This is a genomic window from Reyranella aquatilis (genome assembly GCF_020880995.1).
GTDB lineage: Bacteria > Pseudomonadota > Alphaproteobacteria > Reyranellales > Reyranellaceae > Reyranella > Reyranella aquatilis.
This window is the reverse complement of the sequence record NZ_JAJISD010000006.1, coordinates 280,068-380,841: the sequence shown is the minus strand read 5'-3', so window position 1 is coordinate 380,841 and position 100,774 is coordinate 280,068. Positions and strand designations below refer to the sequence as shown.

The window sequence follows — 100,774 nt, the reverse complement described above, 5'->3', positions numbered from 1 at the left end:
AAGCCCGCAAAGGTCGCCATCGTCGCCTGCATGCGCAAGCTCGTGACCATCCTCAACGCAATCCTCAGGGACAAAAAGCCATGGGCAAACGCTTGACCCTCACGACGGTCGCTCAGGATGAGGGGTATGGGACGCTGAAGGCGTGTTCGATCCCGCCTTTCTCTTCGCGGGTATCCTGAACGGCCTTCTGGCCGGCGGCATCTACGTGCTGGTCGCGGTCGGCCTCACGCTGATCTACGGCGTGCTGCACATCATCAATTTCGCCCATGGCAGCCTGTTGATGCTGGCCATGTACGCCGTCTTCTACCTGTGGCGACTGATCGGCATCGACCCCTATGCAGCGCTGCCGGTCGTAACCGCGGGAGCGTTCGGCCTGGGCTTCGTGCTCTACCGTCTGCTGATCGGCCGCTACAGTCACGGCCGCGACGAGAATATCCTGCTGATTACGCTCGGCCTCTCGATCGTGATCGACAATGTCGCGCTGCTGTTCTTCGGCGGCGACACGCAGACCATCGACGTGCCCTATGCCGGCACCTTCGTCGAGATCGGTGCGGCGTTCCTGCCGCTGCCCAAGATCATCTCGTTCGGCGCCTCGCTGGTGATCTGCGCCGCCCTCGGCGTCTACATGGCGCGCAGCGACATGGGCAAGGCGATCCGCGCCGTCGCCAAGGAGCGACAGGGCGCGCGGCTGGTCGGCATCGACGTCGAGAACGTCTTCGCGGTCTCCTACGGCATCGGCATCGCCTGCCTCGGTGCCGCGGCGTGCCTGCTGATGCCGACGTACTACGTGACGCCGTCGTCCGGGCACGCCTTCGTGCTGGTGGCCTTCACCATCGTCGTGCTGGGCGGCATGGGAAGCTTCGCGGGCGCGGCGGTCGGCGGCTTCCTCATCGGCATCACCGAATCGCTGGGCGGACTCTTTCTGGGCGAGCAGCTCGGCCAGATCGGCATCTCGCTCATCTTCATCCTGATCCTGCTGCTGAAGCCCACCGGCCTGTTCGGGAGCAAGGCGTGAACCGGCCTCTCCTCCTGTGCGGCATGGGCCTCACGGCCGCGATCGCCTACCCGCTGCTTGTGCCGAACTATCTCGTCACCATCGGCATGCTGGTCTTCTTCACCGCCTTCATCGGCCAGTCCTGGAACATCGCCGGCGGCTTTGCCGGACAGACCTCGTTCGGCCACGTCGTGTTCTTCGGTACCGGCGCCTACACCTCGACAATCCTGCAGGTGACCTACGGCTGGAACCCATGGCTCGCCTGGCCGATCGCCATGGCGGCAGGCGGAGCGGTTGGCTGGGTGATCGCCGTGCTGTCCTTCCGGGCCGGGCTGCGGGGCTCCTATTTCGCGCTGATCACGCTGGCCTTCGCCGAGGTCTTCCGCATCCTCGCCAACTCCGTGCCCTTCACCAAGGGCGGCCTCGGCATGCTGATCAAGGCCGATCCGCGGCCGATCAACTTCCAGTTCAAGGACCCGATCTGGGTCTACTACCTCGCCCTGCTGCTCTGCATCGTGTCGCTGCTGATCGCCTGGCAGCTCACGCGCAGCCGCTTCGGCGCGCGGCTGGTGGCGATCCGCGAGAACGAGGACGCGGCGCGGGCGCTGGGCATCGACGTCTTCGCCGAGAAGGTGAAGGTGCTCACCCTGTCGGGCGCGATGTGCGCGGCCGGCGGGACCTTTTATGCGCAGAAATACCTCTACATCGATCCCGGCATCGCCTTCGGCGTCGACAAGTCGGTCGAGATGCTGCTGGTCAGCATGGTCGGCGGCGCGGGCACGATCTTCGGGCCGCTGATCGGGTCCTTCACGCTGATGGGCATCAACGAGGTGACGCGGTGGCTCGCCAGCGTCGTACCGGCCCTCAAGAACGTCCAGCCGCTCAGCCTCGTCGTCTACGGCATCATGCTGATCCTGATCGTGGCGCGCCTGCCCGATGGGCTGATGAGTCTGTTCCGCCGGAGGCCTCGCCATGCTTGAGGTGCGCGAGGTCTCCAAGAGTTTCGGCGGCCTCAAGGCCGTGGACCGCGCTTCGCTCGACGTGGCGTGCGGCGAGATCGTGGGCCTGATCGGGCCGAACGGCGCCGGCAAGACCACGCTGTTCGCCACCATCGCGGGCTTCCACCGCCCCGATGCCGGCACTGTTTCCTTCGAGGGCAAGCCCGTCACCGGCCTCGCGCCGCACCGGATCTGCGCCGCCGGCATGGTCCGCACCTTCCAGATCACGCAGCCCTTCGCGGGCATCAGCGTGCGCGAGAACATCATGGTCGGCGCCTATCTGCACACGGCCGACCGCCGGCTCGCCGCGCGCGAGGCCGAGGCGGTGGCGGCGCTGGTCGGCATGAAGGACCAGCTCGACCAGCGCGGCGCCGATCTCACGGTCGCCGGCCGCAAGCGGCTCGAACTGGCGCGCGCCCTCGCCACGGGACCGCGGCTGCTCCTGCTCGACGAGGTGATGGCCGGTCTCAATCCGACGGAGATCGTCGAGATCGTGGGCGTCATCCGCAACATCCGAGAAGCAGGCGTCACCATCCTGCTGATCGAGCATGTCATGCAGGCGGTGACCTCGCTCGCCGAGCGCGTCTACGTGCTGAACCAGGGCCGCATGATCGCCGAGGGCACACCGGCTTCCATCGCCGACGACGAACAGGTCATCGAAGCCTATCTCGGCCACGGCGCCGCCAAGGTGCTGCGTGCTTGAGGTCGCGGCCCTGCGCGCAGGCTACGGTCCCATCGAAGTGCTGCGCGGCGTCGACCTCGCCGTGGGCCCCGGCGAGATCGTGGCCCTGCTGGGCAGCAACGGCGCGGGCAAGTCGACGCTCAACAACAATGTCTCCGGGCTCTACCGCCCGTTCGGCGGCTCGATCCGCTTCGAGGGCGAGGAGATCACGGGCGCCTCTTCCATGCACATCGTCAAAGCGGGACTGGTTCAGGTGCCGGAGGGTCGGCGCGTCTTTCCCAACCTGTCGGTGCGCGACAATCTCGAGCTCGGCAGCTATCGCCGCGGCAAGCCCCACCGCGCCGCCAACCTGGAGCGCGTCCTGGAGATCTTCCCGCGCCTGCGCGAGCGGTTGACGCAATCGGCCGGCACGCTGTCGGGCGGCGAGCAGCAGATGCTGGCGATCGGCCGCGGGCTGATGGGCGAGCCGCGTCTGCTGATCCTCGACGAGCCGTCGCTCGGCCTCTCGCCGCTGCTCGTCGAGGAGATGTTCGGCCTGATCGGGCGGCTCAACCGGCAGGGGCTCGCGATCCTGCTGGTCGAGCAGAACGTCGTGCAGTCGCTCGCCCTCGCCCATCGTGCCTATGTGCTGGAGAACGGCCGCATTGCGCTCTCAGGCAGCGCCGCCGACCTCGCCCGCGATCCCGACCTTCGGCGCAGCTATCTCGGGCACTGACTGCCTCGACCCGGATGGCGACAACGCCGCAGCCAAGAAGCTTGCTGTCGATCGCCAAATTGAACATCGCAAGGTCGCGAACTCGGCCTTCGATCTTCGTTTTCGGATCACTACGGACTTGGCCTGCAGTGTCGCCAAATGCGACCTGTAGCGCTTGCCCCGAACCGGACATGGCTTGCGTTGCACGATGCTTTCCCCCATGCCATCGGCCTGCTCCTTGGTTGCTTCGCTGGTGGTTCGTCACAATGCCGAAAATTTCCGAAATTGCTCTCCTCTTTCCCATCGAGTCGCAGAGCAGCATCCGCGACAAGGAGTTCCTTCTTGCTGCGCAGCGGCTGATTGGTGACTTCGCGCCCTGCTACGACTACCTGGAAATTGGGTCGTTTCTCGGCGGCAGCCTGGCGCCCTTTCTCAGGGACCCAGCCTGCACATCGATCCTTTCCATAGACGAGCGCGGCAAGACCCTGCCCGATGAACGCGGCGCTCTGTTCGACTATGCCGGCATCACCACCCAATCGATGCTCGACCGCCTGCACGAGGCGGGACTGGCAACGACGAAGCTGACGACTCACGATGGGCCAATCGACACGCTGCCGTCGTCGGATCGCCGGTTTGATCTCGCTTTCATCGACGGCGAGCATACTGACCAGGCCTGCTTCCGCGATTTCCTGTGGGCCCTGCCGATGATGAAGACAGATTCGGCAGTCCTGTTTCATGACAGTTCGCTGATCTACAAGGCAATCAGGCTGATCGATCTTCTTCTGCGCAAGGATGGCCGGCCTTTCGCGTTTCTGAAGAACCATGGTTCGGAAATGTCGGCAATCTTCCTCGGTGATTTCAGCCGATGCGATCTCGGTCGCTACTTCGAAGCCGGCGAGGATCGCGACGATTTTTTCGCCGCATCGGAGCTTTCCGTGCTGGAACACAATATCCGCAATCGCGTCCGTAGCGGACCCGGCGAAGAGCGTTTGACTTCTGTCACCATTGATCCGCCAAAATCGGAGAAAGCCTACTACTGACGTCCGGGATTTCGGCACGGGCAATCAGCGGCGGCGTGAAGCAGATTCGGACGATCGGCTGCGGGCTGATGGGTGAACCGTGCCTGCTGATCCTCGACGAGCCATCGCGACCTCTCACCGTTCCTCGTCGAGGAGATGTTCACCCCGATCGGGTGCCTCAACCAGCAAGACCTCGCGATCCCACTTGAGAAAGAGTTATCTGGGTCACTGGCGCGAAGCCGATCACACCGCGTAGGCCAATCAACGGCCCAAGACTTGGGAAAAAGCACCGAGAAGAGCGGCGATGAAGCCGCTGATCAGCGCCAAGCGCCAACTCCTCTGCGCACGCAAAACAGTCTCGCGGCCTCGACCGAAATAGTCTTCCGGTTTCGCGCGATAGATCGCGCGGAAGCTCTTGTCAGCCAGGAGGCTGGCCGGTTCCCGACGCGCCGCCCGGATCTCCAGAAGCCCTCGGAGCCAGAAATACAGACAAACAAGGGCGCCGGTCACATAGGCGATCTGCAGTATCGTTCCGAATGACACCAACCGCCTCCCTGCGGGAACCTCACACGGCCTCGCCGGCCACCCAACCCGACGACCAGGCCCATTGGAAATTGTAGCCGCCGAGCCACCCCGTGACGTCGACGGCCTCGCCGATCGCGTAGAGGCCGGGGACCTTCTGCGCTTCCATCGTCTTCGAGGAGAGGCCGTCGGTGTCGATGCCGCCCAGCGTGACCTCGGCCTTCGCGTAGCCCTCGGTGCCGTTCGGCACGAACGTCCAGAGCTTGAGCCGGTGCGTGAGCGCGTCGAGATCGCGGTCGCGCTGGTTGGCCATGATGCCTTCGGGCGCGAGGCTTTGCGCCAGCCGCTGCGGCATGATTTCCGCCAGGATGGTGCGCAGCTCGGCCTTGGGTCGTGTGCGCTTGCGTTCCTTCAGGAACGACGCGGCATCGAGATCGGGCAGAAGGTCGACCACGATCTCCTGACCGGGCTTCCAGTAGGACGAGACTTGAAGGATCGCCGGGCCCGACAGGCCGCGATGGGTGAACAGCAGCGCCTCGCGAAAGCGGGCGCGGCCGCAGCGCGCCTCGACATCGAGCGCCACGCCGCTGATCTCAGGTACGGGCAGCGTAAGCGGCACGAGAGCCGGCCGCGTCTCGGTGACGCGCAGTTTGAAGTGACGCGCCACCTCGTGCGCAAAGCCGGTCGCACCCATCTTCGGGATCGAAAGGCCGCCGGTCGCCAGAACGACAGAGGCAGCGGAAAAATCGCCGTGGTCCGTCGCGACCGTGAAGCGATCGGACTTCTCGACACGCGTGACCTTGTGCGCGACCCGCACGTCGACGCCCACGGCGGCGCATTCGTCGAGCAGCATCGCCACGATCTGTCGCGCCGAGCCGTCGCAGAAGAGCTGGCCGAGCGTCTTCTCGTGCCAGGCGATGCGGTGTTTGTTCACCAGCTCGATGAAGTCGTGCTGGGTGTAACGCGCCAATGCGGATTTGCAGAAGTGCGGATTGGCCGAAAGAAACGCCTCCGGCCGAGCGTCGAGGTTGGTGAAGTTGCAGCGCCCGCCGCCCGAGATCAGGATCTTCTTGCCGACCTTCTCGGCATGGTCGAGCAGCAGGACCTTGCGGCCGCGCTGGCCGGCCCGCATCGCGCACATCAGCCCCGCGGCGCCGCCGCCCAGCACGACGACGTCGAACATCTCGGGCTGGCTCACGCCAGCGCCTTGCCCATGATCCAGAGGGCGGCCGCGAGGCCCGCGATCGCGCCGGCGACCGAGCCGCCGACATAGAGCGCCGCCATCAGATATTCATGCCGCTCCCACAGCAGCACCGCGTCGAGCGAGAAGGCGGAGAAGGTCGTGAAGCCGCCCATGATGCCGGTGGCGAGGAACAGCCGCAGGTGCCCGGCTGCACCGATCCGTTCGGCGAACCAGCCGGTGATCAGGCCCATCACGATCGAGCCCAGGATGTTGATCACCAGCGTGTGCCAGGGGAAGTGCGAGCCCAGCAGCCGCGCCACCCAGATATTCATGCCATGGCGCGCCGCGCCGCCGATGCCGGCACCCACGAAGACGACCAGGTAACTCATCGCCGTCCGCCTCCGAACTTCGTCTTCCAGTCGGGCACCGCGCCGGGAAACGGCAGCGCCGTCGCCTCGTAGACGCCGCGTGCCACCGCGCGCGCGAGGCAGTCGGCGGCCACCGTGCCGAGTTCCGTGAGGATCGGCGGATCGCCGCCGCGGCCCGCCTTGCCGGTCGCCGCGGCGAATACCGTGTCGCCGTCGTTGGGCGCATGAACCGGACGCAGCGACTTCGACAGCCCGTCGTTCGCCATGATGGCGAGCCGCTTGCACTCCGCCTTTGTGAGGGTCGCATCGGTGGCGACCAGCGCAATGGTGGTGGCCGTGACCGGCAGCGGCTGGCCCTTGAAGCGCAGCTTGAGCGCATCGTCGGGCAGCTTCGCAGGCCAGCCCAGGCCGCCGAACTCGTCGCCCTGTTCGTAGGCGCCGGCCCAGAAATGCGGCCCGCTGCCGATCGTGGCCGCGCCGACCGCGTTCACTGCGACAAGCGCGCCTACGGTGAACCCCTGGCTGGTCTTCGCACTGGTCGAACCCAGCCCACCCTTCAGGCCGGCCGTGGTCGCACCGACGCCGGCGCCGGCCGTGCCCAGCGCGAACTCATGCGCGGCCACCAGCGCGGCATCGCGGCCGAGATCCCAGTAGGGCGGCTTGTGCTTCACCGGCTCGCGCATCCAGTCCTTTTCGCCGCCGTTGATCAGGTCGAACAGGATGGCCTGCACCGCGACCGGGATGGCAAGGCCGCCGAAGGTCCGGCCCTGGCCGCGTTGGCACAACACGGCCGACGCGCCGCCGGCGGCATCGAGCCCGTAGACCGAGCCGCCCGACAGGACGACGGCGTCGATTGCCTGGCCGACCATTTCCGGTTCGAGCGAGGTGGCCATGCGATCGCCCGGCGCGCCGCCCAGGGTCGAGAGGCTGGCGATTGCGCCCTGCTCGAAGATCGCGACGGTGGCGCCCGTGGCGGCGCGCATGTCCTGGGCGTTGCCGACCAGCACGCCGGGAACGTCAGTGATCAGGTTCCTCACGTCAGGAACTCGCCGCCGTTCACATGGATCGTCTGGCCGGTGATGAAGGTGCCTTCCGGCCCGACCAGCAGCCGCACCATGGCGGCGATCTCCTCGACCGTGCCGAAGCGCTTCAGCGGAATGGGCCGGTTAACGCGGTAGGGCGGCGCGGCGCCGGCCGAAGCGCCGCGCGTCGTATCGATGGCGCCCGGCGCCAGCGCGTTGCAGGTGATCTTGTGCGGCGCCAGTTCAACCGCCAGTGCCCGCATCAGGCCTTCGAGGCCCGACTTCGAGGCCGATACGTGACAGCGGTTGGGCGTGCCGACATGGGTGGAGATGCCGGACAGCGCCACGAAGGCACCACCACCGCGCGCCACCATCTGCGGCACGATCGCCTTGCCCAGCAGGAAGGCGCCGTCGAGCGCGACCGACATGATCTCGCGCCATTCGTCGAACGACATGTCCAGGAAGGAGGTCTGGCGGCGCAGCCCGGCATTGCTGACCAGGATGTCGACGCCGCCGAACTTCGCCGCCGCCTCGGCCGCGAGGCGCGGCGGCACCGCGGGATCGGACACGTCGCCCATCGCGGCCATCGCCTTGCCGCCGGCCGCCTCGATTTCCGCGACCACCGCGTCGACCGCCGCCTTGTCCGAGCGGCCGTTGACCACGATCGACGCGCCATCGCGCGCCAGGGTGAGCGCGATCGTGCGGCCGATATTCTTGCCCGCGCCCGTCACCAGCGCGACTTTGCCTTGCAGGGGTAATGACATGCGATCTCCGCCCAGGGTCCGGCCGGACCCTAGCGGAGATCGTCCACGAACTTAAGCGTTGCGCTAGCCGGCGACGATGTAGGCGCGCAGCGCCTCGGTTTCATGGCGCGCTTCTTCCAGCCGCGCCTTCACCACGTCGCCGATCGAGATCAGCCCCAGCAGTTCGCCGTGCCGCACCACCGGAAGGTGGCGGAAGCGGCCACGGGTCATGATCTCCATGATCTCGTCGATCGAATCGTCGGGATCGCAGGTCACGACCTCGCGCGTCATGACGGCCTGCGCCTCGAACGCCAGCGCCGCCGCGCCGTGGCCGGCAAAAGCCTGGACGAGATCGCGCTCCGACACGATGCCGGCGACGGCGCTGTCGGCGTCGAGGACCAGCACCGAGCCGATGCGGCGCGTGCTCAGCTGCTGGGCAATCTGGCCGACCGTGGTGCCGGGCGTGACCGTGAAAACAAGACCGCCCTTACGCGACAGGATATCGGAGACGAACATGGGTTCCCCCCTCCGTGGTTGCAGGACTGGTAAACAAGCCAACGCGGTGGCGCGAAGCGAGGTTGCGGGCGATAAAGCCCCTCATGAACGATGCTCGATCAGCCCTCGTCCTCTTCTCCGGCGGTCAGGATTCCACCACGTGTCTGGCCTGGGCGCTAGAACGATTTACGCATGTCGAGACGGTCGCTTTCGACTATCGCCAGCGGCACCGGATCGAACTCGATCAACGGCTGGTGGTTCTGGCCGAAGTCCGGCGCCAGTTTCCCCAATGGGCGGACAGGCTGGGCGAAGACCATTTCATCGACATGGGCGTGCTGGGGCAGATCAGCGACACGTCGCTGACCCGCGACGTCGCCTTCGCGATGGAGAAGGATGGCCTGCCCAACAGCTTCGTGCCCGGCCGCAACCTGCTGTTCTTCACCTTCGCCGCGGCGGTCGCGTGGCGGCGGAACATCCGCAACCTGGTGGGCGGCATGTGCGAGACCGATTTTTCCGGCTATCCCGACTGCCGCGACAATACGATCAAGGCGTTGCAGGTAACGCTCAACCTCGGCATGGACCGCGCATTCGTGCTGCACACACCCCTGATGTGGCTCGACAAGGCCGAGACCTGGGGACTGGCGAACGAGCTGGGCGGACGCGCGCTGGTCGAGCTCATCCTGGAGCACACCCACACCTGCTATGACAGCGTGCGCGGGCGGCCGAACGACTGGGGATACGGCTGCGGCGAATGCCCCGCCTGCGCACTGCGCAAGCGGGGCTTCATTGCCTGGCGCGAGGGAAGATCCTCGCTCTGAGCGGTTAGCGGCCGCCGGCCAGCTGACGGGCGCCGGTGAGGTTCTGCTGGATCTTCGGAAGCTGGCCCTGGGCATAGCGGCGCAGCGCCCCGTTGCCGCCGTCCTGGGAGTAGGCCCCGTACTGTGCGTTGGCATCGATGTGCGCCGCGAGCTGGGCGTTGGCGTAGGCGGTGTCGAATTCGACACCCTCCAGCACGTTCAGCCGCTGCAGCGTCGCTGTCCAGCCCGGCGCGTTGCTCGGATCGGGCGCGTAGGAGACGCCGGCTTCCTGCCGCGACTTGCTGAGAAACTGCGCGGCCTCGGTCTGGTCGGCGACCATGCGGGCCGCGAAGCCGCGGACGTTCTCGTTCCTCGACTTGGCAAGGGCGAGGCGGCCCGAGGCGATCTCGAAGTCGTTGAACTCCTGGGCGAAGCCCACGAAGCGGGCGTCCGGCAGGGCGTTGACGGCGAACGCAGCGGTGGCCGGAAGAACCGACAGGGTGGCAATGCCGAACAGGATTGAGCGGCGGGCGATGGGCTGCATGAAATCTCCTGGATTGTGTGCGCTTAAACGCAACCATCGCGGGCGGGTTCCCCCGGGTTCCAGCCGCGCGGCAGACCTGCTAGGAGCGCGCTCATGATTTCGTCCAAGCGGGCCAAGCTCGAAGGCCTCGCCTACTTCCTCGCGTTCGTCGCCTGCATCCCGCTCGCCAACTGGATGATCGGACATGTCGGCGCCGTCTGCGTGCCGCAGGGTCCCTGCCTGGTGCCGGTGTGGCCGTGGGGTCCCGGCGACAAGCCGCTGATGGCACCGTCGGGCGTGCTGATGATCGGACTGGCGCTGGTGCTGCGCGATCTCGTGCAGCGACGGCTGGGTCGCGGCGTCACGCTGGCCGCCATCGTGGCCGGCGCGGCGCTGTCCGGCGCCGTCGCGCCGCCGCAGCTCCTGATCGCCTCGACCGCCGCTTTCCTGCTTTCCGAGCTCGCCGACTTCGCGGTCTATACGCCGCTGCAGTCGCGCGGGCTGGTGCTGGCCGTCCTCGCCAGCAGCGTCGTCGGGCTGGTGGCCGACAGCATCCTGTTCCTGTGGCTGGCCTTCGGCAGCCTCGACTATGTCGCCGGACAGGTCATGGGTAAGCTCTGGATGGTGCTCCTGGCCCTGCCTCTCATTCATTGGATCCGCAAACGCGAGTTGTCGACATGAGCCTTTCTCTTCTTGCCGTCGACGACCGGGTTTCCGTCTCCGGCCAACTCGACCCGGCCGACATGGCCGAGATTGCCGGCGCGGGCTTCACCGCCGTGGTGAACAACCGGCCCGACGGCGAGGCCTTCTTCGGCCAGCCCAGGACCGCCGAGCTACGCGCCGCCGCCGAGGCAGCCGGACTGCAATTCCTCGACCTGCCGTTCTCGGGCCCGCGTGCGACGCCCGAGCAGGTGCGCGCGCTGGCCGACCTGCTGGCATCCGGCGACGTCCGGGTGGTGGCCTTCTGCAAGAGCGGCATGCGCTCGGCGCTGCTCTGGGGCGCGGCGTCGCTGGCCAACGGCCGCTCGCTCGACGAGGTTCTCCAGGGCGCACGCAGGGCCGGGCAGGAACTGGGCGGCGTTGCCGATCTCATGACCGGCCTCGCACGGGCAGCGCGGGCCTGAGGGCCCGATCGACGCGGCAAAGCCGCCGACCGAAAGACATGGCTTGCACCGGGCGCGCCGCCGCCTCTTAATCGCGCGTCCTGAAAGATCCGTTGGGGGAGTGTCCACATGTTGAAGTCGATCCTGGCCGTGTCCGAAGGCGGCCCCGATGCCGCGATGTCGTTCCGACTGGCCGCGCGCGTCGCCTCGATCTTCGACGCCAGCGTGGACGCGCTGCACCTGCCGGTCGGCCCGGCCGGCGGCGCGGTCGGCGGCCTCGCGATGAGCGGCGAGGCGATGCCACTCATCATGAACCTCGACGACGACCGGCTCGAGGAGCGCAGCAAGGCGTCCGAGAGCGCCTACAAGGAAGTGCTCGCAGGCGTAACGGGCTCAACCTACACCGCCGCCGAGACCGCGACGCTCGACACGCTGGTCGCGATGGGACGCTGCTCGGACCTCCTGGTGCTCGGCCGTCCAGGCTCCGACCCCGAGAACGTCGCGCCCGCCACCGTCGAGGCCGCCATCCACGAATGCGCCCGTGCCGTCATGATCGCGCCGCCCAACGCCGGCAGCGGCGGCTTCGGCTCGATCGTCGTGGCGTGGAACGGCAGCTTCCAGGCTGCCCGCGCCGTCGAATACGCCCTGCCGTTCCTCGCCAAGGCGAGCACCATCACCCTGCTGGTCGTCGGCTCCAAGGCCGACGATGTCGGCGCGTCGTACCTCGCGCGCAATCTCGGCCGTCATGGCATCAAGACGGTGATCGACGCGATCGACCCCGGTGCCGTGTCGGGCCGCGCACGCGGCCGCGCCCTGCTCGACTACACGCACGGCAAGGGCGCCGACCTGCTGGTAATGGGCGCCTACGGTCGCGGCCAGATGATGAGCTTCCTCGGCCTCGGCGGCGCGACCGGCAAGGTCATCTCGTCCTGCCGCGTGCCGCTCTTGATGGCTCATTAGGCCGAGCAAAGCTCGGCCGGCAAGCGCCAGGACATCGCCTTGCGATGTCCGGGAGCGCCGAACAATGAGCGGTCATCATGACCGCTCCACAGTACTCACGGGCAGGCGCCGGCACCCTGGCTCACGACCTGCGGGTCGCTGCAGGCGGTACAGGCGTTGCCGTAGGTCTTGCGCGAGCCGTCGCGCAGCTGGCCGCAGGCGGGGCGATAATCCTTGGTGCACATCTGCGGCCGCGGATCGGCGCACTGTCCGCCGGCGACCGGCATCGATTCCGGTGCGAGTTCCGCCCGCACGAAGCGGAACGCGAACGGCTGGGTGCGGTATTCGCTCAGCGTGCCGAACATCGCGATCTTGGTGCCCACGGAAGGTGGCGGATTCAGCGGACGCGCCGGCGTGACCTCGATGTCCACGAGGTTGCCGGCCTGGGCCTCGTCGGTGATCGCGCCCTCGATGCGCTCGGGCGTGACCGACACCACCTTGAAGGTCATCTTCAGCCGCGAGGCGCCCTGCTTCTCGCCGATCGCTTTCCATACCGCCTCGGCGGCGCGTTTGTTGGCGGGGCTCACGTCGCGATGGCGTAGCACCAGCACCCATTGCGCGGGAGTCAACTTGTTGGGCTCGTTGTCCTCGAGCACCTGCAGCGCCTGCTCAGGCGGCGTCATGGCACGCGGGATCGACTTCTTGAAGTTGGCCGGGGGTGCCGATTCGTTGGCGACGCGCGTCACAATCGCGTCCCATCCCTCCTCGCTGCCGCGATAGACGCGGTAGCGCGAGCGGACATAACGATCGATGTCCTGCGCGGCCGAATCGCTCTTGGCGGCGCGGGCGATGGCGATCGCGCGGGCGCCATACCAGAAGCCCAGCGCATCGACGGGCGAGCCCTCCAGCTGTGCGACCGCGTATTGATAGACATCCTGCAGATTGGTCGGATCGGCAGCGACCGCTTCGCGGTAGTACACCCGCGCCTTGTCGTAGTCCTTCTCCTGCAGTGCGGCGAACCCCAGCACGCCGTTGAAGACACCCGCCAGCTGCTCCTTGACCTTCGCGAACCCGGCATCGTCGAGCAGCGCCGGCTTCTGCCACTTGGGCATCACGGCGAGACCGCGCTGGGACGCCGTCACCGCGCCGGCCAGCGCCGCGGCCTCGCCGCCGGAGGCCTTCAGCCGTCCGACATAGGCGCGGTTGGCGAGCGCGCGCAGATTGTCGGGATCGATCTGGAGCAGGCGAGCCACCAGCACGTCGGCCTTGGCCGGCTGGTTGGCGGCCTGCCAGGCCGAGATCGCCTGCTCGTGCGCCTCGAGGCGCAGGATGCTGCCCGGATACCAGGCGATGAACACTTCCATCGCCTGCGCCTTGCGCGCGGGATCCTTCGTGTTCAGCGCCGCCATGTAGCTGTCGTACTCGGCGGGATTGGCGAAACTGCTGCGCTGGGCCGATCCCGGCGTCTGCACGGGAGCGGCCGGCCCGGAATTCTGGCCGGGATTCTGAACCGGCGGCTGAGCCGGCGCCTGCGTCTGTGCCAAGGCATGCAAGGGCGCGACGGCGCATGCCGCCGCGAATACGAGTGCCAACCATCGCAACGCCTGCATCCTCGACTCCTCTCCGATCAGGCGCGGTCTTGCAAGGCCCAATCGGCCTGAAATGCCGTGACCATCTGGGGGATTTGGGGCAGTGTTCCCGGGCCAGATTTGAGCGGGGAAATGACGATGAGAAACCGGCGTTCGACGGCATCGATGCTCGTCGCTGCGGCGCTTTGGGCCGTCTGCAGCACGGCGCCTGCACGTGCCCAGCAGGGTGGTCCGCCGCCGGCCGTGCTCGTCCAGCCGGCCGAGATGAAGCCGATCGCCGACCAGTCCGAGTTCATCGGCCGCGTCGCCGCCGTCGACAAGGTGGAGTTGCGCGCCCGCGTGAAGGGCTTCCTCGGTCCGCGCAAGTTCGCCGACGGCGACCAGGTCAAGAAGGACCAGGTCCTCTTCACCATCGAGCCGGAGACCTACCAGGCCGCCGTCGACCAGAAGAAGGCCCAGCGCGACGCCGCGCGCGCGGCCCTCGCCAACGCCGAGATGCAGCTGAAGCGCGCCGCCGAGCTGCTGCGCTCCAACACCGGCACCCAGGTCACCTACGACCAGCGCCTGTCCGAGCAGCTCCAGGCCAAGGCGCAGGTCGAGGATGCCGACGCCCAGCTGCGCGACGCCGAGCTCCAGCTCTCCTACACCGAGATCAAGTCGCCCATCGACGGGCGCGTCGGCCGCGCCGCCTTCTCCCCCGGCAACCTCGTCAGCCCCGATTCGGGCGTGCTGGCCACCGTGGTCAGCGAGCATCCGATCCGCGTCCTGTTTCCGGTGACGCAGCGCGAGCTACTCGAGGCCAAGCGGACGTCGGGCACCGACCCGGCCGGCATCGTGGTCCGCCTGCGCCTGGCCGACGGCTCCGTCTACCAGGAGAAAGGCAAGATCGACTTCATCGACGTCACCGTCGACGCCAAGACGGACGGCCAGATCGTGCGCGCCACCTTCGACAACAAGAACGGCGTCCTGACCGACGGCCAGACGGTTCGCGTCATCATCGAGGGCGAGAAGGTCCCGACCTCGGTCGCCGTTCCGCAGGCCGCGATCGCCCAGGACCAGAGCGGCGCCTACCTGTTCGTGGTCAACGACAAGAACGTGGTCGAGCAGAAGCGCGTCCGGACCGGCGTCGCGCGCGACGGCCTCGTCGCCATCACTTCCGGCCTGCAGGCCGGCGAGCGGGTCATCGTGCAGGGCCAGCAGCGCGTGCGGCCCGGCATGACGGTCAATCCCAGCGTGGCACCGCCCGCGGCTTCGAAGAAGTAGCGGCCCATGAGCATCGCGTCGCTGTTCATCCGCCGGCCGCGGCTGGCCTTCGTCATCTCCACGGTCATCAGCATCGCCGGCATCATCGCCATGACGGCGATGCCGGTGGCGCAGTTCCCCGACATCGTGCCGCCGCAGGTCAAGGTCACGGCGGTCTATCCCGGCGCCTCGGCCCAGGCGGTCGAGGAGAGCGTGGCTCAGGTCATCGAGGCGCAGGTCAACGGCGTCGAGCGCATGATCTACATGAAGTCGACCTCGGGCGGCGACGGCAGCTACGACCTGACCGTCAGCTTCGAGGTCGGCTCGAATCCCGACCTCAACACCGTCAACGTCACCAACCGAGTCAACCAGGCAATCGCGCTGCTGCCGCCCGAGGTGCAGCGCAACGGCGTCACCACCAAGAAGCAGTCCTCGGCGCTGCTGCAGGTCGTCGCCGTCTATTCGCCCAAGGGAAGCCGCGACGGCCTGTTCCTGTCGAACTTCACGACCATCAACCTGCTCGACACGCTGCGTCGCGTGCCCGGCGTCGGCAACGCGACGCTGTTCGGCGCGCTCGACTATTCGATGCGCGTCTGGCTGAACCTCGAGCGCATGGCCAGCCTCGACATCACGCCCGACGACGTGGTGAAGGCGGTGCAGGCGCAGAACGTGCAGGCGGCCGTCGGCCTCGTGGGTGCCGCGCCGCTGATGAACGACGTCGACTTCCAGCTCAACATCACCACCCAGGGCCGCCTGACGACGGTCGAGGAATTCGAGAACATCGTGGTGCGCGCCCAGTCCGACGGCGCGCTGGTCCGCATCAAGGACATCGCCCGCGTCGAACTCGGCGCCAAGAACAGCGACCAGTCCGGCCGCTACAACGGCAGGGCCGCCACCGGCATCCAGATCTACCAGCTCCCCGGCGCCAACGCGCTGGCCACCGCCGAGGGCGTCCGCCAGGCGCTGAAGGACCTCGAGCCGCGCTTCCCCGAGGACGTCGCCTACGACGTCATGTACGACACGACCGTGTTCGTGAAGGCCACGATCAAGAGCGTGATCAAGACGCTGATCGAGGCCTTCGTGCTGGTCGGCATCGTGGTCTTCATCTTCCTCGGCAACCTGCGCGCCACGATCATCCCGATCATCGCCGTGCCGGTGGCCCTGGTCGGCACCTTCGCCGTCATGCTGGCGATGGGCTACTCGGCCAACACCATCTCGCTGCTGGCGCTGGTGCTGGCCATCGGCATCGTGGTCGACGACGCCATCGTCGTGGTCGAGGCGGTCGAGCACATCCTGGAGCACGAGCCCCACCTCACGGTCGCCGAGGCGACCGAGAAGGCGATGGGCCAGGTCACCGGCCCGATCATCGCCATCACGCTGGTGCTGCTGTCGGTGTTCATCCCGACCGCCTTCATTCCGGGCATCTCCGGCCAGCTCTACGCGCAGTTCGCGGTCGCCGTCTCGGTCTCGATGATCATCTCGGCGATCAACGCCCTGTCGCTCTCGCCCGCGCTGTGCTCGCTCATCCTGCGTCACAAGAAGAAGCCCACCGGCGTCATCGGCTGGATGCAGGGCCGCATCGACCGGACGCGCGACGGATACGTGAAGGTGGTGACCCCACTGGCCCGTCGCGGCATCGTGGCCCTGTTGCTGGTCGCGGGCTTCGTCGCCGGCACCGGTGGTATCGGCTCCATGGTCTCCTCGGGCTTCCTGCCCGACGAGGACCAGGGGGCCTTCATGGCGGAGGTCCAGCTGCCGGACGCGGCCTCGACCAACCGCACGCTGGGTGCCGTCGAACAGGTCGAGAAGTCGATCGAAGGACAGCCCTGGCTGCAGAGCATCTTCACGGTGAGCGGTTTCAGCCTGCTCGACGGGCTGGCCCTCCCCAACCGCGCCCTGGTCGTCGTGGCCCTGAAGCCGTTCGACGAGCGCAAGGCGGGCAATCTCTCGGTGTTCGAGGCGTTGAAGACGGTCAATGCCGCCTTCCAGCAGATCGCGGCGGCCAATGTCTTCGCCTTCAACCTGCCGCCCATCATGGGCCTGGGCAATTCCTCGGGCTTCGAGTTCCAGCTGCAGGCGCTGGCCGGTGCCTCGCCGACCGAACTCGCCGCCGTGGCGCGCGGGCTCATGATCTCGGCGCAGCAGGTGCCCGAGCTGCAGGGCGTGTTCACGACCTACGCGGCCTCGACGCCCCAGATCAACCTCAAAATCGACCGCGAGCGCGCCCAGGCGCTGGGCGTCAACATCGCCGACATCTTCTCGGCGCTGCAGACCTCGATGGGCGGCACCTACACCAACGACTTCAACCTGTTCGGCAAGACCTGGCAGGTGAAGGTCCAGGCCGAGGCGTCGGACCGCAAGAGCGTCAACGACGTGTTCCGCGTGCGTATCCGATCCTCCAGCGGCGAGCTGATCCCGCTGCAGACCGTGGCCAACGTCGAGCTGATCACCGCGCCCTCGTCGATCATCCGCTACAACAACCTGCGTTCGGTGACGCTGAACGGTGCGCCGGCCGCCGGCTATTCCTCGGGCGATGCGCTGGCCGCCATGGAGAGGCTGGCGAAGTCGACCCTGCCCGCCGGCTTCGGCTACGAATGGACGGGCACGGCGCTGCAGGAGAAGGCCGCCAGCGGCCAGACCGGGTTCATCCTCGGCCTGGCGGTGGTCTTCGCCTACCTGTTCCTGGTCGGCCTCTACGAGAGCACCGCGATCCCGCTCGCCGCCCTGCTGTCGGTGGCGGTCGGCCTGTTCGGCGCCGTGACGGCGCTCTTCGTCGCCGGCCTCGACAACAACATCTATGCCCAGATCGGCATCGTCGTACTGATCGCGCTGGCCGCCAAGAACGCCATCCTGATCATCGAGTTCGCGATGGCCGAGCGCGCCAAGGGCGTCGATGTCGTCACGGCCGCCACCACGGCCGCGGGCCTGCGCTTCCGCGCCGTGATGATGACCTCGTTCGCCTTCATCTGCGGCCTGATCCCGCTGGTGATCGCCTCGGGCGCCGGCGCCGCCACCCAGCGCGCCGTCGGCACCGCGGTGTTCGGCGGCATGATCGCGGCGTCGTTCCTCGGCATCTTCGTGATCCCGGGCCTCTACGTCGCCTTCCAGCGCTTCCGCGAAACGGTCAAGGGCTGGATGGGCACCAAGCCGCCGGCGCCGTTGGAGACGCCCGCCAAGTCGGAGCACTGACAGAGCCCCATACAAAACACCCGCACCCTGAGACGCGCGCCTGCGCCCCTCGGGTTGAGGTCGAGGCTCAGGCTGCTTGGGCCAGCCGGTCGCTGCGGCACTTCATCAGCGGCTGGATGTGCCGGCCGAACTGGTCCATGCCGGCCAGGAAATCGTCGAAGGTCAGCATGATGCCCTTGGTACCGGGCACGGTGGCGCATTCGTCGAGCATCCTCGCCACGCTGGCATAGGAGCCGACCAGCGTGCCCATGTTGAAGTTGATCGCGCCCTCCGGCGCGGAGATCGCCTTGGCGGTGCCGCCCTCGGCCGCATTGGGATCGGCATCGGCCTGGCCCGACATCCAGGCCATCGCGCCCATGTCGGCCCCCTCGTTGTAGAGCTTCCACTTGGCCATCGCCTTCTCGTCGGTCTCGTCGGCGATCACCATCATCAGCACGTAGTTGCCGACGTCGCGGCCGGTCCTGGCCGCCGCATCGACCATCAGCTGGTTGGTCGGCGCATGAGCGGTCGGCGTGTTCACGCCCTTGCCCAGGGTGAAGTTGTAGTTGCAGTAGGTCGCACCGAACTCCATGCCGCGCGGGCTTTGCCCGGCGCTCACGATCTTGATCGGCGTCCCGGGGCGCGGACTCAGCTTGCAGTCCGACATCTGGAAGTACTTGCCCTTGAAGTCGGAAGTGCCGGTCTCCCAGAGTTCCTTCATCACCGTGACGAACTCGGTGCTGTAGTCGTAGCGGTAGCCGAAATAGGCCTCGCCCGGCCACAGGCCCATCTGCTCGTATTCGTCCTTGGCCCAGCCCGACACGATGTTCACGCCGAACCGCCCGTGCGAGATCGAATCGATGGTCGAGGCCATGCGCGCCACGATCGCCGGCGGGATGGTGAGCACCGCGACCGAGGCATAGAGGCGGATCTTGCTCGTCACCGCCGCGAGCCCCGCCATCAGGGTGAAGGATTCGAGATTGTGGTCCCAGAACTCGCTCTCGCCGCCGAAGCCGCGCAGCTTGATCATCGACAGGGCAAAATCGAGCCCGTAGCCCTCGGCCTTCTGCACGATCTGCCGGTTGAGATCGAAGCTCGGCATGTATTGCGGCGACGTGGTGGAGATCAGCCAGCCATTGTTTCCGATCGGAATGAACACACCGATGTCCATGGAGCCCTCCTGACGTATAGGCTCCCGGCAGCAAGCGGCATGCCAGCCTAGCGTTCGGAAATGCGTCTCTTGAGTTCGGAATCGTGCAGGGTCGTGTCCTGTCCCGGCGGCGCGATGCGCACGGCGTCCTCGAGGGTCAGGGTCTGGCGCCATTCCTCGGCCGGCCGGGAGCGGTCGTCGGAGCCGATCTGGTCGACGCCCCAGTAGAGTTCGAGATGATGGCCGTCCAGGTCGAGGAACTCGACCGAGACCTGGCAGCCGGCGCGGCGGCGGCCCTCGTAGACGATCTCGACGCCGTGCGCCCTGAGGTGGTCGCGGGCGCGGAACACCTCGTCGAGCGTCGCCAGTTCGAAAGCAAGGTGGTGCAGCGTGCGTGCCCGGACCTCCGCGGCCGGCGCACCGCCGACCAGCGCCAGGCAATGATGGTCGCCGTTGGAGCGCAGGAACACCATGCCTCCCGGCATCATGCTGGCGGGGTAGACGTCGGAGACCTTGAAGCCCAGCACCTCGGTATAGAAGCGCCGCGACCGTTCGAGGTCGGTGACGTTCACCACCGCGTGGCCGAGCTTCTGGACCTTGAACGGAAGTCCGTGGGGCATCGCCCGCTCCCTGATTGTGCCGGACTACCTTTCCGTCCGGGGCTCGGTCATCATGCGCCCAACTGGCTACGAGGGGGAAGAACGCATGGCGAAATCGCCCAACAGGCTGTCGGCGAGCGAAGCGATCCTGCGCATGTCGCAGAAGCGCCTGAAGGCGCGCGACCTCGTCGAAGCGTGCCTCGACCGGATCGAGCTGCGCGAGGGGCAGGTCCACGCCTGGGAGGCGCTCGACGCCGAAGGCGCCCGCAAGCGCGCCGACATGCTCGACAAGCGCGCCCGGCCGGTGGGGCCGCTGCACGGCATCCCGCTCGCGGTGAAGGACATCATCTCGACCAGGACGATGCCCACCACCTGCGGCTCGCCAATCTACCGCGACCATGTCGCCGGCCGCGACGCGGCCTGCGTGACGCAGCTGGTGAACGCGGGCGCCATCGTGCTTGGCAAGTCGGTGACGACCGAATTCGCCGGCGCCCATGCCGGCAAGACGCACAATCCGCACAATCTCCGCCATACGCCGGGAGGCTCCTCCTCGGGCTCGGCAGCCGCCGTCGCCGACACGATGGTGCCCATCGGATACGGCACGCAGACCTCCGGCTCGGTGATCCGCCCCGGCGCCTTCAACGGCGTCGTGGCCTACAAGGGCACCTTCGGCTGGGCCGACACGACGGGCATCAAGACCTACGCCCGCAGCCTCGACACGCTGGGGTTCTTCACGCGCACGGCCAACGACCTGGCGCTGATCCGCGCGGCCTACGGCCACGCGCCGGCCGATCCGCCCCAGCATGCGCCGCGCGTCGGTCTCTGCCGCACTTTGTGGTGGGACCAGGCCGAGCCGTACAACAGGAAGAACATCGAGGTCGCCGCCCGCACGCTGCGGGCCGGCGGCGCCAGGGTGCGCGATTGGGAAATGCCCGAGAGCTGGGGGCCGCTGATCACCGCGCACAACCGGGTGATGACCAAGGAGGCGACCCAGCATTACGGGCCGGAACGCGCCCGCTTCCCCCACCTCCTGTCGCCCGGCCTGACGGCGAGCCTCGAGGTTGGCGACAGCGTCACCCGCGCCCAGCTCGCCGACGCGAAGAAGCGCAAGCGCCGGGCGCTGGCCGATCTCGCCGCGGTGTGGGAACGCTTCGACTTCCTGCTGGCGCCGGCCGCCCGTGGCGAGGCACCAGCCGGTCTCGGCTATACAGGCGATCCGATCTTCAATCGCTTCTGGACGCTTTTGGGCACGCCCTGCATTGCCCTGCCGTTCAATGCCGGCCCATTCGGCCTGCCGCTGTCGGTGCAGCTGATCGCGCCGCTGCGCAGCGACGACCAGCTCGTCGCTTGGGCGCGCTGGGTGGAGGCCCGCCTCTCGTGAAGGTGCATTCGTGAAGCTGGGATTGATCGGTTACGGCGCCATCGGCAGGCATGTCGAAGCTGCCGGGCTGGAGAATATCGAGCTGGTGTCCGTCCTCGTGCGCCGGCCCCGGCAGGAGGGCCTGCTGACGCACGAGCCCGACCGCTTTTTCGCGCACAAGTTCGATGCCGTGGCCGAATGCGCCGGCCACGAGGCCGTCAGCATGTACGGTCAGCGCGTGCTGGAGAACGGCGCAGATTTTCTGGTCACGTCCGTCGGCGCCTTCACCGATACGGCGCTGTTCGATCGATTGCTGGCGGCCGCGAAAGCCAGCGGCAGGCGCCTGATCCTGCCCTCGGCCGGCATCGGCGCGCTCGACATCCTGAGCAGTGCCGCGGTCGGCGGGCTGGAGAGTGTCACCGTCACGGTGCGCAAGGACCCGTCGGCGTGGAAAGGCACGATCGCCGAGACGCTGGTCGATCTCGACGGCCTAACGGCACCCTACACCGTTTTCGACGGGCCGGTGCGCGAGGGCGCGCGACTATATCCGCAGAACGTGAACATCTCGGCCGCCGCCGCCATTGCGGGTCTCGGCCTCGACAAAACGCGAGTCGTGATCGTGGCCGATCCGGCCCTCACCACGCACATCGTCGAGCTGGAAGCCAAAGGCACGTTCGGCCGGTTCACCTTCATGGAGGACGTGGCCGTCAGCGAGGAGAACCGCAAGACCGGCAAGCTGGTCGCCATGGCGATGGTGAAGTCGGTGCGCCAGCTGGCATCGACACTCGTCGTGGCTGCCTGACAAGAACCACCTTCACAAGAAGGGGAGGAAACAGAATGGAAGAGTTCGACTACATCATCGTCGGAGCCGGCGCCGCGGGATGCGTGCTGGCCAATCGCCTGTCGGCCTCGGGCAAGAACTCGGTCGCGGTGATCGAGGCGGGCGGCAAGGACAACCATATCTGGATCAAGGTGCCGGCCGGCTTCAACAAGACGGTCTACAACGACAATCTCAACTGGGGCTACGAGACCGCCCCTGGCCCGCACATCGACGGCCGGAGGATAAGGTTTCCGCGCGGCAAGGTGTTGGGCGGCTCGGGCTCCATCAACGGCCATCTGTACGTGCGCGGCCAGTCCGCCGACTACGACACCTGGGCACAGCTCGGCTGCCGCGGCTGGTCGTGGGACGACCTGCTGCCCTACTTCAAGCGCGCCGAGAGCCGCACCGGCGGCAGCGACGAGGTGCGCGGCCGCTCGGGCCCGCTGGTGATCGAGGACCAGCGCGACCCGCATGTGCTGAGCGACGCCTTCATGGACGCCAACGAGGCGCTCGGGCTGAAGCGCTCGCCCGACTACAACAGCGGCGACCAGGAAGGCACCATGCTCTATCAGAACATGATGAAGGGCGGCCGCCGCTGGAGCCCGGTCGACGCCTACCTGCGTCCGGCAATGGGCCGCCAGAACCTGAGGATCATTACTCACGCACTGGTCGAACGCATCGACCTCGAAGGCCGGCGCGCCACCGGCATCACCTATCGCCAGGGCGGCCAGACCAAGCAGCTCCGCGCCCGTCGCGACGTGATCCTGAGCGGTGGCGCGATCAACACGCCGCAGCTCCTGCAGATCTCCGGCATCGGCAACGCCGACGACCTGCGTGAGATCGGCGTGGCAGTGAAGCATGCGCTGCCGGGCGTGGGCCGCAATTTCCGCGACCACTATGCGGTGCGCGTCTCGGCCCTCGTGAAGGGCGCAGGCTCGTTGAACGAGAAGAGCCGCGGCCTGCCGCTGGTGGGCGAGGTGCTGCGCTATGCCTTCACGCGCAAGGGCCTGTTGACGGCGGCGCCCAGCCACGCCGGCGGCTACTTCAAGACGCGTCCGGGCCTCGCCACGCCCGACATGCAGCTCTACTTCGCGCCGGCCAGCTACATGCCCGGCCGCTACGGCACCTCGGAACTCGACCGCGTGCCGGGCATGACGCTCGGCGTCTCGCAGCTTCGGCCCGAAAGCACGGGACACGTCAAGGCGACCAGCGCCGATCCCACGGCCAAGCCCGAGATCCAGCCGAATTACCTCGCCGTCCAGCACGATCGCGACGCGCTGCTGGCGGCGATGAAGTACCTGCGCAAGCTGCTCGCCACGCCGCCGCTCAGCTCTTACGTGATCGAGGAGAACCTGCCGGGACCGACCGTGCAGACCGACGAGCAATGGATGGCACATGCCCGCGCGACCGGCTCGACGACCTATCACCCGGTCGGCACCGCCAAGCTCGGCACCGATCCGATGGCCGTGGTCGATCCGCTGAGCATGCGCGTGATCGGCCTGGAGGGGCTGCGTGTCGCCGACGCCTCCTGCATGCCGACGATGGTGTCGGGCAATACCTACGCCGCGACCAACGCCATCGCGGAGAAGGCGAGCGATCTCATTCCGGCGACGTAGGGCGTCCGGGACTGGTCTTTCTCAAGACCTACCACCTCATCCTGAGGAGCCGCGCGGAGCGCGGCGTCTCGAAGGATGGGCAACAGACGTGGTGCGCGTGCCCATGCTTCGAGACGGCCGCTTTGCGGCCTCCTCAGCATGAGGTCCTTTTGTGAACGGCGACCGGGGTCACACATAACCTGGCCCTTCGATCACCGGGTGGGCGATCAGGAAGTCCTCGTCGATCTCGACACCGATGCCGGGCTTGTCGAGCGGGCGGACGGTGCCGTCCTTGCCGATCTCCCACGGCGCGCTGCCCAGCTCGTCGCGGAACTTGTTGGCCACGGAGAGATCGGCCTCGAAGTAGCCGCCATTATCGATCGACGCCAGGAAGTGGATCGACACGGCGTGATTGAGGCCGGTCATCGAACTGTGCGGATGGATCGGCAGCTTCCACATCGAGGCGGCGGCCGCGATGCGCTGCACCTCGGTGATGCCGCCGCTCTTGGAAAGATCGGGCTGCAGGATGGTGATGTTGCCGTCCTCGATGATGCGGTGGAACTCGAAGCGCGTGTAGTGGTTCTCGCCGGCCGCCAGCGGCGTCACGCCCCAGCCCTTGGCCATCGCGTAGGAGCGATGGTCGTGGGCCGGGAACGGCTCCTCCAGCCAGGAGATGCCCAGCTCGTCCATCGCCGGCATGACGCGGCGCACATCCTCTACCGTGTAGCCGGTGTTGGCGTCGGTCAGCAGCACCATGTCGTCGCCGAAGCGCTTGCGCACCGCCGTCATGCGCGCGATGTCGTTCTTCACGCTGTCGCCGACCCTGAGCTTCAGAGCCTTGTAGCCCGCCGCCACCATCGGTTCGGCCTCGTCGGCCAGCGATTCCGGCGCCTGGTAACCCAGGGAGATGCCGCCGGCATAGGCCGGCACCGGCCTGTTGGAGCCGCCCAGCAGCTTGTAGAGCGGCCAGCCCACCGCCTTGCCCTTGATGTCCCATAGCGCCTGGTCGAGGCCGCTCATCGCCATGGCGGTGGCGGCGCCCATGCCGTGGCTGCCGAGCTGGAACTTGTAGATCTTCGCCCAGATGCCGACCGTGTCGGTCGCATCCATGCCGACAACAAACCCCTTCAGGGTCGTGTTGATCAGGTGGCCGATGCTGCCCGGCGAGCGCGCATGATGGCTCTCGCCCCAGCCCACGATCCCGTCCTCGGTCGTCACCTTGACCATCACGCAGTCGCGCTTGGTCATGGTGCCGATGCCGAGCGAAACCTGCAGCTCCTTGGGCACGCGATAGCTGGTCGGATAGGCCTTTACGTCGACGATTTTCATTGGTGTCTTCCTCCCGTCCGCACGCTGTCGGCGGACGCCGGTCGTGCGTCACGCCACCTTGTATTTCTTCAGCACCTCGCGATCGATCTCGATGCCGAGGCCCGGTCCGGTCGGGACCGTCACGATGCCCTTCTTCTGCTCGATCGGCGCCTGCGCCAGGTGATCGCGCAGGGGATTGGGCGTCTGCTCGAACTCGAGCATCGGCGGCATCGGGCGGAAGGCCGGCGGCTGGTCGGGCAGCGCCGCCAAGAACTGCACCGTGGCGGCGAGCCCAATGGCCGAACCCCAGGCGTGCGGCACGCATTCGACGCCGAAGGCCGAGGCGAGCGTCGCGATCTTGCGGCACTCCGAGAAGCCGCCGGCGGCGCAGAGGTCGGGTTGCACGATGTCCATCGCCTTCTTCGCGATGACGTCGCGGAAGCCCCATCGGGTAAAGTCGTTCTCGCCGCCGGCCACCGCCATGTCGAGCGCGCGCGTGACCTCGATGTAGCCATCATGGTCCTCGGGACTGATCGGCTCCTCGAACCACAGGATGTCGTGTTCCTCCAGCATGCGGCCGAGCTTGATGGCGTTGGGCACCGAGAAGCAGTGGTTGGCGTCGACTGCCAGCTTCACGTTCGGGCCGATCGCCTCGCGCACGGCGGCGACGCGCTTGGTGTCGAGCTTCAGGTCGCCCAGCCCGATCTTCATCTTGATGGCCTGGAAGCCGGCGTGCTTGAACTCCAGCGCCTCCTCGACCGCCTCCTCGACGAGCCGGTTCATGTCGATGAAGTAGAGCCCGGTCGCGTAGGGAATCACCTCGCTGCGATAGGCACCGCCGATCAGCTTGTGGACCGGCTTGTTAACCGCGCGGCCCATGATGTCCCACAGCGCGATGTCGATGCCGGAGATGGCCGAGATCGCCATGCCGGTTGTGCCGTAATCCTTGATCCTGTTGTAGAGATCTTCCCAGATCGCCTCGACGTCGAACGGATCCCTGCCGACGACGCGCGCCTTGAACTGCGTGTCGACGAAGGTCTTGGCGACGGCGGCGGGCCCGTAGCACTCGCCCCATCCGGTAATGCCCTCGTCCGTCGAGATCTCGACCAGGCAGGTCGAGCGCGTGCCATAGACCCAGCCGCGCGCCGAGACGAAGGGCTTATCGACCTTGCAGCTCAGGATGTGGCAGACGACGTCGGTTACTTTCACTTTTTCCTCCCAAAACTCAGTGTCATCCTGAGCGTGAGCGAAGGATCCTTCGCTTCGCTCAGGATGACAATTCAATCCGAGTTAAGAAACGGAAATCAGCAAATTGCCGAGCCTGTCCTGCCGGACCGTGTCGCCCGGTTCGACGACGGTCGTGCAGTCGAGCTGTTCGAGGATCGCCGGTCCTTCGAGCGTGGCGTCGAGCGGCAGCATTTCGCGGGCATAGACTGGCGTGTCGTGCCAGCCGTCGCTGAACCACACGCGGCGGGTGCCGAGTTTCGCGGCCGCGAGCGTGGGCGCTCGATCGGTGGCGGCGAGCGCGTCCAGCGAGATTTCGGGGCGCACGCCGATCACCGCCGTGTGCAGGTTGACGAGAACCGGCGGGATCTCCGCCAGCTCGATGCCGAAGCGGCGGAAGTAGGCGGCGGCAAACGCCTTGTGCAGGCCGGCGACGCCGATCTCGGCGCTGTCGACGCCGACCGACAGGATGTGACTCTGCCCCTGGAACTGCATGTCGGCGGACAGCACGCGGCGCAGTTCGCGCACCGGCACGCCCTCGCGCCCGATCGTGGCCTCGCCCTCGGCCGCCTGCTCGGCATAGATGCGCGCCACCGTGGCGTCGTCGACGGCCGACAAAGGCTTGTTCACCGTGCGCACATAGTCATGGCGCAGGTCGGCCACGACGCAGCCCAGCGCATTGGTGATGCCGGGCCGCGCCGGCACCAGCACCGTGGGAATGCCCAGTTCGCGCGCCAGCGCCGTCGCATGCAGGGGACCCGCGCCGCCGAAAGCGAACAGCGCGAAGTCGCGCGGATCGTGGCCGCGCGACAGCGACACCAGGCGCACCGCGCCAGCCATGCGGTCGTTGGCGATCCGCAGGATGGCCGCGGCCGCCGATTCGGCATCGAGGCCGAGCCGCTGGCCGACCTTCTCCCGCATGAGGTCGCGCACATGGTCGAGCGTCACGGGATGGTCGACGCCCAGCAGCTTGTCGGGATTGAGCCGGCCAAGCACCAGATTGGCGTCGGTGATGGTGGGCTCGGCGCCGCCGCGGCCGTAGCAGATGGGACCGGGCCGCGCGCCCGCGCTCTCCGGTCCAACCCTCAGCATGCCCGCCGCATCGACCGAGGCGATGGACCCCCCGCCCGCGCCGATCGTGTGCACGTCGACCATCGGCACGTGGATCGGCATCGCATACTCGATCTCGAGCTCGCCCGAGACCTGCGGCACGGCATTCTCGATCAGGCCGACGTCGGTCGAGGTGCCGCCCATGTCGTAGGTGATCAGGTTGGGATGGCCCGAGGCGCGGCCGGTATAGGCGGCGGCCATAACGCCCGAGGCCGGGCCGGACATCACCGTGTTGACCGCCGCCTCGGCGATCAGCTGCGAGGAGATGGTGCCGCCATTGCCCTGCATCACCAGCAGGTCGCGGTCGAAGCCCTTGGCCTTCAGTTCGGTCCGCAGCCGCGACAGGTAGCGGTCGAGCACCGGCTGGACCGAGGCGTTCACCGCCGCGGTCACGCCGCGCTCGTACTCGCGATATTCCGACAGGATGACGTGCCCTGCCGTGACATAGGCGTTGGGCCAGAGCCCGCGCACGATCTCGGCGGCTCGCCGCTCGTGCGCCGGGTTGATGTAGCTGTGCAGGAAATGGATGACGACAGCCTCGCATCCCGCCGCCAGCAAGGCCTTCGCCGCTCCTGCAACGGCCTCCTCGTCGAGCGGCGTCAGGATCTTGCCGTCGGCATCCATGCGCTCGGGCACTTCGAGCCGCACCTCGCGGTCGATCACCGGCCGGAAGGTGCCGCGCAGGCCATAGGGCTGCGGGCGCGTGCGGCGGCCCAGCTCCAGCACGTCGCGGAAGCCCTTGGTGGTGATCAGGCCGACCCTGGCGATCTTGCGTTCCAGCAACGCGTTGGTGGTCGTGGTCGTGCCGTGGACGACCGCCTGCAACAGCGCCGGGTCGAGGCTGGCCGCCGCCAGTGCGGCCATGAAGCCGATCGCCTGGTTCTCGACCGTGGTCGGCACCTTGGCCAGCCTCACCTCGTTCGAGGCGGGATCGATCGCCAGCAGGTCGGTGAAGGTGCCGCCGACATCGATGCCGACGGTGAAGGTGCTTTTGGGCGACATGGGTTCAGACCGAAAGATATTGTTCGCGCAGGGAATCGTTGGCCGCCAGCTCGGCCATCGAGCCGCCGAAGCGGATCTGGCCCTTCTCGATGATGTAGGCGCGATCGGCGACGCCCAGCGCGAAATGCAGATTCTGCTCGCACAGGATGACCGACACGCCCTCGCCCTTCAGCGCCCGGATGGAATTCCCCATCTCCTCGACGATGATGGGTGCCAGCCCCTCGGACGGCTCGTCGAGCAACACGCAGCTCGGATTGCCCATCAGGGTTCGGGCGATGGTGAGCATCTGCTGCTCGCCGCCCGACATGCGCCCGCCCGGCCGCTCGCGCATGCGCGCGAGGTTGGGAAAGAGCTTGAACAGCTTCTCCTCGGTCCAGACCGGCACACCGGCGCGCGCCGCCTGCCGGCCGACTTCGAGATTCTCCATCACCGACAGCTCGGTGAAGATGCGCCGCTCCTCCGGCACGTAGCCGAGACCCAGCCGCGCAATGCGGTACGGCGGCAGGCGCTCGATGCGCTGGCCCGCGAAGCTCACTTCGCCGCGGGCCGGCGGCACCAGGCCCATGATGGCCTTCATCGCCGTCGACTTGCCCGCCCCATTGCGGCCGAGCAACGCCACGACTTCGCCGGTGCGCACCTCCAGCGAGATGCCGTGCAGGATGTGGGCGCGGCCGTAGAAGGCGTGCAGGTCGTTGACCTGGAGCATCGCCGCGGCCATCAGTGCGCGCTTCCGAGATAGACCGCGCGCACATTGGGATTGGCGCGCACCTCCTGCGGCGTCCCGCCGGCGATCAGCACGCCGCGGTCGAGCACGATGATGCGATCGGCCTGGGTGAAGACCACGTCCATGTCGTGCTCGGTGAACAGGACGGCGATGTTCCGCGCCCGCGCCAGTCGCGCCGTCAGCTCCATCAGCGCGACGCGCTCCTTGGGCGCCATGCCGGCGGTCGGCTCGTCCATCAGGAGCAGGCGCGGCTGGTTGGCCAGCGCGATGGCGAGTTCGACCCGCTTCAGGTCGCCATAGGCCAGCACGCCGCAGGTCCGCTCCGCCTGGTCGAGCATGCCGACCTGGTCGAGCAGCGCATCGGCTTCGGCCGCGAAAGCCGCGCCGAAGCGCGACAGCATGGAGCGCAGGCGGCCGGCATGGGAATAGAGCGCCATCTGCACGTTTTCGCGAACGCTGAGCGAGGCGAAGGTGGCGGTGATCTGGAAGGTGCGGCCGACGCCCAGCCGCCAGATGGCGCGCGGGCGGAGGCCCACGATATCGCGGCCTTCGAGGCGCACGATGCCGGCATCGGGCGCGAGCTGGCCGTTCAGCATGTTGAAGCAGGTGCTCTTGCCCGCGCCGTTCGGTCCGATCAGCGCCAGCATCTCGCCCGCAGAGACAGCAAAGGAGACGTCGGCCACGGCCTGGACGCCGCCGAACGACTTGTGAAGCCCCTCGACCTGCAGCACCGCGTCGCTCATGCGCGCTGCTCCCGCCAGCGGGCGACCAGCGCCTTCAGGCCGCCGACCAGTCCCTGCGGGAAGAGGAGCACGATCAGGAGGATCACGCCGCCCATCACGGCCCGCCAGAACTCGGTGTTGCGCGCCACCGCGTCGCGCAGCCAGGTGAAGATCGCCGCGCCGACCACGGGGCCGGTCAGCGTCTCGACGCCGCCCAGCAGCACCATGATCAGCCCGTCAGTCGACTGCGCGATCGAGATGCTCGACGGCGAGATGCTGCCCTTGGAGAAGGCGTAGACCGCGCCCGCGAGGCCGGCCAGCGCGCCGACCAGCACGAAGGCCGCCCACTGGAAGCCGCGCAGGTCGATGCCGATCGCCTCGGCGCGCAGCGGCGAATCGCGACCGGCCCGCAGCGCATAGCCGAACGGCGAGAACAGCACGCGCCACAGGAACAGAATGCCGGCGCCACAGAGGACCAGCGCCAGATAATAGTAGGCGGTCTTGTCGGCGAGCCAGGCCGACGGCCAGACGCCGAACACGCCGTTGCTGCCGCCGGTGACCGAGTCCCACTGGAACACGACCGACCAGCTGATCTGCGCGAAGGCGAGCGTCAGCATGGCGAGATAGACGCCCGACAACCGCACGCAGAACCAGCCATAGACGATGGCGAAAAGGCCGGCGATCGCCGGCGCCAGCAGGAGTGCTGCTTCCATCGGCAGGCCGAAGCGCTTCAGCAGCAGACCGGCCGCGTAGGCACCGATGCCGAAATAGGCGGCGTGGCCGAACGACACCATCCCGGCCGGCCCCATGATGAAGTGCAGCGACACGGCGAAGAGGGCGAAGCAGACGATGTCGGTGAGCAGGATCGTGGTGTAGCGGTCGGCCGCCAGCGGCACGAGCGCGAGCAGCGCCAGCCACACCAGGGCGAAGGTCCAGGACGGTACCTGCAGCCTCGGCGCCGGTTCGGCCGCCCGCTGTGCCGCCTGCGGCTTGCCCAGCAACCCGTAGGGCCGCACGACCAGCACGAGCGCCATGATCAGGAACTCGACCACGAGCGTCAGCTTGGAGAAGGAGATCTCGACGCCGAACCAGGTCACGGTGCCGATACCGATGCAGAAGGCCTTGGCGACGCCGATGATGATGGCGGCCAGGAAGGCGCCGCCAATGCTGCCCAGGCCGCCCACCACCGTGACCACGAAGGCGTCGGCGATGACGGCGAGGTCGAGTTCGAGATTGGCCGGCTCGCGCGGGATCTGGAGCGCACCGCCCAGGCCCGCCAGGACGGAGCCCACGAAGAACACCGAGGTGAAGAGCTTGGCCTGGTCGACGCCCAGCGCCCCCACCATCTCGCGGTCCTGTGTCGCCGCCCGCACCAGCGCGCCCCAGCGCGTGCGCGTCAGCAGCAGCCACAGGAGCCCCAGAACGACCGGGCCGATGGCGATCAGCAGCAGGTCGTAGGCGGGGATGCGGCGGCCCATGATCTCGACCGCCATCGACAGGCCGGGCGCGCGCGGGCCGACCAGGTCCTCGGCGCCCCAGGTGAAGAGGGCGATGTCCTTGATGACCAGCACGACCGCGAAGGTCGCCAGCAGCTGGAACAGTTCGGGCGCGCGGTAGATTCGCCGCAGCACCAGCACCTCGATCAGGATGCCGACGAGGCCGACCGCCAGTGCCGCCAGCACGACGGCGCCCCAAAAGCCCAGTGGCGTGCGACCGAAGAACTGGATCAGCGAATAGGCGCCGTAGAGGCCCAGCATGTAGAGCGAACCGTGCGCGAAGTTCACGATCCGCGTCACACCGAAGATCAGCGACAGCCCGGCCGAGACGAGGAACAGCGACGCGGCGGCGGCCAGCCCGTTCAACAGCTGGATGAGGATGGAAGCGAGAGTCACCTTAGATCGTCGTCTCGACCGGAGCGCGCAGCGCGGAGTGGAGAGACCTTGCCTGCATCAGGCAAGCCCCCTCGACTTCGCTCGGGATGACGGTGACTGCATCACCGTCAGTTCTTCGGCCGCATCTTCTGGACGTCGGCGTCGCTCGGCAGGGCGTCCTTGCCGTCGACGAAGCGCCAGTTCTTCATGTAGCCCTTGCCGTCCTTCACGCCGATCTGGCCGACATAGGCGCCCATGGTCGACTGATGGTCGATTGCCCGGTACTCGACCATGCCGAACGGCGTGATCAGCGTCAGGCCCTTCATCGCCGCGACCAGCTTCTCCTGGTCGAGCGAGCCGGCCTTCTTGATGGCTTCGACAGCCGACATAACCGTCGCATAGCCGACCACCGAACCCAGCCGCGGATAGTCCTTGAACTTGGCCTGGTAGGCGTTGAGGAACTTGGTGTGCTCGGGCGTCTTGAGCTCGCTCCACGGATAGCCCGTGACGTACCAGCCGTCGGGCGATTCCTCCTTCAGCGGATCGAGGTATTCGGGCTCGCCGGCAAGGAGATTGAACACCTCGACGCCCTTGAACAGGCCGCGGGTCTGGCCCTCGCGCACGAACTTGGCGAGATCGGGTCCGAACAGCGAGGAGAAGATCGCATCGGGCTTGGCGTCCGCCAGCGCCTGCGCGACCGCACCCGCGTCGATCTTGCCGAGCGGCGGCGCCTGCTCGGCGACGAACTCGACGTCGGGCTGCTTCTCCTTCAGGAGCTTCTTGAAGGCGGCCGTCGCCGACTGACCGTACTCGTAGTTGGGATAGACGATCGCCCAGCGCTTCTTGTTGAGCTTGACGGCGTCGGGAATGAGCATCGCCGTCTGCATGTAGGTCGAGGTGCGCAGGCGGAACGTGTAGGCGTTGCCCTGATCCCAGACGATCTTGTCGGTCAGCGGCTCGGCGGCGATGAACAACACCTTGCGCTGCTTGGCAAAGTCGGCGACGGCGAGGCCGACGTTCGACGGGAAGGTGCCGATCAGGAACGAGGCGCCTTCGCGGCTCAGCAGTTCCTCGGCGACGCGCACGGCATCGCCCGGATTGCCGTTGTCGTCGCGGCTCACGACCTCGATCTTGCGGCCGAGCACACCGCCCGCCGCGTTCACTTCCTCGACCGCCAGCTCGATGCCCTTCTTGTAGGGCTCGAGGAAGGCCGGGAAGACCTTGTAGCTGTTGAGTTCGCCGATCTTGATCGGAGCCTGTGCGGCGGCCGGGCCGACGAGCGACAGCGCAACGAGCGCGGCCGTGCCGGCGAGCAGACGATTGCGGGTCAGCATGAAATTCCCCCTCCTGAACAAGAGAAACACTCCCTGTGAACCGACCCTAAGAGGCCAGCCCTTGCCTCACAAGCACTCAGTCCGCGAAGCTCGACCGTGCCTGTATTCCCCAGTGACCGTCCTGCCGGGTCACGATGTAGATCGTCTCGAAGGCGCCCAGCAGCGATCCGTCGGCGCGCCAGCGGCTGAATTTCACCTTCAGATGAACCTTGTCGCGGCCGACATGGATCGGCGTACGCTCGTCCCACGTGCTGTGGTGCCAGCCGTCGCCGGCGCGGGCGACGAAATCGTCCAGCTTGTAGTCGCCGTGGTTGGGCCACACGACCACCTTGCCGCCGGCCAGGCGTACGTGCGGGAAATTGCAGGCGTCGTTGACCGCCGGCTCGTCGTGGCGATTCAGCCCGTCGATGTAGGCGTCCATCACCTTCATCGCGGCCGCGAGCGCGTCGTCGTTCATCGCCCCCTCCTCATCGCTGGCCGTCTCCCAGCTTGATCTCGGCCGGCGTCAGCCCGCCCACCCGCGCATGGGGACGGCCGCCGACCGCCGCAGCGACGATGAACACGATCTCGTCCGGCCGCGGCCCGTCGGGCACGCAGAACTCGATGGCGTCGAAATGGCTGCGCACATAGGCCGCCGTGACGTGATGCAGTGGAATGTCGATGCGCGTACCCGCCGTCGCGACCTTCACCGTCGAGGGCACGATCGACTTGGCGCCACCCATCGCATGGCGGATGCCGAAGCCGCTGGGCTGGTGCCAAAGCGCGGCATGCTCCAGTTCGCCGTTCAGGCCGACGATGGCACCCTTGCCATAGGCCTCCAGTTCGGAGCCCTGTGCGCCCAGGATCTTCATCACCCGCTCGGTGAGGTCGATCGCCAGCGGCTCCAGCGCCTTCATCATCGGCTGGATGTCGGCCACATGCCGGCCCGCATAGGGATTGGCGATCACGCCACCGACCACGGCCTTGGTCACCGGCCGCGCCAGCACCGGTCCGAAGTCGTGGAGCGTCTCCTCGACCGTCGCCACGTATTTCCGGATCTTCACCAGGTCGCTCATCCCGCCTCCGATAGAGCAAGCGGCGTGCCGCCCGCCTCGATTCGCCATTGTCCGTTCAACGACAGCGCGGTGCTGTCGATCAGGCCACACAGCCGGAGCCGGCGCGCTTCCGCAAGCCCGCGGTCGAGCGCCGCGTCGACGATCTCCAACGGCAGCGCGCCGACCGCCACCGTCACGTCGAGATCGCCGAGATCGCTGTCCGGATCGAGCGACGAAGCGGGCCGGCGCTCGATGGCGGGATGATCGGCATTCACTGCATTGGCGATCATCGTCGCCGCGGCATCGGCCGCCGCCGCCGTCGCGGCCAGCACCGTCACGCTGTCGGCGATGCCGCGCGAGAAGGACCGCCCGCCCCGTCCCGAGGTCGCGATACCACGCACCGGCCGTTCGTGTGTCAGCAGCGCCACGCCGTCGAGGGCCTGCGCGAAGATGCCGGCGCGCAGCGACTGCCCGGACGCAAGATGAAAGGCGATGTCGCCGCCGTCGTTCACATAGGCCCTGTCGAGCGTGCGGCCGCGCACCAGCGCCTGCAGCATCTCGTCGGCCACGGCGCCGGCCACGGCGGCCATCGGCGTGATGAAGACCGCACGATGCGGCCACACCGCTTCGGCCATGCGCCGCGCCACCGGTCCCTGCAGCAGCGGATAGGCTTGCGTCACCGGGCGCCGTAGCACGGCAAGCTCGCCGACCAGCGTCGGCAGGATGTCGCCGAAGCGATCGATTGCCTGTGCATAGGCGCGCTCGACCTCGTCCGCCGCGCCGAACGCTTCGATGATGAGGTCGATCGGACCGTGCTGCAGGTGCAGCCGTCCGTCGCCGAACCGTGCGGCGACGGCGCTCATTCGATGCGCACCTTGTGGCGGGCCAGCACGTCTTCGAGCGTGACGGTGCGCGAGGCGTAGCCGCCCAGCGCCGCATAGTCGTCGGCGCGCAGGGTGAATTCGATGGGCGCCACCAGGGCGGGCGTCGGCACGTAGCCGAACGAATTCTGGGGCATGCGTGCCACGTCGACCATCAGAGTGATGCCCCCACCCGGCCAGACGAAGGCCGGCACGCCGCCCAGCGTGACTTTCGTCAGCGTATCGCGCACCGAGCGCGTCAGCCGCACGGGATTCTCCGTCACGCCCGCACGCAGCGAACCGCCGGCGCCGGCCATGAACAGCACGGTGCAGAGGGCGGGCTCGCAATTCTCGGCAATGCGCTCCACGACATGACGCACCGGTCCCGGCATCTCCGCCGGCCGCGGCTTCAAGTCATGGTCGAGCGTGAACCACGCGGAATGCTCGCCGGTCGTCGAGACCATCAGCAGCTTCAGGCCGGGCCACGCCTGCTTCGGGTCGATCTTCTCGATGATCTCCAGCGGATCGCTGACATTGGTGCCGCCCCAGCCCAGGCCCGGTTCGGCCACCTGGAAGTAGCGGCCCGGCGTCGAGCGGCGGCCGCGCACGCGGATGCCGGCCGGCTTCATGTCGAGGAAGGCGCCGCCCTGGTGTTCACTGAGCACGCCGGTGATGTGGTCGTCGACCACGATCACCTCGTCGACGTGATCCTTCCACTGTGGCGCAAACATGCCGATGGCGGCGGAGCCGCAGCCGACCCGCATGCGCTCCTCGAGAACACCGTTCACGATCGGCGGCCGGTCGGCCTGCACCACCACCGTCGAGCCGCCGTCGATGGCGAGTTCGACGGCCTCGCGATTGCACAGCGCCAGCAGGGTGTCGCAGGTGACGACGCCCTCCTTCTTGCTGCCGCCGGTGAGATGATGGACGCCGCCCAGCGACAGCATCTGCGAGCCGTACTCGGCCGTGGTGACGTGGCCCACCGCCTCGCCCTTGACCCGCACCGCCGCCTGTTCGGGGCCGAGATAGCGGTCGGTGTCGATCTTCACCTTGACGCCGCAGTAGCTGAAGATGCCCTCCGTCACGACCGTGACCATGTCGACGCCGTCATGCTTCGACGCGACGATGAACGGCGCGGGCTTGTAGTCGGGATAGGTAGTGGTGGCGCCGACGCCGGTGACGAACGAGCCTTCGCCCTTCCCCAGCTCGCCGCGCCATGCCTCGCTGCCCTCGGCGAAGGCGACGCGCGCGAGATCGGGTTTGGCGAGCAGCAGCAGCGGATCGACCCGCACCAGTGCGCCATTCTCGTTGGCGTAGCGGTCGCAGGCGCCGGCCCGGCCGGGACGAATGCGACACAGCACCGGGCAGGCATCGCAGCGCACGATGCCGGCGCTGCGCTCGGCTTCCGAGAGCGAGATGTCGTCGCTCATGGTCTTTCTCTCTCTTGGGCGACGATGGCCTCGCGCAGGCGGTGCGGCAGCAGCGGGACGCGATGGGCGCGCACGCCGGTCGCATGGTGGACCGCGCCCAGGATGGCCGGCGCCGTCGGCACCAGCGCCGGCTCGCCGATTCCCTTGGCGCCGGACGGACCCAGCGGCTCGCGATCCTCGATCAGGATGCACTCGATCTCAGGGACATCGCCGACGGTCGGGATCAGATAGTCGTGCAGGTTCTCGGTGCGACCGGGCAGGTATTCCTCCATCAGCGCGAGACCCAGGCCCTGCGCCACGCCGCCCTGGATCTGGCCCTCGACGAGGGTCGGATTGATCGCCCGGCCGACATCGTGAGCGGCCACGATGCGCAGGACCTTCACCGTGCCCAGCTCGACATCGACTTCGACCTCGGCGAGCTGGGCCGCGAACCCGTAGGTCGCGTAGGGCACGCCCTGGCCGTCGGCATCGAGCGGCGTGGTCGGCGGATCGAACGTGCCTTCGCCCATCAGGGGGCCGGCCGTGACGAGATCGATCGTCCGCACCTCCGCACCGTCACGCACCGAGAGCGTCGCGCCCTCAAGCGACAGCACGGCCTCCGGGCCAGCATTCGCCAGCCGCAGGATCTGCTGGCGGAGATCCTGGCCCGCTTTCTCCGCCGCCTTGCCCGACACGAAGGTCTGGCGCGAGGCCGAGGTCTTGCCGGCATCGGCCGTGAGATCGGTGTCGCCGGTCACGAGGGAAAACCGCGAGGCGGGCAGGCCCAGCGCATCGGCGGCGATCTGCACCATGATCGTGTTGCTGCCCTGCCCGATGTCGAGCGCGCCGCTATAGAGCGTCAGCGTGCCGGCGGGCGACAGGCCGACGCGCATGCGCGAGGGGTTCGACATCGAGGTGTTGCCGATGCCGTACCACATGCAGCCGATGCCGATGCCGCGCCGGCGCGAACCGCCCTGGGCGTTGAACGCGGCGATCGTCTCATGGGCGGTCTTCCAGTGCGGCCGCAGCGCGTCGAGACACTGCGCCAACCCCGCCGAATGGGAGAGCGTCTGCCCCGTCGCCGTCATGTCGCCGACGCGCAGGGCGTTGCGATGGCGGAACTCCAGCCGGTCGATGCCGAGCCGGTCGGCCAGTTCGTCCATCATCGCCTCGTGGGCGATGGCGGCCTGCGGCACGCCGAAACCGCGGAAGGCGCCGGCCGGCGGGCCGTTGGTGAAGAAGGCCTCGCCCCAGGTGCGCACGTTGGGGACGGCGTAGGGACCCATCGCATGCACCGGCACGCGGTTGGCGACCGTCGGCCCCCACGAGGCATAGGCGCCGGTATCGAACGTGGCCGTCACGTCGCAGGCGAGCAGCTTGCCCTCGGCATCGCAACCGAACCGGGCCTTCACGCGCGCCGGATGACGCTTGGTGCTGGCGGCCATGCTTTCGGGCCGCGTGTAGACGAGCGCGACGGGCCGTCCCAGTTTCCACGCCGCGATGGCGATCAGCGGCTGCACGGAGAGATCGAGCTTGCCACCGAAGCCACCGCCGCAGGCGGTGGGGACGATGCGCACCGCCTCGGGCTTCAGGCGCATCAGGTTCGCCACCTCGTCGCGATCCATGTACGGTGTCTGGGTGGTCGCGTGGATTTCGATGCGATCGCCGACCCGTAGCGCCCATCCCGCTTCCGGTTCGATGTAGGCATGTTCGACGAACGCGGTCTCGAACGTGCCTTCCGCCACCGCGGCACACGCGGCGAAGGCGCTGTCCGCGTCGCCCCGCTTCACGCCGCCCTTCAGCAACAGATTGCCCGGCTTGTCGGCCTGGACCAGCGGCGCCTCGGCGGCCATGGCGGCATCGACCCCCACCACCGGCGGCTCCGGCATCCAGGTGATCGGCACATCGTCGTCGCGGGTCGCCATGACCTCGGCGCGTTCGCCGACCAGCGCCACCACCGCCTCGCCGCGATAGCGGACCAGACCGTCGGCCAGCACCGGCTGGTCCTTCACGTCGGGATAGATGCCGTAGCCGTTGAACGGAACGTCCGCGGCCGTGAGCACGGCGGCGAGCCGCCGGCGCAGGGGCGCGAGATCGCCCAGTTCGAATCGCGCCCGGGCATAAGGCGAACGCACGACGCGAACCCACAGCGCGTCCCTGGGAATGGCGTCGGCACCGAAGACATCCCGACCCGTGACCTTGGCATGCCCGTCGACACGCACGAGGCGGGCGCCCACCGCTTCGCCGGCCGCCGGATCGAGACCGGGCGCGGGCGCCACGACGTCCATCACCGCATCGACGATCTTGCCGTAGCCGGTGCAACGGCAGAGCACGCCCCCCAGAGTGTCCTCGACTTCGGCGCGGGTCGGCTTGCGGTTGCGCCGCACCAGCTCCTGCGCGGCCATCAGCATGCCGGGCGTACAGATTCCGCACTGGGCCGCGCCATGGTCGAGAAAGGATTTCTGGAGGGCGGCGATCGTGCCGTCGCCGCTTTCAAGGGCTTCGACCGTCTCGACATGACGGCCGGCCACCTGCCCCATCGCCACCAGGCAGGAGCAGACCTGCCGGCCGTCGAGCAGGACGGTGCAGGCGCCGCAATCGCCGGCATCGCAGCCGACCTTCGTGCCCGTCACGCCGAGATCGTCGCGCAGCGCTGCCGCCAGTCGCGTGACCGGCGGACCGTCCCAGTGGGTCCCGCGTCCGTTCAGGGTGAATTCGAGTTTCAAACCGCGACCTCCGACAGGAGGCGGCGCAGCAGGACCAGGGCCACGTCGTTGCGATAGCCTGCGCTGCCGCGCACATCGTCGATCGGCGACAGCGGCGCGAGATGGCGAGGCTTGATCCTTTCCCCAAGACGCGCGTCGGCCGGTGCACCGACCAACGCCTGTTCCAGATCTGGCAGCCGTTGCGCCACCGGTGAGCAGGCGCCGACGGCGATTCGCGCCGCCGCCACCGCGCGGTCGCTGATCTCCACGACGACCGAGGCCATCGCGATCGAGATCACGAGATAGCGGCGGGCGCCCAGCTTGAGGAAGGCGCTCCGCGCCTCGTTTTCCGGGCGCGGCACATGGAGGGCGGTGACGAGTTCGCCGGGCATCAGCGCCGTCCTGCGCACGCCGGTGACGAACGCACCGAGCGGCAGGCGGCGCATGCCGACGCGACTCGCCACCTCGACCGTTGCCTCCAGCGCCAACAGGGCCGGCATGCCATCGGCCGCCGGCGAGGCGTTGCAGACGTTTCCCGCGATCGTCCCGGCATTCTGGATCTGCCGGCCGCCGACCTCGCGCGCCGCCTGCTTCAGCCCGTCGAACAGCGGCGGCAGGCTGGCTTCGACCAGTTCGCTCCAGGTCGTGGTGGCGCCCAGGCGCCACCCCTCATCGGATTCGGAAATGCCGCGGAGAGCCGCGATGCCCGCGATGTCGAGGACATCCTCGGTCACCGACCGGCCGACGCGCGCAGGATAGAAGTCGGTGCCCCCGGCGAGCACCGTGAAGGGCCGGGTCAATGCCTGGAGAGCCTCGTCGAGGTCTCGGGGTCGGAGATAGTCGCCCATATCGTTCGTGTACGTACGATGACACACACGACGGATGAGTCAAACGAATGAGTCGGAGTCAGATGATTCGCGAGAGGAGATCGAGGAGCTGCTTCTGCTCCTGCGCATTGAGCGGCTTCAGCGTCTCGCGCGACACGGCCGGCCCATTGAGCATCAGCCTGGCGACCAGCTTCTGACCCTCGGTGGTGAGGCTGAGCAGGGTGCGGCGGGCATCGCCGGGATCGGGACGGGAATCGACGAGGCCACGTTCCTTAAGCCGGCGCACCACGCCCTGCATCGTCGCCTTGTCCATGCCGACGAGACGGCCCAGCAGGTTCTGCGACAGCTCGGTATATTCCTCGAGCTTCGCGAGACTCGAGTATTGCGTCGGCGTGATGTTGGGATCGCCGATGCCCACCTGGAAGATGGCGCTCGCGCGCTGATGCGCGCGTCGCAGCAAATATCCGATCTGGTCTTCGATACGATAGGGCCGTGATGCCGCGCTCGATGCCGTCTTCGGCTCGTGCTGTTTTTTTGCGACGTTGGTTCGCATCGCCCCCCCGGCTTGCTGCTCCTTGGCTACACCGACCAAGCGCGTCGCACAACGGTCACATAACACTCTTTGTCGAAGGTGAATGCGCGAGCGCACCCATGGAGGCCGCGAATCGCAAGACGCGAGTAACTGGACTCCGTGCAACCGCACAGAGTCCACCCGTGCAATGCCCGAGTCCACGACACGGGGATCGGTGGGTGTCGGGGCGCGAAGCCCGCGCGCCTGGGCGCGCATCTATCCAGCACATTCAATGATTTACGCCGATGTTTTGCGACGCAATGGCTGGAACGATGACGGAGCCCGCCGGCGATGGCACTGTGAACGCAACTCGTTCAGCACAGGACAGGCACATGCCCGGCGCGCTCGAAGGCATCAGGATCGTCGATCTCACGAACATCATCCTCGGCCCCTACGGCACGATGCTGCTGGCCGACCAGGGGGCCGACGTCATCAAGGTCGAGGCTCCGGAGGGCGACGCGGTGCGCCACATCGGCAAGCCCGGCAAGACACCGGGCATGGGGCCGACCTATCTCTATGTGAACCGCAACAAGCGCTCGCTCTGCCTCGATCTCAAGAACAAGGAGGCCCGCGCCGCCCTGCTCAAGGTCATCGCCACGGCCGATGCCTTCGTCCACGCGCTGCGGCCGCAGGCCATCGAGGCGCTCGGTCTCGGCTACGAGGAGATCCGCAAGGTCAGGCCCGACATCGTCTATGTCGGCGCCTACGGCTATTCGGCCAACGGTCCTTACGGAAAACTGCCGGCCTATGACGATGCCATCCAGGCGCGCTTCGGCATCGCCGACCTGATGGGCCGCGCCGCCGGCGACGACGTCCCGCGCTATCCGCCGACCATCATTGCCGACAAGACGGTGGGCCTGACCTTCGCCTTCTCGACGCTTTCAGCCCTGATGCATCGCCAGCGCACCGGCGAGGGCCAGTTCGTCGAAGTGCCGATGTTCGAGACCATGTCGGCCTGGCTGATGGTCGAGCATCTGTGGGAGCGCACCTTCAGCGACGAGGGCGATGTCGGCTACACGCGCCTGCTGGCCCGCACCCGCAAGCCCTACCGGACGCTCGACGGCTGGATGGCGATCCTGCCCTACAACGACAAGCACTGGCGCAACTTCTTCGAGCTGGTCGGCCGTTCCGAGGTGCTGCAGGACCCGCGCTATTCGACCATCAACGCGCGCTCGATGCATATCGGCGAGATGTACGCGATGGTCGAAGCGCTGGCGCCCTCGAAGACCACGGCCGAATGGGTGAAGCTGCTCGACACGGCGCAGATCCCCAACGCCCCGGTGTCGAAGCCGGCCGACCTGTTCGAGGACCCCCACCTCGTCTGGCGCCAGCTCTTCAGGAAGTACCCGCATCCGTCCGAGGGCGAGATCATGATGGTCGAGCCGCCGATGACGATGAGCCGGACGCCGCCCTCGATCCGCTCGCTGGCGCCGCTGCAGGGCCAGGATTCGCGCGCCGTGCTGGCGGAGGCCGGCGTCGCTGCGGCCGACATCGAGGCGCTGAAGACGGCCGGCGCGCTTATCGAGCCGTAGCCCCGACCGCCCTCTCGACGGCAAGCTCGGCGGCAGCGAGGTCCTCCAGCGCCGCCCCGACCGACTTGAAGAGCGTGATCGACGCGGCATCGCCGGCCGCGCGGCCGGCGCGCTGGCCGCGCGCCAGTTCGAACAGGTCGGCGATCACATGCGCCTCCGAGATCGCGCCGCTGGCGAGCGGCTGGACGACGTCGCCGCCTTCCCTCAGCGCACCGGCGCGCGTGTCGACGTAGAGACGCGCCCGCTGCACCGCATGATCGTCGCTTTCGCGCATCCGGGGCGTGTAGGCGCCGACCAGGTCGACATGTTGTCCCTCGCGCAGCCACGCGCCCTCGACCAGCGGCGCTTCGGAGAGGGTGGCACACGAGATGATGTCGGCCTGCTCCACCGCGGCCTGGCGGTCGCGGACCGCCCGGACGTCGATGGCACGACCGATCACCGCCGGCAGCGATGCCGACAGCCGGGCGGCGAGCGCCTCGGCCTGGGCGGGGGTGCGCCCCCAGATGGCGACATCCGTGATCGGGCGCACCTTGGCATGAACGCGGATCAGTTCGGGCGCGAGCGCGCCGGTACCGATCATCAGCAGGCGGGTCGCATCGGGCCTCGACAGGTAGCGCGAGGCGAGGCCCGAGGCACAGGCGGTGCGCCGCTTGGTGAGCATGGTGCCGTCCAGCAGGGCCAGCGTGGCGCCGGTCGTGCCGTCGAGCAGCAGATACTGGCCATAGATCGAGGGCAGCGAGCGCTTGCCGTTGTCGGGGAACACCGTCACGACCTTGACGCCGATGCGCCCCGAGATGCCCGTGGTCCAGGCGGGCATGAGCAGAAGCATCGCATCGGCCGAGCCCGCGCCCAACGGCTCCCTGATCGGATGATGGTGCCGCACCGGCATCTCGCAGCCCGCGCGGAACTGCGCGTCGAGCCGGTCGATCAGGGCGATGTCGTCGAGGGCGGCGTCGATCTCGGCCGCCGAGAGAAGCTTCACGAAAACGGGCCGCGCACGGTGCGCGAGCCGAGCTCCGGGGCCACCAGCGCGCTCTGCCGTTCGAGCGCGCGCTGGTCGCGCGGCGCCGGACCCGCCGGCGCGGCGGCCTGCTGCGAGGCCTGCACGGCCTTGAGGCGCGCGACCTCACGATCGAGCCGGGCTGCTTCCCCGCCGGCCTCGCGTGCGCGGCGGCGATGATGCCGGCCCGCCCACCAGCCCATGCCCAACCCCGCCAGGACGCCCAGCATCAGCATGGCCACCACCAGCAGGTAGACCGGCATGACGATGACATGCGGCAGCGGCCACAGCGTGAGCTGAACGAGCTGGGTGTTGCTGACGGCGACCAGCACGCCGATCAGGATGAAGAGCAGGAAAAGGACGCGGGAAAGGATTTTCATGCGAGTCGGAGCATGCCACGGCGCGCCCCTGAAGCGCGAGGCGAACGAGTGGGCTGCAGCCTACTTCTTGTCGTCGTGCCCGGGCTCGGGTGGCAGCAGGCCGGCGGCACGTGCGGCCTCCTTGTTCAGGCGGTCGCGCAGGTCCTTGCCGGTCTTGAAATAGGGCACGCGCTTGGAAGCGACAGCGACCTGCTCGCCGGTGCGCGGGTTGCGGCCGGTGCGTGGATCGCGCTTCTTCACGGAGAACGCGCCGAACCCGCGCAGTTCGACCCGATGACCGGTTGCCAGGGCCTTGGAAATCTCGTCGAACACGGTGGCAACAATCCGCTCGACGTCCCTCTGGTAGAGGTGCGGATTCCGGGCCGCCAGGCGGGCAATCAGCTCGGACTTGGTCATCGCGATTCCATGAACGGGGCGATGCAGCCCCAGAGCACAATGATTAAGTCTTTGATATTAAACTCAATTAAGGCATCGTCAAGCCTAAGTCCTTGAAACCAAAAGAAAAGGCCGACCCTTGCAGGTCGGCCCTTCCGTAAACCTTGACGAAAACGGTCTACTTGTCGTCGTCGCCGTCGGCTTCGGCGCGCTTCTTGAGCGCCGCACCGAGGATGTCGCCCAGGCTGGCGCCCGAGTCGGACGAGCCGAAGTCGGCCATCGCCTTCTTCTCCTCGTCGAGTTCGCGCGCCTTGACCGACAGCACGACGCGGCGCGAGGCCTTGTCGATGTTGGTGATCTTGGCGTCGAGCTTGTCGCCGATCGCGTAGCGGTCGGGGCGCTGCTCGGAGCGGTCGCGGCTGAGCTCGGTCTTGCGGATGAAGCCCGGGATGCCGTCCTGCACCGTGACGTCGATGCCGTTGTCCTGGATGCCGGCCACGATGACGGTGACGACGTCACCCTTCTTGGCGACCGAACCCACCTTCTCGAACGGATCGTTGGCGAGCTGCTTGATGCCGAGCGAGATGCGCTCCTTGTCCATGTCGACGTCGAGAACCTTGACCTTGACCTGGTCGCCCTTCTTGAAGTCGCGGATCGCCTCGTCGCCGGCCTTGTCCCAGCTCAGGTCGCTGAGATGGACCATGCCGTCGATGTCGCCGGGCAGGCCCACGAACAGGCCGAACTCGGTGATGTTGCGGACCTCGCCCTCGAGCTCCGTGCCCGCCGGATACTGGTCGGCGAAGCTCTCCCACGGGTTGGCCATGCACTGCTTGAGGCCGAGCGAGATGCGGCGCTTGGACATGTCGACGTCCAGCACCATCACTTCGACTTCCTGCGAGGTCGACACGATCTTGCCGGGGTGCACGTTCTTCTTGGTCCAGCTCATCTCGGAGACGTGGACCAGACCCTCGACACCCGGCTCCAGCTCGACGAACGCGCCGTAGTCGGTGATGTTGGTGACGCGGCCCTTGAGCTTGAGGTTGACCGGGTACTTCGCACCCGCGCCATCCCACGGATCGCTCATCAGCTGCTTCATGCCGAGCGAGATGCGCTGCGTCTCGGGGTTGAAGCGGACGACCTGCACCTTGACCTGCTGGCCGATGGTGAGGGCTTCCGACGGATGGTTGATGCGCTTCCAGGCGATGTCGGTGACGTGCAGCAGGCCGTCGACGCCACCCAGATCCACGAACGCGCCGTAGTCGGTGATGTTCTTGACCACGCCGTCGAGCACCTGGCCCTCCGACAGGGCGCCCATCAGGCGCGTACGGTCCTCGGCGCGGGTCTCTTCCATGACGGCGCGGCGCGACACGACGATGTTGCCGCGGCGACGGTCCATCTTGAGGATCGCGAACTGCTGGGCCTGGCCCATCAGCGGACCGACGTCGCGCACCGGGCGCACGTCGACCTGGCTGCCCGGCAGGAAGGCCACGGCGCCCGACAGGTCGACCGTGAAGCCACCCTTCACGCGGCCGAAGATCGTGCCCATGACGCGTTCCTGATCGGTGAACGCCTTCTCGAGGACGGTCCAGGCCTCTTCGCGGCGAGCCTTGTCGCGCGACAGGACGGCTTCGCCTTCCTTGTTCTCCATGCGGTCGACGAAGATGTCGACGGTGTCGCCTTCCTTGACCTCGGGGGCACCGGTGCCGCCGTTGGCGAACTCACGCAGCGCGACGCGGCCCTCGGACTTGAGGCCGACATCCACCACGACGAAATCATTTGCGATGCGAATGACGCGGCCCTTGACGACCGTGCCTTCGAAGCTCGACGAACCGCCCAGCGATTCTTCGAGGAGTGCGGCGAACTCGGCGCTTGCGGCGTCGTTCGCGCGGGAACGCAGGGCGCTGCCCTTAGCCATACAGACTCTCCTTCATCGATCCCGGGCGAAACGCTGCCGCCCGTCGGCCAACCGGTTAAGTCCGGCGGATCCACTGCCTTTGAAACACCGACGCAGGGACGACACGTCCCGGCGCAATCGCCGCTGGAAGTCTTCGATCCGCCGGCGGCGACTTACGGCCCGGAAGATCGAAAGCCCTTGCGCTCGATGAACGCCAAAGCGGCGGCGAAGGCCGCATCGGCATCCATGTCGCTGGTATCGAGGTGGTAAGCATCGGGTGCGGCTTTGAGTGGTGCTGCCGCCCGTTCGCTGTCGCGACGGTCCCGCTCCGCCATCTCGGCAAGAACGCGCGGCTTTATAGTGTCCACCCCCTTGGCGCGCAACTCCCGGTACCGGCGTTCCGCCCGCGCCTCGGCGCTGGCCGTCACGAACAGTTTCACCGGGGCCTCGGGGCAGATGACGGTGCCGACATCGCGCCCGTCGAGCACGGCGCCGGCCGCCTGCAGGGCAAATTTTTTCTGGAAATCCAACAACTTGGCCCGAACCTCCGGCATCGCGGCGACCTTCGAGGCGGCCTGCCCGGCCACGTCCGTGCGCAGTTCGGGATCGGCGAGATCGGCCGGATCCAGGCCGGCGGCGACCTCTTCCGGCGGCCGCCCGGTCTTTTCCGCCTTCAGCCCGACCGCCCGGTAGAGCAGGCCGGTATCGAGGTGGGGCAGGCCGAAATGAGCCGCCAGACGCCGCGCCAGCGTGCCCTTGCCGGCCGCCGACGGCCCGTCGATGGCGATGACGATGACGGCCGTCCGGCTCACGCCGCCTCGATTCGGGCCCCGAGGGCGCCCATCAGGCGGGCGAAGCCCGGGAAGCTGGTGTCGATCGGCGAGCCGTCGTCGACCGCCACGCCGTCTCGCGAGGCCAGCCCCAGAACGAGAAACGACATGGCGATGCGATGGTCGAGATGGGTCACGACCGTCCCACCGCCGGCCGGCGCCGCGCCGGTGCCGTGCACGAACAGCGTGTCGGCGCCCATTTCGTGCTTCACGCCGTTGACTGCGAGACCGGCCGAGACGCTGGCCAGCCGGTCGCTTTCCTTGGCCCGCAGTTCGGCCAGGCCCAGCATGCGGGTGGTGCCGCGGGCGCAGGCCGCCGCGACCGCCAGGATCGGATATTCGTCGATCATCGAGGGCGCGCGCTCGGGCGGCACCTCGACACCCTGGAGTTCGCCGCCCCTGACGCGCAGATCCGCCACCGGTTCGCCGCCGACCTCGCGCTGGTTCTCGGCCGTGATGTCGGCACCCATTTCGCGCAGCGTGTCGTAGAGGCCGGCGCGCAACGGGTTGAGGCCGACATTCTCGACCGTGACGTCGCTGCCCGGCCGGATCGCCGCCGCCACGACCGCGAAGGCCGCCGACGAGGGATCGCCCGGCACCACGATGTCGCGCGCCTTGAGTTCGGGCCAGCCGACCACCGTGATGCGCTTGCCGCCGCCTTCGGCCGGCAGGACCCGCACCTCGGCGCCAAAGTGGCGCAGCATGCGCTCGGTATGGTCGCGGGTGGCCTCGGGTTCGATCACCGTGGTTTCGCCGGTCGTGTTGAGACCGGCCAGGAGAATGGCGCTCTTCACCTGGGCCGACGCCACGGGCAGGCGATATTCGATCGGCACCATCTCATCCGTTCCGACGATGGCGAGCGGCATGCGCCCGCCCTCCCGCGCCTCGAAGCGGGCGCCCATCTGCGACAGCGGCACGATGACCCGTTGCATCGGCCGGCGGCGCAGCGAGGCATCGCCGGTCATGAAGCTGGTGAAGCGGTGGCTGGCCAGGATGCCCGACAGCAGGCGGGCCGAGGTGCCGGAATTGCCCAGATCCAGCACGTTGTCCGGCTCGCGCGCACCACCGACGCCGAATCCGCGCACGCGCCATGCACCGCCGCCTTCATGATCGACCTGCGCGCCCAGCGCCCGAAGGGCCGCGGCGGTGGCGAGGACATCCTCGCCTTCCAGCAGGCCGGTGATCTTGGTTTCGCCCAGCGCAAGCGCGCCGAACATCAGGGAGCGATGGGACACCGACTTGTCGCCGGGTGCACGGACGCGTCCCTGCAACCGGTCCACGGGACGGGCGATCAGCTTGGCCGGAGCGGCGTGAGCGGACAGGGCGGACTCCACGGCAGGAAGGTCGGACGGAAAGCCGCACGGCGGCGCGGCGCCCTCCTAGCATGCCGGAATTTGCTTTTGACAGGGTGAAAGACGCGTGACATACGCGCTCCCTCGCGGCCCGTTCGGCCGTTTCCAGCTTATTTGCAGGAGATTCAGCGTGGTCAAGGCAAGCTGGGGCACCAAACGCACCTGCCAGAGCTGTGCAGCGCGCTTCTACGACCTGAACAAGAGCCCGATCAAATGCCCGAAGTGCGGGCGTGAGCACGATCGCGAGGACTTCGTGAAGGTCCGCCGGGGTCGCGGCGCCGCCGCGGCGACCGCGGCCGCCGCCGCCGCCGCGGCTGCGGCAGCCGCCAAGGCAGCCGCCGCCAAGAAGAAGGTGGACGATCTGGACGGTGACGACCTGCCCGATGCGGACGGCGACGACGCGCTGTCGCCCGACGATCTGGACGATGACGAGGACGATCTCGAAGTCGAGGTCGAAGTCGAGGTCGACGACAAGGGAGAGGGCGACCGCTAGAGGCAGTTGCAAGCGCGCGAGGCTTTAACTATACCTCCCGCCTTCCCAAGGATTTCGGGGCCATAGCTCAGCTGGGAGAGCGCTACAATGGCATTGTAGAGGTCAACGGTTCGATCCCGTTTGGCTCCACCAAATAGAAAAGGGCTCAGTCGGAAACGACTGGGCCCTTTAGTTTTTGCGAGAACACGCGCGGGACACAATCGCCCGGCTTTCGATCGGCTAGAATCGAATTTCTCCATCTGCTGTGTGGGCGTCCGCCACACGCCAGTCGGATGGCAGATGGCTAGAACCGGGGGATGTGCGTGAACCCGGCAATCTTGGAGTTGCTCACTGAGCTGGAGGAAACGCCAGATCTAACGCTCGACTGGACGAATACGCGGCAGCGCATAGTCGACCTCCATAGAGATGCCGAGACATTTGATGAGCGCGGACTTGTTCTCAAATTTTACGTCACTCTGATGAACAGCGTCGAATCCCTGAAGCTCGTGGCTGATATCGACGCATTCAAGGAAGCTCGCCGCAAAGACTACAATGCCCTCCGCATATCGGAATCAACGAACGGAAGGATGTAGTCCCAAGCAAATTGCTAGCGGTACTGCGCCGGGAAATCGCGGCGGGCCACACGGATGAGAGTCATGAGCTATATGATTTGGCGAAGCTTGGTGACGATCTACAAACGCCCCCACAGGCACCTGTCCGTACTTCTTGGTGGAAAACGCCAATCGGCCGCGGGCGGAGCCCTTTATTCGACAGACAAGCGGTCTCCCCTCAAGACTGCGGCAAGCATCTAGCCCCAGAGTTACCCTCCGCAGTTCCGTGTGCCTACTCAGCATCATCGTCTTTGAACCACTCCCTATACCGAGACCCGGAACCGTTCTTCAGTCGCGCGCAGATCGTTGACCGCGTCGAGTGACGAATCCGCCTTCCCAATATTCCAGGCTAAGCCATGCGGACGCGCACGCTCACCCGGCACCCGCCAGATTTCCAAGTCTTGCAGAACACTCTGAAAGAACTCCTCGCCATCTTCTCCGTAGAAGCCCGGCCGCGTCGTAGTCTGTGATGGTCTAACGCGCCGATAGAAGGACACGCGAACAGCGACATCTTCAGCTTTCAGCAGCGCTCCATCAGCCTGCAATCCATCGACAATCAGCGAACGAAGAAAAAACGGCCGCAGCATCGCCTTCCCCGTGATCGGGCTAACGTGGGCGCGGCGGCGGCGCCTCTGGCCAGGGTCTTGCGGGCTTCACATTCCAGAGCGTCTCTCGCGCGCGCGAGAATTAGCAAGCGGAAAAGCCCGAGCCAGCCGGACTGTCGGATAAGAGGCAAAGGAGATTCAGTGCTTGTTACCAGTCACTTTCTATTCACCATGCCCGCAAATAATTCTTTGGGGGCTCATAGATGGCAACGATTCTTCAAACTACGGATACCCACGTCTCCACCAGCCCCGCATACACGCTGAGCCCGGGTGACTATTTTTACCAAGTAGCCGGCATCAGTTTGACCACCACTGATGGGAGTCTTCCTGCCATCCTCGCAACTGGAAGTGGAACCGTCGACATCCATGGCACAGTATTTTCGCCGAACGTTGCGATCGGCGGACCTCTCACAGCGGTGATCGTCGCATCGGGCGCCGATGTCACCGGCGGTTCGACCGGTCTGCAGACACTCAACACAAGTACTCAAAACCACTACGCGATCAACGGGAGCCTGACTGGAGGAACATACGGCCTCAATTCCTCCGGGTCGAACATGCTATATCTGCACGTCGGAGCGACCGGTATCGTGACCGGGTTAGACTCGAACGGCATAAATCTGAATCATGACATCGTGTTCGCTTCCATCGATGGAAGCGTGTCCGGCGTGCAGGGCATCGGGCAGTCGTCCACCAACGGCTTCTTCGTACTCAACATTACTGCGGGCGCGAAGGCCACGGCTACGTCTTCCTATGGCATCAGTTTCGCCAATAGCGGCTACCTGGCGATCAATGGACAAGCAGCCGGCACCACCGGCATCAACAGCACAACGGTTCAACAAGTTACGATCACGGTAGGTACGAGCGGCAGCGCCGCCGGGTCGTGGGGCGACGGCATTGCTTTCATGTCGCAGTCGGCAACGATTGCGATCAATGGCGGCGTGAACGGTTCGTTCAATGGTCTGCGCGGTGCGGCGAGCCTGGGCACGAGCAGCATTGCGGTCGGTGCGGACGGCTTTGTCAGCGGTGGCTACTACGGCATTTACGTGGACAACAACGCGACCGTCAGTGTCGCAGGCACTGTGAGCGGCATCAATTCCTGGGGCATCCAGACCGGGACATACAGCGAGGCCGGCGAAATCTATGTCCATGCCGGTGGTCTCGTCACGGGCGGCGGCGGATCCGGCGGCGGCGCCGTCAGAACCCGTGGCACGCACGTCATCACCAATGACGGAACGATCTCGTCGACAGACGGGGTCGGCGTACTTGCCGATGGCGCTGGCTACCTGCTCAATACAGGGATCATCTCGGGCAGCACAGTCGGCATCCTCTATACCGATACCTTCAGCACCAGCGACGTGCTGACGACCGTGAACACGGGAACGATATCAGGCGGCCCGAATCCGCTGATCGCGGTCGGTCCGAACTTCTTCGCCTACGACGCGACAGGAAGTATCGGAACCGATCGCTTCATCAATGAGGGCGATATCATTGGCGACGTTCGACTGGGGCAGCATTCCGGCAGCAACTTCGTCAATGCGGGAACCCTCATCGGTAGCGTCTATCTTGGAGCTGGCGGTCAAGTCGCCAACTCGGCCCTTGGGACCGTGTCCGGGATGATGGTTGGGGGGACGGGGAACGACGCCATTGTCGGCGGCCAGAACGGCGGCTTGCTGCTGGGCAATGCCGGGAATGACATGATTTACGCCAATCCGACGCAAGCCGCGGCAGACAATCACGCGACGGCCACGCTAGCGGGCGGTACGGGGACCAACGCACTCTACGGGGGTGGCGGATTCAACGTATTCGTCGGTGGAGACACCAATGGCGGATACAATCAAATATGGGGCGGTGCTTCGGGGATGTCCGGGCTTTCGTTGGACTTCACCAACAACACCATCACCTTTGCCTCTCTCAGTCCGAGCCAGAGCGTTTATGTCGATCTGTTGAATGGCCATAACGCCTATATCAACAGCGGCCCCAATCAGAGTGGCAGCTACGTCTACGAAGATTCGATCATCAACGTGCCGAATGTCATCGGATCGTCGAGCGGTGACGTGATCATCGCGGACAATGGAATTGATCGGATTCAGGGAAATGGCGGTGCCGATGCGCTGTATGCCGGCACTGGCCCGTCGAGCCAGGATACATTCGTGTATACATCTTACGCAGACAGCAATCTTAACACCGGCTATGACACCATCGTCGGCTTCAAACTTGGTATCGATAAGATCGACCTGTCGGCCCTGTTTACCGACGGCTCTCATCTTGCGATCTCTACGGCCGGCACATCCAATACGCTCTACATCGAGGTCACACCCGGCACCTTCAATCCCGCTACGGACCTGGCCTTGATCGTCAATGCGACGACAAATCTGGGCCTCACGGCGGTGGATTTCATATTCTGAACATCAGAGATTCATGCCTTCAAATGCTTCAGTAGGCATGAGCTGAACAAGGCAGGGGCTTGTCGCGCTTTAGACAGGCCTCTGCGCGCACCGGATCGAACTGCAGATGGGCATATCGCTGAGTCGTTGACGCCTGCGTATGCCCCAGCACCTTACCCACCAGATAGAGCGAGTCGCCGTCCACGATCGCGAAGCTGGCGAAGCCATGGCGAAGATCGCGCAGTCGCACCCCGTCCAGCCCCGCCAGCCTGACGAGTTTGCGCCAGATCGCCGGCACGCCCAGGTGATAGCCCTTCCCTCTGCTGGCTGGAAAAACCCAGGTGGAGGCGGCGGAGCGCGGCAACTTGGTCAGCACGTCCAGCGCAGGCGCCCCCAGCGGGATGACCTTCGCCCCTGTCTTGGAATGGGGAGTGGCAGCGCCCCGCGTGCGAAGTCGACGTAATCCCAGCGGAGCGAGGCAATTTCCGTCCCCCGCGCACAGGTCCCGATCAGCAGGCGGACGATGGCCAAGCTCCACCATTGTCCCCTTGCGGGGACACTCGGGAAAACTCGGCAAAACTACAATGGCATTGTCGAGGTCAACGGTTCGATCCCGTTTGGCTCCACCAAATAGAAAAGGGCTCAGTCGGAAACGACTGGGCCCTTTGTCTTTTGCGGATGCTCCCGCCGCGCCGGACTTTCTGTTAACACTATCGCTTTCCGGCAGCCGACGGACCGTGCCAGCAGGATGCCTCGCGCTCGCAAACCCAGGAAGAAGATGGGACGCCCGCCCAAGCCGGGCGGTGCTGGCGTGCTCGTCGCCGCGCGGCTTCCCCCGACGCTCGCCGCGGCACTGGACCTATATGCCGACATCGCCGGGATCGGGCGCAGCGACGCCGTGCGACGGCTGATCGAAGCCGGCCTCAGGGCGATGCTGCGGCGCCGGCCTGGACCGTCCTAGACAGGCTCGTCGGGCGCAGCGGCTTCACACCGGGCACGGAACGGCAGCGTCCGGCCGACGCGCTGCGCCAAACCGACGAACCAGTCGCGCGCACCCTTCTGGCGCAACGGGCCTGCGGCGATCTCGCGCCGTCGCAGTTCGGCGCGCAGCCGCAGCGCCGTCTTGTCGCCCGGAGAAACCACGAGGATGCGATCGACCCACTCGGCGGCCTCGGCCCAGCGTCCCTGCGCGGCGAGGAAATCGGCGAAGGCCGACTGGTAGGCGACCTGCTCGGCCAGCTGGTTGCACTCCCGATAGAAGGTCTCGGCCTCATCGACCCTGCCGAGTTTCTCTAGGAAGCGCGCCTTCCAGTAGATCACCAGCGGTCTCGAGACGAGGTCGTGGGTCGTGCGGTCGAGCAGCGCCAGCCCTTCCTCGAAACGGTTCAGATGATAGTAGGCGATGATGCGCTGGAGCGACCCATTCAGCCTCAACGGCCGATCGCGCCGGACGACGAAGGCCTCGGACGCCTTCTCCGCGTGGAGGGCCGCCTCCTGATGGCGTCCGGTGTCGTTGTAGTAGCGGGCCAGCAGATTGCGGGCGGCCACGTTCTCCTTCGCGTCGAGCAACTGCAGCAGCAGCTTCTCGGCGACCGCGCCGTTGCCCGCCCGGATCTGCGCCCGCGCCAGCGCGAGGGCCAACGCGGGATCGCCGGCATTCTCCGCCCACGCCTTCTGCAGGCGCTTGAGGCCGGCCCGGAATAACCCCGCCTGCATGTCCGCGCGGGCCCGCTCGATGACATCGGTGACCGCCTCGCCGCCCGCCGCGCCCGCGTAGCGACGGATCATGCGATCGACGTTGAAGCGCACCAGAGCGCCCTCGATGTGGACCTGGTCGTTGGCGTAGGCAATCGAGCGGTCGGTCAGGATCACGCTCTCGTAGGACGGGAAGTATTCGATGTGCTCGTGGCGGGCGACCAGCGGTTCGACCGCCGCGCGCAGCACCGACTTGCTGTAAGTGTTCGCCACCGCCACGTCCGACGCCGTGAACGTCGCCTGGAGCGGCACCGGCGACACGGTCAGGATCACGCGATGGCCCTTCGGGCACACCCGGCCGAGCAGGGCGATCAGCTCCTCAAGGGAAGCCACAACCTCGTTGTAGTCGAGGATGTGCAGTTCGAACCGCGAGGGATCGGAGCGGATCGCGCTCTTGGGCGGCGGACAATTGACGTAGAGGCAGGAGAGGGTGTCGTACCAGGCCTCGATCAGCCCCAGCGTGATGAGCACGACATGGCTGCCGGCGAGGCTACGGTAGATGGTGCTGATGGCGTCGCGCCGGCGAGCGATCGCCTCGGCCGCCAGCGGTCGAAAGCCGGAAGGAAGCTGCAGATCGACGTAGCGATCGCGCCCCATTTGAAAGGCATGCCTTTCGAGATCGAAGGCATCCTGTCCGAATGCCCAGCGGATCTGCGGCGCGATCGCCGCCGGAACGTAGTTGTTCAGGACCGCACCGCGGTCGCCTCCCCAATTGATCGAGGGATCGTCGCCCAGCGCCCCGTGAAGGGCGAGCGTCGGCACGTCGAAGCCGCGATCGGCGAGCGCACGCTCGACGTTGCGGGCAAAGCACGAGCCGATGGTGAAGATGCGCTGTCCCGGTTCGAGCGAGAAGCGTGGCTTGAACGAGGGATCGGCAAAATAGGCAAACCGGTTGGCCGGGTCTTCGCGCGTCGGCCAGCGATTGTCGGGGTTGGCCTTCAACGCATCGAAGGCATCGGAGGCGCTCATGCGTCTGACGGGCACCAGTGCCTCTTACGATGTATCCGCAGACTGCAGATACAGAGGTTCCGCCGGAGCGTCCAGCCGCTAGCGGCCGTCCGTGCGGGCCACCAGCTTCAGCCGCTCCAATTCGGCCAGCACCAGGCCGGCCACGATGCGGTTGCCCTCGGCCGAGTGATGGTCGGAGCGATAGAGCGCATCGACGCCCTTGGCATCGACGACGGACTGCATCGGCCGGGCGAGATCGAAGGGAATGAGGCCCGCGCCGCTCGCGCAGCCCATCACCTTGTCGATCGAACGCCGGTCGGCGTCGCGGCGCGCCGCGCTCTGCGTCCAGTACTCGCGGCTGTATTGCGCCATCACCACGACCGGCACGCCGAGCGCGGCGAGCCGCGGCATCAGCAGGCAGACGATCGCCTCGCCGCTGCCGGCGGGCGCGCCGCGGACCTCGTCGAAGTACCACCCGCGCTGCAGGCCCAGCCGCTGCACGATCAGGTCGGCCAGCGCGAAGCGTCCCAGCCAGCGCGCCGGCTCGGGCAGGGGAACCGGCGCGTTGGGCTGGCCGGGCACCGGCACGTTGTGCAGCGCGAGCTTGCCGCCGGTCTCGGTGAAGTACGGCTTCTCGCGGCTCCACGCGACCTTCAACTCGCTGCGCCGGATGTCACCCGGCGTGAAGCTCATGACGACGAACAGCGGCTTCACCTTCGGCACCAGCCGCTCGGTGCTGAGCGCGGTCTGGTCGAACGCGTAGCCGCTGACGCCGGCATTCACCACCTTGCGGCCGGTCAGCGCCTGCAGTTCGGCAGGCCAGGTCTCGTCGTCGTTCACCTCATCGCCCTTGGCGAAGGACGAGCCCGTCACCAGCACCGGCGGTTCGGCGAGGACGGATCTCGCGCTGGTGCGGCGGAAGCCGTCGGCATCGGCATTGTAGGTGCGCGAGACGCAACCCGGCGGCGACGTCCAGCCGATCTCGGGATCGAACGCATACTGGCACCGGATGCTCGCGACGTCCGGCCCCGTTCCCATCCGCTCGCGCGCGAGGTTCGGCCAGTGCGTCAGGCTGCCCGGGCCGGACAGCAGCAGGCGGCATCCCAGTTCGAGCAGCAGCAGCGACACCAGGATCGAGCCGGCCATCAGCGCGATCGTCGCCGCCTTGCCGGAACTTCTTGAACGGAGCTTTCGCTCGCCTTTCGGGGCAGCGGTTGCCGCCTCACGATCGACGCTCATGCCTTTGGACCTCTCATCGGGCACCGTTTAGCGTTTGAACATCCCGGTGGGGATGTGACGCTCGGTCGTAGGAGTAGGAAAGTCGGAAGGCGAAATTTGGGCTGCCACGCTCCCCGCCTCTGGTAAGAAGGCGCCTGCCTTCGTCCGACGAGGAACCGACGCGTGACCGATGCCGCCCGAGGCCGTGACCCGCACTGGGCTGCCGCGCGGCGGCGGATCGAGCAGGGCGACCATCTCTGCGGTCCCGACGGTCCCCGCCCGCGCCGCCGCAAGGCGATCTTCACGCGGCTGCTCGACCTGTTCGCCTGGGGATTGAAACGAACGCCGCTGTACCGCCGCGGCGTGCACAATGCCCTCGACCTGCGGCGGACCGAGTTCGAGGTCGCGATCCCCGGCCTGCCGCCGGCGTTCGACGGCTACCGCATCCTTCACGTGAGCGACACGCATCTCGACGTGCTGCCCGACCTGGTGCCGGCCGCCCACCGCCTGCTCGACGGAGTCGAGGTGGACCTGCTCGCCGTCACCGGCGACGTCCATGGCGACCACCATGCGCCCGTTGCGGCGTCGGCCGGGCATCTGGTGGCGGCGCTGCGCGGCGTTCTTGTCGACGGCCCTCGCCTCGCCATCCTCGGCAATCACGATTCGGAGGCGATGGCCGATACACTGGAGAGACTTGGCTTCGACGTTCTGATCAACCGCTCCATCGTCATCGAGCGGGGGCGTGACCGGCTGGGCATTACCGGGCTGGACGACGTGAACAGCTTCTACACGGAGGCCGCCCGCCGGGCGCTGGATGGCTCGAGCGAGGCCTGCCGCATCGCCCTCATCCATTCCGCCGAGATGGCCGATCACGCCGCCGAGGCGGGCTACGCGCTCTACCTCGCGGGCCATACCCATGGCGGCCAGATCTGCCTGCCCGGCGGACGGCCGGTGTTCAGCACGCTGACCCGGTGCCACCATGGCGCGGTCGGTCTCTGGCGACACGGCACGATGACCGGCTACACGAATTCGGGCCTCGGCGTCGCCTATCCGCCGGTGCGTTTCAACTGCCGCGGCGAAGTGGCGATCATCACCCTGCGCGGCGTCGCCTGAGGCGTTCAACCCGGCGGGCCCTCGGACGGCGTGGCATGGAGGCAGGCGAAGCCCGCATCCGTCAGTTGCGGAAAGTCGCGGTTTCCCGTGACCAGTCCCAGGCGCGCCAGACTCAAGAGCTCCTGGCGGATACCGAGGCCGGTCAGCGACAGGCCCAGCGCGAGGCGGCGCACGACGACCTGCTGGGAGGGATTGAGTTCGCGAAACTTCATGACCGGCCGCAGGCTAGACGCGGTTGCTTACGAGGCCCTGACGCCGGCCGCGGTCGCCTCGCCGATGTTAGCCGCCGGACCGGCCGAGTCGCGCCGCCGTGGTGGCCAGCGAACCGTCCGCCGCTTCGAGTTGGTCCATGATCGAGAAATGGTTGAGACCCGCCAACGGCAGCAGCTCGCTCGGCAGGCCCACCGCCTGACGCGCCTCGTGATAGGCGACGGACTGGCGCTGCAACTCGGGCAGCTCGCCGGTGCCGTAGGCCAGGACGACCGGCGCGCTCTTCTTCGGCAGGTGCAGGATCGGACTCGTTTCCGCCGCCTCCGCCGCGGTCAGGCGCAGATTGTCGTTGAGATAGTTCAGGCGGCAGGGTTCGACGTCGTAGATGCCGCTGATCGCGAGGCCGGCGTCGACTTCGTCCATGGCCAGCGTCGTCGCGGTGAGATGACCGCCCGCCGACCAGCCAGACACGACCAGCCGTCCCTGCCCGACCCCATGGCGGGGCCCCTCGCGCCGCAGCCAGCGCACCGCTTCGGCGATCTCGGCGACGATCGCCGGAAGGGTCGCCTCCGGGGCGAGCGTGTAGCCGAGGAAGGCGACGTCCATGCCGTTGGCGAGCGGACCCGCCGCCATGCAGGCGAAAGTCTCCTTGGCATTGCGCTGCCAGTAGCCGCCATGGATGAAGGCGAATAGCGGGGCCTTCACCGTGCCACAGCGGAACAGGTCGAGCTTGTTGCGAGGGCGCGGACCGTAAGCGAGATCGAGAGCGTCGGGATGAGCCGCCCGGAACTGCTCGCTGCGCGCGATCCACCCGTCGCGGCGCGTGCCGGAATCGGCGACGGCATCGGTATTGTTGTAGCCCCTGTCGAGTTCCGCCCGCGTCATGCCACGCCACACGATCTCGCTCATCCCAGCCTCTTTCGTTTCACGTCCTCCTCTTAGCACGCCCTTCCCTGCTTTGCGGTTCGGTGCGAACGTCGGCGCGATGATTTCGCCCTCGCAACCGACGGCCGTTCGCGGCCCCGCGCTCACCTTCACGGGCGATCCGTTCCGCGACGGGCTCGATCGCACGATGATCCACGAGCCCGACGCGATCGTCGTCATGCAGGACGGTCTCATCACGCAGTTCGGCCCGGCCGCCCGCATCGCGCCGCTGCTGCCGCCGGGCACCGAGGTGCGGGATTTCGGCAGGAACGCGCTGATCTCGGCGGGCTTCGTCGACACGCACGTTCATTTTCCGCAGATGCCGATGATCGCCAGCTACGGCACGCAGCTCCTCGACTGGCTCGAGCGCTACACCTTTCCGACCGAGCAGAGGTTCGCCGACCGTGCCTACACGCGCGAGGTCGCACGCCGGTTCCTGCGGGAGAGTCTGCGTAATGGAATCACCACGAGCTGCGTCTATGGCACCGTCCACGCGCATTCGGCCGATATCCTGTTCGAGGAAGCCGAGGCGCTCGGCCTGCGGCTGGCCGCCGGCAAGGTCCTGATGGACTGTCACGCGCCAGAGGCTCTGCGCGATACCCCACAGTCCGCCTACGACGAGTCGCTGGCGCTCATCCGGAAGTGGCACGGTCGCGGACGTCTGCTCTATGCGATCACGCCCCGGTTCGCCTGCACCAGTTCGCGCGAGCAGCTGGCTGCCGCGGGGACACTGTGGCGGGAGCATCCTGACTGCCTCATGCAGACGCATCTCTCCGAGACAGAGGCCGAGGTGGCCCGGATCAGGGAACTGTTCCCCGAGCGCCGCTCCTATCTCGACGTCTACGACCACTACGGTCTCTGCCGGAAAGGCGCCGTGTTCGGCCATGGGATCTGCCTGGACGAAGAGGAGCTGCAGCATCTGCATGCGACGGGGGCGGCCATCGCCCATTGCCCCACATCGAACTTCTTCCTCGGCAGCGGCGTGTTCGACATCGCGCGCGCCAGGCGCGCCGACCGGCCTATCCGGGTTGGCCTCGGCACCGATCTTGGTGCCGGCACCTCCTTCTCGATCCTGCAGACGCTCAACGAGGCCTACAAGGCCGCCCAGCTCAATCGCCATCCCCTGTCGGCCGCCCATGCCTACTATCTCGCGACCCGAGGCTCGGCGACCGCGATGCATCTCGAGGACAAGGTCGGCAGCATCGCCCCGGGCATGGAGGCGGACCTCGTCGTGCTCGACATGCGCTCGACGCCACTGATCGACTTCCGCATGGATGAGGCCCGCGACTTCGGCGAACAGCTGTTCGTCCAGATGATCCTGGGCGACGACCGGGCGGTGCAGGCGACCTACGTCGCCGGCCACCCCGTCCATGACCGCGGACGTGGGGTCTGCTTCCCCTAGTATTAATTTTCAGTGTCGGACCATAAATATGGTGGCCGCACGCCCAATTTCGGCTTAGGCTCCCTTTGGTAGCTGAGGGAGGGTTTTTATCCGTTCGAGGACATGTCCCCCGACGGAAACTGGTTCACCGGTGGAACTTCCACCGCGTGCCCTATCGGCCTCACCCCTCTGCCAGACCATCGATCGCCAACGCCTCCGCTCGCCGGGGGCGTTTTTGTTTTGGGCGTTCGATCCCACTCCTCTGACCAAGACACCGGAGTACGAATATGGCCAAACGCGCCGCACGCCGAGCCAAGCTGCACGCCATCGACAGCGCCCGTATTCATAGCGTCGTTTTCGACAACACTCCGGCCAACGACCGCGACCAGAGCTACATCAAGAAAGTCAGGCCCCGCAGCGACAACCAACGGGTCCTGATGGAGGCGATAGAAACCAAGCCGCTCACCGTGGCCCTGGGACCGGCGGGAACCGGAAAGACCTACCTCGCGATCTCGGCCGCCGTCGAAGCCCTGGAGGAAGGCACCGTCTCGCGCATCGTCCTGTCGCGGCCGGCGGTCGAAGCGGGCGAGAACCTGGGCTTCCTGCCGGGCGACATGCGCGAGAAGCTCGACCCCTACCTACGACCCCTGTGGGACGCGCTGAACGACCGGATGGGCCCGAAGCGCCTGCGCCAGCACCTGGATGACGGCACCATCGAAATCGCCCCGGTGGCTTTCATGCGCGGCCGCACGCTGAACAATGCCTTCGTCCTGATCGACGAGGCGCAGAACTGCACCTACGGGCAGCTCAAGATGCTGCTGACTCGGCTCGGGTGGCATTCCACGATGGTCATGACGGGAGATCCCGACCAGACCGACCTGCTGCCCGAGCTCTCCGGCCTGGCCGCGATCGGAACCAAGCTGGACGGGCTCGACGACGTCTCGGTCGTCCGCCTGACGCAGCAGGACGTGGTCCGGCATCCGCTCGTCGGACGCATGCTGTCGGTGCTCTGAAAGTCTGGAATTTATCCACACATCGAAGCGCGCCAGCCAAACGAGCCAAAACGGGAACAAAAGGGAGCGCCAGCATTTTCTGGCGACAATCCGGATGGTTTAAAATCCAGTGAATTCATGAGGTTAACAGAGGGGTGGCGGGCGACTGCCACCCCTCCAACATTGAGTCAATACAGTGACTGTCCGCGGACCTTCGCGAGACACCGGGCTTTTTCACAGACTTCCCCACATGCCGCCGAGCGCCTTGTGCGGACGTGCCGGCAACACCATTCTCCGGCTCCCGTGACCGACGAAACCGACATCGACCTGCCCCCCGGCGACGGCTCGCTCGCCGACGGCATGCGCATCATCGCCGACTTCGTGCGGACCCTGCCGCGCAAGCCCGGCGTCTATCGCATGATCTCGGCAGAGGGCGAGGTCCTGTACGTCGGCAAGGCGCGCTCGCTGCGCAGCCGCGTCGCTGCCTATACCCAGCCCACGCGGCTCGCCACGCGCCTGATCCGCATGGTTTCCGCGACGCGGACCATGGAATTCGCCGTCACCGACAGCGAAGCCGAGGCGCTGCTCCTCGAGAACAACCTGATCAAGCGCTTCCGGCCGCGCTTCAACGTGCTGCTGCGCGACGACAAGTCGTTTCCCTACATCGTGATCCGCCGCGATACCGACTGGCCACAACTCGCCAAGCATCGCGGCACGCGCGAACCGGCCAACGAGTATTTCGGGCCCTTCGCGTCAGCCACCGCGGTCAACCGCACGCTCTACGCCCTGCAGCGCGCCTTCCCGCTGCGCTCCTGTTCGGACGGCGTCTTTTCCACGCGCACCCGGCCCTGCCTGCAGTTCCAGATCAAGCGCTGCACCGCGCCCTGCGTCGGCCGAATCGAGAAGCCCGAGTACGACGCCATCGTCGAGGACGTCCGCGGTTTCCTGGGGGGCCGCAATCGCGAGATCCAGCAGACCCTGTCGCAGCGCATGGAGCAGGCTTCGGCCAATCTGGAGTTCGAGAGCGCCGCCATCCTGCGCGACCGCATCCGCGCCTTGGCCCACATCACCTCGCACCAGTCGATCAGCCTGCCGTCGATCGACGAGGCCGACATCTTCGCGGCGCATGCCGAAGGCGGGCAGATCTGCATCCAGGTCTTCTTCCTGCGCGCCGGCCAAAACCTCGGCAACCGCGCCTACTTCCCGAGCCACGGCCGCGAACTCGACGAGGGTCAGGTGCTGGAAGCCTTCATGGGCCAGTTCTACGAGTCGCGGCAGGCGCCGAAGCTGATCCTCACCAGCCACGACGTCGCCGAGCGCGAGCTGATGGAAAGCGCGCTCGCACTGTCTGCCGGGCACAGGGTCGAGATCCGCCAGCCCAAGCGCGGCGACCAGAAGGATGTGCTCGACCAGGCGGTCAACAATGCGCGCGAGGCGCTGGCCCGCCGCATGGCCGAGCGCGGCACGCAGCGCACGCTGCTGGAGGGCGTGGCCCGCGTGTTCGGTCTCGACACGCCGCCCGAGCGGATCGAGGTCTACGACAACAGCCACATCCAGGGCACGGCGGCGATCGGCGCGATGATCGTGGCCGGCCCCGAGGGCTTCAACAAGAATGCCTATCGCAAGTTCAACATCAAGACCGAGGGTGCCGCGGGCGACGACTTCGCGATGATGCGCGAGGTGATGACCCGCCGCTTCGGCCGCGCGCTCAAGGAAAATCCAGAACGCGACGACGAGCATTGGCCCGACCTGCTGCTGATCGACGGCGGCCAGGGCCAGCTCGAGGCGGTGCGCGGGGTGATGACCGAACTCGGCCTCGAGGACATCGCATTGGTCGGCATCGCCAAGGGCCCCGACCGCGATGCGGGCCGCGAGCGCTTCTTCGTGGCCGGCAAGCAGCCCTTCTCGCTCGAACCGCGCGATCCGGTGCTCTATTTCCTGCAACGCCTGCGGGACGAGGCCCATCGCTTCGCCATCGGCACGCATCGCACGCGCCGCGCCGCCGACCTGACGCGCTCGGCGCTCGACGAGGTGCCCGGCATCGGCGCGGGCCGCAAACGCGCCTTGCTCAATCATTTCGGCAGCGCCCGTGCGGTATCGGGTGCCACGCTCGAGGACATCAAGTCCGTGCCGGGAATCTCCAGCGCACTCGCCCAGAAAATCCATGACCACTTCCGGGGCGGCCGGTAAGGTCGGGGCGATGCTGTTCAATCTCCCCAACATGCTGACCCTGTCGCGCATCGTCGCGATTCCGCTGGTGGTCGCCTGCTTCTGGCTGGATCGCGGCTGGGCACAGTGGCTGTCGATGGGGCTGTTCGTGGCCGCCGCGGTGACCGACTGGTTCGACGGCTATTTCGCGCGGCGCTACCACCAGATCTCGCGCTTCGGCCGCTTTCTCGATCCGATCGCCGACAAGCTGCTGGTCGCCGCCGCGCTGGTCATGCTGGTCCACAACGGCACGCTGGCCGGCCTGAACGTACTGGCCGCGCTGATCATCCTCGCGCGCGAGATCCTGGTCTCGGGCCTGCGCGAGTTCCTCGCCGAGCTGCGCGTCGGCCTGCCGGTCAGCGCGCTCGCCAAGTGGAAGACGGCGGTACAGATGGTGGCGATCGCCGCGCTGCTGGTCGGCGACGCTGCGGCGCACTGGGTGACTCAGGCCGGCATCGTGCTGATCTGGATCGCCGCCGCGCTCACCCTCATCACCGGCTACGACTATCTGCGCACCGGCTTGCGCCATATGGCCGAGGATGCGCCCCCGACGGGTGGACAGAAGTGAGCATCGGCACGTGAAAGTCCGCTACTTCGCCTGGATGAAGAAGACCGTCGGCGTGCCGGAAGAAGAGGTCACGCCGCCCGCCGGGATCGATACGGTCGGCGATCTCGTCGTGTGGCTGCGCGGCCGCAGCCCCGGCCATGCCGAGGCGCTGGCGGAAGGCGGGGCGTTCGGCGCCGCCGTCGACCAGCGCACCGCGACCTTCGACGTGAAGCTCGCGGGCGCGCGCGAAGTCGCCTTCTTCCCGCCCTTCACCGGTGGCTGAGATGGCGGTGCGCGTCCAGGAAGCCGACTTCGATGTCGGCGCCGAGCTGGCCCGCCTCACCGACGGCAACAGGCGCATCGGCGGCCTCGCCGTCTTCGTCGGCCTCGTGCGCGAGATGCATGTGCGCGAGGGCTATCACCGCGATCTCGTCGATGCGCTGACACTCGAACATTATCCCGGCATGACCGAGACGGCGCTGCAGGAGATCGAGGCCGAGGCGCAGAAGCGCTGGCCGCTCGAAGCGACGCTGATCGTGCATCGCTACGGCCGCATGGAGCCGGGCGAGCGCATCGTGCTGGTGGCCGTCGGCTCGCCGCACCGCGAGGCCGCCTTCGAGGCCTGCGAGTTCCTGGTCGACTGGCTGAAGACCAAGGCGCCCTTCTGGAAGCTGGAAGACACGCCGAAGGGCGAACAGTGGGTCGGCGCCCATCAGGAAGACGACGCAGCCGCCGCGCGCTGGGAGAAGAAGTAGCTAACCGAGCGCTACCAGCGCGAGGTTCGTGACGCCGCGCTCGCGCAACTTGTCCGCCGCCATCAGCGCGCGCTGGCCGCTACGGCACGCCAGCACGACCCGGCGGTCGGGCGTTCCCAGTTCCTCGATCGTGTCGACCACCAGCCGCCGCGCGCCGGCGAAGGGCGAGACCGGTGCCTCGTCGAGACCGCGCAGGTCGACCACGATATCGTCGGCACGCACCTGGTCGGGGGCGATGAACGCGACCTGTTCCTCGGGTTCGGGACTGCCGGCAAAGGCGAAGCCGCCGAAGGCCACGCGCCTGGCATCGAAGGTGACGACGCGACCCAGCACGGCCGGCTGGAGCCCGAGCAGGTGGTGCAGCGTGAGATGCGCCTGCAGGCTTCCCATCGTCGCGACCGCAGTGCCGATCACGCCCACGGTGGCACAGGTGCCGCCATCGACCGAGACCTCGGGAAACACCGCGCGATAACTGGGCCCGCCGCCGCAGAAGACGCCGGCATAGCCGGTCATCCCGATCACCGACGCGCTGACCAGCGGCTTGGCCACCGCGAAGCAGATGTCGCTCAGCATGTAGGTCACGGCGAAACTGTCGGCGGCGTCGACCACGATGTCCGCATCGGCCACCAGCCTGGCGACGTTCTGGGGCGTGAGTCGCTCGGGCACCGCATCGACGCGAACATGCGGGTTGAACCGCTGCAGCGTGGCGCGCGCCGCCTCCGCCTTCGGCTTGCCGATGTCCGGCATGCCGTAGAGGGGCTGGCGGTGCAGGTTCGTCTCCTCGACCGTGTCGTGATCGACGATGGTGAGACGGCCGACGCCGGCACCGCTGAGATACTGCAGCACCGGGCAGCCGAGGCCGCCGGCGCCGACCACCAGCACCGAGGCGGCGGCGAGACGCGCCTGGCCTGCGTCGCCGATCTCAGGCAGCACGGCCTGGCGGGCGTAGCGGTCGGTCACGGCCTTCTCGTCGCCGCGATCCAGGCCTTGGCCTGGGCGATCGGATCGGCGTGGTTCACGATGTCGCCCACGACCGAGACGATGTCGGCGCCCGACTTCAGGCAGAGCAGCGCACGTTCCAGCGTGAGCCCGCCGATGGCGACCAGCGGCCGGTCGCCGATGAGTTTCTTCCATTCGGCCAGACGCCCGGTGCCCTGCGGCGCCCACGGCATCTGCTTCAGCACGGTCGGCCAGATCGGACCCAGCGCCACATAGTCGGGATCGATCGAAAGACCCTTGTCGAGTTCGGCATGGTCGTGCGTGCTGACGCCGATCCTGACATTCGCGCGGCGCAGTGCCGTCACGTCGGCGTCGACCAGATCCTCCTGGCCGAGATGGACCCAGACGCAGCCTTCGTCGATCGCCACCTGCCAGTAATCGTTCACCACCAGGTCGGCGCCGTGCTGCGCGCAAACGGCCTTCGCCTCGCGCACCTGGCGGCGCACCTCGGCCTTGGGCTGGTCCTTGATGCGCAACTGGATGAGCTTTGTGCCGATCGGCACCAGCTTCGTCACCCAACCGGAATCGGGCACCACGGGATAGAATGGATCGAGCATCTCTTCAGTCTCCCAGCGCCGCCTTGCCGATCACCGGCGTCGACGGCACGGCCATGTCGCGCGGCTCCATGGGCTGCGCGAGATAGGCGGCGCGGCCGGCCTCCACGCCCAGCGCGAAGGCGCGCGCCATCTCGACCGGATCGCCCGCCTCGGCAACCGCCGTGTTCAGCAGGACCGCGTCGTAGCCCAGTTCCATCGCCGCGGCCGCATGCGAGGGCACGCCAAGCCCGGCATCGACGACCAGCGGGATCTCGGGAAAGTGTGCGCGCATCGAGCGTAACCCGTAGACGTTGTTCAGGCCGCGCGCCGAGCCGATGGGAGCGCCCCACGGCATCAGCACCCGGCAGCCGGCCTCGACCAGCCGCTCCGCAACCACGAGATCCTCGGTCGTGTAGGGAAAGACCTCGAACCCGTCCTCGGACAGGATACGCGCGGCTTCGACCAGGCCGAACACGTCGGGCTGCAGGGTGTCGGCCTCACCGATCACTTCCAGCTTGATCCACGGCGTGTCGAACAGTTCGCGCGCCATGTGGGCGGTCGTCACCGCTTCCTTGACCGAATGACAGCCGGCGGTGTTGGGGAGCACGCGAACGCCCATCGACTGGATCAGCGACCAGAAGGCCTGACCGGCACGACCGGTGCCGCTCTCGCGGCGCAGCGACACGGTCACGACTTCCGCGCCCGACGCCTTGATCGCGCGTTCGAGGATCGCCGGCGAGGGATAGCGCGACGTGCCCAGCAGCAGCCGCGACTTCAGCTCCACGCCATAGAAGGACGATGACGACATGAGGCCTCAGCCTCCCTGCATCGGCGCGACGACCTCGATCCTGTCGCCGTCGGCCAGCTCGGTACGCGGCCGCGCCGGGGCAGCGACGAAGCGGCCGTTCACCGCCGTCGCGATCTTGCGGCCGCCGAAGCCCAGGGTCTCCAGCGTCGCCGCCAGCGTGCCGGGCGCGACCTCATGCATGTCGTCGTTGAGGAATATCCGCATCTCTCGTCTCCACAAGGACGGCATCGGCAACCTGGCGCGCCAGCCAAGGCGCGAGCAGGAAACCATGCCGGAAAAGCCCGTTGGCATGCAGCACCCGGCCCTTGCGCCGCATGCACGGCAGGTTGTCGGGAAAGGTCGGCCGCAGGTCGGCGCCCAGTTCGACGATCTCGGCCTCGCCGAATGCCGGATGCAACGTATAGGCCGCGTTCAGCAGCTCGACGGCCGAACGCACGCTGACGGCGCGGCGCTCCTCGCTTTCAATCATGGTGGCGCCAATCATGAAGATCCCGTCGCCGCGCGGCACGATGTAGAGCGGGATGCGCGGATGCAGCATCCGCACCGGCCGCGACAGCGACACGTCGCGGGTTCGTACCACGACCATCTCGCCGCGCACGCCGCGCAGGTCGGGAAGCTCGTCACGCGCGGCCAGGCCGCGGCAATCGACCACGAAGTCCCCTTCGGCCTGCGAGGGCTTCACGTCGACCCCGAACCGGATCGGCACGCCGCGCGCCTCGAGACCGGCCGCCAGCGCGGCCAGCGCCTTGCGCGGTTCGAGATGGGCCTCGTCCGCAAAGAACAGCGCGCGGCGGAAGCGGCCGGCGAGATCGGGTTCGAGGGCCGCGATCGCGTCGGCGTCGAGCCATTCATGGCGCTCGGTGCGGGACGCGAAGCGCGTGAGGTCGGCGGCATCGCGCGGTGGTGTCAGCACGAGACTGCCCTTGCTGACGGTGCCGGGAAAATGCCGGCGCCACCAGTCGATCGAGGGTTCGCCCAGCCGGGCGACGATCTCGTCGGTGGTCGCACGCTCGCACCAGGGCGCCAGCATGCCGCCGGCCATCCACGAGCAGGCGCTCTCGCCGAGATGGGCGGCCCGCTCCAGCACCTCGACGGCGATACCGCGATCGGCGAGTTCCGTCGCACAGGCAAGGCCTGCGACGCCGGCTCCGATGATAGATACGACAGGTCGATCCAACGCCAAGCTCCCGTTCCTTCGCCGGCATGACCCGGATCAGGTTCAAAGGGTTCAGCCGCTAAGGCTGTCTCAGCCCGTCCCCGCGCAGGAAGATCAGACACCCCTCGGACGCCATCGAGAAAAGGGGATTGCCGCCCCCGATGTCAAGCAGGACCGGAATCGCTTATGATTCATGGCTGCCCATGGAGAGTGTATCATCGGCTCGCTTGTCGAGGCCGTCTTTGCCGTCATCGGCCTGGTCGCCGAACTGGTCCTTGGCGTCATCGCCGGGATGTTCCGGCCGGTCATCCGCGCGATTCGCGCCAGCCTGGGCACCGACCGTCCTTCCCTTCCCGCGGAGGTCAAGCCTCGGGAGCTTCCGCGGGATGCACTAGAGGGCATTCCGGCCGCGCTTCAGGCCGACAAGGAAGCCAAGGCAGTGCTGCCTCCGGGCTGGCGCGACTCCTACGCGTCCATCTCCTGCGACTCCGAGCAAATCGGATCCGTTGTGATTGGTACCGAGGTTCGGCTCATCCTTGAACCCGACAATGCCGATCGTGACGACGCAGTCCGCGCCGAGATCGACCTGCCCGACCGATCCACCGTGCAGATCGGTTATCTGCGACGAGGCCATGACCTGGGCAAGAATATTGCCCAGGGCCGCGTCCGCTGCTGGTTCGCCTCCCGCCGCCGGACCTTGCGGGCCGAAGGGTGGGAGGCAGTGCTTTTCGTCGCCGTCTACGATCCGTAGACGGTGCAGGTCACGCCGCCAGCGACGAGGCCGGCGTCATGAGATGCGTGGCATCGCCGAAGCCCTCGCTGTCGGGCTCGCGCACCAGCTTCTGGAAATCGGCCATCAGCGTCTTGGCGACCGGGCCCGCCTGGAAATGATGCTGGTCGATCGAGCCGACCGGCACGATCTCTGCGGCGCTGCCGCACAGAAAGACCTCACTCGCCCGGGCCAGTTCCTCCGGCATCACGTCGCGCTCCTCGACCGCCCAGCCGCGCTTCCGCGCCATGCCCATCACCGCACGGCGCGTGATTCCATCCAGGAAGTTGTGCGGCGTCGGCGTGACGAGCCGGCCGTCGATCACCAGGAAGATGTTGGCGCCGGTCGTCTCGGCGATGCGGCCCTGCCAGTCGAGCATCAGCGCATCGTCGAACCCCGCCTTGAGGGCGCGGTCCTTTTCGATGCCGCAGATCACGTAGAGACCGGCCACCTTGGCGTGGCCCGGCGCGGTCTCGGGCGAGGGCCGGCGGTACTTGGCCATGGTCACATTGATGCCGGCGTCGCGCGCCTGCACCGACAGGCGGCCTTCCTGCGCCCAGGGGGCGATCGCGAGGTGCACCGTTGTGCCGATGGCCGAAACGCCCAGCACCTCGGAGCCGCGCCAGGCGATCGGCCGGATGTAGCCGGCGGTGAGGTTGTTGGCCTTCACAACGGCGCGCGTCGCCTCGTCGATCTCCTCGCGCGACCAGGGCAGGTCGTAGTCGAGCAGGTTGGCCGAGCGGATCAGCCGCGCGCTGTGGGCGGCGAGGCGGAAGACCCGGCCGTCATAGATGCGCTCGCCCTCGAAGACGGCCGAGCCGTAGTGCAGTGCATGGGTCAGCACGTGCATGCGGCTGTCGCGCCACGCCACCAGCTTGCCGTCCAGCCAGATGAAACCGTCGCGGTCGTCCATGGTTAAGGACATTGCGATATCCCCCTTCCCTTGATTCCGATCAGGTCGTTACAGACCGTCATTCTATAACTATCTGCCGCTTTAGGTCAATATTACTGACATTGTCAATCGCACTGACCCTGTTCGGGCTTGCGACCGGAAAGTTCAGGTGAGGAGGAGCGGCATCCCGGTATCGCCCTTCTCCATCGCGCGGCGGTAGGCCGGGCGAGCCGCGATGCGCTGCAGGTAGGCGAGGATCGCGGGATAGGGCGAAAGGTCGAACGGCAGGAAGTAGCGCATGGTCGTCAGGGAAAAGACGGCCATGATGTCGGCGGTCGTGAACTCGCGTCCGGCCAGATGGTCGGCCTTGGCGAGGCGGGCTTCCAGCAGACCGAGCGCCAGACCGAGACGCGCCGTCATCGCCTTGAGCAGCGGATTGTCGGCCGGGAGATCCAGTCGTCCGAGGATCATGTTGCGGCCGGTCGCCGGCTGCAGCGTGCCGTTGGCGAAATGAAACCAGTAGAGGAACTGGGCGAAGTCGGGATGGTCGGGCGCCAGCACGAGGCGGCCCTCGCCATGCTTGGCCACGATGTACTCGACGATGGCGCCGGATTCGGCCAGCAGCACGTCGCCGTCCTGGATCACCGGCGCCGCGCCCAGCGGATGCAGCGCCTTGTATTCGGGCGGCGCCAGCCGCGTGACGGCATCGCGATCATAGATCTTCAGATCGTAGGGGATGCCGAGTTCCTCGCAGAGCCAGACGACTCGCTCGGATTGCGACTGGCCGAGATGATGGACCGTCAGCATGGCAGCCTCGCGCAGCGTAAGAAAATGTCGGGAAAAAGCGTCGCGCCGTAACATCGGCCCGCGCGGGGTGTCAACGCAACGCACCCGCTCTATAAAGACGGCGTGGAATCCAGACCCCCCGCCAATCCCCTGTTCCTGCGCGACGAAGAGCTGCGTCAGGGCATCGAGCTGATGTTCTACGCCTATCGCGACTTCACGTTCGAGTCCGACGAGCAACTGCGGCACTACCAGCTCGGCCGCGCCCATCACCGCGCGCTCTACTTCATCGGCCGCCATCCCGGGCAGACGGTCGGGCACCTCCTGTCGATCCTGAAGGTGACCAAGCAGTCGATCAGCCGCGTGCTGAAGGACCTGCTCGAACAGGGCTATGTCGAGCAGAAGAGCGGCGCGCGCGACCGGCGCGAGCGCCTGCTGTGGCTGACCCCCAAGGGCCAGGAGCTGGAGCGCGACCTCACCGACCGCCAGAGCCAGCGTTTCGCCCGCGCCTATCGCGAGACCGGTGCCGAGGCGGTGGAAGGCTTCCGCAAGGTCCTGCTCGGGCTGCTCGACCCCCAAGAGCGGCAGGTGGTCGACAAGCGAATGCGCGGCGGCAACCGCTAGCCCCCGATGGACGCTTCGTCCGACAAGCCGCACATTCTTGTCGTCGACGACGACACGCGCCTGCGCGAACTCCTCAAATCCTTCCTGTCGCGCCACGATTTTCGCGTCACGACCGCGGCCAGCGCCGCCGAGGCTCGCCAGCGGCTGGGCTCCCTCGACTTCGACCTTATCGTGCTCGACGTCATGATGCCGGGCGAGACGGGCCTCGAATTCGCCGCCGAGCTGCGCCGCACCGACGACGTGCCGATCCTGATGCTGACCGCCATGGTCGAGACCAAGGATCGCATCGCCGGCCTCGAAACCGGCGTCGACGACTATCTCGGCAAGCCGTTCGAGCCGCGCGAACTGCTGCTGCGGATCCAGAGCGTCTTGCGCCGCGGCCGCCCCTCGGCCGCCACCGCAGCCCCCACGCCCGAGACGCCGCGACAGGTGACGTTCGGCCCCATGCAGTTCGACCTCGAGCTGGGCGAGCTCACCGACAAGGGCAGGCGCGTGGCGCTGACCGACGCCGAGATCTCGCTGATGCGCGCCTTCACCGGCCGGATCGGCGAGGTGCTGAGCCGCGAGACGCTGTGCAAGACCATCGGCGCCAACGTGAACGAGCGCGCCATCGACGTGCAGGTGACGCGGCTGCGCCGCAAGATCGAGCCCGATCCGTCTTTTCCGCGCTATCTGCGCACCGTGCGCGGCCAGGGCTACCGGCTGGTCGACGCATGAGGTGGAGCGCCATCAGCGACGTCTTCGAGCGCATCGCGCAATGGTCGGACAAGCATTCGCCGCAGACCCTGTTCGCGCGCGCGCTGATCATCATCGTGGTGCCGATGCTGCTGCTGCAGGCCCTGTCGGCCTGGTGGTTCTACAGCCAGCGCGGCGACAACGTGACCAACCGGCTGGCCATCCTGCTGGTCCGCGACCTGCGCCTGCTGATCTCGCTTCGGTCGGACTTTCCCGACGACGAGCATCGCAACTGGATCCTGCGGCGCTCGGCGCAGGACCTTCTGCTGTTCGTCTCGTTCCGCAAGGGCATCGTTCGGCCCTTCAAGGAGCCGGAGTATTTCGACATCGTGGCGCGCGAAGTCCAGGGTGCGCTCAACGCCGACCTCAAGCGGCCCTTCTTCCTCGACAACAACATCGGCGGCGGCCAGCTGCTGATCGAGATCCAGCTTTCCGACGGGGATGTCATGGAGGTCCTGGTGCCGCACGTGCGCCTGACCTTCGGATCGAGCTTCGCCTACGTCGTGGCGCAGCTCGGGCTTGCGCTCGTGCTGTTCGGCCTCGCCATCTGGTTCATGCGGCGCGAGCTGGTGCCCATCGAGCATCTCGGCGTTGCGGCCGACGCGCTGGGCAAGGGCCGCGACGTGCCCGACTTCGCCTTCTCCGGCGGCACGCGCGAAGTGCGCAACGCCGCCACCGCCTTCCACACGATGCGCATCCGGCTGCGCCGGTCGATCCAGCAGCGCACCGAGATGCTGGCCGGGGTCAGCCATGACCTGCGGACGCCGCTCACGCGCATGAAGCTCTCCCTGGCGCTGCTGCCGGACTCTCCCGAGACGAAGGAGTTGGCCGACGACGTCGCCGACATGCAGCGCATGATCGAGGGCTATCTCGCCTTCGCCCGCGGCGAGGGCGACGAGGAACCGGTGATGACCGACCTGTCCGAGATCCTCGAGGACGTCGCAGCAGGCGTGCGGCGCGACAATGCCGGCCTCGACCTCGGCTGGAAGGGCGACATGGCGGTCGAGCTGCGGCCGATCGCCATGAAGCGCTGCCTGACCAACATCGTGTCGAACGCGCTGCGCTACGCCAATCACGTGAAGGTCGAGGCGGTGCGCGGCCGGACCTCGATCGAGGTCACGGTCGACGACAACGGCCCCGGCATTCCGCCCGAAAGGTACGAGGACGTGTTCCGCCCCTTCTACCGGCTGGACGAGTCGCGCAACGCCGACACCGGCGGCGTGGGCCTGGGGCTCAGCATCGCCCGCGACGTGGCGCGCAGCCACGGCGGCGACGTCACCCTGGCCGCCTCGCCGTTCGGCGGCCTGCGTGTGATCGTGCGAATTCCGCTATGAGCGGCGCACCGGGACTTGCCGGGCCGCCGCCTGTGATAGAGTGAAGCAAATAGTCGAGAGAAAAATGTCCAAGACAACGTCCACGACCTCGTCGCTTTCGTTCGCCCATGTCCCGCACCCGTCGCCGGTCTCCGCCGAGAAGCGCGCGGAACTGCTGAAGAATCCAGGCTTCGGCCGGGTGTTCTCCGACCACATGGTCACGATCCGCTATCACGAGACCAAGGGCTGGTACGATGCGAAGGTCGAGCCGCGCGCGCCGATCCCGATGGATCCGGCCGCGGCGGTCCTGCACTACGCCCAGGAGATCTTCGAGGGGCTGAAGGCCTATCGCACCGCCGATGGCGGCGCGACCCTGTTCCGGCCGTTGGAGAACGCCCGCCGCTTCCAGCAGTCGGCCGAGCGCCTCGCCATGCCGATCCTGCCGGAGAACGTCTTCCTCGAGGCGGTCGACCAGCTGGTGAAGATAGACCGCGCCTGGATCCCCGAGGGCGATGGCAGCCTCTATATCCGGCCCTTCATGTTCGCCAACGAGATCTTCCTCGGCGTGAAGCCCTCGTCGGACTACCTGTTCATCGTCATCGCCTCGTCGGTGGGTGCCTACTTCAAGACCGATGCGCCCGCGGTATCGGTGTGGGTCTCGCAGGACTACACCCGCGCCGCGCCCGGCGGCACGGGCGCGGCGAAGTGCGGCGGCAACTACGCCTCCAGCCTGCAGGCGCAGGCCGAGGCGACACGCCACGGCTGCGACCAGGTCGTGTTCCTCGACGCCGTCGAGCAGCGCTGGATCGAGGAGCTGGGTGGCATGAACATCTTCTTCGTGTTCGACGACGGCTCGATGATCACCCCGCCGCTCGGCGGCACGATCCTGCCGGGTATCACCCGCAACTCGCTGCTGACGCTGGCCAAGGACAAGGGCATCAAGGTGAGCGAGGAGCGCTACTCGATCGACCAGTGGCGCAAGGATGCCGCCAGCGGCCGCCTGCGAGAGGCCTTCGCCTGCGGCACCGCTGCGGTCGTCACGCCGATCGGCACCGTCCGCAGCAACGACGGCGAGTTCAGGATCGGCAACGGCGGCTCGGGCGCCAAGACCGAGGAACTTAAGGCCGCCCTGGTGGGCATCCAGCGCGGCCGCACCGCCGACCCGCACGGCTGGATCCACCGGGTTTACTAGAGAGGTCTGCCACCTCTTCTCATCTCCCCCGTCCTACGGGGGAGGAAAGAGAGGCGAAGCCGTCACTTCTGCACGTCGTGCAGCAGCCGTCCGACATTGTAGCCGTCGATGTCGTCGGCGCTCACCTCCATCACCAGGCGCGTGCGGCGGGGCGTCGTCCAGACCGTGACGTAGTGCACCGGCGCGCCGTCTCGGTTGTGCACCAGCCGATCGATCTTGAGCGTCGCCGAATTGATCTCGATGTCGAGCGCCCGTGCGACGAACGGATCGGCGAGCGCGGCGTTGACCTCCTGCGCCACCCCGCCGAGCTTTTCGAAGCTGCCGGCGATCAGCTCGTGCAGCGACGTCGTCTTCAGCCCCTCCTCGGTGACGGCGCGCGCAAAAGGCATCGGGATCCAGCCGTCGAGCAGGGTCACGGGCTTGTTCTCGAACGACCTCACGCGCACCAGGTGGAGCGCCTGCTCGCCGTCGGCAATGCCGAGATGGGCGGCGATCGGCCGGGGGCATCGCTCGACCTCGAGCGCCAGGATCCGCATCGTCGTTTCCTTGATTGTGCGCCTGAGGTCGCCGATGAAACCGAAGTCCGGCCCATGCTTCGTGTCGATCGTCTTGGCCGTGACGAAGGCGCCGACCCCCTGGCGATTGCGCACGAAACCGTCGTCGGCGAGATCGGAAAGCGCCCGTCGTACCGTGATGCGCGAGATCGAGAACTGGCGGCAGAGCGCCTCCTGCGTCGGCAGGGCGTCGCCAGGGCGATAGCGGCCCGAAACGATCTGCTCCTTCAGCAGGACATAGAGCTGGCGATGCAACAGCGCCCCGTCGGCACTGAGCTTCACACCGGATGCATCCGGTTTCGCCCCCCGGACCGTGCCGCGCGGCCGGCTTGCCTCAGCGTCTGACACCATGTTGTACTAACTTTATACCAATAAAAGGAGGGAACGAGGATGGCTAGGAGTATCACAGCTGCATTCGCCGGCATCGCTCTCGCGTTCGGGGTCGCGGCCACGGCCACCGCGCAGACTGCCGCCCCGTCCAAGCCGGCCTTCGCCCCCACCAGGACCGTCACCATCATCGTTCCCTACAGCCCCGGCGGCGGCACCGACGCGGTCGGCCGACTGATGGCCAAGGCCCTGGAAGAGAAGTGGGGCCAGACGGTGATCGTCGACAACCGCACCGGCGGCAACGGATCGGTCGGCGCGGCGCTCGTCGCCCGCGCCCAGCCCGACGGCCATACGATGGTGCTGGCGGTGTCGGGCATCGCCATCAACGCCCATCTGATGAAGCTGCCCTACGACACGGCGACGGCCTTCGCGCCGGTCACCGCGGTCGCCTATCCCGTCGCGACACTGCTGGCGACTCCGACCCTTCCGGCCAACGACTTCAAGGGCCTGGTCGAGCTGGTGCGCAAGGAAGGTCCCGACAAGCGGACCTCGGCCAGCCCCGATCCGGGCAGCCGGCTGATGGCGGAACGCATCTTCGACAGCGGCGGCATCAAGCTGATGAACGTGCCCTACAAGGGCGCCGCCTCCTTCGTCGGCGACATCTCCGCTGGTCGCGTCGATGTCGGCATCGCCAGCGTCACCTCGGGCCTGGCGCTGATCAACGCCGGCAAGCTCAAGGCGCTGGGCATCATGGGCACGCAGCGCATCCCCGCTCTGCCCAACGTCGCGACCTTCAAGGAGCAGGGCTTCGCGGGCCTCGACGAGAATTCCTGGTACGGGCTGTTCGCGCCGGCCGGCACGCCGCCCGCGACCGTCGAGGCGATCCAGAAGGACATCGCCAGCGTGCTCGCCGTGCCGGAGTTCCGCGCCAAGATCATCGAATACGGCTCGCTGCCCGGCGGCGATACGCCGACCGCGTTCAGCGCACGCTTCCAGCGCGACATCAAGGAGTCCGGCGAGACGATCCGCCGGCTCGGCATGACCGCGGACTGATGGAGGACATGATGGCAATCACCGCTCCCATTGCCTGGACCGTCGCCGACGTCGAGGCGGACAGAGGCTGGGTCCATGCCCTCTCGGCGCGCGAGAGCGCTGACCTGCTCGCGACGGTGCGCAAGGCCGGCCCGGCCGACCGGCCCATCCTGTCGTGGCGCCGCCAGGATTTCGATCTCGGCGCCGCCGTGCCGACGCTCGCCGCGGCGTTCCGCGAGGTGCGCGACGGGCGCGGCATGGCATTGGTGAAGAACCTGCCGCGCGAGGGCGTGACGCCCGACGAGTTCCGGCTGATGACCTGGGCGATCGGCCTGCATTTCGGCGTGGCGCGGCCGCAGAACAAGGCCAGCGACTACATCACCGAGGTGAAGAACGCCGGCATGAACTACCGCAGCCCGACCGGCCGCGGCTACAATTCCAACGCCGAGCTCGACTTCCATGTCGACGGCTCCGACGTCGTGCTGCTCTCCTGCTACAATCAGGCGCCGGTCGGCGGCATGAGCATGTGCGCAAGCGCCGCCACCGCCTACGAGATCCTCAAGCGGGAGCGGCCCGACTACGCCGCGGCCCTGACCACCGACTATCCGTTCAGCCGCAACGGCGAGCAGTCCGAGGGCGAGGCGCCGTGGTATCCGGCACCGATCGTCACCGAGGAGAACGGCCGGGTCTTCTGCAAGTGGAACCGCAACCGCATCGTCAACGCCCTGAAGCTCGACGGCGCGACGCCCCTCACGCCGCTGCAGCGGGAGGCGATGGAGTATTTCGACACGGTGCTGCGCCGGCCGGAGAACATGTTCTGCATGAACCTGGAGCCGGGCGATCTCCAGATCCTGTGCAACCAGACGATGCTGCACTCTCGCACCGGCTTCGAGGACCATGACGACGAGACGAAGAAGCGCACGCTCTACCGGCTGTGGCTGGCCCGCCCCGATTCGCGGCGCCTGCCGCAGAGCTGGGAGGTGTTCTACGGCACCGTCGAACCCGGTACCGTCCGCGGCGTCATGAAGGGCCACAACTACGACACGGTGCGCCAGGACTTCGATGCCCGCCAGGCCGCGGCGATGGGCATGAAGGCGGCGTGAGGAGGAGAAGCGACATGTCAAAGGGCAAGATCTTCCGCGACGCCATGAAGCGCGGGATGGTGGCCGCACCGGGCTGCTTCGACTGCATCACCGCGCGCTCGATCGAACGCGCGGGCTTCGAGGCGGTCTACATGACCGGCGCCGGCACCGCAGCGAGCCTCGGCTATCCCGACTACGGTCTCGTCACCATGTCGGAGATGGCCGACAATGCCGGCCGCATCGCCACCGCGATCAGGCTGCCGGTGATCGCCGACGCCGACACCGGCTACGGCAACGAGCTGAACGCCATCCGCACCGTGCGCGAATACGAGAAGCGCGGCGTCGCCGGCATCCACATCGAGGACCAGGGCTTCCCCAAGAAGTGCGGCCATCTCGAGGACAAGACCATCGTGCCGATCGAGGACTACGTCGCCAAGATCCGCGCCGCGGTGAGCGCCAAGGTCGATCCGGACTTCCTGATCATCGCGCGCACTGATTCACGTGCCTCACTGGGCTTCGAGGAGGCGATCCGCCGCGCCAACGCCGCCATCGAGGCCGGCGCCGACATGGCGTTCGTCGAGGCGCCGCAGACGCTGGAGGAAACGGCCTCGGTGCCGAAGCTGGTGAAGGGACCGTGCCTGCTCAACATGGTGTGGAAGGGCAAGACGCCGGACCTGTCGATCGACGAGGCGGGCAAAATGAACTACGCGGTGATGATCCTGCCGGGCGTGCTCACGCGCACCGTGGTCGGGGCCTGCGATGCGGCACTCGCCGATCTCAAGGCCAAGGGCCGCCATCCCGCCCCGCTCTCCGACATCACGCCACAACAGGGCTTCCGCCTGTCCGGCGCCGACGAATGGGACGGGTACCGCACGAGGTTCCGCGAGCCCCTGCCAAAAGCGGCGGAGTAGCCCCGGCCCCTCACTTCCCCCGTCCCAAGGGGCAGGCTTGGAATTTCTAGAAAAGCTTGCCGCCGTTGGGCACCGGCTTGGTCGGTGCGATCAGCACGACGCTGCCGTCGGCCGCGGGAAAGCCCAGCGTCAGCACTTCCGACATGAACTTGCCGATCTGGCGCGGCGGGAAGTTCACGACCGCGGCGACCTGGCGGCCGACCAGCTCCTGTGGCGTGTAGTGGACGGTGATCTGGGCCGAGGACTTCTTCGTGCCGATCGCCTCGCCGAAATCGATCAGCAGCCGGTAGGCCGGCTTGCGTGCCCCCTCGAGCGGTGCGGCTTCGATGATGGTGCCGACACGGATGTCGACGCGCTCGAAATCTTCGTAAGCGATGGTGGCCATGCGCCGACAGTAGAGTCGCGCGCGCAAAAGAAAAGGGGCCCCGTACGCGGCCCCTTTTTCCGGATCGGCGACAGGCCGATCCACGCTTGCTCTGAAACGCTTACTTCTTGGCGATCGCGGCCTTGACCTCTTCGGTCAGCTCGGCGACGCGGGCGCTCAGCGCCGTCACGGCGTCGGTCTGGCCCTTGGTGTAGAGCTCGGCCAGCTCCTTCGAGTTGGTGATCGCCGACTCGTAGGTCTTCTTCATGAAGTCGATCTGCTTGGCGGCCTTCTCCTCGACGGTCGCGGCGGCGAGGACTTCGCTGCCATGCTTGGAGAGGTCTTCCATCGCGGCGCGGACCATGTCGCCCTGGCGCTGCGCGATCGTCTTCATCGACTCGACGGCGGCGGTGTTGACCGAGGTGATGGTCGCGAAGTTCTTGCGCGCGGTCTCGACGAAGCTCTCGACGTTCATGGCCGGCAGCTTGAACTCGCTGGAGATCTTGCTGAAGTCGAAGTCGGCGAAGGGGTTCTTGAAGGCGCCGTTGGCGTACATGGGAATTCTCCTGCAGGGTCGAACAAAGGCTGAGCTGGGTGCCCCGCCTTTGCTGCGGTGCACAACGAGGCTCAATTTAAGGATGCGCTGCAGCGAGTCAAGGGGTGATTTTGTGCACCGCACAAAATCTTCACGGAGCAGGCGAAACCGGCGGTTCCTGCGGTCCTCGCGCCATCGGGGATTTGGTATATTTATCAAAGAGTTGGGACCAATGTTCCGCGGTCTTGAGGCGGCCGTCGAGAGCCGCCATGGTCTTTGAGAGATCGCCCGACTCGTCGCCGTCGAAGACCCGCGACACGGCATAATGGATGGCCAGCAGCCCGTTCTGCCGCAATGCACCAGGCAGGCCTTCGCTCGGCACCGATGCGGCCTCCAGCATGGCCGACATCGATCGGCGCAGGGCCGGCCCCATGGAGAGCGCGACCATCGGATCGCGCGTGCCGGCGCGGCGCAGCGCCCGCAGGGCCGCGCGATGCGGCTTCAGCGCGTCGTAACGGCGCATCATCACGTCGAACAGGCGGTCGCGGACGGTCTCCTCCGGATCTGTTGTCGACGGCGTTCCCTCAAGGACCTCCGCATCGATCCGGGCCATGAAGGCGGCAGCCAGGGACATCTTGTCTGGATAGAGCCGATAGAGATCGGCAAAGCCCAGCCCGGCCGCCTGGGCGACCTCGCGCAGGGACACGTCCGCGAAGCCCTTCTCCGCGATCAGCCCGAGAAAGGCGTCGAGTGCCCGGTCGCGAATCTGCTCCTCCGCTTCTGTCATCCCGCCAGCTCCTTCGATCGATTCGAGGCCGCGGCCAGCGCCTTGTCGAACACAGGTTGGATACCGTCTTTTGCCATCAGAACCTGCAGGGCGGCAGCGGTCGTGCCGCCGGGGCTGGTCACATTAACGCGAAGCTGCGAGGCCGGCTCCTTCGATTGCCGCAGCAGTTCGCCGCTGCCGGCCACGGTTGCCCGGGCAAGCTGCATGGCCATGTCGGCGGGGAGACCCGCCTTCTCGCCCGCCGCGGCCATCGCCTCGACCAGCAGAAAGACATAGGCCGGCCCGCTGCCCGACAGGGCCGTGACCGGATCCAGAAGCGCCTCGTCGTCGGCCCACAGGACCTGGCCGACCGCTTCCAGCAGTTCATGGCAGCGCTTCTTCTCGGCCGCCGTGACGCTGGCCGCCGCAGTCGCGACGGTTATGCCCTGTCGCACCGCCGCCGGCGTGTTGGGCATGGAGCGGACGATCTTGGCGCTATGGCCGAGGCGGGCCGCGAAATAGCCCAGCGTCTTGCCGGCCGCGATCGAGAGGAACACCGAGCCCTGGCCGGCGAAGCGCCGCAGGTCGATCAGCGTCTCGTCCATCGATTGCGGCTTCACCGCCAGCACCACGATCTCGGGCGTCTCCGTCATCTCGGTCGAGGAGGAAACCACACGGACGCCCGCATGCCGGGGGCGGATCGCCTCGACCGGCTCCGCCACGACGATGTCGGCGGCCACGAGGCCACGCGCCAGCCAGCCGTCGAGCATGGCGCCGCCCATCTTGCCGCATCCGACCAGCAGCAGCTTGCCCATGGCGTCAGCGTCCCTTGAACTGCGCGGGCCGCTTCTCGCGGAAGGCGGCGGCGCCTTCCTTGCGGTCGGCGGAGTTGGCGATGGTCTCGAGCTTGTAGCGCTCCGGCACGAAGATCTCCGCGGGGCCGCGCGGCAGCGTCTGGTTGGCGAAGTCGCGCAGGGTGCGGATCACCAGCGGCGCGGACTGCGCGATGACCGTCGCCATCCGCCGCGCCTCGGCGCGCTCCTCGCCCAGCGGCACGACCTTGTTCACGAAGCCCACGTCGTAGGCGCGCTTCACCGAAATCTCCTCGCCGAGCAGCAGCAGTTCCATGGCAACCTTGTGCGGCATGCGCGAGACGATGCCCGGCATCAGGCCACCGAACACGCCGACCTTGGCCTCGGGATACATGAACTTCGTCGTATCCGCAGACACCATGAGGTCGCAGGTCATGACCAGGCAGATGCCACCGCCGATCACCCAGCCCTGGGTGGCGGCGATGACCGGCTTAGTCAGCGCGTGGCTGACATGCGGCACGGCCTTCCACATGGCGGCGGGCGGAGCCATGAGGTCGGCGCCGACGCAGAAGGCCGGGCCGTCGGCCTGCAGCACGGCGACCTGGTCGTCGCCGGCCTCGAAGGCGCGGTAGGCGTCGTACAGGCCGTCGCACAGCTCCTGGGTCAGCGCGTTGCGCTTCTCCGGGCGCGCCATCGTTATGGTGGTGATTCCCTCGCTCGACTCGACTTTGACCAGGCTCACGGCGTCCTCCACTTCTCTTGCGCCGGATGCTAGCAGCCGCCCATACTCGCCGCATCCCAAGACCGGCCCGCAACAGGAGCGATCCATGCAGACCCGCAATCCCTTCATCGACGACCTGACCAAGGTGGCCAACGGCGCCATGGGCGCGCTCACCGGCATGAAGGACGAGATGGAAGCGCGGGTGCGCGACCAGATCGCCAAGATCCTCGACGGCATGGACATTCCGCGCCGCGACGAGTTCGACGCCGTGAAGGCGATGGCCGCCAAGGCGCGCGAGGAGAACGAGGAGCTGAAGAAGCAGATCGCCGAGCTGCAGGCCAAGCTCGGCTCCTCGAGCCCCGAAGCCTAAGGCGCCCGGACGATGCGCGTCGGCGTCGAGGTGGGAGGAACGTTCACCGACCTTGTCGCCGTCGAGGGCGGCCGGGTCGTCGTCACCAAGGTGCCGAGCACGCCGAAATCGCCCGATGTCGGCGCCTTCGCGGCGCTCACGGCCTCGGGCATCGATCTCGCCCGGATCGAGGATCTGGGTCACGGCTCGACCGTCGCCACCAACGCCGTGCTGGAGCGCAAGGGCGCGACGGTCGCCTTCATCGCGACGGCGGGGTTCCGCGACCTGCTGTTCATGCAGCGCCACGACCGGCGCAACATCTACGACCTCTTCTACGCCAAGCCCGCACCGCCGGTGCGCCGCAAGGACTGCTTCGAGGCGGTCGAGCGCCTGCGCGCCGACGGCTCGGTCGAGACGCCGCTCGACGAGGCGAAGGTGCGCGCCGAGTTGCTGCCCGCCCTCCGGGACGGCGGTTACCGCGCGATCGCGATCTGCCTGCTCAACGCCTATGCCGATCCGGTGCATGAGAAGCGGCTCGCCGCCCTGATCGGCGAGGCGCTGCCCGGCGTGCTCGTGACCTGCAGCCACCAGGTGGCGCGCGAGTTCCGCGAATTCGAGCGTGCCTCGACGACGCTGCTCTCCGCGTATGTGCAGCCGGTGATCGACGGCTACCTGCACCGCTTCGAGCACAAGCTCGCCGACGCGGGCTTCAAGGGCCGCTTCACGGTGATGCAGTCCAACGGCGGACGCCTGCCCGCCGAGGCGATGCGGCAGAGCGCGATCACTGCGCTCTATTCCGGTCCCGCGGCCGGCGTGGTCGGCGCCACGCGCCAGGCCGCGCGCTCGGGCTACAAGGACCTCATCACCTTCGACATGGGCGGCACTTCGACCGACGTGTGCCTGGTGCAGGACGGCCGGCCCTCGCTCGCCGCCGAGACCGAGATCGACGGCTTGCCGATCCGCACGCCCGTGCTCGACATCGTTTCAGTCGGCGCGGGCGGCGGCTCGCTGGCCTGGGTCGACGATGGCGGCATGCTGAGGGTGGGCCCGCAGAGCGCGGGCGCCGATCCCGGCCCCGCCTGTTACGGCCGCGGCGGCACCGAGCCCGCGACCACCGATGCGCATATCGTGATCGGCACGATCCGGCCCGGCGCCTTCCTGGGCGGCCGCATGCAGCTCGACGGCGAAGCCGCGCGCCGCGCCTTCGAGCCACTCGCGGAGCGCTTCTCGCTCAGCATCGAGCAGGCCGCCGCCTCGGCCTTGCAGCTCGCCGACGCCAACATCGTGCGCGCCATCCAGCTCGTCTCGACCGAGCGCGGCCGCGATCCGCGCGACTATGCGCTGGTGCCGTTCGGCGGCGCCGGCCCGCTCCATGCCGCGCGCATCGCCGAGGAACTCGGCATTTCGACCATCGTCGTGCCGCCCAATGCCGGCGTGATCTCGGCCTACGGGCTGGTGGCCTCGGACTACACCAAGTTCGACGCCGTCACGCGCAAGATGAAGCTCGACGAGACAGCGGCACGCGAAGCCGGTCGCATATTCGCCGAGATGCGCGCGCGGCTGGCGGCGCAGTTCGCCGACATGAAGCTGCCGGGCACGCTCGACTACACCCACACGCTCGACATGCGCTTCGTGGGCCAGGCCTTCGAGGTCGGCGTCGAGATCCCCGCGAATCGCCTGGGTTCGCTCGATGCCGCCTATCTCGCGGAACTGTTTGCCGACGCCCATCACCGCACCTTCATGCACGGCGCCAATCTCGACCGTCCCGTCGAGATCGTGACGCTCCGCGTCGGCGCCACCCTGCCGATCGGCGGCGCGCCGAAACTCGACCGCGAGAAGCTCGAAGCCCGCGCGCCCGAACAGGCGCAGATCTTCCACGGTGAAGCCTGGCTCGACTGCGCGCGCCACACCGCCGAGGCGCTGAACGCGGGCCAGGAGATCGCAGGCCCCGCCGTCATCGAAGGCTACACCGCCACGACCTGGGTGCCGCCCGGCTGGACGGCCGGGCTCGACGCAGCGGACAATCTGATCCTCCGGAGATCGCCATGAGCCAACTCGGTCCGATCGACTATGCCGTGATCAGCCAGGCGCTGATCGCCGGCGCCCGCGAGATGGGCGTGAAGCTGATCCGCTCCGCCTACTCGACCATCCTGCGCGAGGCGCGCGACGGATCGGCCGGCCTGATGGACCGCGACGGCAACACGGTGGCGCAGGCCGAGCTGATCCCGATGCAGCTCGGCCCGATCGGCGAGACCCTGCGGGCCTGCCTCCGGCGCCATCCCGTCGAGACGCTGAAGGAAGGTGATTTCCTCATCAACAATGACCCGTTCGAGGGTGGCCAGCACATCCCCGACGTTTTCATCTTCACGCCGATCTTCGTGTCAGGCCGCGTGGTGGGCTTCGGCGCCTCGGTGGCGCATCACCTGGACCTCGGCGGCGGCGCGCCTGGCCTCAACATCCACGCCTCCGACGTCTACCAGGAAGGGCTGCGCTTCCCGCCCTCGCGCTACAGTTTCGAACACGACTGGAACGGCGGCTCGTTCGAGCGGCTGGTAACGGCCAACGTGCGCGTGCCCGACCTCACCATCGGCGATTTCAACGCCCAGTTCGCGGCCAATGCGATCGGCGTGATGCGGGTGAAGCAGCTCTGCGAACGCTACGGCACCGACAAGGTCGAGACGGCGATGCGCGAGATGCAGGATTACTCCGAGCGCCGTGTCCGTGCCGCCATCGCACAGGCACCGAAGGGCACCTACTACGGCGAGGATGCGGTCGACGACGACGGGCTGAGCGACGAGCCGCTGGTGGTGAAGGCCAAGGTCACGATCGCCGAGGATTCCGTCGAGATCGATTTCGAGGGCACCTGCGCGCAGGTGAAGCGCAACCTCAACTGTCCCTACTCCAGCACGCTGTCGGCGGCGCTCAGCTGCGTGAAGTCGGTGCTGACCAGCCCCGACATTCCCTACAACGAGGGCATGGCACGGCCGATCACCATCAAGGTGCCCTACGGCTCGCTGCTCAATCCGCGGCCGCCGGCGCCGGTGCGGGCGCGCATGATCCCGGCCTATCGCGTCTTCAACGCGGTGATGAAGGCGCTGGCCCAGGCGCTGCCCGACAAGGTGATCGCCACCGGCTTCGACTGCACCACCGCGTTCTGCCTCTCCCATCTCGGGGAGAAGGGCTACAGCGTCTATCTCGAGATCTTCGGCGGCGGCTACGGCGCCTCGAAGGACGCGGACGGCTGCGACGCCGTCGATTCGCCGCTCAGCAACTGTTCCAACGCGCCCGTCGAATCGCTCGACATCGACTACGGCTTCTTCCGCATCGTCGGCTACGAGCTGGCGCCCGACTCGTTTGGCCTGGGCGCCCGGCGCGGCGGCGCGGGCTTCACGCGCCGCTGCGAGATCCTGCACGACGACGTCCAGCTCGCCATCTACTCCGACCGCTTCCGCCTTGCCCCCGAAGGCCTTCTGGGCGGCGAGCCCGGCCAGCGCGGCTACTGCCGCGTCTTCCGCGCCGACGGCAGCGTCGAGGAGCTGAAGAGCAAGGCCGCCCTCGATCTCGGCAAGGGCGACATCGTCGAGATGTTCGTGGGCGGCGGCGCCGGCTTTGGTCGCGTGGTGGAGCGTCCCGACGCCATGATCGAGCGGGATTTGGCCGACGGACTGCTCACGCGCGATCCCAGGAGCGCGCGAAAGCTGGCGGCGGAGTAGCTACACGTAGCAGTGCAGCCGCTTGCCGGGGAGCAGGTCGTACGGCGCCTTCCAGCCGGGGAGCGCGGCCATGCGCAGAAGCCACTCATTGACGGCGGGATGACTGACCGCGAAGTCGTAGCCGGCCTCGTTCTTGGGAAACGACAGGTAGGCCATCATCGAGATGTCGGCGATGGTTGGCCGGTCGCCGATCACGAAGGCCCGCTTCTCGAGGTGGCCGTTCAGGATGCCGAGATAGTCGTCGATGCGCCTGCGCATGAAGTCGAGGACCACGGGATCGACCGAACGAAGGAAGGCGCGGTTGTAGCGGTAGGTCGCCATGAAGCCGGTGAGCTTGTGGTTGTCCCAGAACAACCAGCGCAGGATCTCGAACTTCTCCGCCTCGCTCTTCGCACCGAAGCGGCCATGGCGCTCCGCAAGGCGCAGCAGGATCGGCGCGGTCTGGGTCAGACGCTCGCCATTCTCCTCGAGCACGGGGATCTCCCCCATCTCGTTGACCGTGGCGCGCCATTCCGGCGTTCGCGTGACGCCGCCACCGAAGTCCGTCCAGACCGGCTCGAAGCTCTGGCCGCACAGGGTCAGCATCAGCGCCAGCTTGTAGCTGTTGCCCGACTCGGGGAAGTAATGGAGGCGATAGGTCGGCGACGATTGGCTCATGTCGCCATCCTAGACCGTCCCGGCCGCTCCGCCGAATGGAGTTCGGTAAGTCGTGGATGAAAGAAATTTGCCTAGAGACGATGCTCACGCTGTCGCAGACAGCAAGCAAAGGTCCGTCGCTACGCTCGGGATGACAATTTTGCCCTGGCGCACAGCGTGCGTTCCAACAACATTGTCATCCCGAGCGTAGCGAGGGACCCTTCCCTTACAGCGCCCCGACCGACCTCAGATAGAGGTCGCTGGCTTCCTTCGTGACCTTGCCCGCCTTGCCGTCGGCGATGAGGCGGCCGTCGACCTTCGTCACCGGGGTGACGCCGCCCAGGGTGCCGGTCACGAAGGCCTCGTCGGCGGAATAGACCTGCGCCAGGGTGAAGTCGCATTCTTTCGCGACGTTGCCGGCCGCGCGCCAGGCGTCGATCACGTTCTGCTGGGTGATGCCCTTGAAACTATAGAGGCTGGTCGAGGTCCACAGTTCGCGGCCGCGTACGATGAAGAAGTTGGTCGAGTTGCACGAGGCCACGAAGCCGCGCGGGTCGAGCATCAGCGCCTCGTCGGCGCCGGCCTTGATGGCCTGGATCAGCGCCTGGATGAGGTTCAGCCGCGAATGCGAGTTGAGGCGCAGGTCGAACTGGTCGGGCTGGGTCGTGCGGAAGGTCGAGGTGAAGAGCGAATAGCCCTTGGCCTTGGCCTCCGGGATCGGCGTCTTGTATTCGGCGACGCAGACGATCGTGGCCTTGCCGATCACGAAGCGCGGATCCTGATTGGGCGTCTTCTTGAGGCCGCGCGTGATCATGAGGCGGATGTGCGCGCCGTCGGTCATGCCGTTCTTCGCCAGCGTATCGGTCACGACCTTCGTCACGTCCGCGCGGTCGAGCCCGATGTCGAGATCGATCGAGCGCGCGCCTTCGAACAGGCGGTCGAGATGAGCCTCTAGGCTGATCAACTTGCCCTTCACGAGGCGCAGGCCTTCCCACACGCCGTCGCCCAGCACGAAGCCGGAATCGAACACCGAGACCCTCGCCTCATTGCGCGGGAAGAACTCCCCGTTCACGTAGACCAGCACCTGATCGTTGCGCGCATCGGCCAGATAGGCCTGGGCGCTCGCCTGCTCGTTGCTCATGACGTATCCCTAGAAGCTGAATTGCCTGTGGCTGGCGAGGAAGGCGCGGGTGCGCTCCTTCTTCGGGTTCTTGAGGACCTCGTCCGGCGTGCCCTGCTCGTGGATCGCGCCGTCGGCCAGGAAGATGATCCGCGTCGCGACGTGATAGGCGAAGCCCAGCTCGTGCGTGACCAGCAGCATGGTGCGACCCTCTTCGGCGAGGGCCAGGATGACGGCCAGCACCTCGCCCACCAGTTCCGGATCGAGCGCCGAGGTCGGCTCGTCGAACAGCAGCATCTCGGGGTCCATGGCCAGTGCCCGCGCGATGGCGACCCGCTGCTTCTGGCCGCCCGAGAGATGGGCCGGATAGGTGTCCGCCTTCTCCGCAAGGCCGACCCGCGCCAGCTCCTTCCGCGCCCGCGCCTCGGCTTCCGGCTTCGGCATGCCACGCACGGTGCGCAGCCCCTCCATCACGTTGCCGATCGCCGTCATGTGCGGGAAGAGATTGAACTGCTGAAATACCATTCCGACGCGCTGCCGCACCTGGATCAGCTCGTTCTCACGATAGATCCGCTCGCCCGCGCGACCCTCGCGGCCCAGCATCTGGCCGTCGAGCGCGATCGTGCCGCCGCCGGGGCGCTCCATGAAGTTGAGACAGCGCAGCAAGGTGCTCTTGCCCGAGCCCGAAGCGCCCAGGATCGCGATGCGTTCGCCGCGCGCCACCTCGAGATCGATGCCGCGCAGCACCTCGGTGGCGCCGAAGCGCTTGGTGAGACCGGAGACGCGAAGGATGGTCATTCGTCCCGCCTCAGTCGCCGTTCGAGGAAATAGCTGAACTGGACCAGCGGCCACAGGAAGACGAAGAAGATCACCGCGACGGCGGTGTAGGCCTCGATCGGATTGTAGTTGAGCGAGGCGATCAGCTTGCCCTGCTGCAGCAGCTCGACATAGGCCACGGCCGAGGCGAGCGTCGACATCTTGAAGATCTCGATGGCGCGGTTGGTCAGCGCCGGCAGCATGCGCTTCAACGCCTGGGGCAGGATGATGCGCCGCATCGCCTGGCCCCAGCGCATGCCCAGCGCCCGCGCCCCGTCCCACTGGCCGGTCTCGATCGACTGGATGCCGCCGCGATAGATCTCGGCCGAGAAGGCCGCCGAATTGAGCGAGATGCCGAGCGAGGCGGCGGCCAGCGGCGAGATCTGGAAGGGCAGCAGGATCGGCAGGGCGAAGTAGAACCACAGGATCTGCACCAGCACCGGCGTGTTGCGGAAGAATTCCACGAAGATCGTGGCCGGTATGTGGAGCAGGCGATTGCGGGAGTAACGGCCAAGCCCGACGATCAGGCCGAGGCTCAGGCCCAGCACGAGGCAGATGGCGAAGATGCGCAATGTACCGACGGCGCCGACGAGCAGCGCATCGGTGTTGTCGAAGACGGAGGCGAAATCCCAGCGCATCAGTGGACAGTCGATTCGCCGCTACGGGCCAGCCGCAGCTCGACGAGCCGCGCGACCTGGCTCGCGAGGAAGATCACGACGAAGTAGATCAGCGCCACGACGGTGTAGGTCTCGAGCGGCCGGAACGTCTTCTGCGAGACCTCGTTGGCGGCGAACAGAAGGTCGGCGTAGGAGATGGTAGCGATCAGCGTCGTCGTCTTCATGAGTTCGATGGCGCGCTCCATGAAGGCCGGGATCATGCGCTTCACCGCCTGGGGCAGGATGATCCGGCGCAACGCCTGGTCGTGGCGCATGCCGATCGCGCGCGCGCCATCCCACTGGCCGCGCTCGATCGACTGGATGCCGGCGCGGAAGACCTCGGCGAAGAAGGATGCCGACTGGATTGAGAAGGTGACGGCGCCGGCCACGAACGGTGTCATCTCGATGCCGACCAGGATCGGCAGGGCGAAGAAGAACCAGAAGAGCTGGACCAGCGGCGGCGTCGTGCGAAACACTTCGATGACGAAGCCGGCGGGCCACGACAGGAACCGCCGCGGCGACAGACGCAGCAGCGCCAGCACCAGGCCGAGCGCGACGCCGCAGACCAGCGCCGTGCCCGTCACCTTGAGCGTGTTCGCCAGACCCTGCGCCAACAACGGTGCATTGGCGAGGACCGGCGAGAAGTCCCACTGGTAGGCCAAGAGGCGCCGCCGCCTACTTGATCATTTCCTTCATGACCGGTGGCGCGAGCTTCGGATCGAGGCCGAAGTCCGCCAGGGCCTGATCGTAATACTTCTGCGTCTGGCCGCTCTTGTAGTAGTCCGCGATCTGCCTATCGACCCATTCGGTGAAGGCGGTGTCGCCCTTGCGCAGCGCCACGCTGGAAGGCTGCGATTCCGCGGGCAGCGGCACGACGATCTTGCCCTTGCCGAGACGCTGGCGCGCGGCGAGTAGCGGCGGATGAAAGAGCAGCACGGCATCGACGCGGCCCGACTGGAAGGCGGCGATCGCCTCGGCATTGCCGGGGAAGCGCTGGATGTCGGCCTTGGGCGTGTGCTGCGTCGCCCAGCGGTCCATGGTCGAAGCCTGCGGCACGGCGATGCGCACGCCCTGCTTGTTGAGGTCCTCCCAGGTCTTGGCATCGAGGTCGTCGCGCGCCAGCACGGCCAGCGAGTACCAGAGCAGCGGCGACTCGGGGAAGTTGGCGGCCTGCTTCCTCTCGGCGGTGGCATCGAGCATGAACATCAGGTCGATCTTGTCGCCCTGGAGCGCGGCGATCGCGTTGCCCCACGTCACCTCGACCGGCTCGAACTTCACACCCAGCGTCTGCGCCATCGCCTTGCCCATCGCGATGCCGAGGCCCGACGACCATTCGCCGGTCTTGGGATCTTTGGAATACCAGGGCGGCGCCTGGGTGACGCCGACCCTCAGCACGCCGCGCTTCTTCACCTCGTCTAGCGTGCCCTGGGCGCGCGCGGCGAACGGAATGGCGAGTGCGGCGGCACTGGCGGCCGCGACGGTCAGCAACGAACGTCGATTGATGCTCATGAATTGTCTCCCCTTTTTGGCTTCCCGGACGAAGTCGGCATCGTGCGCAGGAACCTCTCCGTCGTTTCCACGCCGCGTCGCATGTGATCGGCGATCTCGCGCCTCATCGCCTCCAGGTCGGCGCCGAACGCCGCCTTGATGTAGCTGTCGTGACTGTCGCGCTTCGGACCGCGGCGTCCGTGCGCGCGATGATGCGCCGCCCAGTACAGTTGCAGCCGGCCGCGCAAGCCGTTCCAGGCGCGCTGTAGCAGTCTGTGGCCGCTCACCTCGTAAACGAGGCCGTGGAATTCGAGTTCGTTCAGGATGCTGGCGCGGTCGTCACCGGCATCGATCGAGGCGATCAGCGCCTCGTTGCGGCGCCTAAGTTCGGCGCGGAAGCGATCGTCGCGGCGTGGCCAGACCTGCTCGAAGGCGAAGGTCTCGAGCACGGTGCGCAACGAATAGATCTCGTGCACGTCCTCGACCGAGAGTTCGGCGACGCGCGTGCCGGTGTAGGGCACGGTCACCACCAGCCCCTCCTCGATCAGCTGCCGGAGCGCCTCGCGCAACGGTCCGCGGCTGACCTCGAACCGCTCCGACAGCGACGTCTCGACCAGCGGCGCGCCGGGCGGAATGTCCCCCGCGAGGATCGCCCCTCGCAGCCGCTCGACCACATGCGCCCGCAACGTCGCTTTCGGCACGCGCTCGAAGAGCGCGCCGACGTCGGGCGTCGAGACATCGGAAAACGCCAAAACTGTCCTTTCAGGCTTGATGGTCGATTGTTGACAATCTGGCACAGCGAAAGGCCGCCGCACAAGGAGTGCGGCGGCCGGCCGATCAGTAGCTCTTGTACCCCAGGAACTTGCCGGACATCGCGATCTTCACGCGGTCGCCCTTCTGGTCGGGCTGGCGCTCCATGGTCATGTCGAAGTCGATGGCGCTCATGATGCCGTCGCCGAATTCCTCCTGGATCAGTTCCTTCCAGGTCGTGCCGTAGACCTGGACCAGCTCGTAGAAGCGGTAGATCAGCGGGTCGGTCGGAGGGATCTGGGGCAGCGAGCCGCGATAGGGCACTTCCTGGAGCAGCAGGACTTCTTCCTTGCCCAGACCGAACAGCTTGCCGGCCTTGGTGGCCTGCTCCTTGGTCATCTTCATCTGGCCCATGCAGGCCGCGGTGACGATGATCTTGGAGGCGCCGCCGATCTTCTTGGCGATCTCCTCCCAGGTCAGCTCCTTCAGGCGCTTGGCCGTGAGGATCTTCTCGGTGACTTCAGCCCGCTTCATTGTCTTCTCCCGTCGATGTTGGCTTCAGTTGACTGTCAGTTGCTGTGCCGCAGGGGCACCACGTCGGCCGGCGGATTGACCGCCGACAATCCGGGCTTCACCAGCTTCGGCCGCCGCGGGTCGAAACCGTGCTCGGCGATCTCTCGATCGAACGCCTTCGAGCGGTTCACGAGGAACTCCACCAGATGGTTGCGGATCGCGTAATACTGAGGATGCCGGTGCAGGTCGTTCCGGTGCCGCTCGTTCTTCGGCATGGTGTTGACCACGATCTCGGCGATGCGGGCGCCCGGCCCGTTGGTCATCAGCACGATTTTGTCGGCGAGCAGGATCGCCTCGTCGACATCGTGGGTGATCATGAAAACGGTCTGCTGCGTGTCGGCGCAGATGCGCAGCACCTCGTCCTGCAGCATGCCGCGCGTCAGCGCGTCGAGCGCGCTGAACGGCTCGTCCATCAGCAGCATCTTGGGCTGGATTGAGAGCGCGCGGGCGATGCCGACCCGCTGCTTCATGCCGCCGGAGAGCTGTGCCGGCCGCTTGTTCTCCGCACCGGCGAGCCCGACCAGCTCGATGAACTTTCGCGCGTGCGCCTGGACGCGTGCACGATCCCAGGTCGGCCAGCGAGACGAGACGGCGAAGGCGATGTTGCCGATCACCGTCATCCACGGCAGCAGCGCATGGCCCTGGAAGATCACGGCGCGGTCGAGGCTCGGCCCGTCGATCTCGCGATTGTCGACGATGACGGCGCCGCCGCTCGGACTGTCGAGGCCGGCCAGCACGTTCAGGATCGTGGTCTTGCCGCAGCCGGAATGGCCGATCAGGCAGCAGAACTCGCCCCTGTCGATGCCGAACCAGATGTCCTCGAACACGGCCGGCTGGCCGGTCTCGCCGAAGCGGCGTGCCAGCCCTTCGACGCTGATGAGCGGACGGTTCTCCATGGCGCGCCTATTCCGGATAGGTGACGAGCCTGGCCAGATAGGCCAGGCCCTGGTCGAGCAGGAGACCGACGAGGCCGATCAGCAGGATCGCGGTCACGATGTTGGCGATCGAGAGGTTGTTCCACTCGTTCCATACGAAGTAGCCGATACCGGTGCCGCCCACGAGCATCTCGGCCGCCACGATCACGAGCCAGGCGATACCGACGGAGATGCGCATGCCGGTCATGATGGTGGGCGCCGCCGCCGGCAGGATCACCTTGAACGCGGTGCGGAACGGCCCGACCTCGAGCGTGCGCGCCACGTTCAGCCATTCCTTGCGGACGCTGCCCACGCCGAAGGCGGTGTTGATCAACATCGGCCAGACCGAACAGATGAAGATCACGAAGATCGAGGAGATGGCGCTGTCCTTGATCGTGTAGAGCGCGAGCGGCATCCAGGCGAGCGGCGAGACCGGCTTCAGGATCTGGATGAACGGATCGAGCGCGCGATAGACCAGCGGCGACATGCCGATCAGGAAGCCGAGCGGAATGGCGAAGAGGGCGGCGAGGCCGAAGCCCAGCAGCACCCGGCCCAGCGAATAAGCGAGCTGGATGCCGATGCCCTTGTCGTTGCTGCCGCGCACATAGAACGGATCGGCGAGATGCTTCCAGATCGTGGCGCCGATGTCGGCCGGCGTCGGCATCGCCGACTTCGAGCCGGTGGCGGCCGCGGCGCCGACCAGCTTGGCGTATTCCGGATCGACCGCCGGACCGCTGGCCGCGGTGGGCAGCGTGGCGACGTGCCAGATGCCGACGATGACCGCGAAGATCAGGACCGACAGCAGGCCGGCCCGCATTCCGAGCGAGGCTTTCATCGCTGGGGGCACGCCACTTCCGTGGCGCGATCTTCTCTGGCTTCAAAGCATGACGCGCGACTGGAGTCGCGCGCCCCCAGCACCTCAACCTGCGTCATCGTCTCAGGTCCGCTTGATGGCGAAGCTGTTTACGTAGTCGTCCGGCTTGGAGGCATCGAACGGCTTGCCCATCACCACGATCGTCTTCTTCGACGGATCGGGCGGCGTCAGGCCCATCTCCTTCATCATGCTTGCGGTATCGGTGGCGAGATAGACCTCCGAGGCGACCTTGGCGTAGTCGACGTCGGCCTTGAGCTGACCCCAGCGCTTCATCTGGGTCATGATCCAGATCGCGAACTGGTTCCACGGGAACGGGTCGAAGTCGATGCGCTCCGGATCCTTCTTCACGCCGCCCAGCCCGTCGGCATAGGTGCCGGTCAGGATCTGCTCCAGCACCGTCTCGGGCTGGTTCAGGTAGTTGGCCGGGGCGATCGCCTTGGCGATCTCCTTCCGGTTCTCTTGCTTGTGCGCATAAGCGGTCGCGTCGATGATCGACTTCAGCAGCGCACGATAGGAGTTGGGATTCTGGGTCGCGAATTCCTTGCTGACGGTGAAGGCGCAGCAGGGATGGCCGTCCCACAGCTCCTTGGTCAGCAGGTGGATGAAGCCGATGCCGTCGAACACCGCGCGCTGGTTGAAGGGATCGGGCCCGAGATAGCCGTCGATATTGTCGGCGCGCAGGTTGGCGACCATCTCCGGCGGCGGCACCGAGCGGATCGAGATGTCCTTGTCGGGGTCGAGCCCGTGCTCCGCCACGTAGTAGCGCAGCAGATAGTTGTGCATCGAATAGTCGAAGGGAACGGCGAAGCGGAAGCCCTTCCAGTCCTTCGGGTTGCGCTTGTCCTTGTGCTTGTTGGCGAGCGTGATCGCCTGGCCGTTGATGTTCTCGATCGCCGGCATGGTCCACGGAACCGGATTGGAACCGACCCCCAGCGAGATAGCGATCGGCATCGGCGAGAGCATGTGCGAGGCGTCGTATTCCTTGGCCAGCGACTTGTCGCGGATCACTGCCCAGCCGGCCGTCTTCACCACTTCGACGTTCAGGCCCTGCTTGGAATAGAAGCCCATCGGATGGGCCATGATGATCGGGGTGGCGCAGGTGATCGGAATGAAACCGACCTTAAGGTCCTTCTTCTCCGGCGCGCCGCCCTGGGCGAAGGCCTCGCGCGCCGCGCCCAGCGGCAGGACGGACGAGATGGCGGCCATCGCGGTGGCGGCGCCGACCGTCTTCAGGAACTGGCGGCGCTGGGCGTCGACCGGGAACACGGCGCGCAGGACGGCGGCATCGACCACCCGGTTCCAGCGATCCTCCTCGCCGGCCGGCACGGCGGCGGCGCTCAGCCGGTCGTGGTCGCGCTGGGCATGATTGCCGCCGCAGCTGCAGGGCCGGCGGCCGAGCAGGGTCTTCGGATCGAACGGGTCCTTGAACATAGAAGCCTCCACCACGTCTTTTCCGGTCGGCGCCGGGTGCTTGGGCAGGAAGGAGGCAAGGCCTGTGCCAACTGCCCGGAATCTGCGTAAACACGGGTCAGGCACGGTCAGCGACGCGGTTTTGCTCAAAAATTCAGCAGCAAATCCCGATTCGTCCTGCGGAATCTCCGGACTCGAATCTTAACGTTGGGGATTAAATTCATGGAATCCCTGACTCTTTCCCCGTTTTACACGGACCTTTGTTATTGCGTGGCAAGATCGGCTTATGGCAGGCTACCGCTAGTGGGTTGTTGGGTGCCCACCACGATATGTCGACCACCCGCCTCAAGAATGGCTCCGATGGGCCGCACGGCGGAATGGTTGGGGAGCGGGTCGATGGCGTTAACGCGACAAGAGCGGACCAGGCGGAAAGCCGACCTGAACCCCCTCGAAATGATCGAAAGAGTCGTCTCCGCCAACGATTGGCCGTTCGACCGGACTTCGGACCGGGAAATCGCCGTCGAAGTCGCGGGCCGCTGGTGCGATTACCGCATGTTCTTCAGCTGGCGGGACGACGTGGAGGCGCTGCACTTCACCTGCGCCTACGACGTCCGCATCCCGGCCGAGCGCCACACCGACATCCACTGCCTGCTCGGTCTCATCAACGAGAAGATGTGGCTGGGTCACTTCGATCTGTGGAGCGAAGAGGGCCTCCCGATGTTCCGCCACGCCATCCCGCTGCGCGGGACCAATGGGCTGATGGCCGAGCAGCTGAACGACCTCGTCGAGGTGGCCATCACCGAGAGCGAGCGCTTCTACCCCGCCTTTCAGTACGTCGTGTGGGCCGGCAAGAGCCCCGCCGACGCGTTGACCGCCTCGATCCTCGAGACGGTCGGCGAAGCCTGAGCCGACAAGGACCTTCCGACGCCCCCTCTCTCTCAAAACCAATAAACGACAGTTCGGATAGTCCCCAGCGGCGCCGGTCCCCAGGATCGGCGCCGCGACGATTTTAGGGACACGATTCCCCCGCTATAAGGGTCGCCCTCATGAACACCCTGTACGCGACCCTCCTCGCGATCCCCTATCCCCAGATCGACCCCGTGCTGGTGCAGCTCGGGCCGTTCGCCATCCGCTGGTATGCGCTCGCCTACATCGCGGGCCTGGTGATCGGCTGGCAGGTCATGCGCCGCGTCTGCGACCAGCCGCCCAAGGTGCTGTCGCCGCTCAAGATCGACGACTTCCTGCTGTGGGCCGCGCTGGGCGTGATCCTGGGCGGGCGGCTGGGCTACGTACTGTTCTACAAGCCGGGCTTCTACATCGAGCATCCGCTGGCGGCGCTCACCCTTTGGGAAGGCGGCATGTCGTTCCATGGCGGGTTGCTGGGCGTCATCGCCGCCATCCTGCTCTTCGCCATGCGCAACAAGGCCGATCCTTTCATGCTGTCGGACCTGGTGGCGATCGTGGCGCCGCTCGGCCTGTTCTTCGGCCGCCTGGCCAACTTCATCAACGGCGAGCTGTGGGGCAGGATCAGCGACGTGCCGTGGGCCATGGTCTTCCCGCGCGGCGGGCCGCTGCCGCGCCATCCCAGCCAGCTCTACCAGGCCTTCTTCGAGGGCGTCCTGCTCACCCTCCTCGTGGTCGCGGTGTGGAAGTTCACCGAGGGCCGCCGCCGCCCCGGCCTTCTGACCGGGGTTTTCTGCGCCGGCTACGGCCTCGCGCGCATCGTCGGCGAGATCTTCCGCGAGCCCGACGCCCATCTGGGCTACCTGTGGGGGCCGATCACCATGGGCATGCTGCTGTCGCTGCCCGTGCTGCTGTTCGGCCTCTGGGTGATCCTGCGCGCCTACCGGAAGCCTGCCCTGCCGTGACGGAAGCGCCGTGACGGAGCTGGGCGAGTTGATCGCGCGCCGAATCGCGCTCACCGGCCCGATCTCGCTGGCCGACTTCATGGCCGAGGCGCTGGGCCATCCGCGGCTCGGCTACTATCGCCGTGCCGTGCCGTTGGGCGCCGCCGGCGACTTCACCACGGCGCCCGAGATCTCGCAGATGTTCGGCGAGCTGATCGGCGCCTGGCTGGCAGAGCGCTGGCTGGCGATGGGCCGGCCCTCTCGGGTGCGGCTGGTCGAACTCGGCCCCGGCCGCGGTACGCTGATGGCCGATGCGCTGCGCGCGACGCGCGGCGTGCCGGGCTTCCATGCCGCGATAGACCTTCACCTGGTCGACACCAACGCGCCGATGCGCGAGGCTCAGCGCGCCGCGTTGCAGGCCTATCGCTCGACCTGGCACGAGCGCTTCGACGAGGTGCCCGAGGGACCGTTGCTGCTGGTCGCCAACGAGTTCTTCGACGCCCTGCCGGTACGACAGTTCCACCGGACCGCCCAGGGGTGGCGCGAGCGCATGGTCGGCCTCGACGAACAGGGCGGGCTGCGACTGGCGCTGGCGCCGGGCGCCACGCCCTTCGCCGCCGTGCTGCCCGATGCCGGGGAAGGCGCCGAGGCGGAACTGAGCGAAGCCGGTCGCGCCTTGGCCGCCGCCATCGGCGCGCGCATCGCCCGCGACGGCGGCTGGGCGCTGATCGTCGATTACGGGCTGGAGAGCGCCGGTCGTGCGGCGTCGCTGCAGGCGGTGCGCGGGCACCAGGGCGCGGGCATCCTCGACCGGCCCGGCGAGACCGACCTCAGCGCCCACGTCGACTTCGCGGCGCTCGCCGCTGCATCGGGTGTCGCGTCGTTCGGTCCGGTGGGCCAGGGCGACTTCCTGCGACGCCTCGGGCTCGCCGAGCGGGCGCAGGCGCTGAAGCGGCACGCAAAGGCGGACCAGGCCGATGCCATTGATGCGGCATCGGCCCGCTTGATCGCGCCCGACCAAATGGGCACCCTCTTTCGTGTGCTGGCCCTCGGCGACGGCAGAAGCGCCCCGCCGGCCGGTTTCACGGATGCCCCCTCGGACTGATACCTCGGACGCATAAATGATCCAGGCCCAGACGCTCGCCGCCCTCGACGGGGTGCAGCATCGTTTCTTCACGCGGCAGGGCGGCGTCAGCGCCGGTCTCTATTCCTCGCTGAACTGCGGCTACGGCTCGGGCGATTCGCCCGACAACGTGCGCGAGAACCGCCGCCGCGTAGCCGAACAGTTCGGCCTCGGCGAGCCCGACCTGCAGACCGTCCACCAGACCCATTCGACCGACGTGCTGACGGTCGCCGACGAACGCTGGAGCTCGCCCGGCGCGCCCAAGGCGGACGGGCTGGTGACCGACCGGCCGGGCGTCGTGCTGGGCGTGCTGGCGGCCGACTGCGCGCCGGTGCTGCTGGCCGACGGCGATGCCGCGGTGATCGGCGCCGCCCATGCCGGCTGGAAGGGCGCGCTGGGCGGCATCGTCGATCAGACCATCATTGCGATGGAGAAGCTCGGCGCCCGCCGCGAGTGCATCCGGGTCGTTGTCGGACCCTGCATCGGCCCGCAATCGTATGAAGTCGGCCCGGAGTTTCCCGCGCCGTTCCTGGCGCAGGACGAGGTCAATGCGCAGTTCTTCCGCACCGCCACGCGCGCGGGTCACTTCATGTTCGACCTGCCGGGCTATCTCGTGCACCGGATAGCCCGCAATGGCGTCGCCGTGACGGCGACGGGCCACGACACGCTCTCCGGCACCGACGACTTCTTCAGCTACCGGCGCAACACGCTGCAGGGCGTGCGCGACTACGGGCGCGGCCTGTCGGCCATCGCTCTCGCGGGTTGACGTGCCCTACTTCATCATCCTGATGTTCTGCTGCCTGCTCGGGGTCGTCGCGACATGCGCCATGTTGTGATGCTGCTCTGCCTGCTCGCCCTTGCGGCGTGCGGCGGAACACCGAGGCCCTTCGAGCACGATTCGTCGAAGGTTTCCTACGGCCGCCAGCTGCGCGACAAGGTCGAGGTGGCGATCAGCCCGCCGCGCAACATGCCCCCGGAGATGGGCGAGCGCGTCGCCGCGGCCCTCGCGATCGAACTGCAATCCTACGGCATCGTCGCCGCCGTGGCGCCGGCCGAGGCGCCCATCCAGCTCGAGGGCGTGATGAGCACGCGCGACGCCAACATGTCGATCGAGGTCCAGGTCGACTGGCGCATCCGCGGCAAGCCGCGCACCGACGAGCCCGTCACGATCAAGACGCGCGCACCGCCCGAGGACTATGCCGAGCAGGCCGAGCGGCTGGTTTCGCGCATCGCGCAACAGGCCGCCCCGCGGGTAGCGACCCTGATCGGCAAGCCGCCCAACTTCATCCCGAAAGCGCCAGGCCAGGTCGCCGCCGGCGTCACGATACCCTACGAGTTTCCGCCCGATCCGGCTGCAGCGCCGCCACCGGACGGCGCCGTGCCGACGAGCACGACCACCCCCACACCCGTCGCCGCCAAGCCCGCGGAGCCTCAGGTAAAGGTATTTGTCGTGCCGGTTACCGGTGCACCCTCCGACGGCAATCGACAGCTCACCTCGGGCATGCGGCGTGCGCTGGGATCGAGCAAGCTGGTGATCGTCGACCAGGCGGACGGCGAAGCCTTCGCCGTCGCCGGTACCGTCAATCTGACGCAGATCGACGAGCGCACCGGAAAGCTCGTCGTCAAATGGGTCGTCAAGGACCCGGCGGGCAAGACGATAGGCGACATCGAACAGTCCAACCCGGTGCCGATGGCCGCGGCCAAGGGATCCTGGGCGGGATTCGGCGACATCGTCGCGTCGGCCGCGTCCGAGGGTGTGCTCGAACTGCTCGAGAAGGCGATCAACCGCCCGCGCTGACATCTTCCCAGCGCGTGAATCGGCTTGTCAGAGGGGGGCTCCCGGCTGCTACTGTCCCGTGGGGCGGCTCGATTCTTGCTAGACTTCAGAACGCAGGAACGGGGCGCAAGACAGGGAGCACAACAAGCATGTTTTCGTTCAGGAAATCGGCACTCGCGATCGTCGCCGCGGCCAGCGTCGGCGCGTTCGCGGCGGCCGCGCCGGCACAGGCGCAGACGCTCAAGGTCGTGATGCATTCGGACGTGAAGATTCTCGATCCGATCTGGACCACCGCCTACATCCAGCGCAACCACGGCTACATGGTGTGGGACACGCTCTTCGCGATGGACGAGAAGTTCGAAGTGAAGCCGCAGATGGTCGACAAGTACGACGTGTCGGCCGACAAGCTCACCTGGACCTTCACGCTGCGCGACGGCCTCGAGTGGCACGACGGCAAGCCGGTCACGGCCGAGGACTGCGTCGCCTCGATCAAGCGCTGGGCGGCCAGGGACTCGATGGGCCAGAAGATGATGGCCTCGGTCGCCGACCTTAAGGTGGTGGACCCCAAGACCTTCGTCATGACGATGAAGGAGCCGTACGGCCTCGTGCTGCAATCGCTCGGCAAGCCCTCGTCGAACGTCCCGTTCATGATGCCCAAGCGCGTCGCGGAGACGGACCCCAACACGCAGATCAAGCTCGAGGACGTGGTGGGCTCGGGCCCGTTCATCTTCAAGGCCGACGAATGGAAGCCGGGCGAGAAGACGGTCTACGTCAAGAACGCCAAGTACAAGCCGCGCGCCGAGGCGCCGTCGGGTCTGGCGGGTGGCAAGGTCGTCAAGGTCGACCGCGTCGAGTGGATCTGGATCCCCGACGTGCAGACCCAGGTCGGTGCGCTGCAGAACGGCGAGATCGACATGCTCGAGTCCCCGGGCCACGATCTTCTGCCCCTGCTTGCCAAGGACAAGAACGTGAAGCTGCTGAGCTTCAATCCGACCGGCAACCAGTACGCCTTCCGCTTCAACTCGCTGGCCAAGCCGTTCGACAATCCCAAGATCCGTCACGCCGTCTTCGTGGCCTTCGCCCAGGAGGACTTCCTCAAGGCCACGATCGGCGATCCGCAGTGGTACAAGGTCTGCAAGGCGCCGTTCGTCTGCGGCACGCCGCTCGCCACCGACGCCGGCATGGCCGACGTGCTGAACGGCAACGCCGCCAAGGCCAAGCAGCTCCTCACCGAGGCGGGCTATGACGGCACGCCGATCGTGCTGATGCAGTCGACCGACCTCCAGGTCCTCACCAATCTCGCGCCGGTCGCCAAGGCGCAGATGGAGCGGGCCGGCTTCAAGGTCGACATGGTGTCGATGGACTGGCAGACGCTGGTCGCCCGCCGCGTCAAGAAGGACCCGCCGACGCAGGGCGGCTGGCACGCCTTCCTCACCTCGTGGGTGGCGGCCGACATCCTCAATCCGGTGATGGCCGGCTACTTCAACGCCTCCTGCGACAAGGCGATGTTCGGCTGGCCGTGCGACGCGGAGATCGAGAAGCTGCGCGACCAGTTCTCGAAGGAGACCGACCCGGCCAAGCAGCTCGCGATCGTCGAGGCGCTGCAGAAGCGGTGGGTCGATTACCCGACCCACATCAACGTCGGCCAGTGGTACGCGCCGCTGGCCCGCCGCAACAACATCGACGGCAACCTGACGGCCCCCGTTCCGGTGTTCTGGAACGTCACCAAGAAGTAGCCGGGCGGCGCGCGGGGTCTCCGAGCCCCGCGCGCCCATCGACGAAGGCGGGCGATCCCCGCCTTTCTCGATGGGGAAGAAACCCGAAGGGGGAACGATGAAGAAAGTGATGAAGCGTACGCTTGCGGCGATGCTTGCCGGAGCGATTCTGTCGAGTGCGGGGCCGGCGCTCGCCCAGGGCAAGGTCATCAAGTTCGTCCAGAACGGCAACCTGACGATCCTCGATCCGATCTGGACGACGGCTTACGTCACGCGAAACCACGGCTACCTCGTCTACGACACGCTGTTC

At 67.1% G+C, this 100,774-nt stretch carries 104 protein-coding genes, 1 tRNA gene, 1 pseudogene and 1 riboswitch (1 of these 107 running past the window's edge); of the genes and pseudogenes, 46 read left to right on the top strand and 60 right to left on the bottom strand.

The window, feature by feature from the left end:
- The 6 genes and pseudogenes from LJ725_RS16330 to LJ725_RS16305 form a co-directional block, all read left to right on the top strand.
- Window positions 1-96 (top strand): annotated as a pseudogene (locus LJ725_RS16330) (IS110 family transposase); the annotation flags it as partial.
- A 46-nt stretch (window positions 97-142) separates the two neighbouring features.
- Window positions 143-1,015, top strand: a complete 873-nt coding sequence (locus LJ725_RS16325) for a branched-chain amino acid ABC transporter permease (RefSeq protein ID WP_230551702.1) — start codon at window positions 143-145, stop codon at window positions 1,013-1,015.
- Entirely contained in the window at window positions 1,012-1,974 is a 963-nt protein-coding gene (locus LJ725_RS16320; RefSeq protein WP_230551701.1) for a branched-chain amino acid ABC transporter permease, read from the top strand. The genes LJ725_RS16325 and LJ725_RS16320 overlap by 4 nt, the downstream gene beginning before the upstream one ends.
- A complete protein-coding gene (locus tag LJ725_RS16315) occupies window positions 1,967-2,695 on the top strand; it encodes an ABC transporter ATP-binding protein (RefSeq protein WP_230551700.1) in 729 nt (242 codons plus the stop codon). Before LJ725_RS16320 ends, LJ725_RS16315 begins: the two co-directional genes overlap by 8 nt.
- A complete protein-coding gene (locus LJ725_RS16310; RefSeq protein ID WP_230551699.1) occupies window positions 2,688-3,389 on the top strand; it encodes an ABC transporter ATP-binding protein in 702 nt (233 codons plus the stop codon). The genes LJ725_RS16315 and LJ725_RS16310 overlap by 8 nt, the downstream gene beginning before the upstream one ends.
- A gap of 245 nt (window positions 3,390-3,634) precedes the next feature.
- Complete coding sequence (locus LJ725_RS16305) at window positions 3,635-4,408, top strand: class I SAM-dependent methyltransferase (protein WP_230551698.1); 774 nt, start codon at window positions 3,635-3,637, stop codon at window positions 4,406-4,408.
- Window positions 4,409-4,648: 240 nt separating this feature from the next.
- Here the strand turns inward: LJ725_RS16305 and LJ725_RS16300 are convergent, their stop codons facing one another.
- The 6 genes from LJ725_RS16300 to LJ725_RS16275 all read right to left on the bottom strand — a co-directional run bounded on the left by LJ725_RS16300 (window position 4,649) and on the right by LJ725_RS16275 (window position 8,741).
- A complete protein-coding gene (locus LJ725_RS16300) occupies window positions 4,649-4,930 on the bottom strand; it encodes a hypothetical protein (RefSeq protein WP_230551697.1) in 282 nt (93 codons plus the stop codon).
- A 22-nt stretch (window positions 4,931-4,952) separates the two neighbouring features.
- Complete coding sequence (locus tag LJ725_RS16295) at window positions 4,953-6,092, bottom strand: BaiN/RdsA family NAD(P)/FAD-dependent oxidoreductase (protein WP_230551714.1); 1,140 nt, start codon at window positions 6,090-6,092, stop codon at window positions 4,953-4,955.
- An 11-nt stretch (window positions 6,093-6,103) separates the two neighbouring features.
- Window positions 6,104-6,481, bottom strand: a complete 378-nt coding sequence (gene crcB, locus LJ725_RS16290; RefSeq protein WP_230551696.1) for a fluoride efflux transporter CrcB — start codon at window positions 6,479-6,481, stop codon at window positions 6,104-6,106.
- Window positions 6,478-7,497 carry a P1 family peptidase gene (locus LJ725_RS16285; RefSeq protein ID WP_230551695.1) on the bottom strand — a complete coding sequence of 340 codons (1,020 nt, stop codon included), beginning with the start codon at window positions 7,495-7,497 and terminating at the stop codon, window positions 6,478-6,480. The genes crcB and LJ725_RS16285 overlap by 4 nt, the downstream gene beginning before the upstream one ends.
- A complete protein-coding gene (locus LJ725_RS16280; protein WP_230551694.1) occupies window positions 7,494-8,246 on the bottom strand; it encodes an SDR family NAD(P)-dependent oxidoreductase in 753 nt (250 codons plus the stop codon). Before LJ725_RS16280 ends, LJ725_RS16285 begins: the two co-directional genes overlap by 4 nt.
- A 63-nt stretch (window positions 8,247-8,309) precedes the next feature.
- Window positions 8,310-8,741 (bottom strand): CBS domain-containing protein, encoded by a 432-nt coding sequence (locus tag LJ725_RS16275; protein ID WP_230551693.1) that lies wholly within the window; start codon window positions 8,739-8,741, stop codon window positions 8,310-8,312.
- 83 nt (window positions 8,742-8,824) lie between these two features.
- On the opposite strand from LJ725_RS16275, the gene queC reads away from it, so the two are divergent.
- On the top strand, window positions 8,825-9,538 hold the full coding sequence (gene queC, locus LJ725_RS16270; RefSeq protein ID WP_230551692.1) for a 7-cyano-7-deazaguanine synthase QueC: 714 nt from the start codon (window positions 8,825-8,827) through the stop codon (window positions 9,536-9,538).
- Window positions 9,539-9,542: 4 nt separating this feature from the next.
- Here queC and LJ725_RS16265 read toward each other — a convergent pair whose 3' ends face one another.
- Window positions 9,543-10,061 carry a DUF4142 domain-containing protein gene (locus LJ725_RS16265; RefSeq protein WP_230551691.1) on the bottom strand — a complete coding sequence of 173 codons (519 nt, stop codon included), beginning with the start codon at window positions 10,059-10,061 and terminating at the stop codon, window positions 9,543-9,545.
- Between the two features lie 93 nt (window positions 10,062-10,154).
- Between LJ725_RS16265 and LJ725_RS16260 the strand changes: the two genes are divergently transcribed.
- The 3 genes from LJ725_RS16260 (at window position 10,155) to LJ725_RS16250 (ending at window position 12,103) form a co-directional block, all read left to right on the top strand.
- Entirely contained in the window at window positions 10,155-10,721 is a 567-nt protein-coding gene (locus LJ725_RS16260) for a VUT family protein (protein WP_230551690.1), read from the top strand.
- Window positions 10,718-11,164: a TIGR01244 family sulfur transferase gene (locus LJ725_RS16255; RefSeq protein ID WP_230551689.1), complete on the top strand. Its 447-nt coding sequence runs from the start codon at window positions 10,718-10,720 to the stop codon at window positions 11,162-11,164. Before LJ725_RS16260 ends, LJ725_RS16255 begins: the two co-directional genes overlap by 4 nt.
- Before the next feature lie 108 nt (window positions 11,165-11,272).
- On the top strand, window positions 11,273-12,103 hold the full coding sequence (locus LJ725_RS16250; RefSeq protein WP_230551688.1) for a universal stress protein: 831 nt from the start codon (window positions 11,273-11,275) through the stop codon (window positions 12,101-12,103).
- Between the two features lie 95 nt (window positions 12,104-12,198).
- Here the strand turns inward: LJ725_RS16250 and LJ725_RS16245 are convergent, their stop codons facing one another.
- Entirely contained in the window at window positions 12,199-13,692 is a 1,494-nt protein-coding gene (locus LJ725_RS16245) for a tetratricopeptide repeat protein (protein WP_230551687.1), read from the bottom strand.
- Window positions 13,693-13,809: 117 nt separating this feature from the next.
- Here LJ725_RS16245 and LJ725_RS16240 point away from each other — a divergent pair, with 117 nt between their 5' ends.
- The gene (locus LJ725_RS16240; protein WP_230551686.1) at window positions 13,810-14,934 is read left to right on the top strand and encodes an efflux RND transporter periplasmic adaptor subunit; all 1,125 of its coding nucleotides are present in this window, start codon (window positions 13,810-13,812) and stop codon (window positions 14,932-14,934) included.
- A gap of 6 nt (window positions 14,935-14,940) precedes the next feature.
- The gene (locus tag LJ725_RS16235) at window positions 14,941-18,102 is read left to right on the top strand and encodes an efflux RND transporter permease subunit (RefSeq protein ID WP_230551685.1); all 3,162 of its coding nucleotides are present in this window, start codon (window positions 14,941-14,943) and stop codon (window positions 18,100-18,102) included.
- Between the two features lie 67 nt (window positions 18,103-18,169).
- Here the strand turns inward: LJ725_RS16235 and rutA are convergent, their stop codons facing one another.
- Together rutA and LJ725_RS16225 are read right to left on the bottom strand one after the other, a co-directional pair.
- On the bottom strand, window positions 18,170-19,252 hold the full coding sequence (gene rutA / locus LJ725_RS16230) for a pyrimidine utilization protein A (protein ID WP_230551684.1): 1,083 nt from the start codon (window positions 19,250-19,252) through the stop codon (window positions 18,170-18,172).
- A 47-nt stretch (window positions 19,253-19,299) separates the two neighbouring features.
- Window positions 19,300-19,851: a VOC family protein gene (locus LJ725_RS16225; protein ID WP_230551683.1), complete on the bottom strand. Its 552-nt coding sequence runs from the start codon at window positions 19,849-19,851 to the stop codon at window positions 19,300-19,302.
- An 85-nt stretch (window positions 19,852-19,936) separates the two neighbouring features.
- On the opposite strand from LJ725_RS16225, the gene LJ725_RS16220 reads away from it, so the two are divergent.
- The 3 genes from LJ725_RS16220 to LJ725_RS16210 are packed head-to-tail and all read left to right on the top strand — an operon-like array spanning window position 19,937 to window position 23,626.
- The gene (locus LJ725_RS16220) at window positions 19,937-21,211 is read left to right on the top strand and encodes an amidase (protein WP_230551682.1); all 1,275 of its coding nucleotides are present in this window, start codon (window positions 19,937-19,939) and stop codon (window positions 21,209-21,211) included.
- Window positions 21,212-21,221: 10 nt separating this feature from the next.
- Window positions 21,222-21,992, top strand: a complete 771-nt coding sequence (locus LJ725_RS16215; RefSeq protein ID WP_230551681.1) for an aspartate dehydrogenase — start codon at window positions 21,222-21,224, stop codon at window positions 21,990-21,992.
- Window positions 21,993-22,027: 35 nt separating this feature from the next.
- On the top strand, window positions 22,028-23,626 hold the full coding sequence (locus LJ725_RS16210) for a GMC family oxidoreductase (protein ID WP_230551680.1): 1,599 nt from the start codon (window positions 22,028-22,030) through the stop codon (window positions 23,624-23,626).
- Window positions 23,627-23,794: 168 nt separating this feature from the next.
- On the opposite strand, the gene LJ725_RS16205 is transcribed toward LJ725_RS16210, so the two are convergent.
- The 14 genes from LJ725_RS16205 to LJ725_RS16140 form a co-directional block, all read right to left on the bottom strand.
- Window positions 23,795-24,934 carry a mandelate racemase/muconate lactonizing enzyme family protein gene (locus LJ725_RS16205; protein ID WP_230551679.1) on the bottom strand — a complete coding sequence of 380 codons (1,140 nt, stop codon included), beginning with the start codon at window positions 24,932-24,934 and terminating at the stop codon, window positions 23,795-23,797.
- A gap of 48 nt (window positions 24,935-24,982) precedes the next feature.
- Window positions 24,983-26,122 carry a mandelate racemase/muconate lactonizing enzyme family protein gene (locus LJ725_RS16200; protein ID WP_230551678.1) on the bottom strand — a complete coding sequence of 380 codons (1,140 nt, stop codon included), beginning with the start codon at window positions 26,120-26,122 and terminating at the stop codon, window positions 24,983-24,985.
- An 81-nt stretch (window positions 26,123-26,203) separates the two neighbouring features.
- Window positions 26,204-28,249, bottom strand: a complete 2,046-nt coding sequence (locus LJ725_RS16195; RefSeq protein WP_230551677.1) for a hydantoinase/oxoprolinase family protein — start codon at window positions 28,247-28,249, stop codon at window positions 26,204-26,206.
- Window positions 28,250-28,253: 4 nt separating this feature from the next.
- On the bottom strand, window positions 28,254-28,967 hold the full coding sequence (locus LJ725_RS16190; RefSeq protein ID WP_230551676.1) for an ABC transporter ATP-binding protein: 714 nt from the start codon (window positions 28,965-28,967) through the stop codon (window positions 28,254-28,256).
- On the bottom strand, window positions 28,967-29,716 hold the full coding sequence (locus LJ725_RS16185; RefSeq protein WP_230551675.1) for an ABC transporter ATP-binding protein: 750 nt from the start codon (window positions 29,714-29,716) through the stop codon (window positions 28,967-28,969). Before LJ725_RS16185 ends, LJ725_RS16190 begins: the two co-directional genes overlap by 1 nt.
- On the bottom strand, window positions 29,713-31,587 hold the full coding sequence (locus LJ725_RS16180) for an ABC transporter permease (protein ID WP_230551674.1): 1,875 nt from the start codon (window positions 31,585-31,587) through the stop codon (window positions 29,713-29,715). The genes LJ725_RS16185 and LJ725_RS16180 overlap by 4 nt, the downstream gene beginning before the upstream one ends.
- A gap of 107 nt (window positions 31,588-31,694) precedes the next feature.
- A complete protein-coding gene (locus LJ725_RS16175; protein ID WP_230551673.1) occupies window positions 31,695-32,900 on the bottom strand; it encodes an ABC transporter substrate-binding protein in 1,206 nt (401 codons plus the stop codon).
- A gap of 76 nt (window positions 32,901-32,976) precedes the next feature.
- Window positions 32,977-33,357 (bottom strand): hypothetical protein, encoded by a 381-nt coding sequence (locus tag LJ725_RS16170; protein WP_230551672.1) that lies wholly within the window; start codon window positions 33,355-33,357, stop codon window positions 32,977-32,979.
- Window positions 33,358-33,367: 10 nt separating this feature from the next.
- Window positions 33,368-33,955 carry an amino acid synthesis family protein gene (locus LJ725_RS16165; RefSeq protein ID WP_230551671.1) on the bottom strand — a complete coding sequence of 196 codons (588 nt, stop codon included), beginning with the start codon at window positions 33,953-33,955 and terminating at the stop codon, window positions 33,368-33,370.
- The gene (locus tag LJ725_RS16160; RefSeq protein ID WP_230551670.1) at window positions 33,952-34,797 is read right to left on the bottom strand and encodes a UPF0280 family protein; all 846 of its coding nucleotides are present in this window, start codon (window positions 34,795-34,797) and stop codon (window positions 33,952-33,954) included. The genes LJ725_RS16165 and LJ725_RS16160 overlap by 4 nt, the downstream gene beginning before the upstream one ends.
- Window positions 34,794-36,224 carry a 6-hydroxynicotinate reductase gene (locus LJ725_RS16155; RefSeq protein WP_230551669.1) on the bottom strand — a complete coding sequence of 477 codons (1,431 nt, stop codon included), beginning with the start codon at window positions 36,222-36,224 and terminating at the stop codon, window positions 34,794-34,796. Before LJ725_RS16155 ends, LJ725_RS16160 begins: the two co-directional genes overlap by 4 nt.
- On the bottom strand, window positions 36,221-38,929 hold the full coding sequence (locus LJ725_RS16150; RefSeq protein WP_230551668.1) for a molybdopterin-dependent oxidoreductase: 2,709 nt from the start codon (window positions 38,927-38,929) through the stop codon (window positions 36,221-36,223). The genes LJ725_RS16155 and LJ725_RS16150 overlap by 4 nt, the downstream gene beginning before the upstream one ends.
- On the bottom strand, window positions 38,926-39,756 hold the full coding sequence (locus LJ725_RS16145; RefSeq protein WP_230551667.1) for an FAD binding domain-containing protein: 831 nt from the start codon (window positions 39,754-39,756) through the stop codon (window positions 38,926-38,928). Before LJ725_RS16145 ends, LJ725_RS16150 begins: the two co-directional genes overlap by 4 nt.
- A 58-nt stretch (window positions 39,757-39,814) precedes the next feature.
- Window positions 39,815-40,288: a MarR family winged helix-turn-helix transcriptional regulator gene (locus LJ725_RS16140; RefSeq protein ID WP_230551666.1), complete on the bottom strand. Its 474-nt coding sequence runs from the start codon at window positions 40,286-40,288 to the stop codon at window positions 39,815-39,817.
- A gap of 350 nt (window positions 40,289-40,638) precedes the next feature.
- Between LJ725_RS16140 and LJ725_RS16135 the strand changes: the two genes are divergently transcribed.
- The gene (locus LJ725_RS16135) at window positions 40,639-41,838 is read left to right on the top strand and encodes a CaiB/BaiF CoA transferase family protein (RefSeq protein WP_230551665.1); all 1,200 of its coding nucleotides are present in this window, start codon (window positions 40,639-40,641) and stop codon (window positions 41,836-41,838) included.
- Here LJ725_RS16135 and lhpI read toward each other — a convergent pair.
- From lhpI to aroA, 6 genes are all read right to left on the bottom strand, one after another.
- Window positions 41,825-42,820, bottom strand: a complete 996-nt coding sequence (lhpI, locus tag LJ725_RS16130; protein WP_230551664.1) for a bifunctional Delta(1)-pyrroline-2-carboxylate/Delta(1)-piperideine-2-carboxylate reductase — start codon at window positions 42,818-42,820, stop codon at window positions 41,825-41,827. The two genes, LJ725_RS16135 and lhpI, sit on opposite strands and share 14 nt — an antisense overlap.
- A complete protein-coding gene (locus tag LJ725_RS16125) occupies window positions 42,817-43,218 on the bottom strand; it encodes a lipopolysaccharide assembly protein LapA domain-containing protein (protein ID WP_230551663.1) in 402 nt (133 codons plus the stop codon). The genes lhpI and LJ725_RS16125 overlap by 4 nt, the downstream gene beginning before the upstream one ends.
- A 60-nt stretch (window positions 43,219-43,278) precedes the next feature.
- Entirely contained in the window at window positions 43,279-43,614 is a 336-nt protein-coding gene (ihfB, locus tag LJ725_RS16120) for an integration host factor subunit beta (protein ID WP_230551662.1), read from the bottom strand.
- A gap of 157 nt (window positions 43,615-43,771) precedes the next feature.
- Window positions 43,772-45,508: a 30S ribosomal protein S1 gene (gene rpsA / locus LJ725_RS16115; protein ID WP_230551661.1), complete on the bottom strand. Its 1,737-nt coding sequence runs from the start codon at window positions 45,506-45,508 to the stop codon at window positions 43,772-43,774.
- 152 nt (window positions 45,509-45,660) lie between these two features.
- Window positions 45,661-46,299: a (d)CMP kinase gene (locus LJ725_RS16110; protein WP_230551660.1), complete on the bottom strand. Its 639-nt coding sequence runs from the start codon at window positions 46,297-46,299 to the stop codon at window positions 45,661-45,663.
- On the bottom strand, window positions 46,296-47,639 hold the full coding sequence (aroA, locus tag LJ725_RS16105) for a 3-phosphoshikimate 1-carboxyvinyltransferase (RefSeq protein ID WP_230551713.1): 1,344 nt from the start codon (window positions 47,637-47,639) through the stop codon (window positions 46,296-46,298). Before aroA ends, LJ725_RS16110 begins: the two co-directional genes overlap by 4 nt.
- A 160-nt stretch (window positions 47,640-47,799) precedes the next feature.
- Here aroA and LJ725_RS16100 point away from each other — a divergent pair, with 160 nt between their 5' ends.
- From LJ725_RS16100 to LJ725_RS16090, 3 genes are all read left to right on the top strand, one after another.
- Window positions 47,800-48,162: a TIGR02300 family protein gene (locus LJ725_RS16100; protein WP_230551659.1), complete on the top strand. Its 363-nt coding sequence runs from the start codon at window positions 47,800-47,802 to the stop codon at window positions 48,160-48,162.
- A 56-nt stretch (window positions 48,163-48,218) separates the two neighbouring features.
- Window positions 48,219-48,294 (top strand) — tRNA-Ala (locus LJ725_RS16095).
- Between the two features lie 170 nt (window positions 48,295-48,464).
- Window positions 48,465-48,734, top strand: a complete 270-nt coding sequence (locus LJ725_RS16090) for a hypothetical protein (protein WP_230551658.1) — start codon at window positions 48,465-48,467, stop codon at window positions 48,732-48,734.
- 281 nt (window positions 48,735-49,015) lie between these two features.
- Here the strand turns inward: LJ725_RS16090 and LJ725_RS16085 are convergent, their stop codons facing one another.
- Entirely contained in the window at window positions 49,016-49,339 is a 324-nt protein-coding gene (locus LJ725_RS16085) for a hypothetical protein (protein ID WP_230551657.1), read from the bottom strand.
- A 221-nt stretch (window positions 49,340-49,560) separates the two neighbouring features.
- Here LJ725_RS16085 and LJ725_RS16080 point away from each other — a divergent pair, with 221 nt between their 5' ends.
- A complete protein-coding gene (locus LJ725_RS16080) occupies window positions 49,561-51,762 on the top strand; it encodes a beta strand repeat-containing protein (RefSeq protein ID WP_230551656.1) in 2,202 nt (733 codons plus the stop codon).
- A gap of 28 nt (window positions 51,763-51,790) precedes the next feature.
- Here the strand turns inward: LJ725_RS16080 and LJ725_RS16075 are convergent, their stop codons facing one another.
- Window positions 51,791-52,117, bottom strand: coding sequence for a tyrosine-type recombinase/integrase (locus LJ725_RS16075; protein WP_230551655.1), 327 nt, complete (start codon window positions 52,115-52,117; stop codon window positions 51,791-51,793).
- A gap of 402 nt (window positions 52,118-52,519) precedes the next feature.
- Here LJ725_RS16075 and LJ725_RS16070 point away from each other — a divergent pair, with 402 nt between their 5' ends.
- Window positions 52,520-52,702 carry a hypothetical protein gene (locus tag LJ725_RS16070; RefSeq protein ID WP_230551654.1) on the top strand — a complete coding sequence of 61 codons (183 nt, stop codon included), beginning with the start codon at window positions 52,520-52,522 and terminating at the stop codon, window positions 52,700-52,702.
- Here the strand turns inward: LJ725_RS16070 and LJ725_RS16065 are convergent.
- Both LJ725_RS16065 and LJ725_RS16060 read right to left on the bottom strand, forming a co-directional pair.
- The gene (locus LJ725_RS16065; protein WP_230551653.1) at window positions 52,699-54,480 is read right to left on the bottom strand and encodes a GSCFA domain-containing protein; all 1,782 of its coding nucleotides are present in this window, start codon (window positions 54,478-54,480) and stop codon (window positions 52,699-52,701) included. The two genes, LJ725_RS16070 and LJ725_RS16065, sit on opposite strands and share 4 nt — an antisense overlap.
- 63 nt (window positions 54,481-54,543) lie before the next feature.
- A complete protein-coding gene (locus LJ725_RS16060; RefSeq protein ID WP_230551652.1) occupies window positions 54,544-55,683 on the bottom strand; it encodes an SGNH/GDSL hydrolase family protein in 1,140 nt (379 codons plus the stop codon).
- Window positions 55,684-55,845: 162 nt separating this feature from the next.
- On the opposite strand from LJ725_RS16060, the gene LJ725_RS16055 reads away from it, so the two are divergent.
- Window positions 55,846-56,775: a metallophosphoesterase gene (locus LJ725_RS16055; protein WP_230551651.1), complete on the top strand. Its 930-nt coding sequence runs from the start codon at window positions 55,846-55,848 to the stop codon at window positions 56,773-56,775.
- 5 nt (window positions 56,776-56,780) lie between these two features.
- Here the strand turns inward: LJ725_RS16055 and LJ725_RS16050 are convergent, their stop codons facing one another.
- Together LJ725_RS16050 and LJ725_RS16045 are read right to left on the bottom strand one after the other, a co-directional pair.
- The gene (locus tag LJ725_RS16050) at window positions 56,781-56,987 is read right to left on the bottom strand and encodes a hypothetical protein (RefSeq protein WP_230551650.1); all 207 of its coding nucleotides are present in this window, start codon (window positions 56,985-56,987) and stop codon (window positions 56,781-56,783) included.
- A 67-nt stretch (window positions 56,988-57,054) separates the two neighbouring features.
- Window positions 57,055-57,894: an alpha/beta hydrolase gene (locus LJ725_RS16045; protein WP_230551649.1), complete on the bottom strand. Its 840-nt coding sequence runs from the start codon at window positions 57,892-57,894 to the stop codon at window positions 57,055-57,057.
- A 76-nt stretch (window positions 57,895-57,970) separates the two neighbouring features.
- On the opposite strand from LJ725_RS16045, the gene guaD reads away from it, so the two are divergent.
- The 6 genes from guaD to LJ725_RS16015 all read left to right on the top strand — a co-directional run bounded on the left by guaD (window position 57,971) and on the right by LJ725_RS16015 (window position 63,792).
- Entirely contained in the window at window positions 57,971-59,311 is a 1,341-nt protein-coding gene (gene guaD, locus LJ725_RS16040) for a guanine deaminase (protein WP_230551648.1), read from the top strand.
- 266 nt (window positions 59,312-59,577) lie between these two features.
- The gene (locus LJ725_RS16035; protein ID WP_230551647.1) at window positions 59,578-60,303 is read left to right on the top strand and encodes a PhoH family protein; all 726 of its coding nucleotides are present in this window, start codon (window positions 59,578-59,580) and stop codon (window positions 60,301-60,303) included.
- A gap of 282 nt (window positions 60,304-60,585) precedes the next feature.
- Window positions 60,586-62,472 (top strand): excinuclease ABC subunit UvrC, encoded by a 1,887-nt coding sequence (gene uvrC / locus LJ725_RS16030; protein WP_230551646.1) that lies wholly within the window; start codon window positions 60,586-60,588, stop codon window positions 62,470-62,472.
- Window positions 62,447-63,058 (top strand): CDP-diacylglycerol--glycerol-3-phosphate 3-phosphatidyltransferase, encoded by a 612-nt coding sequence (pgsA, locus tag LJ725_RS16025; RefSeq protein ID WP_408015744.1) that lies wholly within the window; start codon window positions 62,447-62,449, stop codon window positions 63,056-63,058. Before uvrC ends, pgsA begins: the two co-directional genes overlap by 26 nt.
- Before the next feature lie 10 nt (window positions 63,059-63,068).
- Window positions 63,069-63,320, top strand: coding sequence for a MoaD/ThiS family protein (locus LJ725_RS16020; RefSeq protein ID WP_230551645.1), 252 nt, complete (start codon window positions 63,069-63,071; stop codon window positions 63,318-63,320).
- Between the two features lies 1 nt (window position 63,321).
- Window positions 63,322-63,792, top strand: a complete 471-nt coding sequence (locus tag LJ725_RS16015) for a molybdenum cofactor biosynthesis protein MoaE (protein WP_230551644.1) — start codon at window positions 63,322-63,324, stop codon at window positions 63,790-63,792.
- Here LJ725_RS16015 and LJ725_RS16010 read toward each other — a convergent pair whose 3' ends face one another.
- From LJ725_RS16010 to thiO, 5 genes are all read right to left on the bottom strand, one after another.
- A complete protein-coding gene (locus LJ725_RS16010; protein ID WP_230551643.1) occupies window positions 63,793-64,752 on the bottom strand; it encodes a HesA/MoeB/ThiF family protein in 960 nt (319 codons plus the stop codon). It lies immediately after the preceding gene.
- Window positions 64,749-65,348: a thiamine phosphate synthase gene (locus tag LJ725_RS16005; protein ID WP_230551642.1), complete on the bottom strand. Its 600-nt coding sequence runs from the start codon at window positions 65,346-65,348 to the stop codon at window positions 64,749-64,751. Before LJ725_RS16005 ends, LJ725_RS16010 begins: the two co-directional genes overlap by 4 nt.
- A gap of 4 nt (window positions 65,349-65,352) precedes the next feature.
- Entirely contained in the window at window positions 65,353-66,135 is a 783-nt protein-coding gene (locus LJ725_RS16000; RefSeq protein ID WP_230551641.1) for a thiazole synthase, read from the bottom strand.
- A gap of 6 nt (window positions 66,136-66,141) precedes the next feature.
- On the bottom strand, window positions 66,142-66,339 hold the full coding sequence (gene thiS / locus LJ725_RS15995; RefSeq protein WP_230551640.1) for a sulfur carrier protein ThiS: 198 nt from the start codon (window positions 66,337-66,339) through the stop codon (window positions 66,142-66,144).
- Window positions 66,308-67,312 (bottom strand): glycine oxidase ThiO, encoded by a 1,005-nt coding sequence (thiO, locus tag LJ725_RS15990; protein ID WP_230551639.1) that lies wholly within the window; start codon window positions 67,310-67,312, stop codon window positions 66,308-66,310. The genes thiS and thiO overlap by 32 nt, the downstream gene beginning before the upstream one ends.
- Window positions 67,309-67,427: riboswitch (TPP riboswitch) on the bottom strand. Its footprint overlaps the gene before it by 4 nt.
- Window positions 67,428-67,484: 57 nt before the next feature.
- On the opposite strand from thiO, the gene LJ725_RS15985 reads away from it, so the two are divergent.
- Window positions 67,485-68,042, top strand: a complete 558-nt coding sequence (locus tag LJ725_RS15985) for a hypothetical protein (RefSeq protein WP_230551638.1) — start codon at window positions 67,485-67,487, stop codon at window positions 68,040-68,042.
- A gap of 10 nt (window positions 68,043-68,052) precedes the next feature.
- On the opposite strand, the gene LJ725_RS15980 is transcribed toward LJ725_RS15985, so the two are convergent.
- Together LJ725_RS15980 and LJ725_RS15975 are read right to left on the bottom strand one after the other, a co-directional pair.
- Window positions 68,053-68,985 (bottom strand): branched-chain amino acid aminotransferase, encoded by a 933-nt coding sequence (locus tag LJ725_RS15980; RefSeq protein WP_230551637.1) that lies wholly within the window; start codon window positions 68,983-68,985, stop codon window positions 68,053-68,055.
- A 132-nt stretch (window positions 68,986-69,117) separates the two neighbouring features.
- Complete coding sequence (locus LJ725_RS15975; RefSeq protein WP_230551636.1) at window positions 69,118-69,759, bottom strand: glutathione S-transferase family protein; 642 nt, start codon at window positions 69,757-69,759, stop codon at window positions 69,118-69,120.
- A gap of 102 nt (window positions 69,760-69,861) precedes the next feature.
- On the opposite strand from LJ725_RS15975, the gene LJ725_RS15970 reads away from it, so the two are divergent.
- The 4 genes from LJ725_RS15970 (at window position 69,862) to LJ725_RS15955 (ending at window position 73,599) form a co-directional block, all read left to right on the top strand.
- Window positions 69,862-70,359 carry a MarR family winged helix-turn-helix transcriptional regulator gene (locus LJ725_RS15970; RefSeq protein ID WP_230551635.1) on the top strand — a complete coding sequence of 166 codons (498 nt, stop codon included), beginning with the start codon at window positions 69,862-69,864 and terminating at the stop codon, window positions 70,357-70,359.
- A gap of 6 nt (window positions 70,360-70,365) precedes the next feature.
- On the top strand, window positions 70,366-71,076 hold the full coding sequence (locus LJ725_RS15965; RefSeq protein ID WP_230551634.1) for a response regulator: 711 nt from the start codon (window positions 70,366-70,368) through the stop codon (window positions 71,074-71,076).
- Window positions 71,073-72,428: an ATP-binding protein gene (locus tag LJ725_RS15960; RefSeq protein WP_230551633.1), complete on the top strand. Its 1,356-nt coding sequence runs from the start codon at window positions 71,073-71,075 to the stop codon at window positions 72,426-72,428. Before LJ725_RS15965 ends, LJ725_RS15960 begins: the two co-directional genes overlap by 4 nt.
- A gap of 64 nt (window positions 72,429-72,492) precedes the next feature.
- A complete protein-coding gene (locus tag LJ725_RS15955) occupies window positions 72,493-73,599 on the top strand; it encodes a branched-chain amino acid aminotransferase (protein ID WP_230551632.1) in 1,107 nt (368 codons plus the stop codon).
- 62 nt (window positions 73,600-73,661) lie between these two features.
- Here LJ725_RS15955 and LJ725_RS15950 read toward each other — a convergent pair whose 3' ends face one another.
- The gene (locus LJ725_RS15950; RefSeq protein ID WP_230551631.1) at window positions 73,662-74,435 is read right to left on the bottom strand and encodes a GntR family transcriptional regulator; all 774 of its coding nucleotides are present in this window, start codon (window positions 74,433-74,435) and stop codon (window positions 73,662-73,664) included.
- 108 nt (window positions 74,436-74,543) lie between these two features.
- Between LJ725_RS15950 and LJ725_RS15945 the strand changes: the two genes are divergently transcribed.
- Genes LJ725_RS15945 through LJ725_RS15935 form a run of 3 tightly spaced genes read left to right on the top strand, consistent with a single transcriptional unit; the run spans window position 74,544 to window position 77,505 of the window.
- Entirely contained in the window at window positions 74,544-75,533 is a 990-nt protein-coding gene (locus LJ725_RS15945; protein ID WP_230551630.1) for a Bug family tripartite tricarboxylate transporter substrate binding protein, read from the top strand.
- 11 nt (window positions 75,534-75,544) lie between these two features.
- Window positions 75,545-76,615 carry a TauD/TfdA family dioxygenase gene (locus LJ725_RS15940; protein WP_230551629.1) on the top strand — a complete coding sequence of 357 codons (1,071 nt, stop codon included), beginning with the start codon at window positions 75,545-75,547 and terminating at the stop codon, window positions 76,613-76,615.
- Window positions 76,616-76,629: 14 nt separating this feature from the next.
- Window positions 76,630-77,505: an isocitrate lyase/PEP mutase family protein gene (locus LJ725_RS15935; protein ID WP_230551628.1), complete on the top strand. Its 876-nt coding sequence runs from the start codon at window positions 76,630-76,632 to the stop codon at window positions 77,503-77,505.
- A 46-nt stretch (window positions 77,506-77,551) separates the two neighbouring features.
- Here the strand turns inward: LJ725_RS15935 and LJ725_RS15930 are convergent, their stop codons facing one another.
- The 5 genes from LJ725_RS15930 to LJ725_RS15910 form a co-directional block, all read right to left on the bottom strand.
- On the bottom strand, window positions 77,552-77,890 hold the full coding sequence (locus LJ725_RS15930) for a tRNA-binding protein (RefSeq protein ID WP_230551627.1): 339 nt from the start codon (window positions 77,888-77,890) through the stop codon (window positions 77,552-77,554).
- Between the two features lie 100 nt (window positions 77,891-77,990).
- The gene (locus LJ725_RS15925; protein WP_230551626.1) at window positions 77,991-78,425 is read right to left on the bottom strand and encodes a phasin family protein; all 435 of its coding nucleotides are present in this window, start codon (window positions 78,423-78,425) and stop codon (window positions 77,991-77,993) included.
- Between the two features lie 130 nt (window positions 78,426-78,555).
- Complete coding sequence (locus LJ725_RS15920; protein ID WP_230551625.1) at window positions 78,556-79,191, bottom strand: TetR/AcrR family transcriptional regulator; 636 nt, start codon at window positions 79,189-79,191, stop codon at window positions 78,556-78,558.
- Entirely contained in the window at window positions 79,188-79,985 is a 798-nt protein-coding gene (gene proC, locus LJ725_RS15915) for a pyrroline-5-carboxylate reductase (protein ID WP_230551624.1), read from the bottom strand. Before proC ends, LJ725_RS15920 begins: the two co-directional genes overlap by 4 nt.
- Before the next feature lie 4 nt (window positions 79,986-79,989).
- Window positions 79,990-80,724 (bottom strand): enoyl-CoA hydratase/isomerase family protein, encoded by a 735-nt coding sequence (locus LJ725_RS15910; RefSeq protein ID WP_230551623.1) that lies wholly within the window; start codon window positions 80,722-80,724, stop codon window positions 79,990-79,992.
- A gap of 85 nt (window positions 80,725-80,809) precedes the next feature.
- Between LJ725_RS15910 and LJ725_RS15905 the strand changes: the two genes are divergently transcribed.
- The 3 genes from LJ725_RS15905 to LJ725_RS15895 are packed head-to-tail and all read left to right on the top strand — an operon-like array spanning window position 80,810 to window position 84,765.
- Window positions 80,810-81,073, top strand: a complete 264-nt coding sequence (locus LJ725_RS15905; protein ID WP_230551622.1) for an accessory factor UbiK family protein — start codon at window positions 80,810-80,812, stop codon at window positions 81,071-81,073.
- A gap of 12 nt (window positions 81,074-81,085) precedes the next feature.
- A complete protein-coding gene (locus LJ725_RS15900) occupies window positions 81,086-83,101 on the top strand; it encodes a hydantoinase/oxoprolinase family protein (RefSeq protein ID WP_230551621.1) in 2,016 nt (671 codons plus the stop codon).
- Window positions 83,098-84,765 (top strand): hydantoinase B/oxoprolinase family protein, encoded by a 1,668-nt coding sequence (locus LJ725_RS15895; RefSeq protein WP_230551620.1) that lies wholly within the window; start codon window positions 83,098-83,100, stop codon window positions 84,763-84,765. Before LJ725_RS15900 ends, LJ725_RS15895 begins: the two co-directional genes overlap by 4 nt.
- On the opposite strand, the gene LJ725_RS15890 is transcribed toward LJ725_RS15895, so the two are convergent.
- The 11 genes from LJ725_RS15890 to LJ725_RS15840 form a co-directional block, all read right to left on the bottom strand.
- On the bottom strand, window positions 84,766-85,422 hold the full coding sequence (locus tag LJ725_RS15890; protein ID WP_230551619.1) for a glutathione S-transferase family protein: 657 nt from the start codon (window positions 85,420-85,422) through the stop codon (window positions 84,766-84,768).
- A 205-nt stretch (window positions 85,423-85,627) separates the two neighbouring features.
- Window positions 85,628-86,542 (bottom strand): aminotransferase class IV, encoded by a 915-nt coding sequence (locus tag LJ725_RS15885; RefSeq protein ID WP_230551618.1) that lies wholly within the window; start codon window positions 86,540-86,542, stop codon window positions 85,628-85,630.
- Between the two features lie 9 nt (window positions 86,543-86,551).
- Window positions 86,552-87,319: an amino acid ABC transporter ATP-binding protein gene (locus tag LJ725_RS15880; RefSeq protein WP_230551617.1), complete on the bottom strand. Its 768-nt coding sequence runs from the start codon at window positions 87,317-87,319 to the stop codon at window positions 86,552-86,554.
- Entirely contained in the window at window positions 87,316-87,975 is a 660-nt protein-coding gene (locus tag LJ725_RS15875; protein WP_230551616.1) for an amino acid ABC transporter permease, read from the bottom strand. Before LJ725_RS15875 ends, LJ725_RS15880 begins: the two co-directional genes overlap by 4 nt.
- The gene (locus LJ725_RS15870) at window positions 87,975-88,655 is read right to left on the bottom strand and encodes an amino acid ABC transporter permease (RefSeq protein ID WP_230551615.1); all 681 of its coding nucleotides are present in this window, start codon (window positions 88,653-88,655) and stop codon (window positions 87,975-87,977) included. Before LJ725_RS15870 ends, LJ725_RS15875 begins: the two co-directional genes overlap by 1 nt.
- Window positions 88,656-88,668: 13 nt before the next feature.
- Entirely contained in the window at window positions 88,669-89,502 is an 834-nt protein-coding gene (locus LJ725_RS15865; RefSeq protein ID WP_230551614.1) for a transporter substrate-binding domain-containing protein, read from the bottom strand.
- On the bottom strand, window positions 89,499-90,233 hold the full coding sequence (locus tag LJ725_RS15860) for a GntR family transcriptional regulator (RefSeq protein WP_230551613.1): 735 nt from the start codon (window positions 90,231-90,233) through the stop codon (window positions 89,499-89,501). The genes LJ725_RS15865 and LJ725_RS15860 overlap by 4 nt, the downstream gene beginning before the upstream one ends.
- Before the next feature lie 85 nt (window positions 90,234-90,318).
- Window positions 90,319-90,765: a cyanase gene (gene cynS, locus LJ725_RS15855; protein ID WP_230551612.1), complete on the bottom strand. Its 447-nt coding sequence runs from the start codon at window positions 90,763-90,765 to the stop codon at window positions 90,319-90,321.
- Between the two features lie 35 nt (window positions 90,766-90,800).
- Window positions 90,801-91,700, bottom strand: coding sequence for an ABC transporter ATP-binding protein (locus tag LJ725_RS15850; RefSeq protein WP_230551611.1), 900 nt, complete (start codon window positions 91,698-91,700; stop codon window positions 90,801-90,803).
- A gap of 7 nt (window positions 91,701-91,707) precedes the next feature.
- Window positions 91,708-92,553, bottom strand: coding sequence for a nitrate ABC transporter permease (gene ntrB, locus LJ725_RS15845; RefSeq protein WP_230551610.1), 846 nt, complete (start codon window positions 92,551-92,553; stop codon window positions 91,708-91,710).
- A gap of 102 nt (window positions 92,554-92,655) precedes the next feature.
- A complete protein-coding gene (locus LJ725_RS15840) occupies window positions 92,656-94,023 on the bottom strand; it encodes an ABC transporter substrate-binding protein (RefSeq protein WP_230551609.1) in 1,368 nt (455 codons plus the stop codon).
- A 432-nt stretch (window positions 94,024-94,455) separates the two neighbouring features.
- Here LJ725_RS15840 and LJ725_RS15835 point away from each other — a divergent pair, with 432 nt between their 5' ends.
- The 7 genes from LJ725_RS15835 to LJ725_RS15805 all read left to right on the top strand — a co-directional run.
- Window positions 94,456-94,908 carry a type III secretion system chaperone family protein gene (locus LJ725_RS15835; RefSeq protein ID WP_230551608.1) on the top strand — a complete coding sequence of 151 codons (453 nt, stop codon included), beginning with the start codon at window positions 94,456-94,458 and terminating at the stop codon, window positions 94,906-94,908.
- A gap of 140 nt (window positions 94,909-95,048) precedes the next feature.
- Complete coding sequence (gene lgt / locus LJ725_RS15830) at window positions 95,049-95,870, top strand: prolipoprotein diacylglyceryl transferase (RefSeq protein ID WP_230551607.1); 822 nt, start codon at window positions 95,049-95,051, stop codon at window positions 95,868-95,870.
- 10 nt (window positions 95,871-95,880) lie between these two features.
- The gene (locus LJ725_RS15825) at window positions 95,881-96,954 is read left to right on the top strand and encodes a class I SAM-dependent methyltransferase (RefSeq protein ID WP_230551606.1); all 1,074 of its coding nucleotides are present in this window, start codon (window positions 95,881-95,883) and stop codon (window positions 96,952-96,954) included.
- 16 nt (window positions 96,955-96,970) lie between these two features.
- On the top strand, window positions 96,971-97,738 hold the full coding sequence (gene pgeF, locus LJ725_RS15820) for a peptidoglycan editing factor PgeF (protein ID WP_230551605.1): 768 nt from the start codon (window positions 96,971-96,973) through the stop codon (window positions 97,736-97,738).
- 54 nt (window positions 97,739-97,792) lie between these two features.
- On the top strand, window positions 97,793-98,770 hold the full coding sequence (locus tag LJ725_RS15815) for a hypothetical protein (protein WP_230551604.1): 978 nt from the start codon (window positions 97,793-97,795) through the stop codon (window positions 98,768-98,770).
- Window positions 98,771-98,898: 128 nt separating this feature from the next.
- Window positions 98,899-100,485, top strand: coding sequence for an ABC transporter substrate-binding protein (locus LJ725_RS15810; protein WP_230551603.1), 1,587 nt, complete (start codon window positions 98,899-98,901; stop codon window positions 100,483-100,485).
- Window positions 100,486-100,594: 109 nt separating this feature from the next.
- Window positions 100,595-100,774, top strand: partial view of an ABC transporter substrate-binding protein gene (locus LJ725_RS15805; protein ID WP_230551602.1) — the 5' portion only. It continues 1,389 nt past the right edge of the window; the window shows 180 of its 1,569 coding nt (coding positions 1-180); its start codon is at window positions 100,595-100,597; the stop codon falls past the right edge of the window.

Coding starts and splice junctions, on each gene's coding strand:
- LJ725_RS16315 (WP_230551700.1), top strand. CDS start 1,967: ATGCTTGAGGTGCGCGAGGTCTCCAAGAGTTTCGGCGGCCTCAAGGCC.
- LJ725_RS16305 (WP_230551698.1), top strand. CDS start 3,635: ATGCCGAAAATTTCCGAAATTGCTCTCCTCTTTCCCATCGAGTCGCAG.
- LJ725_RS16295 (WP_230551714.1), bottom strand. CDS start 6,092: ATGTTCGACGTCGTCGTGCTGGGCGGCGGCGCCGCGGGGCTGATGTGC.
- crcB (WP_230551696.1), bottom strand. CDS start 6,481: ATGAGTTACCTGGTCGTCTTCGTGGGTGCCGGCATCGGCGGCGCGGCG.
- LJ725_RS16280 (WP_230551694.1), bottom strand. CDS start 8,246: ATGTCATTACCCCTGCAAGGCAAAGTCGCGCTGGTGACGGGCGCGGGC.
- LJ725_RS16275 (WP_230551693.1), bottom strand. CDS start 8,741: ATGTTCGTCTCCGATATCCTGTCGCGTAAGGGCGGTCTTGTTTTCACG.
- queC (WP_230551692.1), top strand. CDS start 8,825: ATGAACGATGCTCGATCAGCCCTCGTCCTCTTCTCCGGCGGTCAGGAT.
- LJ725_RS16265 (WP_230551691.1), bottom strand. CDS start 10,061: ATGCAGCCCATCGCCCGCCGCTCAATCCTGTTCGGCATTGCCACCCTG.
- LJ725_RS16260 (WP_230551690.1), top strand. CDS start 10,155: ATGATTTCGTCCAAGCGGGCCAAGCTCGAAGGCCTCGCCTACTTCCTC.
- LJ725_RS16255 (WP_230551689.1), top strand. CDS start 10,718: ATGAGCCTTTCTCTTCTTGCCGTCGACGACCGGGTTTCCGTCTCCGGC.
- LJ725_RS16250 (WP_230551688.1), top strand. CDS start 11,273: ATGTTGAAGTCGATCCTGGCCGTGTCCGAAGGCGGCCCCGATGCCGCG.
- LJ725_RS16245 (WP_230551687.1), bottom strand. CDS start 13,692: ATGCAGGCGTTGCGATGGTTGGCACTCGTATTCGCGGCGGCATGCGCC.
- LJ725_RS16240 (WP_230551686.1), top strand. CDS start 13,810: ATGAGAAACCGGCGTTCGACGGCATCGATGCTCGTCGCTGCGGCGCTT.
- LJ725_RS16235 (WP_230551685.1), top strand. CDS start 14,941: ATGAGCATCGCGTCGCTGTTCATCCGCCGGCCGCGGCTGGCCTTCGTC.
- rutA (WP_230551684.1), bottom strand. CDS start 19,252: ATGGACATCGGTGTGTTCATTCCGATCGGAAACAATGGCTGGCTGATC.
- LJ725_RS16225 (WP_230551683.1), bottom strand. CDS start 19,851: ATGCCCCACGGACTTCCGTTCAAGGTCCAGAAGCTCGGCCACGCGGTG.
- LJ725_RS16220 (WP_230551682.1), top strand. CDS start 19,937: ATGGCGAAATCGCCCAACAGGCTGTCGGCGAGCGAAGCGATCCTGCGC.
- LJ725_RS16210 (WP_230551680.1), top strand. CDS start 22,028: ATGGAAGAGTTCGACTACATCATCGTCGGAGCCGGCGCCGCGGGATGC.
- LJ725_RS16205 (WP_230551679.1), bottom strand. CDS start 24,934: ATGAAAATCGTCGACGTAAAGGCCTATCCGACCAGCTATCGCGTGCCC.
- LJ725_RS16195 (WP_230551677.1), bottom strand. CDS start 28,249: ATGTCGCCCAAAAGCACCTTCACCGTCGGCATCGATGTCGGCGGCACC.
- LJ725_RS16190 (WP_230551676.1), bottom strand. CDS start 28,967: ATGGCCGCGGCGATGCTCCAGGTCAACGACCTGCACGCCTTCTACGGC.
- LJ725_RS16185 (WP_230551675.1), bottom strand. CDS start 29,716: ATGAGCGACGCGGTGCTGCAGGTCGAGGGGCTTCACAAGTCGTTCGGC.
- LJ725_RS16175 (WP_230551673.1), bottom strand. CDS start 32,900: ATGCTGACCCGCAATCGTCTGCTCGCCGGCACGGCCGCGCTCGTTGCG.
- LJ725_RS16170 (WP_230551672.1), bottom strand. CDS start 33,357: ATGAACGACGACGCGCTCGCGGCCGCGATGAAGGTGATGGACGCCTAC.
- LJ725_RS16165 (WP_230551671.1), bottom strand. CDS start 33,955: ATGAGCGACCTGGTGAAGATCCGGAAATACGTGGCGACGGTCGAGGAG.
- LJ725_RS16160 (WP_230551670.1), bottom strand. CDS start 34,797: ATGAGCGCCGTCGCCGCACGGTTCGGCGACGGACGGCTGCACCTGCAG.
- LJ725_RS16155 (WP_230551669.1), bottom strand. CDS start 36,224: ATGAGCGACGACATCTCGCTCTCGGAAGCCGAGCGCAGCGCCGGCATC.
- LJ725_RS16145 (WP_230551667.1), bottom strand. CDS start 39,756: ATGGGCGACTATCTCCGACCCCGAGACCTCGACGAGGCTCTCCAGGCA.
- LJ725_RS16140 (WP_230551666.1), bottom strand. CDS start 40,288: ATGCGAACCAACGTCGCAAAAAAACAGCACGAGCCGAAGACGGCATCG.
- LJ725_RS16135 (WP_230551665.1), top strand. CDS start 40,639: ATGCCCGGCGCGCTCGAAGGCATCAGGATCGTCGATCTCACGAACATC.
- LJ725_RS16125 (WP_230551663.1), bottom strand. CDS start 43,218: ATGAAAATCCTTTCCCGCGTCCTTTTCCTGCTCTTCATCCTGATCGGC.
- ihfB (WP_230551662.1), bottom strand. CDS start 43,614: ATGACCAAGTCCGAGCTGATTGCCCGCCTGGCGGCCCGGAATCCGCAC.
- rpsA (WP_230551661.1), bottom strand. CDS start 45,508: ATGGCTAAGGGCAGCGCCCTGCGTTCCCGCGCGAACGACGCCGCAAGC.
- LJ725_RS16085 (WP_230551657.1), bottom strand. CDS start 49,339: ATGCTGCGGCCGTTTTTTCTTCGTTCGCTGATTGTCGATGGATTGCAG.
- LJ725_RS16080 (WP_230551656.1), top strand. CDS start 49,561: ATGGCAACGATTCTTCAAACTACGGATACCCACGTCTCCACCAGCCCC.
- LJ725_RS16070 (WP_230551654.1), top strand. CDS start 52,520: ATGGGACGCCCGCCCAAGCCGGGCGGTGCTGGCGTGCTCGTCGCCGCG.
- LJ725_RS16060 (WP_230551652.1), bottom strand. CDS start 55,683: ATGAGCGTCGATCGTGAGGCGGCAACCGCTGCCCCGAAAGGCGAGCGA.
- LJ725_RS16050 (WP_230551650.1), bottom strand. CDS start 56,987: ATGAAGTTTCGCGAACTCAATCCCTCCCAGCAGGTCGTCGTGCGCCGC.
- LJ725_RS16045 (WP_230551649.1), bottom strand. CDS start 57,894: ATGAGCGAGATCGTGTGGCGTGGCATGACGCGGGCGGAACTCGACAGG.
- guaD (WP_230551648.1), top strand. CDS start 57,971: ATGATTTCGCCCTCGCAACCGACGGCCGTTCGCGGCCCCGCGCTCACC.
- LJ725_RS16035 (WP_230551647.1), top strand. CDS start 59,578: ATGGCCAAACGCGCCGCACGCCGAGCCAAGCTGCACGCCATCGACAGC.
- pgsA (WP_408015744.1), top strand. CDS start 62,447: ATGACCACTTCCGGGGCGGCCGGTAAGGTCGGGGCGATGCTGTTCAAT.
- LJ725_RS16015 (WP_230551644.1), top strand. CDS start 63,322: ATGGCGGTGCGCGTCCAGGAAGCCGACTTCGATGTCGGCGCCGAGCTG.
- LJ725_RS16005 (WP_230551642.1), bottom strand. CDS start 65,348: ATGCTCGATCCATTCTATCCCGTGGTGCCCGATTCCGGTTGGGTGACG.
- LJ725_RS16000 (WP_230551641.1), bottom strand. CDS start 66,135: ATGTCGTCATCGTCCTTCTATGGCGTGGAGCTGAAGTCGCGGCTGCTG.
- thiS (WP_230551640.1), bottom strand. CDS start 66,339: ATGCGGATATTCCTCAACGACGACATGCATGAGGTCGCGCCCGGCACG.
- LJ725_RS15985 (WP_230551638.1), top strand. CDS start 67,485: ATGGCTGCCCATGGAGAGTGTATCATCGGCTCGCTTGTCGAGGCCGTC.
- LJ725_RS15980 (WP_230551637.1), bottom strand. CDS start 68,985: ATGTCCTTAACCATGGACGACCGCGACGGTTTCATCTGGCTGGACGGC.
- LJ725_RS15975 (WP_230551636.1), bottom strand. CDS start 69,759: ATGCTGACGGTCCATCATCTCGGCCAGTCGCAATCCGAGCGAGTCGTC.
- LJ725_RS15965 (WP_230551634.1), top strand. CDS start 70,366: ATGGACGCTTCGTCCGACAAGCCGCACATTCTTGTCGTCGACGACGAC.
- LJ725_RS15960 (WP_230551633.1), top strand. CDS start 71,073: ATGAGGTGGAGCGCCATCAGCGACGTCTTCGAGCGCATCGCGCAATGG.
- LJ725_RS15955 (WP_230551632.1), top strand. CDS start 72,493: ATGTCCAAGACAACGTCCACGACCTCGTCGCTTTCGTTCGCCCATGTC.
- LJ725_RS15945 (WP_230551630.1), top strand. CDS start 74,544: ATGGCTAGGAGTATCACAGCTGCATTCGCCGGCATCGCTCTCGCGTTC.
- LJ725_RS15940 (WP_230551629.1), top strand. CDS start 75,545: ATGGCAATCACCGCTCCCATTGCCTGGACCGTCGCCGACGTCGAGGCG.
- LJ725_RS15935 (WP_230551628.1), top strand. CDS start 76,630: ATGTCAAAGGGCAAGATCTTCCGCGACGCCATGAAGCGCGGGATGGTG.
- LJ725_RS15930 (WP_230551627.1), bottom strand. CDS start 77,890: ATGGCCACCATCGCTTACGAAGATTTCGAGCGCGTCGACATCCGTGTC.
- LJ725_RS15925 (WP_230551626.1), bottom strand. CDS start 78,425: ATGTACGCCAACGGCGCCTTCAAGAACCCCTTCGCCGACTTCGACTTC.
- LJ725_RS15920 (WP_230551625.1), bottom strand. CDS start 79,191: ATGACAGAAGCGGAGGAGCAGATTCGCGACCGGGCACTCGACGCCTTT.
- proC (WP_230551624.1), bottom strand. CDS start 79,985: ATGGGCAAGCTGCTGCTGGTCGGATGCGGCAAGATGGGCGGCGCCATG.
- LJ725_RS15905 (WP_230551622.1), top strand. CDS start 80,810: ATGCAGACCCGCAATCCCTTCATCGACGACCTGACCAAGGTGGCCAAC.
- LJ725_RS15900 (WP_230551621.1), top strand. CDS start 81,086: ATGCGCGTCGGCGTCGAGGTGGGAGGAACGTTCACCGACCTTGTCGCC.
- LJ725_RS15895 (WP_230551620.1), top strand. CDS start 83,098: ATGAGCCAACTCGGTCCGATCGACTATGCCGTGATCAGCCAGGCGCTG.
- LJ725_RS15890 (WP_230551619.1), bottom strand. CDS start 85,422: ATGAGCCAATCGTCGCCGACCTATCGCCTCCATTACTTCCCCGAGTCG.
- LJ725_RS15885 (WP_230551618.1), bottom strand. CDS start 86,542: ATGAGCAACGAGCAGGCGAGCGCCCAGGCCTATCTGGCCGATGCGCGC.
- LJ725_RS15880 (WP_230551617.1), bottom strand. CDS start 87,319: ATGACCATCCTTCGCGTCTCCGGTCTCACCAAGCGCTTCGGCGCCACC.
- LJ725_RS15875 (WP_230551616.1), bottom strand. CDS start 87,975: ATGCGCTGGGATTTCGCCTCCGTCTTCGACAACACCGATGCGCTGCTC.
- LJ725_RS15865 (WP_230551614.1), bottom strand. CDS start 89,502: ATGAGCATCAATCGACGTTCGTTGCTGACCGTCGCGGCCGCCAGTGCC.
- cynS (WP_230551612.1), bottom strand. CDS start 90,765: ATGAAGCGGGCTGAAGTCACCGAGAAGATCCTCACGGCCAAGCGCCTG.
- LJ725_RS15850 (WP_230551611.1), bottom strand. CDS start 91,700: ATGGAGAACCGTCCGCTCATCAGCGTCGAAGGGCTGGCACGCCGCTTC.
- ntrB (WP_230551610.1), bottom strand. CDS start 92,553: ATGAAAGCCTCGCTCGGAATGCGGGCCGGCCTGCTGTCGGTCCTGATC.
- LJ725_RS15840 (WP_230551609.1), bottom strand. CDS start 94,023: ATGTTCAAGGACCCGTTCGATCCGAAGACCCTGCTCGGCCGCCGGCCC.
- LJ725_RS15835 (WP_230551608.1), top strand. CDS start 94,456: ATGATCGAAAGAGTCGTCTCCGCCAACGATTGGCCGTTCGACCGGACT.
- lgt (WP_230551607.1), top strand. CDS start 95,049: ATGAACACCCTGTACGCGACCCTCCTCGCGATCCCCTATCCCCAGATC.
- pgeF (WP_230551605.1), top strand. CDS start 96,971: ATGATCCAGGCCCAGACGCTCGCCGCCCTCGACGGGGTGCAGCATCGT.
- LJ725_RS15815 (WP_230551604.1), top strand. CDS start 97,793: ATGCGCCATGTTGTGATGCTGCTCTGCCTGCTCGCCCTTGCGGCGTGC.
- LJ725_RS15810 (WP_230551603.1), top strand. CDS start 98,899: ATGTTTTCGTTCAGGAAATCGGCACTCGCGATCGTCGCCGCGGCCAGC.